General features: G+C 34.0%; 108 protein-coding genes, 7 pseudogenes and 1 other annotated feature (2 of these 116 cut by a window edge). Of the genes and pseudogenes, 31 read left to right on the plus strand and 84 right to left on the minus strand.

The window, feature by feature from the left end; genetic code table 11:
• Positions 1 to 3,452, minus strand: partial view of a DUF4020 domain-containing protein gene (locus ACLBWW_RS14115; RefSeq protein ID WP_048547582.1) — the 5' portion only. Its footprint begins 28 nt before the window's first position; the window shows 3,452 of its 3,480 coding nt (coding positions 1-3,452); its start codon is at positions 3,450 to 3,452; the stop codon falls past the left edge of the window.
• Positions 3,453 to 3,633: 181 nt separating this feature from the next.
• Here ACLBWW_RS14115 and ACLBWW_RS14120 point away from each other — a divergent pair, with 181 nt between their 5' ends.
• On the plus strand, positions 3,634 to 4,071 hold the full coding sequence (locus ACLBWW_RS14120) for a YndM family protein (RefSeq protein ID WP_048547584.1): 438 nt from the start codon (positions 3,634 to 3,636) through the stop codon (positions 4,069 to 4,071).
• Positions 4,072 to 4,459: 388 nt separating this feature from the next.
• Here ACLBWW_RS14120 and ACLBWW_RS14125 read toward each other — a convergent pair whose 3' ends face one another.
• From ACLBWW_RS14125 to ACLBWW_RS14145, 5 genes and pseudogenes are all read right to left on the minus strand, one after another.
• Complete coding sequence (locus ACLBWW_RS14125) at positions 4,460 to 6,289, minus strand: ABC transporter ATP-binding protein (RefSeq protein ID WP_048547586.1); 1,830 nt, start codon at positions 6,287 to 6,289, stop codon at positions 4,460 to 4,462.
• Positions 6,282 to 8,045, minus strand: coding sequence for an ABC transporter ATP-binding protein (locus ACLBWW_RS14130; protein WP_048547588.1), 1,764 nt, complete (start codon positions 8,043 to 8,045; stop codon positions 6,282 to 6,284). The genes ACLBWW_RS14125 and ACLBWW_RS14130 overlap by 8 nt, the downstream gene beginning before the upstream one ends.
• A 105-nt stretch (positions 8,046 to 8,150) precedes the next feature.
• Positions 8,151 to 8,774 (minus strand): TetR/AcrR family transcriptional regulator, encoded by a 624-nt coding sequence (locus tag ACLBWW_RS14135; protein ID WP_048547590.1) that lies wholly within the window; start codon positions 8,772 to 8,774, stop codon positions 8,151 to 8,153.
• Positions 8,775 to 9,098: 324 nt separating this feature from the next.
• Positions 9,099 to 9,623 (minus strand): cysteine hydrolase family protein, encoded by a 525-nt coding sequence (locus ACLBWW_RS14140; RefSeq protein ID WP_048547889.1) that lies wholly within the window; start codon positions 9,621 to 9,623, stop codon positions 9,099 to 9,101.
• A 15-nt stretch (positions 9,624 to 9,638) separates the two neighbouring features.
• A pseudogene (locus ACLBWW_RS14145) lies at positions 9,639 to 10,172 on the minus strand (GNAT family N-acetyltransferase); the annotation flags it as partial.
• A gap of 219 nt (positions 10,173 to 10,391) precedes the next feature.
• Between ACLBWW_RS14145 and ACLBWW_RS14150 the strand changes: the two are divergent.
• Positions 10,392 to 10,910, plus strand: a complete 519-nt coding sequence (locus ACLBWW_RS14150; RefSeq protein ID WP_048547592.1) for a kinase — start codon at positions 10,392 to 10,394, stop codon at positions 10,908 to 10,910.
• A gap of 138 nt (positions 10,911 to 11,048) precedes the next feature.
• Here the strand turns inward: ACLBWW_RS14150 and entB are convergent, their stop codons facing one another.
• The 3 genes from entB to ACLBWW_RS14165 all read right to left on the minus strand — a co-directional run bounded on the left by entB (position 11,049) and on the right by ACLBWW_RS14165 (position 14,266).
• Positions 11,049 to 12,407, minus strand: a complete 1,359-nt coding sequence (gene entB, locus ACLBWW_RS14155; protein ID WP_048547594.1) for a cell wall-binding protein EntB — start codon at positions 12,405 to 12,407, stop codon at positions 11,049 to 11,051.
• A gap of 298 nt (positions 12,408 to 12,705) precedes the next feature.
• A complete protein-coding gene (locus ACLBWW_RS14160; RefSeq protein WP_447614090.1) occupies positions 12,706 to 13,467 on the minus strand; it encodes a glycosyltransferase in 762 nt (253 codons plus the stop codon).
• A 307-nt stretch (positions 13,468 to 13,774) separates the two neighbouring features.
• A complete protein-coding gene (locus ACLBWW_RS14165; protein ID WP_048547597.1) occupies positions 13,775 to 14,266 on the minus strand; it encodes a hypothetical protein in 492 nt (163 codons plus the stop codon).
• Positions 14,267 to 14,373: 107 nt separating this feature from the next.
• On the opposite strand from ACLBWW_RS14165, the pseudogene ACLBWW_RS14170 reads away from it, so the two are divergent.
• From ACLBWW_RS14170 to ACLBWW_RS14185, 4 genes and pseudogenes are all read left to right on the plus strand, one after another.
• Positions 14,374 to 14,451: pseudogene (locus tag ACLBWW_RS14170) on the plus strand (GNAT family N-acetyltransferase); the annotation flags it as partial.
• A gap of 158 nt (positions 14,452 to 14,609) precedes the next feature.
• Positions 14,610 to 14,789: a hypothetical protein gene (locus tag ACLBWW_RS14175; protein ID WP_447614091.1), complete on the plus strand. Its 180-nt coding sequence runs from the start codon at positions 14,610 to 14,612 to the stop codon at positions 14,787 to 14,789.
• Entirely contained in the window at positions 14,755 to 15,540 is a 786-nt protein-coding gene (locus tag ACLBWW_RS14180) for an FAD-binding oxidoreductase (protein ID WP_447614092.1), read from the plus strand. Before ACLBWW_RS14175 ends, ACLBWW_RS14180 begins: the two co-directional genes overlap by 35 nt.
• A gap of 181 nt (positions 15,541 to 15,721) precedes the next feature.
• Positions 15,722 to 15,964 carry a BBE domain-containing protein gene (locus tag ACLBWW_RS14185; RefSeq protein ID WP_048547601.1) on the plus strand — a complete coding sequence of 81 codons (243 nt, stop codon included), beginning with the start codon at positions 15,722 to 15,724 and terminating at the stop codon, positions 15,962 to 15,964.
• A gap of 91 nt (positions 15,965 to 16,055) precedes the next feature.
• Here the strand turns inward: ACLBWW_RS14185 and ACLBWW_RS14190 are convergent, their stop codons facing one another.
• The 3 genes from ACLBWW_RS14190 to ACLBWW_RS14200 all read right to left on the minus strand — a co-directional run bounded on the left by ACLBWW_RS14190 (position 16,056) and on the right by ACLBWW_RS14200 (position 19,381).
• A complete protein-coding gene (locus ACLBWW_RS14190; RefSeq protein ID WP_048547603.1) occupies positions 16,056 to 17,603 on the minus strand; it encodes an MFS transporter in 1,548 nt (515 codons plus the stop codon).
• 11 nt (positions 17,604 to 17,614) lie between these two features.
• A complete protein-coding gene (locus ACLBWW_RS14195) occupies positions 17,615 to 18,199 on the minus strand; it encodes a TetR/AcrR family transcriptional regulator (protein ID WP_048547606.1) in 585 nt (194 codons plus the stop codon).
• 135 nt (positions 18,200 to 18,334) lie between these two features.
• A complete protein-coding gene (locus ACLBWW_RS14200; RefSeq protein ID WP_048547607.1) occupies positions 18,335 to 19,381 on the minus strand; it encodes a DUF2332 domain-containing protein in 1,047 nt (348 codons plus the stop codon).
• A 381-nt stretch (positions 19,382 to 19,762) separates the two neighbouring features.
• Between ACLBWW_RS14200 and ACLBWW_RS14205 the strand changes: the two genes are divergently transcribed.
• The 5 genes from ACLBWW_RS14205 to lsrF all read left to right on the plus strand — a co-directional run bounded on the left by ACLBWW_RS14205 (position 19,763) and on the right by lsrF (position 25,387).
• The gene (locus ACLBWW_RS14205) at positions 19,763 to 21,265 is read left to right on the plus strand and encodes a malate:quinone oxidoreductase (RefSeq protein ID WP_000069156.1); all 1,503 of its coding nucleotides are present in this window, start codon (positions 19,763 to 19,765) and stop codon (positions 21,263 to 21,265) included.
• A 446-nt stretch (positions 21,266 to 21,711) separates the two neighbouring features.
• Positions 21,712 to 22,647 (plus strand): sugar-binding transcriptional regulator, encoded by a 936-nt coding sequence (locus tag ACLBWW_RS14210; RefSeq protein ID WP_048547609.1) that lies wholly within the window; start codon positions 21,712 to 21,714, stop codon positions 22,645 to 22,647.
• Positions 22,647 to 24,209 carry an autoinducer-2 kinase gene (lsrK, locus tag ACLBWW_RS14215; protein WP_048547611.1) on the plus strand — a complete coding sequence of 521 codons (1,563 nt, stop codon included), beginning with the start codon at positions 22,647 to 22,649 and terminating at the stop codon, positions 24,207 to 24,209. Before ACLBWW_RS14210 ends, lsrK begins: the two co-directional genes overlap by 1 nt.
• Before the next feature lie 26 nt (positions 24,210 to 24,235).
• On the plus strand, positions 24,236 to 24,598 hold the full coding sequence (locus ACLBWW_RS14220) for a cupin domain-containing protein (RefSeq protein WP_048547612.1): 363 nt from the start codon (positions 24,236 to 24,238) through the stop codon (positions 24,596 to 24,598).
• 6 nt (positions 24,599 to 24,604) lie between these two features.
• Positions 24,605 to 25,387: a 3-hydroxy-5-phosphonooxypentane-2,4-dione thiolase gene (gene lsrF, locus ACLBWW_RS14225; protein WP_000219778.1), complete on the plus strand. Its 783-nt coding sequence runs from the start codon at positions 24,605 to 24,607 to the stop codon at positions 25,385 to 25,387.
• Positions 25,388 to 25,481: 94 nt separating this feature from the next.
• On the opposite strand, the gene ACLBWW_RS14230 is transcribed toward lsrF, so the two are convergent.
• A complete protein-coding gene (locus ACLBWW_RS14230) occupies positions 25,482 to 25,985 on the minus strand; it encodes a GNAT family N-acetyltransferase (protein ID WP_048547614.1) in 504 nt (167 codons plus the stop codon).
• 243 nt (positions 25,986 to 26,228) lie between these two features.
• Here ACLBWW_RS14230 and ACLBWW_RS14235 point away from each other — a divergent pair.
• Positions 26,229 to 26,805: pseudogene (locus ACLBWW_RS14235) on the plus strand (hypothetical protein).
• A gap of 140 nt (positions 26,806 to 26,945) precedes the next feature.
• On the opposite strand, the gene ACLBWW_RS14240 reads toward ACLBWW_RS14235, so the two are convergent.
• From ACLBWW_RS14240 to ACLBWW_RS14265, 6 genes are all read right to left on the minus strand, one after another.
• Complete coding sequence (locus ACLBWW_RS14240; RefSeq protein WP_048547616.1) at positions 26,946 to 27,341, minus strand: VOC family protein; 396 nt, start codon at positions 27,339 to 27,341, stop codon at positions 26,946 to 26,948.
• A 201-nt stretch (positions 27,342 to 27,542) separates the two neighbouring features.
• A complete protein-coding gene (locus ACLBWW_RS14245; protein ID WP_048547617.1) occupies positions 27,543 to 28,244 on the minus strand; it encodes a nucleotidyltransferase domain-containing protein in 702 nt (233 codons plus the stop codon).
• Between the two features lie 82 nt (positions 28,245 to 28,326).
• Positions 28,327 to 28,914 carry a hypothetical protein gene (locus ACLBWW_RS14250; RefSeq protein WP_098136572.1) on the minus strand — a complete coding sequence of 196 codons (588 nt, stop codon included), beginning with the start codon at positions 28,912 to 28,914 and terminating at the stop codon, positions 28,327 to 28,329.
• 107 nt (positions 28,915 to 29,021) lie between these two features.
• Positions 29,022 to 29,348, minus strand: coding sequence for a heme-degrading monooxygenase HmoA (gene hmoA, locus ACLBWW_RS14255; RefSeq protein ID WP_000469503.1), 327 nt, complete (start codon positions 29,346 to 29,348; stop codon positions 29,022 to 29,024).
• A gap of 96 nt (positions 29,349 to 29,444) precedes the next feature.
• Positions 29,445 to 30,659, minus strand: a complete 1,215-nt coding sequence (locus ACLBWW_RS14260) for an MFS transporter (RefSeq protein WP_048547622.1) — start codon at positions 30,657 to 30,659, stop codon at positions 29,445 to 29,447.
• A 57-nt stretch (positions 30,660 to 30,716) separates the two neighbouring features.
• Entirely contained in the window at positions 30,717 to 31,760 is a 1,044-nt protein-coding gene (locus ACLBWW_RS14265; RefSeq protein WP_048547624.1) for an ArsR/SmtB family transcription factor, read from the minus strand.
• A gap of 163 nt (positions 31,761 to 31,923) precedes the next feature.
• On the opposite strand from ACLBWW_RS14265, the gene ACLBWW_RS14270 reads away from it, so the two are divergent.
• Complete coding sequence (locus tag ACLBWW_RS14270; RefSeq protein WP_048547626.1) at positions 31,924 to 33,117, plus strand: NupC/NupG family nucleoside CNT transporter; 1,194 nt, start codon at positions 31,924 to 31,926, stop codon at positions 33,115 to 33,117.
• 51 nt (positions 33,118 to 33,168) lie between these two features.
• Here the strand turns inward: ACLBWW_RS14270 and ACLBWW_RS14275 are convergent, their stop codons facing one another.
• Entirely contained in the window at positions 33,169 to 34,416 is a 1,248-nt protein-coding gene (locus ACLBWW_RS14275; protein ID WP_098920531.1) for a glutamate-5-semialdehyde dehydrogenase, read from the minus strand.
• A gap of 31 nt (positions 34,417 to 34,447) precedes the next feature.
• Positions 34,448 to 35,551: a glutamate 5-kinase gene (proB, locus tag ACLBWW_RS14280; RefSeq protein WP_048547630.1), complete on the minus strand. Its 1,104-nt coding sequence runs from the start codon at positions 35,549 to 35,551 to the stop codon at positions 34,448 to 34,450.
• A 144-nt stretch (positions 35,552 to 35,695) separates the two neighbouring features.
• Positions 35,696 to 35,906, minus strand: a binding site (T-box leader).
• A 339-nt stretch (positions 35,907 to 36,245) separates the two neighbouring features.
• Between proB and proC the strand changes: the two genes are divergently transcribed.
• Complete coding sequence (proC, locus tag ACLBWW_RS14285; protein ID WP_048547632.1) at positions 36,246 to 37,064, plus strand: pyrroline-5-carboxylate reductase; 819 nt, start codon at positions 36,246 to 36,248, stop codon at positions 37,062 to 37,064.
• A gap of 191 nt (positions 37,065 to 37,255) precedes the next feature.
• On the opposite strand, the gene ACLBWW_RS14290 is transcribed toward proC, so the two are convergent.
• Together ACLBWW_RS14290 and ACLBWW_RS14295 are read right to left on the minus strand one after the other, a co-directional pair.
• The gene (locus ACLBWW_RS14290) at positions 37,256 to 38,896 is read right to left on the minus strand and encodes a M20/M25/M40 family metallo-hydrolase (RefSeq protein ID WP_048547634.1); all 1,641 of its coding nucleotides are present in this window, start codon (positions 38,894 to 38,896) and stop codon (positions 37,256 to 37,258) included.
• 75 nt (positions 38,897 to 38,971) lie between these two features.
• The gene (locus ACLBWW_RS14295; protein ID WP_098049140.1) at positions 38,972 to 39,721 is read right to left on the minus strand and encodes an IclR family transcriptional regulator; all 750 of its coding nucleotides are present in this window, start codon (positions 39,719 to 39,721) and stop codon (positions 38,972 to 38,974) included.
• 270 nt (positions 39,722 to 39,991) lie between these two features.
• Between ACLBWW_RS14295 and ACLBWW_RS14300 the strand changes: the two genes are divergently transcribed.
• Both ACLBWW_RS14300 and ACLBWW_RS14305 read left to right on the plus strand, forming a co-directional pair.
• Positions 39,992 to 41,416, plus strand: a complete 1,425-nt coding sequence (locus ACLBWW_RS14300) for an amino acid permease (protein WP_431123655.1) — start codon at positions 39,992 to 39,994, stop codon at positions 41,414 to 41,416.
• Between the two features lie 303 nt (positions 41,417 to 41,719).
• Positions 41,720 to 42,067 carry a VOC family protein gene (locus ACLBWW_RS14305; protein ID WP_048547641.1) on the plus strand — a complete coding sequence of 116 codons (348 nt, stop codon included), beginning with the start codon at positions 41,720 to 41,722 and terminating at the stop codon, positions 42,065 to 42,067.
• A 198-nt stretch (positions 42,068 to 42,265) separates the two neighbouring features.
• On the opposite strand, the gene ACLBWW_RS14310 is transcribed toward ACLBWW_RS14305, so the two are convergent.
• The 4 genes from ACLBWW_RS14310 to ACLBWW_RS14325 all read right to left on the minus strand — a co-directional run bounded on the left by ACLBWW_RS14310 (position 42,266) and on the right by ACLBWW_RS14325 (position 49,441).
• A complete protein-coding gene (locus ACLBWW_RS14310) occupies positions 42,266 to 43,453 on the minus strand; it encodes an RtcB family protein (protein WP_048547643.1) in 1,188 nt (395 codons plus the stop codon).
• Positions 43,454 to 43,730: 277 nt separating this feature from the next.
• Positions 43,731 to 44,762, minus strand: a complete 1,032-nt coding sequence (locus tag ACLBWW_RS14315) for a fatty acid desaturase (protein ID WP_000171508.1) — start codon at positions 44,760 to 44,762, stop codon at positions 43,731 to 43,733.
• A gap of 375 nt (positions 44,763 to 45,137) precedes the next feature.
• The gene (locus ACLBWW_RS14320) at positions 45,138 to 47,522 is read right to left on the minus strand and encodes an immune inhibitor A domain-containing protein (protein WP_447614093.1); all 2,385 of its coding nucleotides are present in this window, start codon (positions 47,520 to 47,522) and stop codon (positions 45,138 to 45,140) included.
• Positions 47,523 to 47,779: 257 nt separating this feature from the next.
• Positions 47,780 to 49,441, minus strand: a complete 1,662-nt coding sequence (locus ACLBWW_RS14325) for an alkaline phosphatase (RefSeq protein ID WP_431123652.1) — start codon at positions 49,439 to 49,441, stop codon at positions 47,780 to 47,782.
• A gap of 323 nt (positions 49,442 to 49,764) precedes the next feature.
• On the opposite strand from ACLBWW_RS14325, the gene ACLBWW_RS14330 reads away from it, so the two are divergent.
• Complete coding sequence (locus tag ACLBWW_RS14330) at positions 49,765 to 50,247, plus strand: DUF2975 domain-containing protein (RefSeq protein ID WP_048547647.1); 483 nt, start codon at positions 49,765 to 49,767, stop codon at positions 50,245 to 50,247.
• 10 nt (positions 50,248 to 50,257) lie between these two features.
• Positions 50,258 to 50,473, plus strand: coding sequence for a helix-turn-helix domain-containing protein (locus tag ACLBWW_RS14335; RefSeq protein WP_048547649.1), 216 nt, complete (start codon positions 50,258 to 50,260; stop codon positions 50,471 to 50,473).
• A 40-nt stretch (positions 50,474 to 50,513) separates the two neighbouring features.
• Here the strand turns inward: ACLBWW_RS14335 and ACLBWW_RS14340 are convergent, their stop codons facing one another.
• The 9 genes from ACLBWW_RS14340 to ACLBWW_RS14380 form a co-directional block, all read right to left on the minus strand.
• Entirely contained in the window at positions 50,514 to 50,825 is a 312-nt protein-coding gene (locus ACLBWW_RS14340) for a hypothetical protein (protein ID WP_048547651.1), read from the minus strand.
• Positions 50,826 to 50,939: 114 nt separating this feature from the next.
• Entirely contained in the window at positions 50,940 to 51,326 is a 387-nt protein-coding gene (locus ACLBWW_RS14345) for a DUF3887 domain-containing protein (RefSeq protein ID WP_048547653.1), read from the minus strand.
• A gap of 2 nt (positions 51,327 to 51,328) precedes the next feature.
• Positions 51,329 to 52,006, minus strand: coding sequence for a YhfC family glutamic-type intramembrane protease (locus tag ACLBWW_RS14350; RefSeq protein WP_048547655.1), 678 nt, complete (start codon positions 52,004 to 52,006; stop codon positions 51,329 to 51,331).
• Positions 52,007 to 52,095: 89 nt separating this feature from the next.
• Positions 52,096 to 53,412 (minus strand): GHKL domain-containing protein, encoded by a 1,317-nt coding sequence (locus ACLBWW_RS14355; protein WP_048547657.1) that lies wholly within the window; start codon positions 53,410 to 53,412, stop codon positions 52,096 to 52,098.
• Positions 53,412 to 54,146: a LytR/AlgR family response regulator transcription factor gene (locus ACLBWW_RS14360; protein WP_048547658.1), complete on the minus strand. Its 735-nt coding sequence runs from the start codon at positions 54,144 to 54,146 to the stop codon at positions 53,412 to 53,414. The genes ACLBWW_RS14355 and ACLBWW_RS14360 overlap by 1 nt, the downstream gene beginning before the upstream one ends.
• A gap of 178 nt (positions 54,147 to 54,324) precedes the next feature.
• Positions 54,325 to 54,903, minus strand: a complete 579-nt coding sequence (locus ACLBWW_RS14365; protein WP_048547660.1) for an HAD-IA family hydrolase — start codon at positions 54,901 to 54,903, stop codon at positions 54,325 to 54,327.
• A gap of 27 nt (positions 54,904 to 54,930) precedes the next feature.
• Positions 54,931 to 55,509 (minus strand): kinase, encoded by a 579-nt coding sequence (locus ACLBWW_RS14370; RefSeq protein ID WP_048547661.1) that lies wholly within the window; start codon positions 55,507 to 55,509, stop codon positions 54,931 to 54,933.
• Complete coding sequence (locus ACLBWW_RS14375; protein ID WP_048547663.1) at positions 55,509 to 56,051, minus strand: GNAT family N-acetyltransferase; 543 nt, start codon at positions 56,049 to 56,051, stop codon at positions 55,509 to 55,511. Before ACLBWW_RS14375 ends, ACLBWW_RS14370 begins: the two co-directional genes overlap by 1 nt.
• A 14-nt stretch (positions 56,052 to 56,065) precedes the next feature.
• A complete protein-coding gene (locus ACLBWW_RS14380; RefSeq protein ID WP_048547664.1) occupies positions 56,066 to 56,449 on the minus strand; it encodes a VOC family protein in 384 nt (127 codons plus the stop codon).
• 283 nt (positions 56,450 to 56,732) lie between these two features.
• On the opposite strand from ACLBWW_RS14380, the gene ACLBWW_RS14385 reads away from it, so the two are divergent.
• Positions 56,733 to 56,981 carry a hypothetical protein gene (locus ACLBWW_RS14385; protein ID WP_048547666.1) on the plus strand — a complete coding sequence of 83 codons (249 nt, stop codon included), beginning with the start codon at positions 56,733 to 56,735 and terminating at the stop codon, positions 56,979 to 56,981.
• 326 nt (positions 56,982 to 57,307) lie between these two features.
• On the opposite strand, the gene ACLBWW_RS14390 is transcribed toward ACLBWW_RS14385, so the two are convergent.
• Together ACLBWW_RS14390 and ACLBWW_RS14395 are read right to left on the minus strand one after the other, a co-directional pair.
• Positions 57,308 to 57,844: a DUF2812 domain-containing protein gene (locus ACLBWW_RS14390; protein WP_048547671.1), complete on the minus strand. Its 537-nt coding sequence runs from the start codon at positions 57,842 to 57,844 to the stop codon at positions 57,308 to 57,310.
• 7 nt (positions 57,845 to 57,851) lie between these two features.
• A complete protein-coding gene (locus ACLBWW_RS14395; RefSeq protein WP_048547673.1) occupies positions 57,852 to 58,169 on the minus strand; it encodes a PadR family transcriptional regulator in 318 nt (105 codons plus the stop codon).
• Positions 58,170 to 58,372: 203 nt separating this feature from the next.
• On the opposite strand from ACLBWW_RS14395, the gene ACLBWW_RS14400 reads away from it, so the two are divergent.
• From ACLBWW_RS14400 to ACLBWW_RS14410, 3 genes are read left to right on the plus strand one after another with little or no spacing between them, the layout of a single operon-like run.
• A complete protein-coding gene (locus ACLBWW_RS14400; protein ID WP_048547675.1) occupies positions 58,373 to 59,302 on the plus strand; it encodes an AAA family ATPase in 930 nt (309 codons plus the stop codon).
• Positions 59,299 to 60,462 (plus strand): DUF58 domain-containing protein, encoded by a 1,164-nt coding sequence (locus tag ACLBWW_RS14405; protein ID WP_048547677.1) that lies wholly within the window; start codon positions 59,299 to 59,301, stop codon positions 60,460 to 60,462. The genes ACLBWW_RS14400 and ACLBWW_RS14405 overlap by 4 nt, the downstream gene beginning before the upstream one ends.
• A complete protein-coding gene (locus ACLBWW_RS14410) occupies positions 60,437 to 61,546 on the plus strand; it encodes a DUF4018 domain-containing protein (protein ID WP_447614094.1) in 1,110 nt (369 codons plus the stop codon). The genes ACLBWW_RS14405 and ACLBWW_RS14410 overlap by 26 nt, the downstream gene beginning before the upstream one ends.
• 58 nt (positions 61,547 to 61,604) lie before the next feature.
• Here the strand turns inward: ACLBWW_RS14410 and ACLBWW_RS14415 are convergent, their stop codons facing one another.
• Positions 61,605 to 63,062 carry an MFS transporter gene (locus ACLBWW_RS14415; protein ID WP_048547682.1) on the minus strand — a complete coding sequence of 486 codons (1,458 nt, stop codon included), beginning with the start codon at positions 63,060 to 63,062 and terminating at the stop codon, positions 61,605 to 61,607.
• A gap of 403 nt (positions 63,063 to 63,465) precedes the next feature.
• Here ACLBWW_RS14415 and ACLBWW_RS14420 point away from each other — a divergent pair, with 403 nt between their 5' ends.
• Both ACLBWW_RS14420 and ACLBWW_RS14425 read left to right on the plus strand, forming a co-directional pair.
• A complete protein-coding gene (locus ACLBWW_RS14420) occupies positions 63,466 to 63,726 on the plus strand; it encodes a hypothetical protein (RefSeq protein ID WP_048547684.1) in 261 nt (86 codons plus the stop codon).
• Between the two features lie 87 nt (positions 63,727 to 63,813).
• Positions 63,814 to 65,301 carry a glycosyltransferase gene (locus tag ACLBWW_RS14425; protein WP_098123674.1) on the plus strand — a complete coding sequence of 496 codons (1,488 nt, stop codon included), beginning with the start codon at positions 63,814 to 63,816 and terminating at the stop codon, positions 65,299 to 65,301.
• A 143-nt stretch (positions 65,302 to 65,444) separates the two neighbouring features.
• On the opposite strand, the gene ACLBWW_RS14430 is transcribed toward ACLBWW_RS14425, so the two are convergent.
• The 5 genes from ACLBWW_RS14430 to ACLBWW_RS14450 all read right to left on the minus strand — a co-directional run bounded on the left by ACLBWW_RS14430 (position 65,445) and on the right by ACLBWW_RS14450 (position 73,046).
• Positions 65,445 to 65,687, minus strand: a complete 243-nt coding sequence (locus ACLBWW_RS14430) for a hypothetical protein (RefSeq protein ID WP_000752473.1) — start codon at positions 65,685 to 65,687, stop codon at positions 65,445 to 65,447.
• A 555-nt stretch (positions 65,688 to 66,242) separates the two neighbouring features.
• The gene (locus tag ACLBWW_RS14435; protein WP_141547852.1) at positions 66,243 to 68,564 is read right to left on the minus strand and encodes a glycosyltransferase; all 2,322 of its coding nucleotides are present in this window, start codon (positions 68,562 to 68,564) and stop codon (positions 66,243 to 66,245) included.
• 52 nt (positions 68,565 to 68,616) lie between these two features.
• Positions 68,617 to 70,134, minus strand: coding sequence for a glycosyltransferase family 2 protein (locus tag ACLBWW_RS14440; protein WP_098049169.1), 1,518 nt, complete (start codon positions 70,132 to 70,134; stop codon positions 68,617 to 68,619).
• 375 nt (positions 70,135 to 70,509) lie between these two features.
• On the minus strand, positions 70,510 to 71,532 hold the full coding sequence (locus tag ACLBWW_RS14445) for a hypothetical protein (protein ID WP_098080306.1): 1,023 nt from the start codon (positions 71,530 to 71,532) through the stop codon (positions 70,510 to 70,512).
• A 296-nt stretch (positions 71,533 to 71,828) separates the two neighbouring features.
• The gene (locus ACLBWW_RS14450) at positions 71,829 to 73,046 is read right to left on the minus strand and encodes an aspartate aminotransferase family protein (RefSeq protein ID WP_048547692.1); all 1,218 of its coding nucleotides are present in this window, start codon (positions 73,044 to 73,046) and stop codon (positions 71,829 to 71,831) included.
• 271 nt (positions 73,047 to 73,317) lie between these two features.
• On the opposite strand from ACLBWW_RS14450, the gene ACLBWW_RS14455 reads away from it, so the two are divergent.
• A complete protein-coding gene (locus ACLBWW_RS14455) occupies positions 73,318 to 74,697 on the plus strand; it encodes a catalase (protein WP_048547694.1) in 1,380 nt (459 codons plus the stop codon).
• 76 nt (positions 74,698 to 74,773) lie between these two features.
• Here the strand turns inward: ACLBWW_RS14455 and ACLBWW_RS14460 are convergent, their stop codons facing one another.
• The 25 genes and pseudogenes from ACLBWW_RS14460 to ACLBWW_RS14580 form a co-directional block, all read right to left on the minus strand.
• Positions 74,774 to 75,301 carry a hypothetical protein gene (locus tag ACLBWW_RS14460; RefSeq protein WP_048547695.1) on the minus strand — a complete coding sequence of 176 codons (528 nt, stop codon included), beginning with the start codon at positions 75,299 to 75,301 and terminating at the stop codon, positions 74,774 to 74,776.
• A gap of 112 nt (positions 75,302 to 75,413) precedes the next feature.
• Positions 75,414 to 77,168 (minus strand): adenine deaminase C-terminal domain-containing protein, encoded by a 1,755-nt coding sequence (locus tag ACLBWW_RS14465; protein WP_098641884.1) that lies wholly within the window; start codon positions 77,166 to 77,168, stop codon positions 75,414 to 75,416.
• Between the two features lie 295 nt (positions 77,169 to 77,463).
• The gene (locus tag ACLBWW_RS14470) at positions 77,464 to 78,630 is read right to left on the minus strand and encodes a serine hydrolase domain-containing protein (protein WP_016087360.1); all 1,167 of its coding nucleotides are present in this window, start codon (positions 78,628 to 78,630) and stop codon (positions 77,464 to 77,466) included.
• Between the two features lie 333 nt (positions 78,631 to 78,963).
• Positions 78,964 to 79,470, minus strand: a complete 507-nt coding sequence (locus ACLBWW_RS14475) for a DUF3902 family protein (RefSeq protein WP_016134793.1) — start codon at positions 79,468 to 79,470, stop codon at positions 78,964 to 78,966.
• A gap of 184 nt (positions 79,471 to 79,654) precedes the next feature.
• Positions 79,655 to 80,389 carry a hypothetical protein gene (locus tag ACLBWW_RS14480; RefSeq protein WP_098633496.1) on the minus strand — a complete coding sequence of 245 codons (735 nt, stop codon included), beginning with the start codon at positions 80,387 to 80,389 and terminating at the stop codon, positions 79,655 to 79,657.
• A gap of 15 nt (positions 80,390 to 80,404) precedes the next feature.
• Positions 80,405 to 81,514, minus strand: a complete 1,110-nt coding sequence (locus ACLBWW_RS14485; RefSeq protein ID WP_048547700.1) for a DUF58 domain-containing protein — start codon at positions 81,512 to 81,514, stop codon at positions 80,405 to 80,407.
• Positions 81,511 to 82,443 (minus strand): AAA family ATPase, encoded by a 933-nt coding sequence (locus ACLBWW_RS14490; protein ID WP_098132345.1) that lies wholly within the window; start codon positions 82,441 to 82,443, stop codon positions 81,511 to 81,513. The genes ACLBWW_RS14485 and ACLBWW_RS14490 overlap by 4 nt, the downstream gene beginning before the upstream one ends.
• Positions 82,444 to 82,656: 213 nt before the next feature.
• The gene (locus ACLBWW_RS14495; protein WP_048547704.1) at positions 82,657 to 83,115 is read right to left on the minus strand and encodes a hypothetical protein; all 459 of its coding nucleotides are present in this window, start codon (positions 83,113 to 83,115) and stop codon (positions 82,657 to 82,659) included.
• A gap of 156 nt (positions 83,116 to 83,271) precedes the next feature.
• Complete coding sequence (locus tag ACLBWW_RS14500; protein ID WP_048547706.1) at positions 83,272 to 83,760, minus strand: hypothetical protein; 489 nt, start codon at positions 83,758 to 83,760, stop codon at positions 83,272 to 83,274.
• A gap of 38 nt (positions 83,761 to 83,798) precedes the next feature.
• Positions 83,799 to 84,407, minus strand: a complete 609-nt coding sequence (locus tag ACLBWW_RS14505) for an immunity protein Imm33 domain-containing protein (RefSeq protein ID WP_048547898.1) — start codon at positions 84,405 to 84,407, stop codon at positions 83,799 to 83,801.
• 363 nt (positions 84,408 to 84,770) lie between these two features.
• Positions 84,771 to 85,157, minus strand: coding sequence for a hypothetical protein (locus tag ACLBWW_RS14510; protein WP_048547708.1), 387 nt, complete (start codon positions 85,155 to 85,157; stop codon positions 84,771 to 84,773).
• 439 nt (positions 85,158 to 85,596) lie between these two features.
• Complete coding sequence (locus ACLBWW_RS14515) at positions 85,597 to 86,844, minus strand: PoNi-like cognate immunity protein (protein ID WP_447614097.1); 1,248 nt, start codon at positions 86,842 to 86,844, stop codon at positions 85,597 to 85,599.
• Between the two features lie 284 nt (positions 86,845 to 87,128).
• Positions 87,129 to 87,587 (minus strand): annotated as a pseudogene (locus tag ACLBWW_RS14520) (hypothetical protein).
• The gene (locus ACLBWW_RS14525) at positions 87,587 to 88,033 is read right to left on the minus strand and encodes a hypothetical protein (RefSeq protein ID WP_000361832.1); all 447 of its coding nucleotides are present in this window, start codon (positions 88,031 to 88,033) and stop codon (positions 87,587 to 87,589) included. Before ACLBWW_RS14525 ends, ACLBWW_RS14520 begins: the two are co-directional and overlap by 1 nt.
• A 237-nt stretch (positions 88,034 to 88,270) precedes the next feature.
• Entirely contained in the window at positions 88,271 to 88,660 is a 390-nt protein-coding gene (locus ACLBWW_RS14530) for a hypothetical protein (RefSeq protein WP_447614098.1), read from the minus strand.
• A 34-nt stretch (positions 88,661 to 88,694) separates the two neighbouring features.
• A pseudogene (locus tag ACLBWW_RS14535) lies at positions 88,695 to 89,159 on the minus strand (CdiA family toxin C-terminal domain-containing protein); the annotation flags it as partial.
• 54 nt (positions 89,160 to 89,213) lie between these two features.
• Positions 89,214 to 90,449 (minus strand): IS110 family transposase, encoded by a 1,236-nt coding sequence (locus ACLBWW_RS14540; RefSeq protein WP_048547711.1) that lies wholly within the window; start codon positions 90,447 to 90,449, stop codon positions 89,214 to 89,216.
• Between the two features lie 158 nt (positions 90,450 to 90,607).
• A complete protein-coding gene (locus ACLBWW_RS14545) occupies positions 90,608 to 91,390 on the minus strand; it encodes a recombinase family protein (RefSeq protein ID WP_048547715.1) in 783 nt (260 codons plus the stop codon).
• Between the two features lie 582 nt (positions 91,391 to 91,972).
• Positions 91,973 to 92,470: an SMI1/KNR4 family protein gene (locus ACLBWW_RS14550; protein WP_000427919.1), complete on the minus strand. Its 498-nt coding sequence runs from the start codon at positions 92,468 to 92,470 to the stop codon at positions 91,973 to 91,975.
• Between the two features lie 5 nt (positions 92,471 to 92,475).
• Complete coding sequence (locus ACLBWW_RS14555; RefSeq protein ID WP_098079311.1) at positions 92,476 to 93,948, minus strand: T7SS effector LXG polymorphic toxin; 1,473 nt, start codon at positions 93,946 to 93,948, stop codon at positions 92,476 to 92,478.
• A pseudogene (locus ACLBWW_RS14560) lies at positions 93,945 to 94,289 on the minus strand (DUF3958 family protein). The gene ACLBWW_RS14555 and the pseudogene ACLBWW_RS14560 overlap by 4 nt, the downstream one beginning before the upstream one ends.
• A 58-nt stretch (positions 94,290 to 94,347) precedes the next feature.
• Positions 94,348 to 94,623: a TIGR04197 family type VII secretion effector gene (locus ACLBWW_RS14565; protein WP_017763328.1), complete on the minus strand. Its 276-nt coding sequence runs from the start codon at positions 94,621 to 94,623 to the stop codon at positions 94,348 to 94,350.
• A 212-nt stretch (positions 94,624 to 94,835) separates the two neighbouring features.
• Positions 94,836 to 95,129, minus strand: coding sequence for a putative quinol monooxygenase (locus ACLBWW_RS14570; protein WP_000583805.1), 294 nt, complete (start codon positions 95,127 to 95,129; stop codon positions 94,836 to 94,838).
• A 46-nt stretch (positions 95,130 to 95,175) separates the two neighbouring features.
• Positions 95,176 to 95,814 (minus strand): nitroreductase family protein, encoded by a 639-nt coding sequence (locus tag ACLBWW_RS14575; protein WP_048547718.1) that lies wholly within the window; start codon positions 95,812 to 95,814, stop codon positions 95,176 to 95,178.
• A gap of 18 nt (positions 95,815 to 95,832) precedes the next feature.
• Positions 95,833 to 96,261 carry a MarR family winged helix-turn-helix transcriptional regulator gene (locus ACLBWW_RS14580; RefSeq protein ID WP_000204172.1) on the minus strand — a complete coding sequence of 143 codons (429 nt, stop codon included), beginning with the start codon at positions 96,259 to 96,261 and terminating at the stop codon, positions 95,833 to 95,835.
• A gap of 265 nt (positions 96,262 to 96,526) precedes the next feature.
• Here ACLBWW_RS14580 and ACLBWW_RS14585 point away from each other — a divergent pair, with 265 nt between their 5' ends.
• The gene (locus ACLBWW_RS14585; protein ID WP_098069168.1) at positions 96,527 to 98,470 is read left to right on the plus strand and encodes an elongation factor G; all 1,944 of its coding nucleotides are present in this window, start codon (positions 96,527 to 96,529) and stop codon (positions 98,468 to 98,470) included.
• Positions 98,471 to 98,515: 45 nt separating this feature from the next.
• Here the strand turns inward: ACLBWW_RS14585 and ACLBWW_RS14590 are convergent, their stop codons facing one another.
• A complete protein-coding gene (locus tag ACLBWW_RS14590) occupies positions 98,516 to 99,181 on the minus strand; it encodes an alpha/beta hydrolase (protein ID WP_116443096.1) in 666 nt (221 codons plus the stop codon).
• A complete protein-coding gene (locus ACLBWW_RS14595) occupies positions 99,182 to 99,649 on the minus strand; it encodes an NUDIX hydrolase (protein ID WP_098069169.1) in 468 nt (155 codons plus the stop codon). It abuts the gene before it with no gap.
• 194 nt (positions 99,650 to 99,843) lie between these two features.
• Between ACLBWW_RS14595 and ACLBWW_RS14600 the strand changes: the two genes are divergently transcribed.
• Positions 99,844 to 100,635 carry a DUF4240 domain-containing protein gene (locus ACLBWW_RS14600; protein ID WP_262720882.1) on the plus strand — a complete coding sequence of 264 codons (792 nt, stop codon included), beginning with the start codon at positions 99,844 to 99,846 and terminating at the stop codon, positions 100,633 to 100,635.
• A gap of 59 nt (positions 100,636 to 100,694) precedes the next feature.
• On the opposite strand, the gene ACLBWW_RS14605 is transcribed toward ACLBWW_RS14600, so the two are convergent.
• From ACLBWW_RS14605 to ACLBWW_RS14645, 9 genes and pseudogenes are all read right to left on the minus strand, one after another.
• On the minus strand, positions 100,695 to 101,732 hold the full coding sequence (locus tag ACLBWW_RS14605; protein WP_098977841.1) for an SDR family oxidoreductase: 1,038 nt from the start codon (positions 101,730 to 101,732) through the stop codon (positions 100,695 to 100,697).
• Between the two features lie 184 nt (positions 101,733 to 101,916).
• Positions 101,917 to 102,588 (minus strand): ABC transporter ATP-binding protein, encoded by a 672-nt coding sequence (locus ACLBWW_RS14610; RefSeq protein ID WP_098048449.1) that lies wholly within the window; start codon positions 102,586 to 102,588, stop codon positions 101,917 to 101,919.
• A complete protein-coding gene (locus ACLBWW_RS14615) occupies positions 102,588 to 103,853 on the minus strand; it encodes an ABC transporter permease (protein WP_176519579.1) in 1,266 nt (421 codons plus the stop codon). Before ACLBWW_RS14615 ends, ACLBWW_RS14610 begins: the two co-directional genes overlap by 1 nt.
• Before the next feature lie 2 nt (positions 103,854 to 103,855).
• Positions 103,856 to 104,941 carry an FtsX-like permease family protein gene (locus tag ACLBWW_RS14620; RefSeq protein WP_447614099.1) on the minus strand — a complete coding sequence of 362 codons (1,086 nt, stop codon included), beginning with the start codon at positions 104,939 to 104,941 and terminating at the stop codon, positions 103,856 to 103,858.
• Positions 104,942 to 105,006: 65 nt separating this feature from the next.
• Positions 105,007 to 105,375: pseudogene (locus ACLBWW_RS14625) on the minus strand (hypothetical protein).
• A 208-nt stretch (positions 105,376 to 105,583) separates the two neighbouring features.
• On the minus strand, positions 105,584 to 106,531 hold the full coding sequence (locus tag ACLBWW_RS14630) for a serine hydrolase domain-containing protein (protein WP_098631342.1): 948 nt from the start codon (positions 106,529 to 106,531) through the stop codon (positions 105,584 to 105,586).
• A 24-nt stretch (positions 106,532 to 106,555) separates the two neighbouring features.
• Positions 106,556 to 107,446, minus strand: a complete 891-nt coding sequence (locus ACLBWW_RS14635; protein ID WP_048547735.1) for an AraC family transcriptional regulator — start codon at positions 107,444 to 107,446, stop codon at positions 106,556 to 106,558.
• 48 nt (positions 107,447 to 107,494) lie between these two features.
• Complete coding sequence (locus ACLBWW_RS14640; protein ID WP_048547737.1) at positions 107,495 to 107,965, minus strand: GNAT family N-acetyltransferase; 471 nt, start codon at positions 107,963 to 107,965, stop codon at positions 107,495 to 107,497.
• A gap of 17 nt (positions 107,966 to 107,982) precedes the next feature.
• Positions 107,983 to 108,384: a DUF3980 domain-containing protein gene (locus tag ACLBWW_RS14645; protein WP_048547739.1), complete on the minus strand. Its 402-nt coding sequence runs from the start codon at positions 108,382 to 108,384 to the stop codon at positions 107,983 to 107,985.
• Between the two features lie 96 nt (positions 108,385 to 108,480).
• On the opposite strand from ACLBWW_RS14645, the gene ACLBWW_RS14650 reads away from it, so the two are divergent.
• Entirely contained in the window at positions 108,481 to 108,948 is a 468-nt protein-coding gene (locus ACLBWW_RS14650; protein WP_048547740.1) for an NUDIX hydrolase, read from the plus strand.
• 18 nt (positions 108,949 to 108,966) lie between these two features.
• On the opposite strand, the gene ACLBWW_RS14655 is transcribed toward ACLBWW_RS14650, so the two are convergent.
• Positions 108,967 to 109,878, minus strand: coding sequence for a DMT family transporter (locus ACLBWW_RS14655; protein ID WP_098132505.1), 912 nt, complete (start codon positions 109,876 to 109,878; stop codon positions 108,967 to 108,969).
• Between the two features lie 124 nt (positions 109,879 to 110,002).
• On the opposite strand from ACLBWW_RS14655, the gene pdxR reads away from it, so the two are divergent.
• Both pdxR and ACLBWW_RS14665 read left to right on the plus strand, forming a co-directional pair.
• Complete coding sequence (gene pdxR, locus ACLBWW_RS14660) at positions 110,003 to 111,445, plus strand: MocR-like pyridoxine biosynthesis transcription factor PdxR (protein WP_098048440.1); 1,443 nt, start codon at positions 110,003 to 110,005, stop codon at positions 111,443 to 111,445.
• 230 nt (positions 111,446 to 111,675) lie between these two features.
• Positions 111,676 to 112,116 carry a YaiI/YqxD family protein gene (locus ACLBWW_RS14665; RefSeq protein ID WP_098048439.1) on the plus strand — a complete coding sequence of 147 codons (441 nt, stop codon included), beginning with the start codon at positions 111,676 to 111,678 and terminating at the stop codon, positions 112,114 to 112,116.
• A gap of 84 nt (positions 112,117 to 112,200) precedes the next feature.
• On the opposite strand, the gene ACLBWW_RS14670 is transcribed toward ACLBWW_RS14665, so the two are convergent.
• Positions 112,201 to 112,515, minus strand: coding sequence for a DUF3892 domain-containing protein (locus ACLBWW_RS14670; RefSeq protein WP_098048438.1), 315 nt, complete (start codon positions 112,513 to 112,515; stop codon positions 112,201 to 112,203).
• 244 nt (positions 112,516 to 112,759) lie between these two features.
• On the opposite strand from ACLBWW_RS14670, the gene ACLBWW_RS14675 reads away from it, so the two are divergent.
• The gene (locus ACLBWW_RS14675; RefSeq protein WP_098048437.1) at positions 112,760 to 113,632 is read left to right on the plus strand and encodes a hypothetical protein; all 873 of its coding nucleotides are present in this window, start codon (positions 112,760 to 112,762) and stop codon (positions 113,630 to 113,632) included.
• A 157-nt stretch (positions 113,633 to 113,789) separates the two neighbouring features.
• Here the strand turns inward: ACLBWW_RS14675 and ACLBWW_RS14680 are convergent, their stop codons facing one another.
• Together ACLBWW_RS14680 and ACLBWW_RS14685 are read right to left on the minus strand one after the other, a co-directional pair.
• On the minus strand, positions 113,790 to 114,614 hold the full coding sequence (locus ACLBWW_RS14680; RefSeq protein WP_098132507.1) for a DUF2785 domain-containing protein: 825 nt from the start codon (positions 114,612 to 114,614) through the stop codon (positions 113,790 to 113,792).
• 236 nt (positions 114,615 to 114,850) lie between these two features.
• Positions 114,851 to 115,343, minus strand: partial view of a GrpB family protein gene (locus ACLBWW_RS14685; protein WP_048547756.1) — the 3' portion only. Its footprint extends 50 nt past the window's final position; only the last 493 of its 543 coding nucleotides appear in the window; its start codon lies beyond the right edge, outside the window; the stop codon is at positions 114,851 to 114,853.

A 115,343-nucleotide genomic window follows, 5' to 3' on the forward strand; every position in this document is an offset into this window, starting at 1 on the left:
ACAATTCCGATGCGAATTATCTCATTATCTATTGCATTTAATACATATTTTTCTACTCCATACTGGATTAATATTTCTTTTATTTGAATGATTTCAGTTTCAAGTAAATCGGCTTCTTGAAGCGTTTGTAGTAAAGTGAAAAATACATTTGCATACAATTCTTTATACATTTTTATACTCTCTGTCTTTTCAAGTATTTCATTAAACAACTGTTTTAACTCTGTTTGATTCCCTTTTCCAACCAAACCTGAAAATGTTTTCATTATAGATAATCCTCTTTCTACTATTTCATCCATAAATAAAATAATACGCAAAAGCATTACATATTCTCTAGCTGTGATTTCACCCATTTTCGGTCGCTCTCGCAAAAATACACTGAGCCAAGATGCCCAAAATTTTTGTTGTTCTTTTGCACTTAACGTTTTGACGTAATAGCATAAAAACTGCATAAATTTAATTTTATTTTCTTCATTTTCTTGTATAAGTAACGGGTATAACCAATCTGTTTTTTGTTCCCAATATAGTACACATTTAATAAATACAAAACTGAGCCATTTCAAGAAAGCTTCCCTCGTATGCGGATGTAATACTTCCAAATGTTCTACCGCATACTTAATAAATCGTTTCATTTCTGTAAATAAAGGTAAATTGATTTGCGTGTAACATAAACCTGCCCATGCATATTTCGTAATCTCATTTTCTTTCTTTAAATCTAAGCATGGCAACAAATATTTTCGGCACCATTGCTTCTCAATATGATAAAGAAATGTAACATCTGCTACTAAACGAGCTAACATAAAATTTGTCCGTACTTTACTAACTCTTACTTGTTCTTCAAATAAAAATAAATATTCATATACATTACGATCGTATAAATGATCATATGATAACAGTTTTAATAATACAGCTGTCATTTTCCCAACAGGATGCTGGATCGATTCATTGTAAAAGTCTTGTTTTCCAAGCTTAAAATCTGTATCACTTTTCATTACTTGAGGGAATACCGAAAAAGCAAAACGTTTCACACTGCGTATACTATTTTCCTCTAACTCTTCTAATCGATTACTAATCTCATATAGAAAGCTACTAATTAACCAATGAAAAGCAGTATTTCTAACAAATTTCTGTAATAGCGGAATTACTTTTTGGATTTGTTCATTTGTCAATCCTCGGTTATTTCGCCACTCTCTAATACAAACAAACCATACTTCATTACTTATTTCGTGCATACCAACTAATTGATAGGCAAATGAAATACTCCATTCTGTATTCAACTTACATGCTTTCGATAACATCTCTAAAAAATGGCGTTGTTCAAAAACACCATCTTGAGAAAATTGACGAACTTGCTTCATAATTTCATTGTCTTTCAACTGCAATAATCCATCAGCAGTTACATTACAAGTAATACTTTGATCTGCCGTCTCTTTCTTTTGTACACTATATCGATCAGAATGAAAGTGAGGATGTTTTTGCTTCATTAACTCATAACCTTTTGCTGTAGATGGACTATTCGAATCACAAGTGAATAATAAATCTAAAACTAGACAAGCATCAAATGCTCTCTCCTCTGCAAGGTCCTTCAATACAATTTGAATAACCTCTTCCTTTGTTTTTTCTAAAGAGTGTGCGAAATGATTTTTTATAAGTTGAAAAACTTCGTGTTTATACGTGATATCTAAAAGAAGTCCTTCCTGTAACAACCATTTCATTTTGGCATCGGCGCTAACGAATATATTTTTATTCATCGCATCAATTGCAATTCGGTTCTGAAGCATGCTGTTTGCTTCTATCATTTCTGTAATATAATAATTTGCTTTTTTTTCATTATTTTCACACAAATAGGCTAAACACTCTTTTACAATTTGAATTAAAAATGCAAGATCATTTTGCTGAAACTCTTTTTCAACATTTTCCTTATCCTTTTTTTTCAGTGCCGTTTGTCGTAGTGATAACATTCGCATCTTCTCTATTCCCATCATCATAATTGGTACGGCGTAATAGGAAATATGGGGTTTCATCTTCTCATTCCAAATTTGCTCCACATAAGAAAATGTAGACACTGGTAAACGACTCGATTCCTCAAGTTCTATTGATTCTTGCGTATCATTTCCCCATTTTCTTTCCCGCTTCAATTTCAGTTTTCCGTCCAAAATAAACGTTAGTAATAATAAAGCAATTTCTTTATGCTCAGGAAAAGAACATTTTTGCAGTAAGCAAGAAATTTTTTCAATAGATCTACTATCTTTTTCAGCTGTTTCTAATAAAAGAAGTGTCCATCTTGCAAACAACAACGGGTCCATTTTAATTTTCGTTTCGTTTAAGTAGCTACAAATTGTTCTCCATAATAACGGAGATATTTTAGAATGATTTTTAAAAATTAATTGAAATAATTCTTTTTGATGACTAAAAAGAAATTGTTCCACCAACCATTCTGCAAGTAATTCATCTACCTCATTATCGTTTGATGTAACTAAAAATAAATTTTGTAATTTCCCTTCCGCTTCAAGCCATTCCACCCATTCATAATCGTGAGCAAATTCAACAAAGTAGCGGACTGTTTCAATTTTTTTTATGGATTGTTTTATGTATGATAATTGTTCCTGCTCTACTGACGGTGGAACTGTAACTATGTCACGAATTCGCATTCGTTTTGTAATATAATTATCTCCCATTAATTCTGCCCATCGCTTCACTGCTTTAACAAGAGATTGATGATTATTACCTTTATTCGGGTATACAATCGGCCGTATTCCTAAATGCTCCCAATGGTACGTATTTTCCCCTTGTGCAACAAATGCATAACGCCTTGTACTTGGCGGTAAACCAGTAGCCAAATATTTCATTACTGGGTCATTATGGCTATATCCAACGAATAAAACAGTATAATTCGAGAATAAATCAACTAAAAACCTTCTTGCCCAGCCTTCGGTCAAGTAAGCCCTTCCAAAATCACCATCTGTTAAAATTAAAGCTTCTTTCTCTTGTTCTATATTGCCATGTATGTAAGCGAGTCCTTTAAACGCTCTACCTGTAGGTAACGCAGGTGCGTAATATACGTTTAATTCTCTATTCATTTCTTTCATCGCAGTTGTAAAATGCCGATCAAAATTTGTCGTGACAATGCGGACTTCCGTATCTAAAGGAAACAACCTCGGAATCGCATAATGAAGCGGATTCGGCTTTGATTTTTCAATATGAACTAAATCTCTTGCAACTTGATGTATATCTTTTGTTTTCGCAATTTTACCAAGATAATAATCATGAGGTTCTGTTATTTCACGCGTTTCTACATATAACGTTTTCGCAATCTCATCAACTAGATCATCAAAATTCGGTAAGTTTGATTTCCCTTTCATAGAAACTCCCGCTCCAACAAATAGTACTAACTTTCCTTGTTCAAGATGATCAATTAACTCCTCTGGAATTTCTACTTCTGAAGTAATCCACATCATGGATTCCCCCTTACCTAAAAATGTCATATACTCTCATTTTACTATAACATTTTTTCTTTGTTTTTTTAATATTTAGACAAAAAAACGAACATGAAAAAGTTTTATGTAAATATATTCGTTACAATGTATGAACTCCTAAATTTATTGTAAAACTATGTATAAATCGGAGGTGTAAATATTGAATGGTTTTACTGTAGTACTTATCAAATTTATATCGTGCATTATCGCATTTAGTATTGGACTCGCTTTATTTTTCCCTGCAACGTTCGTCCAAATTATTTCATTTAGTCTCTTTGTTACAATCGTTTCCTATATGTTCGTCGATAAAATCATATTAAACCGAATAGGCAATACCGGTGCCATTATATCGGATTTCTTACTAACGTATTTAAGCGTATGGATTTTCGGTAATATTTTATTAGACAATTACATGCAAATTGCATGGGGTAGTTTCCTTTCCGCTACTGTCTTTACATTATCTGAAGTAATCGTTCATCGCTTTTCTAACTCACACACAAGGCACAACAATGATAACATTCATATTAATCGCCGCTTTGCATATGGTACGGAATTTGCTGAAGAACAGAATGTATTGGATAAAGATAAGAAGAAATAACATTTTGATGCAGGGGCGCCCTTTTTAATTATGTGGTGCTCCTTTTTCTATACTCTAAATTCGGTACATGAAATTATCAAAGCGCTTATTTATATACTGAGGCAACATGTATTACTTTTGCTTTAAATTATAATCACATTCTTCAGCAATTGGATCCTAACTTCGTTTGCCATTTCCATAATAATGTACGGTTTTCCCTTTTCCCATCTATATACTTTGGAAATGAGATTATATTTTTCTCCATGAAAATATCCCCTTCAAGTATAGTGTAACATTCCACATTGAAAATGTAGTTTTTCACACTATCTCCTTTAAGGGGATAATCAACCTTTATTATTTATTAACTCGTGCTGCTTTTTCTCGGTTTAAAACAAAACCATTTCGATTTTTAAGATGCATCTTCAAACTGACTATTGTATAAATCCGCATAAAATCCTTTTTCAGCAATTAACTCTTCGTGATTACCACTTTCAATAATATCTCCGTCTTTCATAACCAAAATCAAATCGGCATTTCTAATTGTTGAAAGTCTGTGTGCAATAACAAATGATGTTTTACCCACCATCAATTTATCCATCGCTTCTTGAATAAGCGCTTCAGTACGAGTGTCAACGGAACTAGTAGCCTCATCTAAAATAAGTAACGGTGCTTTTTTTACCATGGCCCTTGCAATAGTAAGCAGCTGTTTTTGCCCTACAGATAAGCTCGCTTTATCATTTAAAGCTGTATCGTAACCTTTAGGCAAAGTTCTAATAAAATGGTCCAAACCTACTGCCTTACAAGCCGCAACTACTTCTTCATCAGTTACTTCTACTTTGTTATAAATTATATTTTCCTTAATCGTACCTTCAAATAACCAAGTATCTTGCAACACCATACAAAATAGATCATGAACATTTTTACGAGTAATCGAATTAGTCGGTACATCCTCAATTTTTATTTCACCGCTATCAACTTCATAGAAACGCATAAGGAGGTTAACAAGCGTTGTTTTCCCTGCACCGGTAGGTCCAACAATTGCAACTTTTTGGCCGGCTTTGATATGAGCAGAGAAATCTTTAATAATAAGCTTCTCTTTCGTATATCCAAACTTAACATTTTTAAATTCCACATTACCTTTGACATCATTGGCATTTAATATAGTTTCTTTGTCACTTTCGTCTTCAAGCTCATCTTCGTCTAAGAATTCAAATACACGTTCGCTTGCTGCAGCAGTTGACTGCAAACTTGTTGCTGCCTGTGCTAACTGAGACAATGGCTGTGTAAATAAACGAATATAAACCATAAATGAAACGATAACACCAAATGTAATGGTACCTTTCATCGCTAGTGTAGCACCTACTACACAAACAACAACATATCCCAAATTTCCAATAAAGATCATAAGGGGCATCATCATCCCTGACATAAACTGTGATCTCCACGCACTTTTAAACAAGCTTTCATTGATTTTATTAAATTGTTGCTTCGCTTCTTTATCGCCGTTATAAACCTTCACTATATCATGCCCTGAGTAAATTTCTTCAATATGCCCATTCATTCTACCAAGGTCTTTCTGCTGGCGTATGAAATATTTTTGTGATTTGGATATGATGAAAATCATTAATACAAATCCAACTGCCGTTGCAGCAATAGCCGAAAGTGTCATCGTAACATTAATTGAGAACATCATAATTAAAGACCCTAGGAACATAACGACCGCTGTCACTAACGAACCAACACTTTGATTTAAAGTCTGACCAATCATATCTACATCGTTTGTGACACGACTTAATACATCTCCATAGGTCGTAGAGTCAAAATATTTTAATGGTAATTTATCGATTTTGTCAGCAATATCCGTACGTAATCGTTTGGATACTCGCTGAGTAATAGTGGCCATAATAAACGACTGAATATAGCTGAAAATAAAACTCAGTCCGTACAAAATAGCAAGAAGTAGAGCAATATTTCCTATTGCCGTAATATCAATCTTACCTGCCATACCCTCCGTAATTAAATCAGTTATTTCACTAAGCATATCGGGCCCAATGATAGTAAAAATGGTTCCTACAGCTGCCAATACAAGCGCAAAGACAATCGCTGGTAAATACGGTTTACAATAGGCAATTAACTTTCCCCACGGCTTTTTAAAGTTCTTTGGCTTTTCTCCAGGAGCTACCATTCCTCCTGGGCCACCGCTACTTTTTCGAGGACTATTTGTTTGATTATTACGCATTTCCCAGCTCCTCCTTCGATAGTTGTGAATAGGCAATTTCCTGATAAGTCTTACAAGTTTTCAACAATTCATCATGTGTTCCCATACCTACTATTTTACCTTCGTCAAGAACGATGATTTTGTCAGCATCTTTAATCGTTCCAATTCGCTGTGCTACAATCAAGGTCGTCGCACCTTTCGTTTCTTTTTTCAAGGTAGAACGAAGCTGATGATCTGTTTTATAATCTAGTGCAGAGAACGAATCATCAAAAATAAAGATTTCAGGATTTTTGCTTACTGCTCTTGCAATAGAAAGGCGTTGTTTTTGTCCCCCAGAAAGGTTTGTACCGCCTTGGGCAATAGCAGCATTATATTCGCCATCCATTTTTTCTACAAATTCTTTTCCTTGGGCAATTTCCACCGCTTTTTTGATATCCTCATCTATCGGCAAGGTTTGGCCGTTATCACCATATGCCACATTGGATTTTACTGTACCTGAAAATAATACGGCTTTTTGAGACACATAACCAAACTTATTATGAAGGGCTTCTTGTGCATACTCTTTTACATTGATCCCGTCGACTATAACCTCTCCCTCAGAAACATCATAAAATCTTGGAATCAAATTAATCAGCGTACTTTTGCCACTACCAGTAGAGCCAATAAAAGCGACAGTTTCACCTTTATGTGCCGTAAAACTAATATCTTTCAAAACATATTCTCCTGCGTCAGGATATTTAAAGCTCACATTACGCAGTTCGATTTCACCTTCAACTCCCTTAGGCGACGCCTTCATCTCCCCATCCGTAATTGTCTGAGGGGTATCTAACACTTCATTAATACGTGCTGCAGATACTGAAGCACGCGGCAGCATAATAAACGTCATCGCTAATAACATAAACGCCATAACGACCTGCATTGCGTAAGACGAAAATACTACCATATCACTGAACAAACCGATTCGATCCATTCCACCTGCATTCATAATCAAATGAGCCCCAATCCAATAGATAGAAAGAGTTAAACCTGACATAATTAGACCCATACCCGGCTGCATAATGGCCATCAGGCGGTTAACCAAAAGATTTGTATCTGTTAAATCTTCATTTGCTTTTTCAAATTTTGCTTCTTGATACTCTTGTGCGTTATAGGCATGAACAACACGAATACCAGTTAAACCTTCTCTTGTTACTAGGTTCAGATTATCTGTCATTTTTTGGACTACTTTAAATTTCGGTAGCACAAAGATGATAATGCTGCCTATCATTACAAGCAAAGCAACGACTGCTACTCCTGTTGCCGCTGACCATTCCCAACTTTTACCTGTAATCTTCAAAATGGCCCAAACCGCAAGGATAGGAGCTTTAATCATAACTTGAAGACCCATTGCAACAGTCTGCTGTATTTGCGTTATATCATTAGTAGAACGAGTAATAAGACTTGCCGTTGAAAAACCATTAATTTCTTCCATAGAGAAAGATAACGTTTTGTTAAATACCCCTTTTCTCAATTCTTTTGAAAGGGAAGTTGCTACTCTCGCCGCAAAATAACCAACAACAACTGATAAAATCATACTGCCGAGAGCACATAAAAGCATCTTTCCTCCTGCTGCCCATATCTCGCTCGTTTCGCTACCCTTCGTCTGTACAAGGGTTGTAATTTCAGACATAAAATCTGGTAGCTTCAAATCTAACCACACTTGACCTGCAATGAACACAATACTAGCAACAATAAGTATCCATTCTTTTTGTTTTAAGTATTTAAATATTTTCAACATATTTACATTTCTCCTCATTTTTCGATAATATGCCAATGATATTGTGAAAAATAATTCTAAACAGAATTACCTTTTTAAATCCCTCACTTTTTTTGTGGATATCATTTAATTTTCCACCCTTTTATAGAGCCCTTTTTTTAGTAATGAAATTTCTAAAGTATAGTTTTCCACCGATTCATCGAATGGTATTTCCTTCGCAAAATTTTGAATAAGATTGTGAAAAGTCACCGCCGTGATAATCTTCATAACATGAAATATTTCTCGTTCTTCTGTAATATTTAATTTTTCTTTATTTATTAAGACCATGATTTCGGACAATCTATTTTTATGATTATCCTCGTTCATATTTCGAGTAAATGTATTTTCAACTTTATAATTCATATTTAAAAAGGCATTTCTAAAAAAATTTCGATTTTCTAGGTTTTTGAATTTTTCTAGCATATATTGGTACAATTCAATATATGAGTCAAATAAATCACCCTCATTTTCTTTTAATATTGAAATGAATTTTTCATTATCTCTTTTAGAATGATCATTTAATAAAAAGAAGAAAACATCTTCTTTATCCTCAAAATATTGATAAAAACTTCCCCTCGGTATTCCAGCGTCTTTAATAATATTAGAAATCGATGCTTCGAATAACGGAACTCTTGAAAATTCTTTCATCGCTGCCTGAATTAATAGTTCTTTTTTTTCTCTTTCTAAATTAAAAAATGTTTGTTTAGGCATTGTTATTCCTCCGATCAAATAAGTGACAACGTGTCACAATTAGGCGTAATCCAATACTATACGACAACGTGTCATACGTCAACGGAAAAATATGACACGTTGTCATACTTATTTAATTATTGTTTATCGGGAATCGCCTCATCTTTTTTATTTCTTAATACATAGAGTACCGAATGATAAAGAGACATATACTATAAAATATAACATCTGACACTACGAAGATTTAATGTATAAATCAATGTAACGTTTTATTTCTATCTTAATTTCACTTTAAAAATCCCAATAATAAAGAGGCCCCTCATATAGAGATGGCCCCATTCCTACTTATGCTTCTACCTTCAAATCGTTTAGTGAAACGACATCAGCAAACGCTCCAAACACTACGTTATGATGCTTCACAATGTCTTCAGCACGTAACACTTCTGTATCAAAAGTACTATGTGCATCACTCACTAACGTTACTTTATACCCTTCACTAAACGCTCTTCGCGTTGTCGTATCAACACAGTACTCTGTTTGCATCCCTGAAATAATAACGTGTTCAATTCCTTTTTCTTGTAACACTTCGCCTAAGTTTGTCTTATGGAATGAATCTGGCGTCGTCTTTTCAACGATACTGTCCCCTTCTTGCGGAGCAATCGCCGCATGTATTCCCCAACCATCTGTACCTTTTTCTAACGGATGACCTTTAGGCCCGTTATGTTGGACATAAATAACCGGAATATCATTTGAACGACATTCTCCAATAAGTTCTTGCAATGTTTGTAAAAACTTTTCCCCATTATGTACTGACATTCCAGCTGTATACATCCCCGCTTGCACATCAATTACAATTAATGCTTTTTTCATTTCGCGCAGCTCCCTTTGTTTGTATTCCATCATCCAACAATCTTCTAATTTCCCCTCATGCAGCTCATGTTCCTTTAATATCTTCACCTTTTTAAATCCGCATTTTTTATAACAGTTTATCGCGCGTTCATTATTTACTTTCGGATCCATTGCGATTGCTTCTGCTCCTGCGTTCTCCATAATATATGTAATTGCTGCCTGAACGAGTTTCGTTCCAATTCCTTTTTCCCAGTAAGTTGGCTCTCCAATAAATTGATCCATTCCCCATATATTTTGTGATTTTTCATAGCCATATAATGTTTTCCACTCAGAATCAACTGGATACATTTGAATGTAACCAATCGGCATTTCATCAAACTCTATTAAACATCTTTTTTCATGACTATTTGGATTATATATAAAATGATCAAGTACCATTTCTACAGATTGCGGATTATCTCGCCCTTCGTAATACTGCAGTACTTCTAGGTCTGTTAACCATTTTGAAATAATTGATGCATCCTCTTCTTTTACGTACCGAACCGATAGATTATCTTTTTGAAATAACATATAGTACCTCTTTTTAATTATTTATATTTTTTCTTGTTGTAAAATCTTTCATTGCCTCTAGATAGCGAAACCATGTCCGTTTCCATATAGGTTGTGCATTCTTTAATGTATCAGCCATCTAGCATCCTACTTTAAATATCCATCATATTGATTATACACTTTCTTTATTTTATTTGTTAAAATTTTCTATATAATCAATATTGTTTTGGGGAATACTTTATGTCTAATCCTATCCTTAAATCAACTTTAATCATTCTTAGAGGAAACTCCGCAAGTGGTAAAACAACAATCGCAAAAGAACTACAAGAACATTTCGGACAAGGTACACTTTTAGTATCACAAGATGTTGTACGTAGAGATATGCTAAGAGTCCACGATACGATAGGGAACTTATCACATGATTTACTATTTGAAATTACGAAGTATGGAAAAGGGAAATGTGATTTTATTATTTTAGAAGGTATTTTAAACAGTCGTAGATATGGTGATATGCTGAAAGAATTAATACATTTTTTTGAAGGAAACGTCTATACATATTACTTTGATTTATCGTTAAAAGAAACGATTCGACGACATAACACAAGGGACAAACGACATGAATTTGGTGAAGATTCCCTAGAAAAATGGTATACTCCGCACGATACAATTGAAGTTACCAGAGAAGCTATTTTTACAGATAACTTGACGCAAAAAGATATATTTGATGCGATTCTTAATGATGTTGTAATACGAAAATAAGACCGACAGAATATGTCAGTCTTATTTTCGTTATGTACTTTATATTTCAGTTTTTATAATTGAACAATCTTTACATATGAAAAAATAAAAGCCAGTCTCAATAAAGAGAACTGACTTCTATCTATAAAAATATATGTATTATAGAATTTTCACTTTAACAGTTTGTCTTCCCCAATTCATAGCCTTACTTTTTGAACCCATTAAAACATCAATGCGATTTCCTTTAATTGCACTTCCCGTATCACCAGCGATAGCTTCTCCATAACCTTCTACCCATACTTTAGATCCTAAAGGAATTACTTTCGGGTCAACTGCGATAATTCTCATATTCGGATTAGTCGTTAAATCATGCCCCATCGCAGTTAAAACGCGTCCACCATATGTACCATTTTCACTTGGATCAGCAGTATATGCTGTCGCTACTACCGTTAATTCACGTTTAGCAGACTGTGTGTTATTTTTAGACTCTTCTTTTGCTTTTGCTTCTTCCTTAGCTTTTGCTATTTCTCTTGCTTTCTCTTCTTCTTTAGCCTTCGCTATCTCTCTTGCTTTCTCTTCTTCTTTAGCCTTTGCTATTTCTCTTGCTTTCTCTTCTTCCTTAACCTTTGCTATTTCCCTTGCTTTCTCTTCTTCTTTAGCCTTTGCTATTTCTCTTGCTTTCTCTTCTTCTTTAGCCTTTGCTATTTCCCTTGCTTTCTCTTCTTCTTTAGCCTTTGCTATTTCTCTTGCTTCGGCCTCTTCTTTAGCTTTTGCTTCTTCTTGGGCTTTCACGTCTTCTTTAGGCTTTACTACCTCTTGTACTTTCACTTCTTCTTTAGGCTTTGTTACTTTTTGTACTTTCGCTTCTTCCTTAGGCTTTGCTACTTCTTGTACTTTCACTTCTTCTTTAGGCTTTACTACCTCTTGTACTTTCACTTCTTCTTTAGGCTTTGTTACTTTTTGTACTTTCGCTTCTTCCTTAGGCTTTGCTATCTTTTGTGCTTTAACTTCATCCTTAGCTTTAGCTGGTTTGTGTACTTTCGCTACTTGCTTCGTTTTCTCTTTAGCTGTGTTTTCAACTGGTGCTGTACTTGATAGGAAAGAAACATTTGCATAAGCTGTTTTTCCTTTATACTCAAATTTTAGCCAACCGTCTTTTACTTGATGTGTTGATTCAATTACATCATCTTTTTTCAGTCTGCCTAGAATTTCTGATTCTGTATTTGCATCAGAGCGTACATTTAACAAATTCGCTGTTACATGATACACATCTTTTGTAAACTCTGAGCTTACAAACACTTCTTTACCGTTTAAATCAATTTTTGACCATCCATCTTCGGTATTTATTACTTTTAACTCTTGTCCCTCCTTTACCTTTTCGATAACTTTTGATTCCGTAGTCGGTTTTTCACGTACGTTGAGTACATCTGCTGTTACGATCGTTTCTGCGATAGCAGTTGTGGTAAAAGCCCCCAACCCAAAAACAGTTGCTGTTGCTGCGCCAATTATTTTTTTCATATTAGCCTCCATTATTTTTTCGATTTCTACCAAATACTCCCATGAAATTAGGGGAGCATTTGCAACAGTATATTAATACGACTTAATATACTGCTATTAAAACTCCTTACTCCAATACTATCAAATTCTCATTTTTAATTCTATATATTATAAAGTGAAACTTTAATCAGTGGGGGTTTTGTTCATCCCCCACCTAACTTCTTTGCTTTCGCTGAATTTTGAGGTGGGGGTCTTACTGCCCATTAAAGCGGGATAAAATGAGGTGAGCAAAAAGCTATTTGTTTAAGAATTTCTACAGTTATCTTTCTTGATTATCATAATATGTTTTATCTGCATATTTTTTATCATTTCCTTTTAAATACGCTAAGATTATTTTTGGATTTTTAACTAAAGTCCAATCTCCATATGTATCAAATCTTCTGCACGAAGTTATCATTCCATTTTTTATTGTACCGAACTTCTTATTTTGTTGTTTTCCCCATTCTTTTAAACGTTTTGCAAAATCTGTATCTTCTGCCATAAGCATATTTTCATTAAATCCATTAATCGCCATAAAATCGTTTCTATAGCACCAAAAAATCCCGACAGATATAGCCCCGTACTTAAAAAATAATGGAATTATTATTAACAATGCGGAAACAAATATTCCTAAAGATATTCTTTCAAACTTACCGGTTACCCCACCGCCAATATATTTACCTGAAACTAAATATTTTTCTACGTTAGACAAAAAAGACTCTGTCATTTGCGTATCAGCATCTATAGTAATGATTATTTCTCCAGTAGCTATCGCGGCTCCTGCATTTCGGATTTTCGATAAATTTTTATCGTCATTTTTTAATGTAATACAGTTATACCCCTTTGCTATTTCTTCTGTTTTATCTGTACAACGATTTAAAACCACTATGACTTCAGTTTGATCTTTATATGCTTCCGCTGCCTTTGAAATAGAATCTAAACATTTTCCAATGTATTTTTCTTCATTATGCGCAGGGATTATAATAGAAAATTTTATATCTTTCTTTAAATCGTTTCTTAAAGATTCATTCGTTTCTTTCATAACACACCCCTTTTTATAAAGTGAAACTTTAATCAGTGGGGTTTTCTTCATCCCCCACTGATTATTAGTTGAACCAATCGGACTTTTATGGGCAGTCCGACCCCCACCTAACTTCTTTGCTTTCGCTGAATTTTGAGGTGGGGGTCTTACTGCCCATTAAAGCGGGATAAAATGAATTTTCGCTCTATATAACATATATTAATATTTATGAGGTTGTATTATAAAAATTAAAAATATACTAATACTAGTTTGATTAAAGTTACCTAAAATTCTACTATCAAAACAAAATGAAACAATACTTTTTATGCTACATAGTTATTGCAATTCCTGCCAAAAATAAACTTACGATTGCTAAAAATTTTGTGCCGACTATAGCCCCTCTTAAATGAAACTTATAATCTTTATAACCCTTCATGCCTTCTGTACTAGGAATAACAACAAATCTTGGGGTAATCCAGCAAAAGATTAGCCAATCAATTATAAACAAATCTACTAAATTGAAAATCATTACAATACCAAAAGCATGTAAATAGGCATCAATATATAATAATTTTTCATGTTTATGTAATATATATGTAGAAACGAAAGGAGTACCGAAAAGAATAGCATTATATGCAATGTTAAAGTAAATCGTTTGCTTTTTTTCATAAATCGATTTTGGAAAAACTACCTTTTGAATATCTTTTGGATAATCAGTTAACGAAAGACGCGGATTATAATATAAAGATCCTAAAATCATTACAGATAGTACAATAGACATGATGATACCAACGTACATCATTTGCTCAAATGAATTCATATGCTTCATTCACCCTTTTCTGTATTCGCTCCATAGTACACTTACTTAATTACATATTGTATGTACGATACTAACCAAAGATTAACAATTACTTTTGTTAATCTTTTATAAATGTAGTTTTTATATCTGAAAAAGTTTGGGAGATTGATGTATTGCCTGGGGAGATTTTGAGTACATATATATAATTACAAAAAGGCAGTGCTACATATATGAAGCACTGCCTTTTTCTTTATCGGAATATTCCCCTTCCTTTCTTCATTTAATCTTAAAGTATAGTCATTGTTTACTTACTGCTTTTCCAAATTGTAAGCATTTTATTTTGTAACAAGGAGAGAAAGAGAAAATGAGTAATCCAAAAATCGAACTTACTGGTCGTATCGTTACACCTAATGATCCGGACTATAATTCAGCTCGTGAGGAGTTCAACACATTCTTTAACAAATTCCCGTTAATCATTGTCTTTGCTCAAAATACGCAAGATGTAGTGAATGCTGTTCGCTGTTCGCTGGTCGAGGCTACATAACATCCCTATGCGTATGCGCTCTGGACGTCATAATTATGAGGCATTATCCGTTAGTAATGCTGGCCTTGTAATTGATGTAAGTGAAATGAAACAATTAGAAATAGATCACAAAAGTGAGACTGTAACAATCGGAACAGGCTGGAGGAACATTTCTTTAATTGAAACACTTGCAGCTGAAGGATTAGTTGTGCCAAGTGGAGTTTGTCCGACACCTGGTATTGCAGGTGTTACTTTAGGAGGCGGACATAGCATTCTCTCCCGTCCGTTTGGATTAACTCTCGATCATTTAATTGAATTTGAAATGGTAGACGCAAACGGCTGTGTAATACGTGCTAATACAAAGTGTAACTCTGACCTCTTTTGGGCTTCACGAGGTGCTGGTGGTGGAAACTTTGGCATATGTACTTCGTTCAAATTTCGAACGCATAAAATTAATACGGTAGGCTTTGCAGAAATAAGCTGGGGAATATCCGATTTAAAAGACGTAATAAACACTTGGCAAACTTACACACTACCTTGCGCTGATAAACGACTTACAACTACTCTTTTCATGTCTGCAGAGTTCGAACCATCTTTATTAATGCAAGGTGTATTTCTCGGCTCTGTTCAAGAATTGCAGGTACTGCTACAGCCATTATTAAACGCCGGTTCACCATTACAAGTAACTATAGAAGAAATACCATGGGCAGAAGCAGCAGCGAAAATAGCCGAAAATAGCCGAAAAGCAACCTGCAACACCTTTACCCTTTAAAAGTGTTGGTCCATATGTATATGAACTCCTACCAGAAGAAGGCCTATCCATAATTGATCACTTTATTAAAAATTCACCTCCCCATGCCACCACCTCCGTATTTTTCCACGGATTAGGCGGGGCTGTTGCTGAAGTACCAAATGAAGCGACTGCTTATTATTACCGAAAAGCACTATCAAATATGTCAATCTTCGCCACTTGGGGGCAACCAGAAGGTGCTGCTGCAAGTATTCGATGGGTGGAAGACTTTCGCTTAGCAATGCTGCCATTTACAAAAGGTGTATACGTTAATACTCCCGACCTATCCATTAAAGATTGGCCAGATGCATACTTCAGTTGCAACTTTGACCGATTAATGGAAGTAAAAGCAAAATATGATCCGAAAAATGTTTTTAACTTCCCGCAAAGTATTCCGCCTTTTTAACTGTTTTAATATTGTTCAAACTGCTAAATAAACATTCATGTTATATTTAGCAGTTTAGTATAACAATATCTTTTAATTTATATAATAATATTTACAAAACATAAGATTTTACTTCTTTACTTATTTTCTTATCTATTAAGACTCTTACTATATTAAAAATCAATGCGAGACAAAATATAGTAGCTCCGATTAAAAATGCTAAATTATAACTACGAATAGTTCCTTTCTTATATCCCGCATTTAGTTGTTTGTAAATTTTGCCCTCCTCATCAGTTTTTAAGTCGATTTGCTGTTTTTTATTTATCGCTTGCACTACTTGTACCTTTTCTAAATTTGACAAATCACTATTTTTAATCATAGTCACTACTTCCTTATTTATCTTCTCTTTTTCAACTAACAACTGATGATTCAAAAACATCACCAGAATCGCTACCCCAACAATACCTCCAACTGTTCTAGAAATATTACATACACTTGTAGCAACGCCTGAATTTTCAATTGGCACACTTAAAACTGCCGTTGTTGTATACGGTGCTATTGTACAGCCAGTTCCAATCCCCACAATCATTAATCGCCAAATATAATCCCATGTAGTAAAGGTGGAGTCTATTTGACTAAATAAATATGATGCTATGATAAATATTAGTAGTCCTACACTACCTATTAATGAACTTCCCCGCTTTGCTGCAATTGGTGTCACTATTGATGTAACAATCATTGAAACTATCGCTAGCGTGCTAATTATTAAACCTGACTGTAATTCAGTCATACCTCCTACTTGAACGAAATAAAAAGCAAGTATAAACAAAAAGTTCATTAATCCCATTCCAACAAAGAATAAAGAAAAATTCGAGATTGAAAACTCTTTATTTGTGAATAACTTTAATGGCAACATTGGATTTTCACTTTTCTTTTCAATAATAAAAAATAATATAAAACCTATGAGTGAGAGCATAAAAAGAAGTATTAAGCTTATCATGCTTAAATGATTTGTATTTACTTGTATGAGTGCATATACGAGTAAGCATAGTGCAGATGCAGAAGTAATCATACCTGCCCAATCTATTTTAGAGCTTGCAGCATGATCATAGGATTCCTTAATACAAAGAATCACGAAGATGAAAGATAAAATACCAACTGGTATATTAATAAAAAACACCCAACTCCAATTCAATTTGTGAGTTAAAATACCTCCAAGTGAAGGGCCAATTGCCGCTGCTAATCCCCCAAAAGCTCCCATGATACCTCCTATCATACCTTGTTTCTCTTTCGGTACTAAATTAAGGCCTAATGGCATAGCAACTGGTACGATAACTGCGGCTGAAATTCCTTGTATTACCCTAAAAGCTACTAATGTATGAAAAGAAGTGGCTATACCACACATAAACGAACTAACAGAAAACCCCAATAAACCAATAATATACAGCTTCTTGCGACCAAACTGGTCCGCAAGACGTGCTGCAATTAATAAACACGATACAAAGGCGACGTTATAACTATTAGCAATCCATGAAATTGTATCAATTGACGAATGAAATGTCTTTGTCATTTCTGGTAATGCGATATTCACAATATTTGAATCTAAAATTGCCATAAAAAAACCTGCAATTAAAGCTATTAATGCAAATGTATTCCGCAATTCTCCCACCCCTATTCGTTTTCTTTATTTGAAATTCCATTCATAAATAAATTTACACACGTCTCTATATATTCTTCTAACTGAATTTCTTCTTCCGTTATACTAACGTTCATAATGTATAAAAACAGTTGTCCGTAAAACATATTCGCTATTACACGGTAATTACACGGGGAAATGTGTCCTTTCTCTCCAAGTTGCTTTAAATAATTTTCTAGGTGATCTACTAAATGTAAATTCAACTCGTGTAGTAATGTTTTCATTTCACTATTTTGTCTTGATTCTATTAATGCAGCCCAAATATAGTTCAGCTTTGGCAAATTGGTTTGAATATATGTTTCTGCCACTTTCGTAAGGTCCTTATGTAAATCACCAGTAAATTGTTCTTCAATTTCCTCTAACAAAGCCACTGGTGTCGTCCGTAAAATAATACTCTCTCTAAATAAATTTTCCTTATTTTTAAAATTACGGAATATCGTTAACTCGCTTACCCCAGCTTTTTCTGCCACTTCACGAATTGTTGTCGCTGTATACCCCTTTTCCCCGAATAATAACGTAGCAGCTTCCATAACTTTTTCTCGTGCTGTTAATTTCCCCATCTTTATTCCTCCATCCAATATGTTAGTAAGTAATTACTAACATATTATCACAAAAGAAAAATGAAAGTAACTAGTTACTTTCATTTTTCTGGAATTTCATTATCTAATTTCTTGAAAATAAAAATTTCTCAAATATTAACAAAGCGTCTCATTCCCAAGTTTCCAGCTAAACCATCTCCCATGCCCTTCTGTTTCTCCAACCGTTTCACGATATTCGTTTCCGTTAATATAATAATCAATATGAAGGTCACGATCCCACATGTTGTTATATAGGTGGAATACATCACGTTTTGCACCGATTTCTTGGATTTGTTTTTCTAACTTACGTTTTACTTGTTCAGGTATTTGATTTGCGACGTGTGTATGGAAAATACAGATTACAGCACCTTTACTTATTTGTTCGATGATAGATGGCAATAGCTCCACACCGTCTCCTTCTATTAATTGAACAGATTCATTTTTCACTAAAGATGCTGCTTGGTCAAACATTTCAAGTCTTTCTTTATGCTCTGGCCAAATGAGTGCACGTAGCCATAAATAATCTTCATTACTATGTAAATCATTTACATGTAAATCTAGTCCTATTCTTTCTGCGACAGATGGACTTTCTTTTAGAAAATGAGGCACATTCTCTCCTCTTATTTCAGAAGTTACATGTACATTTGAATTTATATTTCCGTATGTTTCATCTGTTCCATACGAATAGCTATATTGGTCCCAGAACAGTTGTAATCCAGAACTTGTTCCAATTTCAATTAACGCTAACGGCTTTTTCACTTTATTAAATATGTAACAGAAACTTGGGTATAAGTACGCACATCGCCTTACTTCATTCGTTTGAACGAGTTTCGTTTGTAATAAAGTAATGATTTCTTCTCGGTACGTTTTACAGAAATCTTTAAAATTATCAAAAGCTTTATCTAAATCCGTATTAGCATTTTCAACTAAGCTACTATAATACGTTTTTACATGATGTTCTTTCCCTGCTAATAATAAATAATGTACTGCACCTAATAATAAGTTTGGGACTGGTTGGCCTGCTTGAGCGTAGGAAGAGAGTGTAAGTACTTCCTCATCTTCAGCAATTTTTATTGATAAGTATTCATATAAGTCACTTGACCCTTTACATTCCTTTATTGAAAAATTTCGAAATAAGTTTGCGATTTGTTCTTGTGTACGCATGTGTATCCCTCCTTTTTAATTTCCAGAATAATCATACAATAAACAGAGCGAAAAATTCCATAAAAAGGTGTAATTTCTACCCACTTTTGGATACGTAAGCTTTTTCGGGATAATTTCAAACTGTAATTTTTTTCTATTTATCACCTTAAAAGAGCTTGTTAAATAAGATTTTTGGCGAATAAAACGTTAAATAGTTTAAAATTATCAGATAACACTAGATATTTTAGTCTATTAATTATTATAATAGAGTATGAGATGGTTATACAATTGAGACAAAAAAGGTAAATACCTAGGTGGGGCCTAGGCGGTGTTTCTCTTTTACGGCTTAGACATAGAAAACACCTACTCTTTTTTGCCAATATAGGGGATGGAGAGATTATCATGAGCAACATGCAGCAAAAAACAGACGTTATCTTAATTGGTGCAGGAATTATGAGTGCAACGTTAGGCTCATTACTAAAAGAATTAGCACCTGAATGGGAAATTAAAGTTTTTGAAAAACTCGCAAGTGCCGGGGAAGAAAGCTCTAATGAATGGAATAATGCAGGTACAGGGCATTCTGCGCTATGCGAACTGAACTATACTTCCGAAAAATCTGACGGATCTATAGATATTAGTAAGGCTGTAAAAGTGAATGAGCAATTCCAGCTTTCAAGACAATTTTGGGCATATCTTGTAAAAAGTAAATTAATTCGTAATCCACAAGATTTCATTATGCCTCTACCTCATATGAGTTTAGTACAAGGTGAAAAAAATGTTGAGTTTCTAAAAAACCGTTTTGAAGCGCTTTCAAAAAATCCACTGTTTCAAGGTATGGAATTTTCCGATGCTCCTGAAACATTAAAAAAATGGCTTCCACTCATTATGGAAGGACGTACACCTAACGAACCAATGGCTGCAACGAAGATTGACTCTGGAACAGATGTTAACTTCGGTGCATTAACTCGTATGTTGTTTGATTACTTACAAACGAAAAATGTCGAGCTAAACTACAAACATAGTGTCGAAAATATTAAACGCACAAAGAATGGTTTGTGGGAAGTAAAAGTACACGATATGAATAGTGGTAAAATTGAACATCATACTGCAAAATTCGTCTTTATTGGCGGCGGCGGTGGTAGTCTACCTCTACTACAAAAGACTGGCATTCCTGAATCAAAACATATCGGTGGATTCCCAGTAAGTGGACTATTTATGGTATGTAAAAACCAAAAAGTTGTAGAGCAACATCATGCGAAAGTATACGGTAAAGCTAAAGTTGGCGCTCCGCCAATGTCTGTACCTCACCTTGATACGAGATATATAGACAATAAAAAAGCTTTACTATTTGGACCGTTCGCAGGGTTCTCTCCTAAGTTCTTAAAAACTGGCTCAAACCTTGACTTAATCGGTTCTGTAAAACCGAATAACGTCTTAACGATGTTAGCAGCTGGTGTAAAAGAAATGGGACTAACAAAATACTTAATTCAGCAAGTTATGTTATCACATGAAAAGCGTATGGAAGAATTACGCGAATTCATTCCGAACGCGAAAAGTGAAGATTGGGATATTGTAGTTGCTGGGCAACGTGTGCAAGTAATTAAAGATACTGATGCTGGTGGTAAAGGTACACTTCAATTCGGTACAGAAGTTGTAAGTGCCGCTGACGGCTCAATCGCTGCATTACTAGGTGCATCACCAGGTGCTTCTACTGCCGTTCACGTCATGCTTGAAGTATTAGAAAAATGTTTCCCAAGCCGCATGGTAGAATGGGAAGAAAAAATAAAAGAAATGATTCCTTCTTATGGCATTTCGCTAACAGAGAATCCACGATTGTTCCAAGACCTTCACACTTCTACAGGTCGTACGCTTGGATTAAACGAAAAAGAAACGGTTCATAATTAATGAAGAAATAAAAAAACGTCCGATATATTCGGACGTTTTTTTATTTCTCTGACAAAGAATTATTGTGAATAAAATTATATCAGCGATTCGACAATGAATATCGACTTAACGACCAAAAACGACAATCCAATATTAACTTTCAGCTAAACATTTTCCTTATCGGGAGAACTTCCCTCTACATTCATGTTCCCCAATCTCCTTACTGCGAAGCTTCCCCTACTGATAAAGAGTTTGCACATTCTTTTCACCCAACTATTTATCCAGCATTAATGTGCAGTAAGATTCCCATCACAATATTCGGCTTGAACAAAGAAGTTAGGTGAGAGTCGGACTAATAATCAGCGGGGATGAATAAAAACTCCACGGAGTAAAGTTTCAACTGGAATAAACAAAATATATGGCACATATGTTTAAGCAGTGGTCAATTGTTGAAAGGGATGACGCGTATGACACAGCTGAACTTTGAACAGAATTTATTAACTAAAGTAGCTTGGTACTATTATAAAGACCAATTAACACAACAGGAAATTGCTTCACTTCTTCACATTTCAAGAAATAAAGTTGTCCGATTATTAGATAAGGCACGCAGTGAAGGTATCGTTACATTTCACGTAAAAGGAACTGGTTTACACTGTTTAAGTATTGAGCGTGACCTAATGAAAAAATTCCACTTAAAAGATGCTTTTATTATCCCTACTCCTCCAATAAACAATTATCACGCTTCTCTCGGAAAAGCTGCTGCACAATATTTAGAAACTCAGCTCCAGCAAGGTGATTTACTCGGCATTGGATGGGGCGAAACGATTAGCAAAATGCTAGAAAACATTCATTTTGAAACTTCTATTAATCTTTCAATTGTAACGCTAACAGGCGGAGTAAATCACTATCTCCCGAGAAAACAAAACTATTTTCACTACATGCAAGGCGATTTTCACATTATCCCTACGCCGTTTCTAGCATCTACAACCGAAATGGCACAAAGTATTCTATCGGAACCGACTGTAAAAGATATGCTTCATGTCGCTTCACTTGCACATACGGCAGTTGTCGGTATTGGAGGATTATCTCAAGACGCTACGATTGTAAAGGAAGAAAAATTAACACTACGTGAAATGACGTATATTCGTAGCCAAAACGGTGTTGGCGATATTTTAGGACAGTTTTACAATACGAATGGTGATTTATTAAAACTCCCGCATCATAGTCGACTAATTGGTACGCCGCTCTCGATTCTGCGCAAAATGAAACATGTCGTTGGTGTTGCTGGAGGTATAGAAAAGATAGATGCAATTTACGGTGCCTTAAAAGGAAAGTTCATTCATACATTAATTACCGATGAGGAAACGGCCCTCTCCTTATTACGAAAGGATGGTGATTGTTAATGTCTCATTTATTAGCTTTTGATGCTGGTACAGGAAGCGTTCGAGCTGTTCTTTTTGATTTATTAGGGAATCAAATTGCGGTCAGTCAAAAAGAATGGGTTCATAACACGGATCCTCGTTACCCAGGTTCTATGAATTTTGATGTAATAGAAAACTGGAAGCTAGTACAACAGTGCACGAAAGAAGTTTTACAAAGAAGTAATGTCACGCCCTCTTCTATTCTAGCTATTAGCGCTACTAGTATGCGAGAAGGTTTTGTTTTATATGATAAAGGTGGGCAAGAAATATGGGCTTGTGCAAATGTTGATGGACGTGCATCCTCTGAAGTTAGTGAGCTAAAAGAAATACGGTCACATCTTGAAGAAGATTTATATACTAGATCTGGTCAAACTTTTTCATTAGGTGCTTTACCTCGCCTACTTTGGATTAAAAAACATGAACCAGACGTCTATAGTAATATTCATTCTTTTACGATGTTAAACGATTGGATTTTATATAAACTAAGCGGCGTACTACAAATCGATCCCTCAAACGGATGTACATCCGGTATTTTTGACCTACAAAATAGAGTATGGGATAGCGATGTCGCTATCGAGTGCGGTTTAACGTTGCCATTTTCACCAACAGTAAATGAAGCTGGTACAGTAATTGGTACCGTCACAAAAGAGTGTGCAGCATTAACTGGATTATGTGAAGGAATTCCTGTCGTCGTCGGGGGCGGAGATGCACAAATGGCTTCACTTGGAACAGGAGTCGTGAAACCTAATCAAACGTTAATATGCGGAGGTAGTTTTTGGCAGCAAGAAGTAAATGTTACAGAGCCAAAAACAGATCCACATGCTTCCATTCGGGTAAATTGTCACGTTATACCTAACCTTTGGCAATATGAAACGATTGCCTTTTTCCCAGGCCTTGTTATGCGTTGGTTTCGAGATGCTTTTTGCCATGAGGAAAAGAAACTTGCTGACAAACTCGGTGTAGATGCTTATGCATTATTAGAAGAACAAGCGAAAGACGTACCTGTCGGCTCACATGGTATTATCCCTACTTTTTCAAACGTAATGAACTACATTTCTTGGCGTCATGCCGCACCTTCTTTTTTAAATTTAAGTTTAGATGCTGACAAATGCGGAAAAAAAGAGCTGTTCCGTGCTATTGAAGAAAATGCTGCCTTCGTTACACTTGGTAACTTAAAATTAATAGAAAATCTTACAGGAACATTCCCTTCTGAAGTCATTTTTGCTGGCGGTGCTGCTAAAGGAAAACTATGGCCACAAATTTTATCGGACGTCCTTGGTATTCCTGTAAAAGTACCTGTTGTGAAAGAAGCAGCTGCTTTAGGAACTGCGATTGCTGCTGGAGTTGGCGCTGGCATATATTCATCTATGGAAGAAACTGCTGAACAGTTTGTACAGTGGGAGCACACATTCGAGCCAATTACTGAAAATCATGAACTATACAAAGAATTCTATGAAACATGGAAAACTGTGTATGACAGTCAACTCGCTTTAGCTGATAAAGGGCTCACCTCACATATGTGGATTGCGCCTGGTGCTCTGTAACACATTACATAAGGGAGTGAAAAAGTATGTTAAAAGCGAATGAAAATGACTTCTCCTATCGCTTCGGTGATAATGGGCCGAAATATTTAATACAAGGGCCGAATATTGATCTTGGTCTTGTTGTCATTCAGCCTGGGCAGGAGTTTCAAAATCACTATCATACGACGTGCGAAGAAGTCTTTTATGCATTAGAAGGTGAAATTGATTTCTATGTGAATAACGAAAGAGTGCCAATTAAACAAGGCGATGTGTTGCAAGTTCACCCTCATGAGTCTCACTATTTAATTAACCATTCTGACAAACCTTTTAAAGCAGTTTTTATTAAGTCACCACATTTACCAAATAAAGATACGGTACAAACGGAAAATCCAACATTAACGAAGGAGTGATTTCTAATGACTTGGGGATTTAAAAATCGATTAAATACAATTTTACCTGATGGAAGAGCGGTTATGTTAGCGATAGATCACGGCTACTTTTTAGGACCAATACACGGGCTAGAACAGCCACTTGAAACAGTTAAAAACTTACTTCCTTACACAGATTCTCTCTTTTTAACTCGAGGTGTACTTAGCTCCTGTATTCCTGAAAACTGCAGCACACCGATGGTTATGCGTGTATCAGGCGGAGCTACTGTCGTCGGTAAAGATTTAGCGAATGAAACAATTGTTACACCTGTAAAAGAGGCAGTAAAACAAAACGCAATTGGCGTCGGCGTTTCTGTTTTCGTCGGATCAGACTATGAAACACAAACCGTATCAAATCTCGCAAATGTAGTTTCAGAAGCTCACGATTACGGTCTACCAGTACTCGGTATTACTGCTGTTGCGAAAGAATTACAAAAACGTGAAGCACGCTTTCTAGCACTCGCTTCCCGCGTATGTGTTGAAATGGGAGCTGATATTATTAAAACATATTACTGCGAAGGATTCGAAAAAATTACAAGTACTTGCCCTGCTCCAGTCGTAATCGCTGGTGGACCAAAACTTGACTCAATTGAAGACGCATTAAACATTACGTACAATGCACTGCAAGAAGGCGCAATCGGCGTAGACATGGGCCGAAACATATGGCAATCTGAACATCCTGCTGCCATGATTCAAGCAATACATGGCATTGTGAAAAACGGATTGAATGTAAAAGAGGCGCTCCAATTATATGAAGATGTAAAAAATTAAAACAAACGAACAAACTATTGCGCCCATATGTTAGATTACTGAGTAATCTAACATATGGGCTTTCTTTTACATTTTTCATTGTTTTGAATTTAATCTATAGATCGCGCACATTCCAAACAATCTCACCACGTTCACCAAACGTACTGTGATGCTGCTTAAATCCTATCTTTTCTAATACACGGAAAGACGCCGTATTCCAAGCGCCTACAGTAGACCAAAGTCTATGACGACCCGTAGCGATCGCGGCCTCAAGCACTGCTGATGCTGCCTCTGTCGCATAACCTTTGCGATGAGCACGTTGGAACAACTCGTATGCAATTTCCGGCTCTTCAAGCGTGGATCGACCGATGATTAAGCCACAGTATCCGATGAAATCCCCTTCTTCTCGCCTACGTATAGTAAGAAGAGAAATACCATTTTCAGTTGCTTTCTTGCGCATTTCGATAAGAGAGCTACGAACAGATTCAATGGTTGGCATGTCCACACCACGTTCACCAACTAATTTTCTCAGCCAGACTGCATCAGATTCCTCCCACATATTCAGATCGAGTCGTTCCGTTTTTAACTGGAACGCCATATCTTTAAAAACAGCTGTCATAGCGGTAACCTCCTATTGATTTCACTGTACTACTTATAATAGTTTCGTACTTTACCATATGGGAAACCTGCTTGATTCATACATTATTATTATTTTATGCACAAGCAATTCCTCTGCTAAATAGACCTTGTTATCAAACTTCATTTTAAGTCTACAATATTTGATTTATGAATGAGTTTAAATTTACATTTAAAAATGTATCGCACTTTCTTTTTGTTAAAATAAAGAAAAAGAGGAATGATTATGAAACAAATGGGTTTTGAACGGCCTACTGATTATTACGATGAAAGGTTATATACTATCGATGAAAAAATTTGTGCCCTATTAAAAGAACGAAAAGAACTTTCAGATGGTGATCCAGGTTTTCCACATGATGAAGCGATTTATAAATGGGCAAAGCAATACGGATTTTATCCAGACTATTTAAATTCATTATTCTCTTCCATGATGGACGAAGGTGAATTTACACCTCGCGTCGAACCAACTACATTCAAAAAACATGTACCTGTTTTTAAAACGTATGAACATAAAGGTATCATATGCAAATGCTAGTGTAGTTTATTTATATAGCGATTGGGATTCCACTGATGAAGTTTTTAATGAAAATAAGCCTCATAGTTTCTTCCAATTATCAATAGATGATACATATGACTGCTGGCCAGAAGGTGGTGGTGGCACTGATGGACATTTTAGTCATCATTTCGTTGTATCTCCTGCCCTTCCTGATAATTTGTCTGGAATAAGCTTACGATTTAAAGAACTCAATATGCCGTTTAGGAAAGATCAAGCTGTGCTTGAATTTGAAATTAAGGTAGATTAATAAAGAAGTTGTCTCACAAATCATTTTACTGACTAAAATCCGTTTATTTTTACTTATATGTCCCTTAAAATAATCAAGCCCCTTTCCAAACTGGATAAGGGGCTTGATTTACATCTTCAAACCATTACTCTTGTTAATTGTTATTGAACTTTCTTACCATCTTTATAGTCAAGGCAGGACACTTCAATTAATAATCCATTAAACATTGTAAAATAAAAACCATAACTACTACCTCTCATAGAATACGGTGCCTTTTCTATTTCAATACCTCCAGCTACTAAACGATTATATGCTTGATCAACTTCATTTGAAGTATCCACTAAAAAACCAATATGAAAAGCTTCTGGATACATAACTTCCATATTCCCCTTAAATGCTTTTGGATCGCTTAGCACAAGTATAAATCCACTCTCATCACTCATTACTACTAGTGCCCTTCCCTTTTGCTCTAAAAATTGAAAATCAAAAAATGTTTCAAAGAAATGTCTCGCTTCTGATAAATCATCAACGCATAGATTCAAATGATTTAACTTCATTCACTCATCTCCTTTTAAGCACAGGGTATATAAACTTATTTTCATAACACTTAAATATGTAAGGTAAGATATTCAAGCGTTCCATCTAAGACTATGCTTTATAGTCTAATAATTTTCTCTATAACCTAGAACGTTTTTATGACTGCAATTCCATAAACCGTTCGACGCGAAATATTATTTTACCTATATAAAATAGTCACATTATTTATTTTTCAAATTGTGTAAAACCCACTCAATCAAGAAAATTGCTGCAGAGGTACGTTCTGTCGTATCACCTAAAAACAGTTTATTTATAAAACCTTCAAAGTGAGTTGGTACTTTAGATAATGTTTCAAAATACTTCAAAACAGATCCCGCTGGCGGTGTAGGCTTATTATTAACAGCCCATATCCCATCTAACAATGTCCAAGTTGACGTATGAACGATGTATGAAGCTTTTAACTCATCATTTGCTTTCAAAGCAGATTGAATTTTAATTAATGAACTATGCAACCAATGAGAAATGCCCTTCACTTTGTCGCTAGAAACACGATAGTTTTCAAATTCATATGTAGCTATTTCCTTTAACTTTTTCAACTCACCGCTTTTATCAAACAAAATTTCCCCTTCTAGAAATGAGTATAGTTCCATCGGATTGTTTTTAAAGTTTACTTGTATTAAATTAAAATCTGCACTCTTATATTCAACTAAAATATCTTCTCTCGTTTCAGAATGAAATTTTTTCTTTTGTCCATCTTCTAAAAGAATATAGAAATCTAAATCCGAATCAGTATATGCATCGCCTCTTGCGACAGATCCAATTAGCATGAATCCATGTACCTTTTCCATAGATAAGGTTTCCGCTACTATTGTTTGCACTAATTTTTTATGTTGTTCATGTTTAAATATTTGTGCTTCTAACATTTGTAACCTCCACACACATTATTAAGGAGTTATTCGTTACCTATATATTTTATTTCTCTTATATCTTTCATCTTCTACATACTTATTCAATAATTGTTAGTTCATATACAATTGCGTCTTTACTGCTTTTGGTTTTATCTTGAATCGTAACAATATCTCCAGCTTTTATTTTCGAAGCGCTCACTACTTTTACCATTTCTGGTGGAACAGCCCCTCCATTGTTCTCTTTATTTAGTGGAAGCCACTTTACTGATTTATTAGTTGCTTCTAAAATTTTGTATTTAATTGTACCATCATATTTTATTTCACCAACAAGATCTTTTACTAATATAGGTGTATATTTACCCTCTTCTTTTTCCAAAGAAATATGATCACCTATATCTGGTATACCGTTTCTTACAGGTGCCTCCCATTTTGTTGGATTTAAATCATTTAAACTTACCTTCACACTATCTTCTTTATTTGAGTTAGCATCTTTTAGAAATATATCATTATACTTCTTATCAATAATGATATATTCCTTCCGCTCTACTATTTTTGCACTACTTTCACGTTTTTCTTCCTCATTCTTAGATACTTCTTCTTCCACTTTATTATTACTACATGCTGATAATAATGTCGTCGCTAAAGCTGCCATTAGTAACATTTTTTTCACTTCATTTACCTCCATTTATAATGAAACAATTAAATATATATTACATCCATATTTTACTATAAATCAAAAAAAGAGGATATTTGTTTATTAATAAACAAATATCCTCTAACTTTAACTATATATTACGACTGTTGATAAGCCGCTTTCGATGATTTCACATAATAAACTGCGTGATCCACGTTAATGATATGATCTGGTTTTGGTTTACCACGACTCGCTCTATGTCCTGCTAGATGTTCTTCACTTGTTTCCCAGTTTTTCCATGCTTCTTCAGATTCCCAGCGAATCATAACGACTACTTCTTCGTCTCCGCGTCTTACTTTTTTCACAAGAACACTCAAGTCGATAAAACCTTCAAATTTTTCAATTATACCTTCTCCAGTGAAACGTTCTACAACTATATTTGATGTACCTTCTTTTACTGTAAATGTTTTCGTTTCGATAAACATATATCCCACTCCCTCTTTGTAATACGAATACTACTATTCTTCTATTATAATTGATTATGATAATTATTTTCAATTGTAAAGTTTTAATTTTTTGAATTATGCTGATTTCTTTTCTATCGCCTCATCTAAAAATTTGAAATACGGAAGTAATAATCCTATTAAAGAAGTAATACATATAATCGCACCGATAATAAAGTATAGTGCTCTTATTCCCCAGATTTCACTTAGTATGCCTCCTAATAACACACCTAACGGCATAGCAGATCGTATGAAAAATAAACGCACTGAAAATACTTGTCCTATCATATTGTTCGGTACTGTTTGTTGGCATATTGTCGTGTTATGAACATTGAAAAAGGCAATGCAAATGCCTGCAACAACTTCAATGAACACTGCAATTACTATACTGTGATTGAACGCTAGAGAAATATATGTGAGTCCTCCTATAAACAATCCACCAAGCATAAGTATACGCCGACTTTTATATGTTACTTTTCCAACTAGTATAGATCCAACTACATAGCCAAATGGGAATCCGGCCATAAAATAACCAAACTCTGCATACCCGGCTGACAGCTCGTCTTTTATATAAGGAAGATTTGTAACTAGCGTAACCCCAACTCCAAATTGCACGAAAGTAAGAAAAATACAGAGCCAAACGATAACTGGTTTTGTGAAAAAATATGTAAAACCGTGAAGAAACTGTTCTAACCACGTTTTCCGAATAGATTGTTTTGTTCTCTTTTCTTTTATATAAAGTAAAAAAGCGCCACTAACAAATAGACAAATACATACGAAAGATAGTGTAAGTTCTACTCCAATCAAATGAATAGCTACTCCGCCTAATATTGGTCCAAGAAACATCATAAGTCGAGCCATCCCATCAATATACGCATTTGCGTCTTGAAGCTGTTCTTTATTTACAATACTCGGTGTAATGGCTTGACTTGCAGGTGTATACAGCGGCGTAATAAGCCCAATTATTATTTGTACGACATATATGTGCCAAACTTCTATACTACTAGTAAGTAACATGACTAACGGTAGTAAGAAAAACGAAGCCCGCACCCATTGCGAAAAAATCATAATCCACTTCCGGCTCCATTTATCAATAAATGGGCCACTTATTAGTTGTAGTATGAGCGATGGGATAAAGTATAGTAACCACATACTACTTAATGCTGTTTTTGACCCTGTTAATTCGTAAACAAGAATTGAATTACATAACGTTCCGAAAGCCCCGCCCAATTCTGAAATCGCGCTACCAATCCACATGAAAAAAAACGAACGATTTTTCAACACATTTTTCAATTTTATACACCAACTTTTCTATTTAATTCCTCCCCTTATGTGCATTCTAGTTGCATATTATCTATTTAAAAACGCATCTAATTCTTTCGCTAATGACTGTACTGCTTTCTTTCTTAATACATATTTCCCGTCATGTATATCCACTAACTTCGCTGCACGTAACAATTTCAAATGATGGTGTACAGTCGATTTACCGAGTTGCAGTCTTTCTGTAATTTCCTGCAATGTTCGTTCTTTTTCGAACAAAATTTTTACAATGCGTAATCTCGCTTCATCCCCAAGTGCCTTATGTTTTTGAACTAAAAAATAATTCGGTTCATATAGATTTTCAGGGTGGATGCTTTCATTTGCGACTGGGTAATGAAATACTTTCGTATCTTCAATATCCGCCTCAATATTCCACGGTCTGTACGTCATTTGCGGGATAAGAAGTACATTATGAACACTTGGTTCTGGCATATAGTTCACACCGCCAGTCGCCCACTCGACGAACTCTTCCGATTTCATCTTTTTATTCATCTCATTTTTCGCTTCATAGTCTCTTTGTAATATAGAAAGTATTTTCTCCTCCTCTTTCTGAATAACACTCTCATACCAACCTGTCATAACGGCTACTAAATGATCCTTTAGTTTTTGCACATCGATATTACATATAAAACGAATATACGCGGAGAAAAACTGATGATCCTGCGTCAGTTCCATTAGTTCATATATTGCAGTTACGTCCCCACTTGCTGCTAAATATCTTTTCTTTTCATACTTCTCGCCTAAAAACGGTAAGCATATATATTTCAAATCTACTTCTGAAAGCGAATCGATTTTAGCATGAAACTGTGCTAAGTCCTGAAAATCCTCTTTATACAACAACTGAAGTAACGCTTTCCACGTATTATGTTCTTCTACAAACTGTAAGTGCTCTCTCATTTCTTCTGTTAATGATTCCTTAATTTCTTCCCATTCATTTTGACTCTTTTCAAGGGTATCGATTAACCTTTTATGAGTGATTGCCGCAATGCCAAGTGCGCATTCGAAAAGTATCGAATACTTCACCTGAACATGGTAAGTTTCCCTCTTTCTACTCGTTATGTGATAGACCTCCATTTTATCCCCTCCCTGTTTGCTATATATCTAATTCTATTTTCGTCGAATTTATCCTTCTATATTTTTAGAATTTATAAAATATGAGTTGAAATACATTCATTCTAAATTAAGAAGAATAGGAGCTTTTTTATATACAAATAATAACTCTCAAGGAGTTGTTGACATGTATTTCATATTAAATATGTTAGGGATTTTCGTTGTCATATTAATTGTTTTCCTATGTTCGCCTAATAAAAAACATATAAAATGGAGACCAATTGTAATTCTCATCCTATTGGAGCTCTTTATTACGTGGTTTATGTTAGGTACGAAGCTCGGTAGTATTATCATTAATAAAATTGCGTCATTTTTCAGTTGGTTACTATCATGCGCGAATGAAGGTATTCGGTTTGCCTTTCCTTCAGCTATGGAAAGTCAGCACATTGATTTCTTCTTTAGTGCGTTACTTCCTATCATTTTTGTTATCACGTTCTTTGATATTCTTTCGTACTTCGGAATCTTAACTTGGATTATTGATAAAGTAGGTGCAGTTATTTCAAAAATTTCTCGTTTACCAAAGTTAGAAAGTTTCTTTTCGATTCAAATGATGTTTTTAGGAAACACTGAAGCACTTGCGGTTGTCCGTGATCAATTATCCGTTTTAAAAGAAAATCGTTTATTAACTTTTGGAATTATGAGTATGAGTAGCGTTAGCGGATCCATTCTTGGCGCTTATTTATCAATGGTTCCGGCAACATATATTTTCAGTGCAATCCCTTTAAACTGTATTAACGCATTAATTTTAGCCAATGTATTAAATCCTGTGGAAGTTTCAAAAGAAGAAGATGTCGTATATACACCTGCAAAAGATGAAAAAAAGGATTTCTTTTCTACTATTTCAAACAGTATGTTAGTCGGGATGAATATGGTTATCGTTATTTTAGCTATGGTAATTGGTTATGTGGCATTAACTGCATGTTTAAATGGAATTTTAGGCTTTTTCGTCACAGGTTTAACAATTCAAAAAATCTTCTCCATTATCTTTAGCCCTTTTGCTTTTTTACTCGGTTTATCGGGCAGTGATGCGATGTATGTAGCTGAATTAATGGGGATCAAAATAACGACGAATGAATTTGTTGCAATGATGGATTTAAAATCAAACCTAAAGTCTTTACAACCACATACAGTTGCAGTTGCAACAACCTTTCTTGCTTCTTTTGCTAACTTTAGTACAGTGGGTATGATTTATGGAACTTACAACTCATTATTTGGCGGCGAAAAATCATCAGTCATCGGGAAAAATGTTTGGAAGCTTCTTGTAAGCGGAATGGCTGTTTCCTTATTAAGCGCTATGCTCGTTGGGCTTTTTGTATGGTAAATACTTTTTAAAATAAAAGACACCCAAACGAAAATTGAGTGTCTCTTATTTTTATTTTCGAATTTGTCCATTACCACGAATCACATATTTTGTGGAAGTTAATGCTGGAAGCCCCATTGGTCCTCTTACGTGTAGCTTTTGTGTACTGATGCCAATTTCTGCTCCAAATCCGAATTCAGATCCATCAGTAAAACGTGTCGATGCATTATGATAAAGTGCCGCCGCATCAACAGAAGTGAAAAATTTGCTGACGTTTTCCTCGTTTTCTGAAATAATCGCTTCAGAATGCATAGATCCATACGTATTTATGTGATGAATCGCTTCTTCTATAGAAGAAACTACTTTCACTGCCAACGTGAGTGCTAAAAATTCTGTTTCCCAATCTTCTTCTGAAGCAAGTACAATTGAAGAATCCAATGCCAATGCTTTTTGATCACCACGTAGCTCCACGCCTCTTTCCTTCAAAGAAGAAAACAACTCGCTACCATATTGCTCTGCCCACTTCTCATGAAGTACAATCGTTTCAATTGCATTACATACAGATGGACGCTGCGTTTTTGCATTTATAATAATATCAATTGTCATTCGCTTATCTGCCGTTTCATCAATGAAAATATGACAATTTCCCGCACCTGTTTCAAGTACTGGAACAGACGCTTCTCTCACTACCGTATCAATTAATTGTTTGCCACCTCTTGGAATAAGAACGTCTAAGTAATCATTCATTGTAAACAACTGCTTTGCGCTATCCCGTGTTGTATCTTCTATAAGCTGTACACTTTCTTCTGGCAAGCTTGTTTCTTTAAGCGCTCGGTGAATAACGGAAACGATGGCTTTGTTAGAATTAATAGCAGAAGAACTACCACGTAATATAACTGCGTTTCCTGTTTTCAAGCAAATTGTAGCAGCATCTACTGTTACATTTGGCCTTGCCTCATAAATCATCCCAACAACACCAAGTGGTACACGCATCTCCTGAATAGATAGTCCATTTGGTCGCTTCCATTCACTTACACGTTCTCCAACTGGATCACGTAATTCGATTAACTGCTTAATCCCCTCTGCCATATCAACAATTCGTTGTTCAGTTAGCATAAGTCGATCAAGGAGTGAATCAGAAAATCCTTTTGCCTTACCTTCTTCGATATCACGTTTGTTTTCCTCTACAATATAAGCTGTTTCTACTATTAGCCTTTCAGCAATAGCAGCAAGTGCTTCGTTTTTTTGACTTGTAGATTTTAGTACAAGTTCTCTAGCAATTTCTTTCGCTTTTCTTCCCTTTGCCAACACTTCATTCATCTTCATTTCCTCCTTTTTAACATCACTATTCTTAAAGTGACACCCAATAATCTCTATGAATGACTTCATAATTATGCCTTTCGCCTCTTGCTTGAATATGTTGACTTTGCATACCTTTTATCTCTCTTAATTCCTCTGCGCTATATGTGCATTGTCCTTTTCCAATTACGTGCCCTTGTTGCGTCATTACTTCTACGACATCGCCAACTTGGAAAAATCCTGAAACATTTGTAACGCCAGCAGGAAGAAGACTCTTACCATGCTGAATGATAGCAGTAGCTGCTCCAGCGTCTACTTCAATTTGTCCACTAACAAGCGAATGCAAGGCAATCCATTGCTTATTCACTTTCATTTCTTTTTGAGGAGCATTTCCGACATACGTTCCATCACCTTTGCCCTTCAAAACATCTACAAATTTCTCTTGTCCACGTCCTGTTCCAATAAATACACTCACGCCAAGAGAAAGTGCTATCTTCGCAGCATCAATTTTTGACTTCATACCGCCAGTCCCAAGTTTGGACCCAGCATCTCCTGCAAGAGAAGCGATTTCTTCCGTAACTTCAGGAAGGAAATAATACTTTTTCGCATCCGCATTTTTCTGAGGATTTTTGTCGTATAAACCGTTCACATCCGTAAAAATCATTAGCATATCCGACGAGACAAGCCCGCTTACTAAAGCTGACAGCATATCATTATCACCGAACGTTAGCTCTTCTAAAGAAATGGAATCATTTTCATTAATGATTGGAAGAGCAGAACGGTTTAGTAACTCTCCTAATGTAGCGTAAGCATTACTATATTGTTCTTTTCTAGAAAAATCACTTCTCGTCAGCAATAGTTGCGCAGTAACGATACCATATTTACGAAATTCCTCCGTGTACGCCTGCATTAACAAACTTTGTCCGACAGCTGCAGCTGCCTGTTTTCCTTTAATTGTCACAGGTCTACTAGGATACCCTAGAGCTGAAAAACCTGCAGCGACAGCCCCAGATGTAATTAACAAAACTTCATGCCCTTCCTCTTTCAATCGAGCCAATGCGGCAACGTGATCTGAAAGTTGTTCTTTAGAAATGCCTCCGTGACTATCTGCCAAGGAACTACTCCCAATCTTTACAACAATTCGTTGTTTTTTCACTTTTTTATCCCCCAAGTCTAAAATCAAAGTTTTTTATAAATTACACTTCTATTCATATAGCTTGCAGCGATTCTATTCTTTTCAATGCTGCGCCTAGCCTATTTAAGAGCAAAATAAAAATGACCGCTTCGCCCTTAATAAAATAAAAAGGACGAAACGGTCATTGTTCCGCGGTACCACCTTAATTGATATACATAGATATCCACTTGGCGCCTATAACGCAGGCGAACGCCTAAACTTTCATTTAAGACTCAGGGATAGGTTCGATATATTCTATACGAGGAATCTTTCAGCCGGTGAATTCCACTCTCTTTCGCAAGAAGACATATGTACTATTTCCCTTCAACGATTTTCGGTTTAATTTTTTATATTATGCGATATAATTTGATTTGGTGTCAAGAAGTATTTTAAAAAATAAATAGAGCGGTAAGTTACTTGTATGAAATTATTACCGTACTGAATGAAAATACAAATCGATATAAGTTTAACTCATATTCATTAACATAAAACCTACAATTAAAGTGTATATATTTACATAATGTCGAATATAATTGATTTTTATCTTTTGGTGTTGCAAAAAGGAATATATTCTCTTAGAATGTTTCTTTATATTACATAAAGATGTTATTGTTATTTTAAGATAGCAATTTCGAAATGATATAATTTATTATAAAAGGAGCAAGATTGAGTTATTATGGATAAACAAATTGGATTCATCGGTTGCGGAAATATGGGAATGGCTATGATTGGTGGGATGCTACACAAAAAGATAGTGTCTGCAAATAATATTATTTGTTCGGATTTAAACACTATGAATTTAAAAAATGCTAGTGAAAAATATGGGCTAACTACAACTACTGACAACAATAAAGTAGCTAAAAATGCTGATATTTTAATTTTATCAATTAAACCAGACCTATACGCATCAATCATTAACGAAATAAAAGAAGTAATCAAAAACGATGTTATCGTCGTAACGATCGCTGCCGGGAAAAGCATTAAAAGTACTGAAGAAGCTTTTGCTAAAAAATTAAAGGTTGTAAGAGTAATGCCTAATACACCTGCCCTTGTTGGAGAAGGAATGTCTGCATTATGCCCTAATGAAATGGTGACAGAAACAGATTTAGAAGATGTGCTAAACATTTTCAATAGCTTTGGTCAAACAGAGATCGTAAGCGAAAAATTAATGGACGTTGTAACATCTGTAAGTGGTTCGTCGCCAGCATACGTATATATGATTATAGAAGCGATGGCAGATGCAGCTGTATTAGATGGTATGCCTAGAAATCAAGCATATAAATTCGCTGCTCAAGCTGTGTTAGGTTCTGCAAAAATGGTACTAGAAACAGGCATACATCCAGGTGAATTGAAAGATATGGTTTGTTCTCCTGGCGGAACAACGATAGAAGCTGTAGCAACATTAGAGGAAAAAGGATTACGAACTGCAATTATTTCAGCAATGCAGCGCTGTACACAAAAGTCTGTTGAACTATCTGGGCAAACGAAAAAGTAAAACTATAAAAGAGATCACGTTAGCTTTGAATTTAGTTAGAAAACGGTGGACTACATACTCTCTCGCTTGCACTAAATGATAAACGGACAAACTCATAGATACTTGAGTTTGTCCGTTTTTTTGATTATACTACAATAATTTTATTTGTATCTTCTTTTGAAATTTCAGTTTTATCCCTTCCTTATTCCCTACTATGATTGTGTAATTTTATTAGAAACTAATAATTTTTCAATGCATTTCGGTAACATATCTAATAGCGTTTCAAATGCGTAATTTACATCTAAACGTTCTGTCCATTGATGTGCATCTTTTCCTACCGGCCCCATATTTAATACCGGAACGTCAAACTCTTCTAGATCCTGAAGTGGAATCGAATAACCTTTATCCCATAATGGCATATTGTCTACAAGTGAACTCATTGAATGTAGTGGATTCTGTAAGCCCACATAGCTCAAATCTGAAATTCCCCCAAAATAGTTTTGGTTTTCAAATGTAATGTTATGATTGTAGTGAGCATACTTTTCCATTTCTGCAACTACATCTTTAATTAACGGATTGTTGCGTGAACTTACAGCTGGATAATATGGTGGAGCAAAGAAAAGTACAATCATCGGCGCCTTTTCTTTACATAAAATAGATAGTTTATCTACTAAATCAATTGTTACCGCACGATCATCTTTATCTTCTCTATTTTTTATTATACTAGATTGAATATCATCTATTTTCTCTTGCCCATGTTGTTCAATTGCATAAGCGATAAGCTCTTCATACGTTAAAACATTTACTTTCATATTAGGCGGTATAAACGGATTATATTTAGAAAAACGATATGCTTGCTTCTCGTATGATTCTTCTATTTTCTCTGCTACTTTCGTTACTTTTTGACGTAACATTGAAACGACATCTGTCATCGTTTTTTCTAGTAAAAACAAATTGAATAATGTGACTGCACGATGCGGAATTTGTACAGAATAATCCTCCTTTAAGTCCCGTTGAAGTAAGTTAGTTGGCGGAGGACTTGCTTCTCCTTCTACAACATCACAAAGGTCCGTATTCAATTCTAATTCAGCCGTTAATAAAGCAGCCATATAACTCCCATTTAAACCTGCAAATGGTTCACCTACATGTGTTTCTTTACCATAGCAAAGAAATCCAGGTAACACTTTACCAATAGAACCAGTATAAATATACTTATTTTGGTCACCAGGATGTCGTGAAAACATAGGCTCTGAATTTAATACCGTTTTATAATCCAAGTTATGTTCTCTTGCTAACTCTAGTAGTCTTGGAACAGCAGCCCTCATCCCTACAGAGTTTACTTCTTCATCTGGAACAGATAATAAAAGAACATTCCCGTCAAATCTTCCTTCACAGGCTTGCTCAATCATTGCCATTTGTAATGTGAGGCCGCATTTCATATCCATTGTTCCTCTGCCAAACAGCCAATCTCCTTGTTCTATATCTTCACGCACATGGTCTGGTAATTCATCTTTATGAGAATAAAACATAGATGTTAACATTTTAGGATTAAATGCATCTTCTTTCCAAACTCCGTAATCTTGCACATCTACAACATCAAAGTGACTAACTAGAATTACGGTATTTTTTGTACTATCGCTTTTCTTCACTAGGGCTGTAACAAAATATCGTCCGTCCCCCGTCGGATTTTTTTGCAAATGATGCGGGTTTTCTTTGAAGTACTGTAAATCAGATAATTGTTCCACAACAAAGTCTGGCAATATCACTTCAGCTTCTGTACCTGTAATACTAGGAATTTCAACAAGACTGCTTAATAATTGAATCAATTGTTCTTTTGATTGCCACTTTGACATATAAATCCCCCTATTTTTCCACATTATGAAAATGAATTCCAGTATATGAATAAAAAATGACGACAGTTATCAAAATTATAGCTCTGATGTACTGCCGATTTTTATTGATATTTCATGAGCTGCTTGTTTTACCTTACTAATCAGAAAAGATAGTCGATCATCATTAATGCGGTGACTAATTAACCCAACACTTAATGCTCCTACTACTTTATGATTAAATCCGATAATAGGTGCAGCTACTGAAGCTGTCCCTTCTGTTTTTTCACCATAACTTACCGCATATCCTTCAGTTTTTATTTGCTTTATTTGATCTAAAAGAATGTGCTTTTGTTCTGGTAATGAAGAAAGTAAATGTTCTATAATATGTTCCATTTCATTCGTTTTCATATTGGCAAGCATCGTTTTATTTGCCGCACCAATTGAAAGTGGAATTTGTTCCCCTAAGTTATCAATAACTCGAATTTTTAAAGGGCTATCCATTCTTTCAATGATAATAGAATGTGTTCCATTCGGAATGTTCAAATACACACTTTCTTCGACCTCAGAAGCTAACCGCTTCATCACTTCTCTTGCTACAGATCTGTAGTCTACCTTCTCCAATTGACGTAATCCTATTTCCATCCACATTGGCCCAATTTTGTACTGTTTCGTTTCTGAAATTTGCGTAACTAACCCATGCTCGATTAAAGAGTTAAGTAATCTATGTACTGTACTAACTGGGAGATGTGTTCTGTCCGCTATATCAGAAATAGCCCAATACTCTTTTTCATTAGTAGAATTTAACAACTTTATAATACTTATCGCTCGATCAATGGACTGCACCATAATAACTCACCTCAGCCTGACTTGTAATATGCTAGTTTGCTCAATTACCTATCAATTTAACAAAAATTTAAAATGAAATCAATCTATTTATTCAATTTTCTAAAAATAAAAATATGCCACTGATAACAATTTGTAAGCGCGAACAAAAAAATATTGACTTTTCTTTTTAATTATCTGAAAATTATAACAAGATTTCACATCACGGAATACATTCCACAATACGGAAAAACATCAAACTTCATTCTATCAACTACGAAAGTGAGGAAAACAATGACGCAAGTAAGTAATACAAACAATGAATTAAAACGTACGATGAAAAGTAGACACTTATTCATGATTGCACTCGGTGGTGTGATTGGAACGGGATTATTTAACGGATCTGGTTTTATTATAAGTCAAGCTGGACCTGGTGGATCCGTACTTGCCTTTATGGCTGGTGGATTATTAATGTATTTCGTTATGCTTTGTCTTGGTGAACTTGCTGTAGCCATGCCTGTTTCAGGTTCTTTTCAGGAATATGCAACTAAGTTCATCAATCCTGCAACTGGATTTACAATCGGATGGTTGTATTGGTTAAGCTGGGCGAATACGACCGGTCTTGAATTTACAACTGCCGGCATTACAATGCAGCGCTGGTTTCCAGATATTCCTGTTTGGGTTTGGTGTTTAATATTTGGCGTTACTATCTTCACTATTAACGCATTATCTGCTCGTAGTTATGCAGAAACAGAATTTTGGTTTTCAAGTATAAAAGTATCTGCCATTATAGCTTTTATTATCCTTGGCGGTGCCGCTATGTTCGGTTTTATTGACTTAAAAGGCGACGAACCAGCCCCGTTATTATCAAATTTCGTAAATCATGGCGGTTTATTCCCAAATGGACTTGCAGCTATTCTATTAACAATGGTTACAGTCAATTATTCCTTCCAAGGTACAGAACTTGTCGGAATCGCAGCAGGTGAAAGTGAAGATCCAGCAAAAACTTTACCTCGTTCTATTAGAAATATTATATGGCGCACGATGTTTTTCTTCGTCTTAGCAATCTTTGTTCTTGTTGCTTTAATTCCTTGGGAAGAAGCTGGATTAACCAAAAGTCCATTCGTTGCTGTATTTGATAATATCGGTATTCCATATGCAGCTGATATTATGAATTTTGTTATTCTTACTGCTGTTCTTTCTGTCGCAAACTCTGGACTGTACGCCGCAACTCGCATGCTTTGGTCATTATCAAAAAATGAAATGGCTCCGGCCTTTTTAAAGAAATTATCTTCACGAGGAATACCTTTAAACGCTTTAATTTTGACAATTTCTATTTCTGCTTTTTCTCTTTTAACAAGCGTCGTAGCTGCTGAAACAGTTTACTTATGGTTAATTTCAATTTCTGGCGTCATAACAATCATTGTTTGGATGTCAATTTGTGTCTCTCAATACTTTTTCCGTAAACATTATTTAGCAGACGGTGGAAAATTAGAAGACTTAAAATTTAAAACTCCACTTTATCCACTTGTACCAATTCTTGGTTTTGGATTGTATGGCATTATATTAATCAGTCTTATTTTCATCCCAGAACAACGACTTGGAATCTATTGCACTTTACCGTTTATCGTTTTTTGCTACACATACTATCACTTTAAAGTTAAGAAAAGAATTGCTACTAACACTCAAAGTGAAACTAAAATTAGCGAGACTATGTAATACTATACTTATATATAAAAGACCGCACATGGCTTTCATTTCATATGCGGTCTTTTATCATTGGCATTTGTTCTATTCCCTTTTCATTCATTACCTCATACGAGTCAGTATTACTATATACCTTTACTTGGGTTGTAAGTTCTTTGAAAAGTGATAGCGATTTCCATAATGCGGTAAATACTACAATACTAGTAATTGGAATTTTTCACTTTTTATACGTTATTGATTTTCCTTACACTTACTGTTTTGATATATTGAATATATAATACTTAAAAATTTTTAAATAGACAGGAGTTATATTCGATGATAAAAGGTTTCGGGGGAATATTTTGGAGAACTAAAAATCTTGATGTTATAAAAAAATGGTACAGTGAAGTGTTGAAAATTGAAATAGAAGATTGGAATGGGACTGTGATTAAACCCCAATTAGGAAATGAGACTATTTTTTCTTTCTTTACCGAAAATGATAATTATTTTCCAATAGAACAGCAAGTGATGTTAAATTTTGAAGTACATAATTTAAATGAGACTATGCAGCATCTTGAACATATTGGCGTACCGCTTGAAAAGAAAGAAGAAATTAGTGAGTTCGGAAAGTTTATTTGGATTAAAGATCCTGAAGGTCGTCTAATTGAGCTTTGGGAGAAATAGACGGTTATAATCCTTTGCTATTAAGCTAACGGTTGCTTTCATTCAACAAAATAAATAAAAAAGTCGATTTCTTTACTCCACTGGAAATCGACTTTTTTCTATCACATCCACCATAAAATGAAACTACTTCCTTTGATTAGATTGTTTCCAAACAAAAAATACGAAAAATAGTTTTTTCTGGCTGCTTATTTATCCCTTCTAATTCGCTTTAAAATTATATAATGGCTTAATAATGTGCTTTATATCTATCGTTTCTTTTGTATTTTCTATAATTTCATCCATTGGCTTGTATACCATTGGTGCTTCATCAATTGTGCTCTCTACTACCGATGTAGTCCACACCTCTTTCATCGTATTTTGGAAGTCCTCTATACTCAATAATTCTTTAGCCTTCTTACGACTCATAATACGTCCTGCCCCATGCGGACCAGAAAAGTTCCAGTCTGGATTACCTTTACCAAATGCAATAATTGAACCATCTCTCATGTTAATTGGAATAATTACTCGTTCATCTTTCTGAGCTGAAATAGCACCTTTTCGTAGAATCATATTTTCTATGTCAATATAGTTATGTATTGTAGTAAATTGATCCGTTATTTTCCAGTCCATTTTCGTAACAATTTCATCAATCATTGCTTTACGATTTAACGCGGCATACTTTTGGGCAATATTCATGTCATTCATATAATCTTTGAATCCTTCTCCTTCTAAATAAGCTAGTTCTTTACGAATCTGTGGCTTCTTAATTCCACGTAAAGTTTCTTGTATTTCTTTTTCTCTCCCCTCTTTAGTTAATCTCTTAATAATCTCATCCTTCATTGATGTAACATGAATTAGTTGTTCATACGCGAAGTTCTGGTAATACTCTGCTATTTGTTTACCTAAATTACGAGAACCACTATGAATGACAATATATACATTTCCTTTATCATCTTCATTTAATTCAATGAAATGATTTCCTCCTCCAAGAGTACCTATACTTTTTTGAGCTCGTTGTAATGTATATGGGGCCTTCACACCATCAAAATCAATCATTTTTGAGAATCGATGTTCTTTATCTCGGATACGAAAACCACTTGGAACAAATTTACGAATCGTTTCGTCTAAGTAATCGAAATTAATTTCTTCTTTTTTCTTATCAATCACAACAACTTCCATACCACAACCAATGTCTACCCCTACAAGATTAGGAACAATTTTATCTTGTATTGTCATCGTTGTCCCAATCGTGCAACCTGCTCCTGCATGTGTATCTGGCATAATACGAATTTGACTATCCTTTACGAATTCTTGGTTACAAAGATCAATAATCTGCCCAGTTGCAGTCTCATCAACGTTATTCGTAAATACTTTTGCTTCATTGTATTTTCCTTGTAATTTCAACATCTTTCATGTCCCCTTCCTTTTGAAAGAATTATTTTATTACGTTGTATGTGTTCTTATAATTACTATCATCCACCTTCTACTTTCCAATATATATATAATATATCCTTCACTATAAAAAAATTATAATGATTTATTTTGTTTACATAATATAATTACTGTCTCTTTATATTTATACCTACACATAAGCATTCCTCCTCAATATCGATTATATAATAATTAAAAAAAAACTCCCCTTAAATCGAAAATGATTAAGGAGAGTTTTTTATACACGATGAAATTATAGTTCAGATTTCACTCGAACAGAAACATTGTTTTTAATTATTTTTTTGAATTCTTTAAAGGTAACAAAATTGTTACTTTTCTCATCCCAAAGACGAAAACGGAGTGATCGTAAGCTTGTAGCAAGTGTAATCGTTGGTACATTTTTTAACGGAAGCGTATTATTGTGTGCCTCTTCTAGTTTATAGTTAGGTACTCTTGGACTTAAATGGTGAACATGATGGAATCCAATATTACCAGTTAGAAATTGCAAGATTTTTGGAAGTTTATAAAATGAACTTCCTTCCACTGCCGCTTTCACATATTCCCAATCTTTATCCTCTTCAAAATAAGAATCTTCGAATGTGTGCTGTACGTAAAACAGCCAAATTCCTACTGAACCTGCTATTAAGAATATCGTACCATGCACTAACAGAAACGATTGCCACCCAATTGCCCAGCAAAGTATAGCTATTAAAGCAACGATTATAATATTCGTCAAATACGTATTCATACGTTCTTTCTGTCTAGCACCTTTTCGGTTAAATCTATTTTTAAGTAAGAAAACATAAATCGGACCTAATCCAAACATAACGAATGGATTGCGATATAAGCGATATGCTAAACGAAGTCTAAATGGCGCAGCTACATATTCATCAACTGTAAGTGTCCAAATATCTCCTGTACCTCTCTTATCCAAATTACCACTTGTAGCGTGATGAATAGAATGCTCATGTCCCCATTGATCAAACGGGAATAAAGTTAACACACCCATACATGTCCCTACGATTCTATTTGCAGGTCGACTTTTAAAGAATGAATAATGGGTACAATCATGAAAAATAATGAAAATCCGTGTCATAAAACCAGCGGCTAACAGAGATGGAACTAACGATAACCAATAAGAAACGGACAAACTTTTATAAGCAAGGTACCATAAAATAATGAACGGCACAATTGTGTTAATAAGTTGCCACACACTTTTTTTAATCGTTGATTTTTCATACGGAGCAACTTGTTTTTTTAAATTTTTAGTATTTTCTAATGTCATTGGTCTAATTCCTTTCCTTTATGTTGCTAATTCACATTATAGCATACTATTAGTATCAGGTGTTAAAAGTAGCTGTAATAAATATTATATAATATAAAAATCTCTTTTTTCTTACTCATTACTTACAAATTACTTACGGTCAAAAAACCTTATATAATCGGACTGATGGAGCATTTCAATTATAAAAAAAACATCTATTTTTTCCAATAAATATATATAAAAGCAGAGGAATTTTTCACTTCTGCACATCTTTTCATTTTTTTAAATGGTAATTTTTTTCGATTTGTATTTATGTAACAGTTTTTTCTCACAAGAAGAAAAGAGCTGCCATAAGTCAGGTTTCACCGACTTATGGCAGCTCCTTTTCATTTTATTTTAGCGATGGATCCAAACTGCCCCTGCAGACTTGTCTTCAGCTTGACCTACTACTTCAAACTTCAATCCAAGTTTCGGCAACTTACGTCCGGCATCTGGAATAACACTGTTGATGTATTGCTTAGAATCATCAAATTTCGCAACGCCTGGCAATCCTTTATAATCAAAGATACCGCGGGTTGGCGAATTTACTTTCCATGCTGGCGTTTGATCAAATGAGAATGCCGCATCGGCAATTTGATAACGCGTACTGCTCTTCACAGTTGGTTGTCCATTTAATGTTCCTACGATTGCCTCTGGATGAGAATCTACTACCCCAAGGAATCCTTCGCCTGGATGAACACCTACCCAGTTATCTGTAAAGCTTTGATCCGCATACCATACAACCATTCCTGTATTAAATACTGGACCACGTGCATGTTGTAGCGCCGTGTCAGACCCAGCGTAATTTCGCCACTCGATATAGTAGTTATGTTTTTTCTGTTCAAATCCGTTAGACACAGTAAATCCTTTTAGCGTCATTGCTGGTTGGCCTTCTGCATCATCAGAGAAAACAACTTTTCCATCTACAGTTAATGCTGCATTGTCTAATGCAAATCCTTTATAAGCTACTGCAATATCTGTTACATACTCAAATTGCAATTTTAGTTTCTTTCCTTTAAATTGGCTTAAATCGTATGATTTATCAACCCACTTACCATCTGTTGTATCTACGCCGCCTTTTACATCTTTTTCGCCCATTCTATCAATACGTGTCTTCGTTCCATCTTCTGCAATCGCATTTACGTCAAGGAAATCATACTTCGCTTCCAATTCATAAAATGCCTTATAATCAAACTTAGCATCCGTTGCAGTCGTTAAGTCAAATACTGGTGTCTCAAGTGTTGTATGAATGTCATTTCCTTTTGTGCTGTAATAAAACTTCTTACCAAATGCTGATTCGATATTTTTTATATCTTTGTCTGGCAAGTTAACACGAACGATTCCTGGTCGTTTTGATTTTGTAACACTTTGATCTAAAAATGTCGCAGTACCGATTCCTGTGCGCAGTTTATCATAATCTACCTCAACGATATTCGCCCAGTTCCCCTTCATATTCTTTTGGAAAAACTCTTTATTTTGCGGTGAGAAACTTGTTGGCTCTGTTCCCGCAATTTTTCCAGCCCAGCTACCGCCGCTCATAAGGGACCATGATTCAACAGGTTCACCTTGCCCTGAATACTTTGTATCATATTCATCAGGTAAGCCTAAATCATGACCGTACTCATGTGCAAACACACCAACTGCACCGTCTTCAGGCTCGATTGTATAATCATATGCAGCCATCTTTCCGCCCCAGTTTGATACAGTAGATTTTGTACCATCAATCGCATATGGCTTTGATCCTAGTTTTGAACGATGGGACCAAATCGCATCATCTTTCAATTTACCACCGCCAGCTTCTTGACCTACGCCCGCATGTACAACCATTAGGTGGTCAATAATTCCATCTGGTTCGTTTTTATTTCCATCACCATCTTGATCGTATTGATCAAATTGATCATAATCAGCTAAATTAATGCCTTTTGCTACAGCTGCTTTTAATGCTTCTTTCACAAAATCGCGTGGCCCTAAAGGACCTTTATTATCATGACCAGTTCCCGCATCCGCACCATAATCTGAAGCTTTTCCTGGAACAGTAAGCCATTCGGTTACAGTGCCATCAACTGTGTAGCTTCCGCCAGATTGCTCTTCATAATATTGTTTAAAAGTGTTAATCTTCGATCCATCAAATAACGTAAATTGCTCATCACCAAATAACATTTTTTGATAATGTTCACGATTAAAGTCCTTAGAATACATATAACCTGGTTCTTGATCAATATTATTATGCTTAAAATCGCTAAATTCTACGAGTAAAACAAGCACTTTATCTTTTCGAACAGCTCCATTGTACTCTTCTTGCTTCGCTGGTGTAGTCGGTACTTTTCCATTTAGTTTTCTAGAATTCAATCCTGCATCTTGCCCAGCTACTGATCCTACTTCAGGTTGCTGCGCCTGTTCATTTTCCTTCATTTTTGTATCTTTTACTTTTTTCATAAAATCAGAAGCTTCTTGCGTAAGACTATCTCCTGTCAAGATTTCTTTCCCAAGGTTTTCCCCTTTCTTTTTCTCAACATAATTTTCGACAGCCTTTGATGTCTCAGCTTGTGATGCAGATTGATCAATTACTCCCCTTTGTTTCAGCGCTTCTGCCAAACGCTCATCTGGTATTAAATGCTCATCAATTGGTAGAGATGGTGGCGTATCAGCATACGCTGCATGACTTCCGAAAGCAAACGTACTACTTAACACTGCCGCTGTTGCTAAAACTGATAATGGTTTTAACTTCTTATTCTTTTTCAATGCTTTTCCTCCCCAGTGTCTGCAAATTATCGTTTTTTTTGCCGATAGGAACATAATATTCGTTATAATACGAATATTCAATCTTTTTAAAAGGCGAAAATGTTGAGAAATATTTTTCAGGGTGAAAAACATATGATAAATAAATTTACAAGAAGTCCACTTTAGAATTTGTGATTCTCTTTACTCTTGTTTTCGAATGAAATTTCATCTACACAAAAAAGCCAATTCCTAAGTACTAGCTAAGGAATTGGCTTTTTTTAATGAGAATATTTTATGAATAAATGGATTGCTTCTTCTGGTATATAGAACTTGCCATTGCTTTCTACAACGACACTACCTAATTCATATTCTTTATTCTTAATACGAATTATATTTTTATTTACAAATAATTGAGCTTTTACATTATTACGTTTTACTATGAGCACCGGGTTTTCTGCATCAGTATTATCTATTGTTACTGTTGCACCTTTTCGTTTAAAGGCTAATTCACTCTCTACAAATAATTTGTTTGTTACTTCTTCTAAGTTAAAGTCCATTGCTTTCGCCATCGTCTTCGCAATGTCTGTGTTTTGGATCAAACCTTTTGGCTTTTGAGGACCGTAAGAATATAAAAACACATCCTCACCTGTATGGCCTCCTGTTGTGAAGCCTATGTTCGCATGATTGGCCAATAATGTAGTAAGTATTGGACCTACATCCGATTTCTTTTTTGCTGCTTTTACTCTTTCTTTTTCATCATAAGTTAAATTGTCCAAACCGTATAATTTAGCTACATCGTCTACATTTGATAAATCGGATTTTAGTTTATTTGTAGCACCTTCAAGTGTCATTTTCGATTTTTTTAATGGACCAATGTATGCAGAGACCGGCGTAATATTATAGCCTTTTGTCGTATTCGCATTCCCAATAGAAATACCGCTGTTACCATGATCAGTTACAGCTATTAACATCGTATTACCATCTTTTTTTGCAAATTCCAATGCTTCTGCAACTGCGTTATCAAATGCTAATACATCACTAATCATCCCTATTGGATCGTTCACATGAGCTGCCCAGTCTGGCTTACTTCCCTCTACAAATAAAAAGAAACCATCTTTATCTTTTGATAGTGTTTGAATTGCTTTTTCCGTCATTTGAGAAAGTGTTGGTTGCTCCGGATTTGTTGCTTCACGATCCATATCAAACGCAAGAGCATTATGTGAGAAAGAGCCCCAAATTTTCTTAGATTTAGAGTTCAATAATGCATCTTTCGTTTCAACAAAGTCGTATCCTTTGTCTTGAATCACCTTTACTAAATCTTCACCATCTTTTCTTTTTATAGGTAGCAGTGCCTCTTTTCCCCCACCTAATACAACATCTATATTTTGATACACTTGCTGCTCCGCAATTACGTCAAAACGCTTACGGTTAATATGGTGAGCAGAAAATCCAGCGGGAGTAGCATGCTGAATTTCAGCTGTAGCAACTATTCCAGTTGCGCGACCAGTGCGTTTGGCACCTTCTAAAACATTGGCAACTGGACGTAACTTGTCCTCTTCTTTTATTGATTTTAAGCCAGGTGAACTTACAATAGAAGGTAATATACCTACATATCCTGAATTCGATTTATTCCCCGTCGCTAAAGCTGTAGCTGCTGGGGCTGAGTCTGTTATAGCTGATTCCGCCGAATAGGTACGAACTCCTCCTGTTACAATTTCATCTAGTGCAAGTGGTTTCCCTTTATACAAGCGAGCTAATGTCGTTGCTGAAGAACTCGTTCCGTCCATAACCATTATGATTACATTTTTCGGTTGCCATTCTACTTGTTTCACCTTAGCTTCCACCGTATGATAATTCATCATGCTTTCCGTACATAACATACTTAGTGTGATTGTTCCTACTAACAGTAACCTTTTCATCAATAAACCCAAATTCGACATTGTTGTTCCTCCGTATGTTTCACATTCATTTATATACAAAAAGATTTCCACAACCTATATATGTTTTATTAGTCCCCAATTTTCATGAAGCTAACAATCATTACCTTCACTTTCTTTTATTAGTAAAGCAACGAACGGTACATATCATAGCTTTTTATGTTCAAATAACTAGAGACCACACCTTTTTTATAAAAACGTCTTATCATTCTCTTCACTAAAATTTATTTCTCAATAAAAATTCGATTGAAATAAATAAGAATTTATTGTTAAACGATAAAATTTATGTTAAATTAAAATGATAATTTAAAAATGAGGTGCTTTATATGAAACAAGGATCAACACTCTTTTTAAAGACAGCAATTATCCTTATCGGTATTCCTGTTTTTGCTTTGTGTATATTTTTAATTCCTAATATCGGGAATTACGCAGCGGACTTATACCCGGATATTGCATATATAAAATATCTTGTTTTAATCAATCTATATGCAACGGTGATACCTTTTTATTTTGCTCTATATCAAGCCTTTAAACTTGTAAGCTACATTGACAAAGGTAACGCCTTCTCGAAATTATCTGTTAGAGCTTTAAAGAAGATTAAACAATGCGCTGTTACAATTAGTGTATTATATGTAATAGGTATGCCACTCTTCTATCTCATAGCGGAGAGAGATGACGCACCAGGTATTATTATAATAGGCATGCTCCTAATCTTTGCTTCAATGGTAATCGCAGTCTTTGCTGCCGTCCTCCAAAGACTTTTAAAAGATGCGATAGATATAAAATCAGAAAATGATTTAACGGTCTGAGGTGAATAACATGGCAATAATAATTAATGTTGATGTAATGTTAGCGAAACGAAAAATGAGTGTAACTGAACTTTCGGAGAAGGTTGGAATTACAATGGCTAACCTTTCTATATTAAAAAATGGAAAAGCAAAAGCAATTAGAATTACAACTTTAGATGCTATTTGTAAAGCTTTAGAATGCCAACCAGGGGATATTTTAGAATATCAACCGGAAGACAGCGAATAAAAAGAGTCCTTCTCGTATGAAGGACTCTTTTTATTCGGTATTATGGCGCAAAACTAACTCGACCAGTCAAAACTAAAATAATCGCGATAATCCAAAATATAAAGAAGGATAAGGACAGTATTAATGAAAGAATAGCAATCCCCTTCTTCTCTGTTTTTTTCGTCATCGTAATGACAGAAAGTATGATACCTGCAACAGTGAGGGCAACTGTAATATAATCTCCCACTATATTACCTGCATTCGCTATCCTTGTCGGAGTTACAAAAACGAACAGAAAACATAAAATACCGATGAGTAAAGATATGTAGCTTATTATGCTGTACTTCTTTTTAGGAACTATTTCAGTTTTCATACTAACCCACCCCTTCTCTATAGCTATGTGTTTATATTAGCATGAATAACCATAATTTAGTTAAAACAAAAAACAGATAAAGTGGACACAACCACCTTATCTGCCATTACATTTCTACCTAATTACTAACCCAGCTATTTCTTCTTTATCGTTATAAGTTACGATAAAGGTACGTTGTTCTTTACTATACTTTGCTACAAGAATAACAGTATATAAACCATCTTTTTCTTCAATCGATTTTTTCTCAATTTTTTCGAATGTACCAGCTTTTTCAATTATAGGAGTAAGTTCTTTCATTTGCTCTTCTGATAAAGCTGATTTCATTTTACTATCAAATTTTTCATGTACTTCTTTATACTTTGCTTCATTTAATAATGATACAATTTCTTCCGCCTTCGGAATAAAGTTTTTTGATGTACTTTGATCTACTTTATTACCGGTACATGCTGCAAGTGCGAACGCCGCGATAGCACTTATAATAATAAGTAACATTCTTCTCATTTTCATACACCCTTTCTTTTTAAAATAAAACTATAGCTAAAAACGACTAAAGTACAAATTGCTATTGAAACTTCTGACATAATGATCCCGTTTTTCCCTGGTACATATAGCGATATAATGCCAGCTAATGCATTTGCGGTCCCATGGATGAGAATTGCATATACAACATAACGGAATTTCTTTTGGACGACAGCTTGTAATACAATGAAGGAAAGTCCAATATGCAATATCATCGCGAAGATGCGCTCAATACCGCCGAAATAGTAACTGTCACCATTTTGAATGACTGTTTGTGACAATAATAGAGATATTACCGGGATACCAACTATCAACACTGCCTCAATACCACCATGCCCTGCTCCAAATAAAAAACCAGACTGCCAATCTCGTTGCTTCATAAAATAACGCATTGCAATAAAACGAGCTATCTCTTCAAAAATTCCAGCTGATAAACTAAGCAAAATTACAAATAATACAGGCTGCATTACTGAAAACATTTGAAAATCTGTGCTAGTTCCATTTACATAATTCAGTATTGGTATGCGGATCAATATTTGTGATACAACAAAAGCCAATACACCTAACATATAAGGAATATAGCGTTTCTTCCAAACAGCATATAATAGTGCTACAAGCGGTAAACCAATGCTAATCATTGATGTAAAAATAAGACCATTCATCTCGCTTCACCTCTTACTTAAAGTGTATATAAACGAGTGAAAGAAGTATGTAGTTCTTTCCTATTCGGTTTCATTTTCATCATAGATGGTCATTTCATCTCTTTTAATATGAATGTTTGCGTGAAATAAGGACTTACATAAGTTGTTTCTAACGTCGCGTTATTTGTTTTATTCATAATCCGTTTTAACGAAAATAACCCGTATCCTCTCGCTCCTGCTTTACTTGAATGGTTTTTCTCATAAATTTTTTGCAAATCAATCGCTTCACTCTTTGAACTATTACGTACGATAAAATATTGTCGTGAATCCAATTCAAAAAATGCGATTTGCAATATCTTTTCCTCACTATGTACTGCCTCTTCAATTGCATTGTCTACTAAAACTGAAATGATGCGAATAAATGAAATGATCGTCATCGAAACACTTTCAATGCTCTCCGGTATATCAAGCATTACTTTTATTTGATGCTGCTGAGCAGTGCCAACTTTCACCCTTAATACACTTCTTACTTCAGGAATATGTATGCGAGATAATTTCGCAATATCAAGTTCATGATCATTTATTGTTTTTAACGTAGGAGCTATAACGTCATAATACACTTGCTCAATTTCTTTCACATTTTTCATACGTATTCCCTCTTCTAACGATAGTAATACATTCATATAATCATGACGAAAACTAGCAAGTTCGTCATGCATATCCTCTAATTTCTCCACATAATCTAATAACTCTTTATCTAAGCGTTTTTCATGCTCTTCTTGTAACTTTGCTTTCGATAAATGTGAACTTATAAGTACTATAATGACTAATAATAAAAATACAATAATCGCTGAAATATAACTTAATTCACTGTATTGTCGATTTAATTGTGCTAAAAACGCAGTAGATGGCTGAGTTAAGATTAATTCAATAATAAATCCGGCAATTAATAATATATAAGTTACATAGTATAGCCGACTACCTACTATATATTGAGCAATTTTTCGGATTCTTTTCCGAGCTACAAAAATACCGATAAAAGTAAGGGTTGATACGATAAGATGAATCATGCTACCTGTCCATAAATATAAATTGAATGTTGTTAACATAAAGATTTTCATTCCTAAATCAAATAGCAACATTTTCACTAACGTTATAATCACCATACTCACTAGTGCAAAATATACATTATGCTTAAATTTCAATTCATTTTGCATTAATCCTAAACTTATTAAAAATAACACAATCGTACTATTCAATTCTGGATATCTCGTTACTGTTACGACAATAGCAAGTAAAATAATGAATATCGCACTTAAAGCTATTAACATTCTATATGACAATCTATTGTACCGAATTAATTGAATGTATAAAAACGTATGGCATATACTAGTAAGCAGTATTGCAAATAAATCATAAATATACATTACATCTCACCCTTTAATATGTTACGTACTTTACTGAATAAACGACGTGATACTGGAATACGTTTCCCGCTTTTTAAAACTATCATTTTTTGCTTCGCATCATAAGAAGACAATTGCTTCGTATTCACGATATATGATTGATGACAACGAAATAAACGTTCATCTACTAATTCAATTTCTTTTAAAGTCCCGTAAAAATAAACGATTCGATCTAACGTCACTAATGCTAAACGGTGCGGTTCATCAGTCATAACATATTCAACTTCATGAAACGGAACCCGTACAGTCGCATTACTATTTTCAACGATAAAGTCATCGGACGGAATAATTTGCTTATTACGCGCTTCATACTGTAGTAAACATTGTTCAAAAACATTACGCCTCTCCTCGTATGGCAACCCTTTATCAATAAAAGTTAAAGCTGATACCATATATTGATATGAAATAGGTGCAAATTCAGAATGCGTCGTTACAAACACAATAATTCCTTGCGTATCATACTTTCGTATCTCTTGTGCCACTTGTAACCCTTTACGCTCTTCTCTTTTTATCTCTATATCTAAAAAATAGATTGGGATATACTTCGCCTTAGGAATGTTTGTAATAATGTTTTCACTTTTACTAGTTACCTCTATAAAATCAAAAGGCAACATATACTCCTCACAAATCTCTTCAACTAGCCGCTTCATTTGCTGCGCTTGTATGACATCATCTTCTAAAATAAAAATACTCATGTAATCACTCGCTTTATTGAAATCTTTCCATCTATAGATTTATCTATAACTATATAATTCAAATCGTTATACCAATCTCCTTCTAAATTCTTGGAAGTATTAATTTTCTATAGTTTTTATAAAGCATAGAAAATAACCTCTACTTTCAAGCAAAAAGTAGAGGTTTTATTTAAAATATTTATAACATAACCTCTCTATCAATCACTACCTTAAAAAATTCCGAGTAATGTGCTAAAGAATAATCCGCTACATCACAGTTCCCTTGAAACATACATGTTGAAATACCTAATTCTTTTGCAGGTAATAAATCTAATTCTCTATCACCAATAGCTAAATTAATATTGTGCTTTTTATGCAAATGATCATAAGATAAAGCGTTCGGTTTTCGGGGGAAACCATCGTCAATTGTAACCATGTCTACGAAGTATTTTTCCCAGCCGTAATGTTTTAATATAGATAACACCCCTTCTCTATCTTTATGAGTCATAATCACATTTTTATCGGCAAACTTTAAAACTTCTTCCACTTTTTCAAATGGTTTTATATCTTCTATCATAATGCGACTCTCTAATACATCAATTTCACTCAATTGTTTTTTAGTTATTTCATAATAATCAACTGCGTGTGAAAATGAAACCTTTAACTTTGTATAGATTTCTTCTTCACTTATTTCCTTCCCTAAAACTTGAGCAAGAATTTTTGTATAAACTGGATACGTATCAAATAACGTCCCATCAAAATCCCATAAAATATTCATTCTGTTCACCTTTCTATTTTCTAATCATTATATAACTAAGTTCGCTCTCTTCTGTGGTGTTTCACTTTCTAAATAATAATCCTCTGCTTTCCAATACCTATTTTCAAACTTTGAAAGGTTTTTCTGCGTTTCTTCACTCTCACGTAGAAACCGTGTCTCTCTTGGACAATCTAAATACACCATATAATGAAAGAAATCTCTCCACTCTTTTCGCTGTAGAAAAACACCTTCAATTACAATTACACCTACTATGGGTATCTGTACTTTTTTCATCTCACTTGAGTCTGTCTCATTATTATAGAACGGTAATTTCAGTTTTGTTTCATTTTGTAACTTCTGAAAAAACTTCTGTCGAAGCGACTCAATATCCCATTGCAAATAATAATACTCATACCATTCTTCATAGCCAGTATGATATCGTTTATTACGCTCTACTATATGATCATCAATATGAAAAATATGGAACGGGATGCTTTCTTGTTTCATATTTTCCTTTAAGTTTGTTACAAATGTTGTCTTTCCCGATCGACTTAAACCATCTATACCTAAAATAAATCTATTTTCTTTATGCTTCTTCATAACATTTATAAGCTCATTTGTACACATTACTTCTTCCACTCTTCTTTTAATAAAGAATATAATATCGTATCATGAGCAACTTCATTTTGAATCATATGTTTTCGAAGTAATCCTTCTTCTTGAAACCCTGCTTTACTTAATAATTTTTGAGAAGCTTTATTTTCTACATATACAACAGCTGCAATTCTTATAAGTTGTAACGTTTCAAACCCGTAAGTTAAAATCGCCTGTAACGCTTCCGTTGCATACCCTTGTCCCCAATATGTATCGTCCAATTCATAACCAATTTCAGCTCGCTTATGATGCTTGTTTATTAAATGAAATCCGCACGTTCCGATTAATTGGCCCGTACCCTTTTTCTCAATTCCCCAGCGAAATACAGTTCCTTCTTCATAACGATTTTTAAACGTTTGAATAGTCGTTTTCGCTTGCTCAATATTTTCGAAAGAATCCATTCCAAAATAACGTATAACAGATTCTTTTGAAAAATAATGGAACATCGTTTCTGCATCTAACAGTGTTAGTTCTCTTAATTGTAAACGTTCTGTTTCTAGTTTCGGAAACCCCATCTCTTTTTCTCCTTCTATTCTAATGAACTGCAAATTTCAATATAATTCCCATCTGGATCGGCAATGTATGCAATTGTTTGTCCCCACGGTTTCACAATTGGTTCAACTAAGATCTTAATTCCTTGCTCTCTAAATTGTTCGATTGTTTCTTGTACATGATTAACAACGAATCCCAATTCAAAATGAGAAGATTGTAACTCGCCTTCTGTAAGTGGTAAACCTGTTAATTCTTTCACATCTTGCCTTGTGTTCATCGCTAAAATTGTAGAACCAGTATTAAATTCAATATATGTACCATGCTCTGCTTTTATAGGTAACTGTAAAATATCTTTATAAAATCTTAAACATTCTTCAAAATTTTCTACATATAAAATGATATACTTCATTTTTAAATTCATTTTACATCCTCCTTTATATCCATCCCTAAAATTTCGACAAATGTCTCATAAAAACCTTGTTCCTTATAACAACGAGCAAAAAAAAATGAGGCCGATTTCTCGGCCCCCCAGCTTATTGGCATAAAACAGGAGATTTGGTTTGGACATAACCAGTTCGTACTCTTATTATATTTTATTTTTTCTGAATTTTGAATACTTTGAACACCCATTTATATTGAGAAAGTTTTTTTGCTTGCATAAAATTAATGAGTTTAAGAAATGCTACAAATGGAGGTGTATACATATGGAACCAATGCTATGTCCAAGCTGTAAAACGAACCGTACTCGCTTTAATATTCTTGAGCAACAAGTAAAACCAGTCAAGTTAAATCCACAAACTGGTCAAGTAGAAGAAGAATACACAAATGAAACGATGAATGCTTTTCATATGTCCTATCAAGGACCAACATATAGAGTCCAATGTGCTGTATGCGGACTTGTTGAAAACCCAGAACAATTTATTAAACCTGCGCAAAATCAGTCTTTTTCTTAAACATTTTTATTACCCCCTACCACTTTTCTATAGGGGGTTTTTTGTTTCATATGTTAATGAAAAAACATTTTTCTTCCTTATTATAAATTACACCTCATACCTTCTTTGTCATCTTTTATTTTTTGATCCTCAATATGAATCGTTTTTTCTTCATTTATTATTTTCGGGATATTGCGGTTTATCTTTGCAACTATTAATCCCTTACCTTTATATAGAGTTTTATTATATAAAAAAGAGCGAACAAAAATGCAATTATATAAAACCAAAAGAAGTTGATACCGATATTTCTCCCTACAAAATCAACTTCTTTTTAATTCTACTTTTCATTATAATATTTCACTTTTTAATTTCTTAATTTTCCAAGTGAGTCTTATGAAGAAGTACATCCACATACAACCTGTAAGACCCGTCATAGCTTTCGCCCAAATTGGCACTCTTGATTCCATCGGGCTTATAAATAGATTGTACATTGATGGTAATATACTTGCTGATATAATAACAAGGAATAGCAATAACTCATTTAGTTTTTGTATCCTCGTCTCCTTTTCTGAGTATATGTCAGGTAATTCATTTACCTCTTCTACTTCCTTACAAAAATAATTCCATCTTGTAAAACTCGTTACGCGTTTCCAACCTGACATTTCGTATATTTCGAAATACTCTTGTTGTTGTTCTTTCGAATCTCTATAAACCAATCTAAAATCAGCTTTATATATTACATCTTTTGGCTCAGTTTTCTTAAACTGATACATTAAATTGTATTTTTGTAATGCCCAACCTTGTTGATGCATCTTTCGTAAAAAGGCTTCTTCTTTTTCTAAATTCCATGCCGTAAAAAACTTAAATACCCTTTTTGTCTCCATCTTCCATTCACCCTCCTAATATACTATTTCCATTCCTTACAGATCTCTGTAACCTGTTATACTCTAGCTCTAATACTTCTCTACCAAGTGACGTTAACTCATAGCATTTCTTTCTATCTGTAGAGGCAACTTCAACTATTAACATCTCTTTTAGTAACTTCGTCGTATTCCCGTATAAAGTTCCAGGACCGAGCTTTACTTCTCCATTTGTCATCTCTTCTACCATTTGCATAATTCCGTAACCATGCATCGGCTTCACAAGTGACAACAATATGTAATATGTCGCCTCTGTTAACGGAATATATTTTTTCGCTTTCGTATTCATTATAACCACCTCCGATACATCGTTATCTGATATATCGACTAACGATACATCGTATATCGATATTGTATAATCATATTCCAAAATATGCAAGGTAATTTAATAACTTAATATCTATTTCTTTAAATTAAAAAATCATATCAATTTTCTGAATAATTTGTTAAAATATAGAAATATCCGTTTATATTTTGAAAGGAATGATACATATGATAAATAATTTGAAAGAAAACATAGGATTGGTTTTTGTAGGTAAAGAAAATGTTATTGATCTATTACTCGTTTCATTGCTTGCTGATGGACATGTACTGCTTGAGGATGTGCCTGGTACGGGGAAAACGTTACTTGCGAAAACACTTTCTAAAAGTATTGGTGGTAATTTTTCTCGTGTCCAATTTACACCTGATGTACTTCCGAGTGATGTAACAGGTATTGAATATTTCAATCCGAAAACGAGTGAATTCGAATTAAGACTTGGACCAGTTATGACCAATATTTTGCTTGCGGATGAAATTAACCGCGCTATGCCTAGAACACAGTCTAGTTTATTAGAATCGATGGAAGAACGACAAGTAACGCTTGAAAAGCAATCTACTCCTCTTCCGAAACCGTTCTTTGTTATTGCGACGCAAAATCCAATTGAATCACAAGGAACGTTTCCTCTACCAGATGCACAGCTTGATCGTTTTTTAATGACAATTTCAATTGGTTATCCATCTCCAGAAGATGAACTACAAATGATGCGACGTTTTCGTAGCGATGTACCACTAGAAAGTGTCACATCTGTTATTTCTTTAGATGATATTTTAGAAGCACAGAAACGAGTAAAAGAAATTTTCGTATCAGAACCGTTAGAACATTACATTATTAAACTTGCTCACGCTACAAGAAATCATGATTACATCGCTAATGGTGTAAGCCCGCGTGCCACATTAGCTTTAGTACGCGCAGTTCAAGCACTAGCCTTTTTACGCGACAGAGAATATTGCACGCCAGAAGATATACAATTGTTAGTTCCTTCTGTTTGGAATCACCGCATCGTCTTATCAATGGAAGGCGCATTACGTACGACAAAAAATGAAATTATGCAAAGGATTTTAAAAGAAGTTGACGTACCAGTGGAGATTGAGCAAACATGAATGGACAGCGTGTTGTAACTGTACCTTTATTTTTCCAACTCCATATTATTCAACTAACTGTCCCAGGCGCTATACTATTTACATTTTTTATGCCACAACGAATCATTATGTTTCTCTTTTTCTTCTATTATTTATTTGCTATTTTCATTTATAAATATGTCGCTTACATAGAGAAAACATTTGAAGTCGTAAATGAGAAACAAACTACTCGGCTTTTTCCTAATGAATCTGGGCAGTTTTTTATTCATTTAAAAAATGGAGCAAATATACCGCTCGTTAACGGTGTTTGTTATTTTCATTTAAATCCGTCACTACTACCACAAAAAGATCAAGGAATTGAACAAATATCAAAAACACTATTCTCTTTCCCGTTTTCACAACCTGCTCATTCGGCGCAAAAGTGGGATTTAATATTAACCGCAACGAAACGTGGTGTGTTTCAAATTGAACAGTTCGAATGTGTCTTGAAAGATCCTTTTCATCTTTTAACTGTACATTTGCCCATTTTTGATAAATTGAGGACTGAAATTATTGTGTACCCTTCTCCTAAAGAAGTAGCAGGCTTACAAGAACTACAGCAACTTTTAACCGGATCTTATCGAACGAATTTTTCTTTTTACAATGATGAAACATCTATTATCGGTGTTAAACGATATGAACGTGAGTCTTTCCGTTCTATTCATTGGAAAGCATCTGCTAAAATGCAAGAATTACAGGCGAAGCAATATGAACCTGTAAAAAATTATAGTTGGACGATTTGTCTTTCATTAGCTGCTGATCGCGGGTTTGGTTGGAAAGATAATATAGAAGACCTTATTTCATTTGCAACATACATTTGTCAATACGCAACGAAGCATCAAATACCGTTTGAACTATTTATTAGTGTATTAGCTGAAGGTGGTCCTCTGCACTTACCATTAAACGAAGGGCAAACACATTACGGAATATCTTTAGAGGAATTAGCGCGTATTTCAGATGATAGTACTTTACTTCCGAAACAAGGATTTCTTCATTATGTAACGAGAAAAAGAGAACGATCGTCTACAATGATATACATTGGTTTACAGAGAAATGAACTCCCTCTTCTCTCTCAGCCTACGTTTCTCATTAATAACGAAGGGATGGTGGAAAAGCTTGAAAACTTGGCTTTATCACGTTAATGACTTTATTCTGCTGCTCCTCCTTTCGTTATTAACGGAAAGAGATGAACTCATCGGCATTGCTATATTTTTAGCAACAGGCTATATTGGAGTATTTCTTATCCATAAACTAATGAAGAAAAAAACAACAGGTTTTGTCATACTGTTAATGACTCAAATAATTGGTTGTTCTATCTTTCTCCCTTTCTCTCTGTTTGGCACAATTATGTTACCGCTTTTCTTCTTTATCGTACATGTAGTTGGACCCGGATATCCAGTTCAAAAGTCATTAGGTGGTATTGTATGGTTTAGTATTTCAGCCATATTTTATGCGCCCTTTCCACCTTTGTGGAAACTATTACTTTTAGTTTTACACATTATGATTACATTTTGGTTAACCGGGATAAACCGTAATCAACAGTTATTACGTTTCGCTTCTCTTATTACAATTGGAATAATTAGTGCTTTCCTTATTTCTATTTTCCTATACATTCGGCTTCTTTTTTCTTATGTCGTACAAGTAGTTGCTTTAGGATTTGGATACGCCATTAATCCGTTATTTTCGGCAGCTGAATCAAAAGAAACTGACGATTTTTGGTCGAATAAAGGGAATTTAAAAGATCCTCAAATTAAAGATGAATTTGGACATCGTGCTTTTGATCCAACACTTATAAATAGCATTACAATAATAGTTTGTACAACCATTGCTATTTACGTCGTTTGGAAAATAATAAAAAAACGAAAACAATTCAGTTTACCAAATATGCCTTCCTTCGAATCTACTATCATTACTGATAAAGAAGGTATGAGCCAAAAACGTTTGAAACAAAACAAACCGCCACATAACGAAATTCGAAAAGAAATTTTCAAACTTGAAAGTAAGTTAACTCCTCCTTTAAATAGAAAACGAGGAGAAACTGTTGAAGCATGGTTAGGACGAATAAATAGTGGGGAAGATGTAAATATTGAGAGTCATATTGTTATAGTTGCTTATAATACAGTGCGTTATTCAAATGAGGAAAACACCGTACTGTTACATGAATTTAAGGAAGAGATTCAAAAACTCTATGCATATCAGAAGCGTTTGAAAAAAAGAAAGAAATAACACAACAAAAAGACTCCTATTTTTTCATAGGAGTCTTTTTATACTTCTACGTTACTTGTTAAATTGAAGCATTCTTCCCTGCTTCAATTTCTAACGACTCTTCATGCCACCAAAGTGTTTCTTCAGGGTCTTCTTTCGCAATTTGGTGTGCTTCTTTTTTCGTTTCTACTGTAGGATATGAACCTTTTAGCGCACGTCCTGATGTTGTAACGAATAATACACTAAATACGACTAATCCAATAATACTTACACCCGCTAAATAAAATGCCGGTGCTAGCGGGTTACCAGTCGCATGAACTAAGTATGAACATACGAGCGGCGTTGTTCCACCGAATATAGATACAGAAATATTAAATGAGATCGAAAGTGCTCGATAACGTACATCGGTGAAAAAGAGTGATGGTAATAATGAAGGTAATGTTCCTTCATATACACTTAGGAAGAATCCTAATACGAAAATACCTGCAAATATAGCTGCAATATGCCCGTTACCTATTAGTAAAAATGCTGGGATTGCAAATATAGTTAAACCGAGTAAACCAATTTGCACGACGCGTTTATTACCAATTTTATCACTTAATTTACCGAAATATAGTGCTAGTGGAATCATAAGTGCCATCGTAACAGAAATAATTAATAAGCCAGTTGTTTCTTCGACTTTAAGTACTTGAGTTAGATAAGAAGGAATATACGAAAGAATCATATAATTCGTAATATTAAAGAAGGCGACAATTACTGTGCTTAATAAGAAGTCTTTTTTGTGATATTTCATAATATCCATAAATGAAAATTGTTCATTGTCTTCAGATTCCTCTTGTGCTTTTTCCATCTCTTCAAAGATGGGAGATTCATCTAAATGACGGCGTAAATATAAACCGACCAAGCCAATTGGTGCAGCTACTAAGAAAGGAATACGCCAGCCCCAGCTGAGCATTTGTTCATCTGTTAACAATAACGTCAAAATGGTAACAATTACCGATGCAGCAATGTAACCTGAGAGTGTTCCAATTTCAAGACCACTACCGAGTATACCACGCTTTTTATCTGGAGAAGATTCTGCGATATAAACCATTGCACCTGAATATTCGCCGCCTGTAGAGAAGCCTTGAATCATTCGGGCAACTAAAAGTAGTATTGGTGCCCATACACCAATTTGTTCATAGGTTGGTAGTAATGCGATGAATAATGTAGAAAGTGCCATTAAAATAATAGTAGTACTTAACACGATTTTTCGGCCGTACTTATCTCCTATTCTACCAAAGAATACACCTCCGATTGGTCGAACGAGAAAGGCTGCTGCAAATGTACCGAATGTAAGTACAAGTTGCAATCCACTATTATCAACACCTGAGAAGAATAATTGACTTAAGATAACCGCTAAATACGCGTATAATCCGAAGTCAAACCACTCCATTGCATTCCCTATACCAGTAGCAACTACTGCTTTCCTGGCTTGTTTAGGATTGACAATATTAACGTCTTGAGGTTCAAAATTTAAATCATTATTTTGTTGCATATAATAAAACAGCTCCTTTTTTAATTTAACTTCTTTAAGCACACCTTCTCTTATTGAATAAAATTAATTCGAAGCACTTAAGGAAAAGCAACGTCTCCTTTTCTGTTATTATTATTTCACATAATTAATTATTTGTCCAATTAAATGCTCTTTTTGTATAAATTTACACCCTATTTAACTTTTCATAAAATGAAGTTTAGGCTATATAATATATACCTTTACACTACAAATGAACCTTTCATTTATTTATATATATAACGTTCCTATAATTGTTTCCTATAACTTAGAAACCAGTAACTTTTACTTAAGATTTGCATATATTTAAAAAGTGAACTCATTGGCTCGACTTCTGTTTTATTACATTCAACTATAATATTATTATAGTTTTAAAGGAGGCTATTTTATGTTGGAAATAATACTTGTAGTTGCTACTGTTTCTTTTCTCTTAATTATTTCTGGATTTTTCATTATCTTAAAACAATATAAAGAAATTAAAAATATAAAGACTATATTAACTACAAAAAAAGAAAATGAGAAAACTTCCCCCGAAAACTCCATCCCTTTGCAATTAGACCTTAGCGTTCTCAATAATTTACTCGCTTCTGGAATAAATAAAGGTTCTAATACAAGTAAAGAAAATTGTGAGTCTGATAAAACTAAATGATTGTTATGCTTATACCAAAAAGAAAATATATCTCCTATTTTATCTAATCTTATTAACAACTACCTCTGATTAAAAAGGAGACTGCTTATGTGTAAACATTCAATTTCTATTATTATCCCCATACAACATAAAACAAAAAATTTACCTAAAATTTTGGAAGCATGTAAACAACTACAGCCTTTAGAAATTATCCTTACTATTAACGGATATACTCAGGATTCAATTGAGAGTGCAGATTCCTATAATTATGAAATTCTTACACTAGAAGAACCGATAGAACCTACTAATCTTTATGTAATTGGCGCAAAAAAAGCAAAGGGGGAGTACCTCTTATTTTTAGATGAAAATTACATTATTGAACCCTCCTCACTTATACTATTTCTTCAACCATTACGAAATGGATCGGCTGACGTCGTATTAAATAATTTAGATGAATTTTTTTATCAAAAACAACAGCCAAATATAGCAATGATTTGGCAACAAGTTACAAATCATTTTTTTCATCGTCCAGATTTACATGTTAACTCCTTATTATTTCCTCCCTATGCAATGACAAAAGAATTGCTTGGGGTAATTACTCCAGATAGTTTATCAAATCCAATATTGGCACAAATGAAAATTATTGAACATAAATTTCGTATTTGCGATCAATTCAACATTTCTATCCCTCAATTCCCCTCTTTTCCTTCAACTCAACTCATTTATTATCATCTTGAAGCCATTGCAAATTGGATAAGTAAAATGCAAAATCTAAGAGGAAACTATACCGATAATAATCGAAAGCGTGATATTATTTTAGGACTTCAAAACGGGGAACAAAAATACATCCCAAAAATAAGTACAGGTAAAGAGTTTTATTCGAATACTTATGGAGATAAACAATTATCAGTTATCATCCCTGTTCAAAATGAAGAAAAAACGATAGAATCTGTCATTTTTGAGGTACAGAAATTAAAACCTTTTGAAATTATCGTTATTGTTAATGGATCAACAGATAAAACAGAAGAATTGGCGAAGGGTTGCGGTGCAACAGTTATAAATTACGAAGAAGCGCTTGGAAATGATACGGGACGTGCTGTTGGTGCCTTTTTTGCAAAAGGTGACATACTATTATTTATAGATGGTGATTTCTTAATTTCTAGTTATGATTTATTACCGTTTGTACAATCTATTCAAAATGGCACGGACTTAGCTTTAAATAAACTAGAGTACTACTATATGTATCGTCTACCGTATTCTATCGTCACTGCATGTAAATATGCTATCAACTTAGCGTGTAATCGGAAAGATTTAGGTATGGGATCCACAATTGCTATCCCTCATGCTTTTAGTCGAAAATGCATTCATACAATTGGGTTTGATTCACTTCTTTCACCAACCTTAAGTCAAGTTAAAACAATTTTAGCAGGCTTTCATGTGCAAAATGTCCATTCTGTCGACGTCGATAAAATGAATCGTGTTCGACCTGAAAAACACTTCTCTGAGGAAGGTTGCCTTTCATTAGCAACACAACAAATCATTGGTGATCATATAGAAGCAATTTCTTACCTGATCGAACAAAAAGAGTACTTTTAATTATACATCCTGCCTACTAAATAATATATTATCTCATTTTTAACATATGACAGAATAAAAAAGATGGTTTGTAACCATCTTTTTTATTTTTACATCAGCTCAAAAGAAAAGTAGAAGGCAGGCTTTTCATTTCTGTATCTTTCTTAAGAAGTTTGAAAAGAGAGGCTTGTTAATGAAGATTCAACACTTAAATCATCTTTTAGTGCAATTGAGAAACATGCAACTAATGGTAAAGTAATAACAATTGATCCACTAGGACTAATTACAATTGTAGGACTTGTCCCACATGTGCCCCCACAATCCACTTCTGCATCAATTCCACTACCAGGGGTAATTGTAATTTTAAGACACACATCTAAACAAACATTATTCGTAGTACATGCCATAACTCTCCCTCCTTTCTTTTAACAATATATGCAGTTTATCGAATTTAGACACGACTCTCCTACTAAATTTTATAAATTAGCTGCTATTTTCTTATCAGTTTTATATATATTTAATTTATTATTAAACTAGATAAATTAATTTATAAATTCAGATCATCTTTTACTGAAATAGAAATACATGCGGTAAATGGTATTACATTAAAATCAGATGAAAATTCATAATTGCACCTTAGAGATATTTCTTCCCCCACATTTGGATAGACCTTAATTTCTAAATACATATTAAAACACCTTTTATTGATGTAAGAAAAGGTATTCCCTCCTTACTTGCATCTGATATTAAGTTAATTTCGTTACTGCTTTATTTACTCTTTACTTTATATACTTAAAATAAATTGAAATAAAAAAAGTAAAAACCTCTTCATGTATTTGAAGAAGTTTTCACTTACACCTGAACCAAAAGAGTAACTTTTTTTAAATTTTGTTTTCATTCCAATATTCAACTTACACTCTATCCGTTGCTATTTCACCCTTATTAGTAAAGTAGCTTCCAAATTAAAATAAATCTTTAAAATCCCTATTCTTCAGTAAATAAGAAAGCCCTTCTACATGATCGCCGGTAATTCTCAATACAGCTGGTGGATGTCCTACTTTTGCAAAGTGTTCATTTGGACGAATACGATTTGGTTTCATTACATCTACAAAATGGACACATTCGACTTTATACCCTTCTAATATTGCCTTTACTTGTGCAACACACGCTGTGTGAAGAGTGTCCCACCCGATTCCCTCTAAACATTTTCTACTAATAGCATGGGGAACAGCAATTGTGGATCCCACACCTAAATCTTTACGATTACAAGCAATATTCAACATATATTTATATAAACTTACAATATATAGAGGAAATCTAAGATTTAAATTTAAATCATTTAAAACCATATCAACACCATCCGCAACAGCCTGCGTTAACGGATGAAGGTCTTTTGCTGGAATAGCAAAATCAGCATCAATAAAGAGAAGTATATCCCCTGTGGCTTCTTGTGCACCAATTGCCCGTCCTACATCATGCCCTAATCTTTCTTGATAAACAATTACTGTTGCTCCTAATTGTTTTGCGATTACTTCTGTCTGATCTGTTGATCCATTAATGACAACAATTATTTCTTTCGGTTCAACTTTTCTTGCCTCAAGAATAACTTCTTTAATCGTCGCTTCTTCATTTTGTGCCGGTATAATAATTGATAACTGTTTTCCATTATAAATTGATGAATTCATACCCCACCCTTTATGGAAACGCGAATAATTCTTTTGTTTTTTTAGCTGCTCTATAATTTCTCTTTTTCTTCCTCCATCTGTATAGCTACCTCTATCATCTTTTCGTTGTAACCAACTTTCCAAAGCTTTTACATTCTCTTTAATCTCACATACTTCTAATTTAGTTAATTTATTTTTATAGAAAGAGGTTTTGTTTGCTGGTATATTATTCAAGGAGGTGTTAGTGATGGCTGACGAGGATTGTAGTCGCCACCCTTTCTCAATAAGAGTTACTTGGGACAGAATAGGGTTCTGCAAGATATCATATCCAATGTCTTCAATTGCTTTTTTAGTAATAGCATATGGCATAGATAACATCGAATCATATTTTAAATCCATACGCCCCAATACATCGTTTACTATTTTTCTATACACCATAGCAATGCTTGGCCATTCTACTCTCATCTTTTCAAAACATACAGAGTCTATGTTATTCAAGATTACATCCTGTTCCTTTTTTAGTAGTGGTTCTATAAATCGTTCTAATTCTAACGAAAAAATAACATCTTCTCCATTTAAAAATAAAATTACATCTCCATTAGCGATTTTCGCCCCATGAACTGGTGCTTTCCATTTATTTTTCTCTTCAATAACAACAACGTTACTTTCAACAAATGTAGGTATGGATTGTATCGCACTCATTCTATCATCAGCCACAATAATAATTTCTAATGGTTTTATATGGTGCACTTTGTTTAAAATTTGATTCAATTTTGATTTTTCTTCTCCTAAAACTATAACGACTGACAGTGCCACTTCTTTTTGTTCTTTTTTTACAGTCTGATTAGGCTTTACTTTTTTTATATATTCAATTGTTTCACTCTTACCTACCGCTGCATGCCCTGCTTTTTTATCGAAATATAAGTCTATTACAATTTGATTTACTTCTGTATCTTTATCCAGTTGTTCTAATTCAGAAATGAATGGTATTAAATGATTTTGCACATCAAATTCACACGCGAAATTTTGCAAAAAATAAATATTCGGTACATATTTAATGTGATTAAAAAATTTCACAACATTAATTCTTTCGCCAAATTTCTCCTCAACTTCTTCTCTTGATAAACCTGGATAAGACAAATCAAAAACTAGATTTATTGGTACAGGTATCCATTTTAATAAATTTGTTTGAGGATTATTAATTAAAGCTGTGGAACCTTTAACAAATCCAGCTAAAATTAAAGACATAAATCCTCCCCCGGAACTGCCATAAAACAACACATTTTTCGTATCAACTTTTAACTTTGTAAATAATATTTCTAAAATATTTGCTATATCTTGTAAGTAAAATCTATCTAACTCCCCTTGTCCCCAACCTAAAGATAATTTTCCAAGATATAATGTAGGATCATTATAATATATAACAGTATCTTCAAACTCTTCCATCCAAGAATGTCTATGAAAAATAGGTGGACCAATTGGCTGTTCTTGAAATCCACCTGCTCCGGATCCAAAAACAATAGTGTTAGAAGAACCCGGCTTAATACGAATTAAAAATTCATACGTTACTTTGCCCCAATCAACCTTGAGTATAAATGGTTCTGTAGTTTGAAAATCCATTTGCCATAATTCTGCATATGAAATGTTAATTTTTTTGTACTGGTCTAACAGTTTAATCACCCTTTCCATCTATTTCAAGATTTTCTATTAAGTAAGAGAGAGCTTCAACGTGATCACCAATTATTCTTAATACCGCTGGAGGATGTCCATTATGACTTACATTCTCCATTAAACGAATTCTATTCGGTTTTACAACATCAACGTAATGTACACATTCTACTCTACACCCTTGTAATATAGCTTTTACTTGTGCAAGACTAGGGCATAGTAAACTTTCCCAGCCTATTGCATCTATACATGATCTACTCATAGCATGTGGAATTGCTACTAATGAGCCATTACTTAATTCTGGACGATTATATGCTAAATTAAGCATATACTTTACGATGTCTACAACATAAAACGGAGGATGTAACATCGGATTCAAATCATTTAATGCTATGTCTACGCCAGCTGAAACTGCTTTTGTAAAGTGATGCAAATTACTTCCTGAAACACTAAAATCACCATCAATAAATAAGAGAATATCTCCTGTAGCTTCAAACGCTCCAATAGCACGTCCAACATTATGACCAAGCCGTTCGTTATATTTAATAATAGTAGCACCAAGTCTTTTAGCGATATTGGCCGTTTGATCTGTCGAACCATTTACAACGACAATTATTTCTAGCGGTTCTATTTTTCTTGCCTCAAGTATTACTTGTTCTATAGTTTCTTCTTCATTTTGCACTGGTATAATGACAGAAAGTTGCTTCCCGTCATAAATTGATGAATTCATACCCCATCCTCGATGATAAGAAGGATATCGCTTGCATTCACCTAACTTTTGAATAATATCTCTTCTTTTTCCTGCATCAGTAAACCCTACTCTTTTTCCCTTTTTCTCTATCCATTTAGAAATACCGATTAAATATTTTCCCACTTTCTCCTTTTCATTTTCTGACAATTCTTTTTTAACTAAATAACCTTCCTCTTCTAACGTTTCATCTCTAGATAACGTTTTTATTGCATATTGATCGTTAATGCGCCAGCCTTGATTAACTATGTTCATATGAGCTAGAACGATATCTTTTATATAATCAAAGCCGATATTTACCACTACTTCTTTCGTAAGTGCATATGGTAATGAAAGTATTGAATTGCTTTTTAAATCTGGTCGACTTAAAATTTCATTTAACATTTTTCTCCAAACAATATCCGTATTTGGACATTTACCAACTTCTATAAATTTATCTATCTTGTTTAATGCTACATCAGCCTGATTTGTAACAACTGGCTCAATAAAATTCTTCATTTCATTTGAAGATAATAAAAAATTACTATCTACAAATAATAATACATCTCCTTTAGCTGCCTTTACAGAAGCTTCATATCCATCATAATACGTACTATATTTATCCATCAAAACAATATGACATTTATGTTTCTTTGCTATTTCATACAAATTACTTCTATCGTTAGGAACGAAAATTATAATTTCAAGAGGATTTAGCTTCCATATAGATTGAATTGACTCTTCTAATATTTGCTCTCTTTCACTATACAAAATAATAACCGTTAACGATTTCATTACGCGCCCCCTTTACACATCATGTGACATAAAGTGAAACTTTAATCAGTGGGGGTTTTCTTCATCCCCCACTGATTATTAGCCCTCACCAATCGGACTTTTATGGGCAGCCCGACCCCCTCCTAACTTCTTTATTTTCGCTGAATTTTGAGGTGGGGGTCTTACTGCCCATTAAAGCGGGATAAAATATTAAGTATTACCATTTCCTATGAATTTGCTACTTTATTAACATATTCAAAAGTGAATTATACTGTGTAAAAACAACCGTCTATTTTTGAAAATATAAGTTCTGCATTTACCTCCTTCCTCTTATCATTGTTTGTTACAACTCTCACCATTTAAAAACAAAAAAGCCCTAATTTCTTTAGGACTCTTTTAAATAAATTTATCAATATTATTAATTTTATATAATACCTTTTTCCATGTTATACCGCGATCTGTTGTAGTAAATATTTCTTTTTTATTACACGCCCAACCTTTACGCCGATTAAAAAAATGCAAACAAAATACATTTTTTAACAATGGATTACTTGATACTTTTATCCATTTTGATCCTTTTTTTATTATTTGATATACACTTCCATTTTCACTATTTATAACCCAGCCATAATAGGAACTAAAAAACGAAACAGCCACTTTACTAGTATTTATTGTTTTATTTGAAATATGCCACGAATTCCCCTTATCAAATGAGTAATTCATTAAAAATTTATCATCATTCATTTTAGTTGGTATTACTAATAGGTTATTTTTATAAATTGCTTTATAAGCCATAGCAGTCCCATTATTAATTCCTTCAAGACTTGGAATATCTTTTATAGCTTGCCAACTTTCCCCACCATTTATTGTTTTAAATACCGTTGATGTTTCATAATGTGTTTGTAATGAAATAAATCCGACTAAATCGTTAATAAATGTTATCCCTGAAATACTATCACTAATACTTATATTTTTTATTACTTTCCAAGCTTTCGCTTTCGTTTTCAAATAGTATAAATTATGTTCAAATTTATTTGATGCAAGCTTTCTAGATAATACAATCCATATACTATCCATATTCGTAGCATGCAATTGCACTTGAACATCAGTCGATTTCTCCCATTCTTCTTCAACCGGTAAAATAAACTCACTCCATCTTTCCCCTCTATTAACTGTATAAAATATAGCTGGCAATAGATCGTCATTCGTTTTTGTTAAACCATATGCCCAAGAGCTTCGAGCGTTTATTGGATATGCAAATAATACAATTGATTTTAGAGGATTAACAACATCCCATTCTACTCCTCCGTTTCGAGTATATAAGATGGCTTGCTTTTTATTTGCATATTGAATACTAGCCCAACCATATTTATCCGTTCTCATTTGTAAAGAAGTAAATTGAATATCATTATTTTCCAATATATCACCTCATTCTTATTATTTATATATTCGTATGCTATTATTTTCAAAACGTTCTATCACTCGTTGTTAGTACCACTCGTTTTATCTACTATCTTTATATTTACTTTCTCTTTTCTTCAACAGTAAAATATCATTCAATCATGTATCAAATATAATGAAATTCCTTCTATTTTTTTCGTTATCATTTACCAACAACTGTATTTTACAAAATTCAACTATAAAAAATGCACCCCAATTGTAAAACTATTTTTAACAATTAGAGTGCACTTTATATAAAATTTAGCTTTTAACTTTTAAGCACTTACTACAGCAGCAACTTTATCCATACAAGAAATAAATTGAGTAATAAATGCATCAATTTCTTCTTTTTTAATTATATATGGAGGAAGTAAACGGATGATGTTCCCTTGTGTAACATCAACTAACATCCCTTTCTCCATTAGCTCCACCTGTAATTTCTTTACATTTTCATTCGTATCATTCAAACTAATTCCAAACATCATACCAGCATGGCGTACTTCCTGAATATAATAAGAATTTTCTTTCTGAATTTCTTGCAATTTATCATTTAGATAGTGTGACGTTTCATACGCTTCTTGCATTAAACCATCGTCAATCAATGTGTTTAATACCGTTAACCCTAAAGCGGTTCCCATTGAAGAATGAGCAAACGTTGTGCCGTGATCTCCTGGTGCAAATACATCACATAACTTTTCACCTACAATAATTCCGCCAAGCGGTATCCCGCCTCCTGCTCCCTTACCAATTTGAATAATATCCGGAGTAATATTGAAATTTTGATAAGCAAATAGTTTACCAGTTCTCCCCATACCACTTTGAACTTCATCAACGATAAGAATGACATTATATTTATCACATAAGTTTTGAACACCATTTAAATATTCACTTGATAAAGGGTATATCCCCCCGCTTCCTAATACAGGCTCTAGCATAATCGCAATTGGATTTTCTTTAACGATTGTTTCTTCTAATTGCTCTATATTCTCACGCTCTACTTCATATACCGGAATCGATGTTTTAGGGAAATTTTGATATACGCTTTCTTGTCTCGTAAAATGAAGTGCTCCTAACGTACGCCCATGGAAACTATTCTTCAGCACTACGATTCCTTCACGTTCCTCTCCCGTATTAGTTCTATATTTATCAATTAATTTTAATGTCGTTTCTGTCGCTTCCGTACCAGAGTTTGTAAAAAAGACCTTTCCGTTTTTTAAAGAGCAGTCAACTAATTTCTTTGCATACTCAATCGCAACTGGATTTAAAAAATGAAATGGAAGATGCAACGATTTCGTAACTTGTTCCATTGTCATTTGCACGATTTTCGGGTGATTGTATCCTAATACATTCACTCCGACACCAGAAAATAAATCTACATATTCTTTACCATCCACATCGTATAGTTTGCAACCTTCTCCTCTTTCTATCGCAACCTTCGTACGACAATACGTAGACATCATATATTCTTTATCTAATTGAAACCAATCCGACATTTTAAATTCCTCCTAGTTATTTTCCCTGTTTATTTATGTTCATTCTCTATAAAGTCATGTATAAATTCATTTTTTAGATTGAAATTTTCATAGTAATTTTCTTCCCGATATTCATTTTTCCATAATTTCTTCTATTTCAACAGGTCCACTACATGTGCATTTTTTTCATCTAGCGGTCTGTTACCATTTTGGACTGTGCTTGTCATACATAATCAAGGCTATAAAATCATATTTAGTAACAATGGACAAAAAAGATTTGGAGGCAATAACGATGAATGAAAACTATGATAAACAGAGGCAATCTTTACTAGGGAATGACTTTAATGAAAATAGAGAACGTAATGAACAAGCTATACTTCACTCACAAACAGTTGGTTCACGTGGACCTGTTCTAAAGCAAGATAGTGTACTTCACGAGACGCTACAAGAATTTATTCACGAAAAAATTTTAGAAAGACCTGTTCATGTAAAAGGATTTGGTGCGTTCGGTTATTTTCAAACGATCTATCCAATGTCTGAACATACTAAACTACGTTTTTTACAAAATTCTAATGCGAGAGTTCCTGTTATGGTGCGATTTTCATTAGCCGTTAGTACGAAAGGAACACCTGACACTTCTAGAAATGTACGCGGTTTTTCTACAAAGTTTTATACAGAAGAAGGCATTTTCGATCTTTTATGTAATCACATCCCTGTCTTTTCCGTTCGTGATCCGATTCGTTTCCCTGAAACGATTCAAGCGTTGTTACCTTCACCTATAAATAACTTAATAGATCCTAATAGATTTTGGAGCTTTGTCGCTAGAGCGCCTGAATCCATTCATTTCGTTGTCCATTTATATTCTGATGCTGGTACGGCCAAAAGTCTTCGCCACATCCCAGGACATAGTGTTAATACATATGTATGGAGAAATGCAGAAGGTCATCGAAAGTATGTAAAGTATCATTGGTACCCCTTTGAAGGTGTTCAATACATTACTAGTGAGGAAGCGAATAAACTGGCTGCTGAAAACCCTGATTATAGCGGGAAAGATTTATATGATGCAATTGCAAATGGTAAACCAGTAGAATACGGTTTATATGTCCAGCTCATGGATCCGAAAGATGAAGCACATCTTTCTTATGACCCTTTAGATGATACAAAAGTATGGGATGAAAAGAAGTATCCTCTTATACCAGTAGGCAAAATGGTATTAAATAAAAATCCTGAAAATTATATGGAGCAAGTAGAAAAAGTCGCCTTCTCCCCTTCTAATTTACTAGACGGTGCAGAACTATCAGATGATAAAATGCTGCAAGGGCGTGCTAACATTTACAGTGATTCTCAAAGAAGAAGAATTGGTTCCGAATTTCGCAAATTGGCAATTAACAAACAGCAAAATTGGACGCCTGCTAATCAAATAACGAGCGGTGACGGAAGATACGTTGAAGGTAAACTTGAAAGAACTTCTATTACGAAACAGGATGACTTTACGCAGCCTACTGAATTTTATACGAAGTTAAAACCGATTGAAAAAGAACATCTTGCTAAAAACTTAGCTAGTGATTTGAAAGTTATCTCTGATGATATTAGAAAGGTCATTTTAGGATATTTTCATAAAGTGTCTGCTGATTTGGTAAAGAAGATTGAAAGTGCAATGCAAAAGCTTTAAGTATATAAAAAAACGTCATTTTAAAAATAAAAAATGACGTTTTTTTATGGTGAAATTACTAGTAATTTCTACCGCTTCATTTTACATTATGGTACTCATTTCTCTTTTTCAAATAATCTTTTTCACATTGCAACGGCTTGAATTTCACTTTTTTCCCTTTCTTCTTTTTCGTTTTTATAACGAGCCATTCCCCTTTTTCAACGTCTAGTTTAAGGCGTTTCATTACATTAATATTATCTTTTTCTTTATAAAGTAAAAATGCTTCTTGCGCCCTCACAAATAAGCTGGGTTGCTCGCTAAATCCACCACTATCATAAATTTTAGTTAGCGAATTATAATAAGAATCATTTTCCTTTCCACCATACATCAAATGGGCAGCCTCTAGATCTCTTTTACTTACTTCCCAAAAACTATGTTCATCCATATTTAAATTAAATGTGGATTTAATGTCTTGTATTATATTCTTCACATACTTTTCATCTCGAATTTTCCTTTTTTCAAGACAATCAGAAGATAGCTCTGGTGCATCCGTTTGAGAATGTACAACTTGTTGAATAGATACACTTAATATAAATACACTTAATATATACAATATTTTTTTCATACTTACGTTTCACCTCAAGTAATTTAGATACTATATTATTTGAGGCTCACAATATTCTTATGCTAACAATGTGAAAGGCCCTATAAATTGGACTTTTATAGAGCCTTTCATATTAACATTGTTTTATCAAATTCACCGGTGAAGCCATTACCTTACTATTTTTCACATCATATAATCCTATAGGAGTTACCCGTATAAAAGGTAAGTGCGTCGCAGAAAAGAACAAAATGGTAAATGCCGGATCGTCATACGCGTAACCACGCTCTTGGAGTAGTTTCACCATCTGTTTCTCTTCCTGTATTAATTTATTCATTTTCAAATTAGACATAATCCCGAGTAATGGTAATGCGATTTCGTGTAATACTTCATTCTTTTCAGCTATTACCATTCCTCCCCCAATCTCTTTCACTCTATGAAAAGCTGTAAGCATATCTTCTTTATTCTTTCCAATAAGAATGATGTCACCGGTACCAGAATAAGAGCTAGCAAGACCACCTAGTTCTTTCGCAAACCCCTTTACAACTGTATTCACTCGCCAAGTACCATCACGAGCAATCATCATAAGAAAACACTCATCATGATCTAGAGAAAGTTCATCACGGTTTAAATCAATTTCAGTCGTGTATGGTTTAGTTATAACGTTATTTAATAATTGTATACCCACTTTTTGAGAAAAAATCATATCCTCTTTTTCTATAGACCAGTTTAATAATAATGGAGTTACTTTGAATTGACTCCATTCTATTCGTACTGATTCATTATTGTTTATTCCGTCACGCTTCACCCATTTTCCTTTTGCAATTACACTTATTGGAACCGGATTTTCTTTACTTTCCAAAATATTAATATTAGCTATTCTACCTGTCGCAATCGATCCATGTACATGTTCCATATTGTAATAACGAGCGATATTATAACTTGCCATATGATAAGCATCTATTATTGGCACTCCTTGTTTTATCGCGGTAGCTATCATTACGTTTGTCATTCCATTTTCATAAAACGAAGGATGTGAGCCGTCTGTAGTAAGAATAAATCTATCAAACTGCTTTACTCCTAGTTCCAACAATTCTTTCAGTAACACTTCTAAATCTGGGCGTATTGAAGAATTTCTTAGGGAAACCGTGTAACCTTGCATAAGACGAGTGAAAGCTTCCTGCCCTGTCATCGCTTCATGATCACAATCTGTACCTAACAGTTTTAACTTCGCTAAAGTCGTTTCAGATGCTCCTGGAAAATGTCCTTCCACTTTTTTATGTAATCGTTTCGTTTCCTGCAACCAATGTAACATTTCATCATCGCCATGTAATAACCTTGGCCACGCTGTTAGCTCGCCACCTTGAAGAACTGCTTTATGCTTAAGCCACTCTATTATGTCTTCACGATTAAATAAAGATTCCCCGTTTTGCAATTCAGTTTGTCCATCAAAACGACACCACCAATACATACTTGCTGGAATCTTTTCAAATTCATCTAATAAACGAAATGCTTCTTCACGTTGTAATGTGAAAAATAAAGTTAAATTATCATTAATAAAAGTCGTCGTCCCAAACTGCATCGCATAATTTGCTAACGTTTCTGGATTATATAATTGATATGGATGTGCATGCGGTTCTATGTAACTTGGAACTATATACTTTCCATCACAATCAATGACTTCACATTTATGTAGTTGCGCTGGCAGTTTTTCTCCTACATAAATAATGCGATCATCATAGATCCAAATATTTGCTTGCATCCACTCGCGCATATAGGAATTTAAATACGTTGCATTCTTAAATAAAATGTGTGGACTTCTTTTGCCATCTATTACTTCAACATGTTCTCGTAATTGTGTGTTACTCCATCTAAACTGATTTTCTCCCAATGTATTTCACTCCACATCAATTTACTTTTATTTATTAAAATAAAAACAATTAACAAACTAAAGTATTTTTCATTCATAATTCCCCTGTATAGCCCCTACACCTATCATTATATGGAATACTCGCAAAAATAACAATTTTCAAAATGAAACACACCTCTTTACCCCACAATAAAAAGGATGTCATGCAGCTGACATCCTTTTTTATACTAAACTATACGATTGAATTACACTTGATGTCATACTATGGATGCTAATACTATCCTTTAAAGCAGGATCACATTCGTTTTCTTTTCATTTATTTCTTAAATTCTATTTGCATCATTTTATTAAACTGTGTAAGAATATCAACCGGACCTAAAGAGTTAACATTGACAGCAAATGTATGCTTGCCTCCCATTACTCCGCCAGCAAAAGTCATAAACCCAGGAATTGATCCGCCGTGCCCCCAAACTGAGACACCATTTGGAAGTTTAGTTTCATAGATTCCAAGACCATATCCATCACCAAGACCTTTCCCTTCTATAGGAACTGTAGTAAGCATTTCTTTTAGCTCGCGTTCTTTCAGTAACTTACCACCAAGTAAAGATGAAAAGAACTTATTTAAATCGTCCGCATTAGAAATCATATCTCCAGCTGCATTTGCTAAACTCGGATTATAATACGTCATGTCTTTCAACTCACTTGTTTCGTCAATTTTCATATACCCACGAGCATGATTCTTTCCTGGGATGACGGGTGAATTTCCTGGTAAAAACGTATTTGACAGATCCAAAGGCTCAATAATTCGCTTTTCAATTTCTTCCGCATAACTATTTCCAGTTATTTTTTCAATAAGCATTCCCAATATGACGTATCCTGTGTTTGAATACAACCAGTCTTTACCCGGCGAGAAATCTGGAGGCAGAGAAAGGCCTATTTTCACTATTTCTTCTGCTGTATACGTTTTTTTCGAATTCATAATATCAGCGTCTTTTGACTTTAAGTATTCAGCGATACCACTCGTATGATTCAAAAGTTGTCGTATCGTAATTTGATTGCCATCATACCCATTTCCTTGAATAATTCCCGGTAGCCACTTTTCAATTGGATCGTCAAGTTGCACACGATTTTCTCCTACTAATTGAAGAACAGTCGTAGCAGTAAAAGTCTTCGTCACACTTCCAATCCGAAAACGATAATCTAATTTCATTGGTTTCTTTGTATTTAAATCCGCCAAACCAGCAGTATAACTATTAACTCTTCCGTTATTATACGTCTTAGCTAATACCCCTGGCGCCCCAATTTGGATTGTTTCCTGCATGACTTGTTTCCATCCATTCCGATTCTTTTGATCATGTACTTGTGACGAATTAGAAATACTTTGAGTAGACTCTGCTTTCACAGTAAAACCAGGTGTAAATAGAGTAGTACCCGCTAATAAAACTGTCAAACTCGCTAACTTCATTAAATTACATTTTTTCATAAGGTTTTCTCTCCCCTATTCATATCGTATTGATTCAAGCTATACTTTTATCCTATATGATAAAACTCTCTTTTTTCTTATCCATTCCTTACGAAATACTTACGTTCAAATTTTGTTACGCTAAGCTGAGAAAGAATTATGTATGAAAATAAAAAGGACATAAAAAAATAAGGACAGTCCCTTAACTGCCCCCATTTTCATTTCACCTTGTCTTAATTATTTTAAGATGATTTATTCATTGTGTTCGTATTAAAATGAATAAAAAAAGAACGTGTTTTCACTTTTTATGTAAATACGTTCTTTTTTATTTAAGCAACTAATCTATATTCACCTTTACCATCCTGCACTAGCGTTCATACCATTTCCGATAATAGAAAGTAATAGTGGCCATAATACTGGTCCTAACGTAAGCAGTACATTTAGAAGTATAAGTATTCTATATACACCGGTGAAATTATGATTTTTACGATTAACAAATACGAGACTGACTAACGATATTATGGTTGTTAAAAATAAAACTAACATTACCAACCAATACCACACCATTAAACTGAGACTCCATGGTGTTAATAGCTCGTGTATGATACAAAATGAGATTCCTAATACAGCAAAACTAAAGCTAGTCACCGCTATTTTTATAAGCCACTTACTTATTTTTTTATCGTATGTATTTTTACAATATAAATCTATTAAAGTGAATAAAGATAAATATGCCATTAATACGCCTATCCAAGACAATAACCAGTCTCCGTCCCCTTTGAATAATAAGAACAGTAACCAACACATACCTACTGCTGAAAAAACAAAGGAAATAAGTATGCTTTTTAATACCGATTTCATTACACATTCACACCCTTAAAAAACTTAAAAATTAATTATAATTTATAAAAATTAAGTATAGGTTAACATGTAATCAAGTATAAGTAAATAAAGTTAATTTTGTTTTCCTATTTGAAGACGGTTTCATATAAGAAAATAATTCATGTTAATCAAATTTACGTATAAAAAAAGAAAAGGTGGATATTTATATATCCACCTTCCCATCTCCCTCTACCCACTTCATTATTTTTTCCACATCTAAATCCGTATACGTCTTTTCACCATAACGAACAGACTCATATAACGAAGTAATATTTCTCGTTCTACTAATTCTTTTTAACCACTGTTGCATCGTTTCATAGGACCTTCTCTGTTCATGAAATGGTAATGTTCTTTCCCATTCAACTAACGTTTTTCTTATCGTATCTGTCGGTAACGACTGTTCTAACTGATGAATGACTTTCTTGTTATTTTCGGTTCTTACCGTATTTTCTTTTGTTACCGATTTTTTCTCCTGTTCTATTTCTGGTTTCGTTAACTTTTTCCTAACGGATTTATAAAGAAAATATATAATTACCCCTGCAATAACTACATAAAAAACTATACTAATCCATGAATTTGAAAGCATAGAAAGCACATCACTCCATGAATTCTCCCGTTTAAAAAGAGGGATTTTCCTATCTATTTTCGTTCTTGTATCTACAACTCCTGTTTCTTCATCTATAATTCTTTCAGGCTCATCAAACTGTTCGTTTATACTAGTAAAATCATAATTTCTTTCCAACATTGTCTCCGTCTTATTAAAAAAACGTTCTTTTACTATGTCTTGCACATACACCACGCCTTGTGATAACGTTATCGCACTAACCGTAAAGAAAAGTAGCATTAAAACTCTAACACTCCATAACTTCACTTTCATATGCCGCGCTTTATTAACCATGACATAAGCCCCTTCTTATTCTTTAATTACAATCCATTTATTCGTTCTACTGTATTTCTTTGGTGAAGTACCAATAATTAAAGGAACCGCATCCAGTTTCTTTCGACGAAAGCCTGCTGTGTAAAAATAAGAAGAAGATACTGGCGTGTCCTGATTCGATATTGAGGCAAGTACCTTTAATACATTTTGCAAATGTTTCCGATTATCCCCATTTTTTATATGTAGCAAACCGTTATCTTTTACACTATTGATCCATACTTCAAATGAACAGTTTTGCATGAGCAGTTGTTTACATATGCCTGCCGTTAATTCAATTAATTCTTCTGTATCATTTCGCAAAGAAACACCACTTTTATTTTGCAAGTTGAGATAAATCGTATATTTATCTGATTGTGCTCGCTCGTACTTTTTCGCAGTTATCGTCCCTGTTTTCGCTGTTGCACTCCAGTGGATGGAACGAAAATCTTCATTTTCATAAGACTTCACTCCCATTACTTTCGTTTCATCATATAGCGGTGAAGACATCGCTTTTCGAAATCCCCGTGACCATTCTTGTAATTCAGGAACTTGCATTTTCGGAACAGCTGGTAAGACTAAATAGGAGGGCGTATCAACTTGTTTATATGTTATATGGTTCGTTATGAATCCAAAGAGATCAGTAATAACAATTTCAACTTCTTCCCATTTCGCAATTCCTCTTTTTAACGCTACAGCTTGTAAATCAAATGAAACTGACTCTCTTCCTTTTAAATTAAAATTCATATAATAATTTGAACCTGTACTATAATTTTTATTTATTTCATCATGATTCCAAGTTAGCTTATTTTCACATTTAAATCGAAATACGATATTAAGAATAGGAAATATCGACTTGTTTGAAATTTTAATTTTACACGTATTCGTTTCACCTATAAAAACGTTTGAATTCCCCTGACTGTATTCCCATTCAACACGAGATACTTTACGCATGTACACGTGCATAGCACCTATTAAAATTACATACAAAAATACGAGAGATAAAAACAATAGATTACTTGAAAATACACTTAAAATAACGGCTACAACTGACATAACTCCCATTACGAAAGGCTCCGCTAAAGGTGTATACACAAGCTGTTGATTCATCGTACATTCTCCACTGGCACACTAATCGTATGAAGGATTTCTTTCATGATTTGTTCTTTCGTCGTTTTCATCTCTCCCTCAATCGTTAACGTTAAACGATGAGCGCAAACGGATGCAGCTAGTAGTTTTATATCATCTGGCGTACAATAATCTCTTTCATTTAATATTGCCCGTGCTTGAATCGCTCTCATAAATGCCAACGTCCCCCGCGGACTTACTCCAATTTCAATTAGCTCATGCTTACGAGTTGCTTCAATGATTTCAAGGAGATAATCTTGCACATCATTTGTTACTAGCACTTCCCTTGCGCGTTTTTGCATCATAATAATTTCTTCACCTGAAATAATAGAATGTAACGTATCTAGCGGATCATTCTTTTGAAAACGATTCATCATTTCCTTTTCTGCTTCCCTCGTAGGATAGCCTTGACGTATAGTTAGTAAAAAACGGTCTAGTTGAGCATCAGGTAAAGGAAATGTACCTGCTGATTCGAGTGGATTTTGCGTTGCAATAACTAAAAAAGGTTCTGGTAATGAATGTGTCTGTTTCGCAATCGTAACAGTACGTTCTTCCATAACTTCAAGTAACGAAGATTGTGTTCTCGGTACAGCTCGATTAATTTCATCGACTAATACTATATTTGCAAAAATAGGTCCTAATCTCGTTTTAAAATCCGATTCCTTTACATTAAAATATTCAAGACCAATAACATCTCCAGGCAAAGTATCCGCTGTAAATTGTATTCTTTGAAATTTAGCGTCCACACTTTTCGCTAAACTTTTCGCTAATGTTGTTTTTCCCGTCCCAGGTACATCTTCTAATAAAATATGCCCTTTTGCTATAAGGGCTATAGCTGCAAGTTCAATCGATTCATCTTTTCCTATAATAACCTTCGAGATATTGTTAGTAATTTTCTTTAATGTACTCATACAGTATCTACCACCTTTTTTATTATCCGAAAATTAAGAATATATATTTTTTCCAAATTATAACATGTAATTCAAATATGAAATAGAGCAAAAAGGAAACTTATATTTTTTCTTCACTGCATGTAAAAAAAGCACCTATTGTCGTCCGTTGACAATGAAGTGCTTAACTCACGTAATTTTCATATTGGGCATTTGACACCTTATATACATTCACTATCTTTCCTCTCTGCACAAATGAATATAATGACCAAAATCAGGAAACACATCCCAGTGATTTTCAAGATTATCATCACCCTCTCGTTCCTCAACTAATCCTCTATTCACATCCACCTTTTCCATTACTGTATAACCATTTTCGCGGAAATTGAAAATCATGCTAGTTTTTTCTTTTTCATTCGTATCATTATATTCCCAATACATAGCTGTTCTTAAGAAAATTCTATTATTATTTATAACTTCAAAATCATAATTTAAATACTTACGAACTAAGTCATCATAAAACCCAACTGAAACCCAATCTTTTGTAACATTTATAACATACTTAATCCTTTCACCTTCAGTTAACACGGCCGTATATGGTTCGTGATTTTGATGACACAAGTATGCTTTACATGCATCAATTATATTCCAAGGTTTCTTTCTAATATCTGACCATTCGTCACAATAATAAATTTTTAAAGTTAATAATCCCTACCTTCTATACCTCTTAAAAACATGCCTATTTTCTAGTTTTTTCATCTGGTTGTTGCATTCACACAAAGTAATAATGTTTTGAGCATATGAATCACTTATGTATAATAATTTACAGTATCGTATTACTTACTACTTTCAATTGTGGGTTTTACTATACACATTACTTATTTCACTTTTAAAATCATCATACATTAAAAATGCCTCTTTTAATATTTCCTCTAACTCCATATAGTTCCGATATACTGGTGTTTTTATTCTTTCACTTGCATTCATCAATAACCTTGAATAAACACTCCAAGGACTACCTAGTCTTACTTCATTATTATGATAGACAACCCATACAAACACTGTCATTCCATGTTCTAAAATTATATGAAACCATACCATATAATTTGGAGAATGATCTAGAACACCTACCTTAAAAAATTTCTCCTTTTTATCAAAAGTTGCTGCATATCCCAACCTTATAAATATTTCATTTACCTTTTCCATATCATAATCCTCAAGTCTATCATTTAAAGCATTAAGATTTGAGCTAAAGTTTCCAGACAATTTTTTATATCTATCTATAAATTTAATTTTTTTCAGAACTTCTTTAATTTCAGGTTTCATTTCAACATTCATTTTCTAACCCTCCATGAAACTTTTCCATTATATTCACTTCATTTATTTTCTATTTCACTCCAAATATCAACATCACATTCATTTAAAATCGCTTTAATTTTGTCCTTCTCAAATACTACTAAATACTCATACGGTAAAGCTAGCACTTGAATAATTGCAGGTTTCATTTTGAATAATTCGTAGGCGTATATGATTTCCAATTCTCCTGATACTTCTTCATTGATAGGACCTATATACCAACCTGAATCACCTTCATCACAACCACTAGATCTTTGTAAATACACCTCTTCTTGTTGCAACACATTTTTCGCTATCACAATCTTATCGTTAAATTTTATGAATTCTCCCTTTATATTTAATCGACGTAAACAATGCGATTGCTCAAGTTGTACCCATAATGCAATCGTTAAATCTTCCGTTGTATCTATAAAAGGGTTTTTAGTATAATCCCGGGTGATAATTTGATAATAATCTTCATACTTATATAAACTATAAACAGACCATCCAATTTGTATTGAAAATCTATCTGCTAATTTATCTTTTACATTAGATAATAAATTAAATAGAGTTTCTACATGAAGACTTAATGGTTCTTCTACTTTAGCTTTTATATTTTTATTACCTATATTTTTGATTATTGTTTTCAAATCAATATTCTCCACTTCTATTGAATTTCCTCACTCAATCTACATTCCTTAACTTGCCTTATATAGACTTTCGTTATTAACACCAATAAAATTTCTAATATTAAAACTCTTCTTCCCATACTTTTTTGTCTCTATTAACATTTATGATAATACGATTTTTTAGCACCGAACAAATTTATATATTTTTAAAAGGCACCAATACCAATTCTTTATTTAAGCCTAATGAATTGGCCAGCAGTTCCATGTGTCACCTCAATTTTTTTTACATAAAAAACATCCTTTTACACCAATTAAAGCTTCAATTAAGCATAATATTTTTCAAACAAAAATTTAATATGTATTTCGCCTATTAATGTCTCATACTTACAAGTTTATATCATACAAAATAAGATTTTGAGTACTGATTTCAACAAAAGTTCCTTTCCGATATGCTTCTCCATCAATTTCGACAGTGAATATACTTGACCCAATTTTAAAATCACAACATCCATACTCAGAAAATGTTTCCACTTCACAAACTATAATTGTGGAATTCCCATCATTTTTGATACAGTATTGATCTTTGTCAGATTTATTAACCTCTTCTCCCCACACTACTGTATCTCCTATTTCTAACTCGACATAATATTCTCGACCTTCGATTGGATTTTCTCCATTCCAACTACCTTTCCCACGACCAAACTTAGTAGAAAAACTCACTATATTTTGACCATTATACATTCCTTCATTTTTTATAATTTCAATTTTCATAGAATTCACCTCTAAATTGGAAGCCTTTAAAAATTTTTTCTTTCTTCTCATTCATTCTATTCCAAAGTTTCTATTGTACATTTAACCACTTATTACAATACTAAATAAGTCTACAGTTTGCTAAAAACCTTTCCAACCATTAGCATGTTGTTGAAAATCTCGATATATAATATCAATTTTATAACCCATTTTATTTATCTATTAACCTTCCCATCAAGATTTAACCAACTATAAAAATTCAGTTTTCCATCTAAGTTGTAATAAACAAAAGACTAATATACTTTTTATATGATTTTCTGTTTTCTGAAAGACATTCAACACTTTACTTAAATTAAATACACGAATGTAAATACAAAAATAGTGACAGTCGGATTCCACAAACTACCACTATTTATAACCTCTTTTATTTATTGAATTCTATATGTTTTTGATGTACTGGTTATTGAATTTCTTCTACTTCGACAACCTCTATCTTCACTTCATACATATTCGGGATATTTATTTCTTTCGGTACCCATGCATAATAATTTTGATCATTCTCTAATATAAATTGAATTAACTTTATTTCTGATCCATTCCAGAAATTTTTAAGATTATCAATGTAGTCCTCTAAATCCTCTTTATAGTCCAGTTGTAATATATAATCTCTTACTGTAAGGGCAAACACAATTAAACTTCCTAATAGATCCTTTTGCTCATTTTCTTCTTCATATTCTTGTGGTAAAAACCACACTTGACCTATTCCTATTGTTTTTTTGTATTTTTCATAAAAACTACTATCGTCCATATTCTCATAATCATGTATTAATTCATCGACCAATGAATGCCATTTTGGCGGAATAATATTTTCCAATGCAGGATTATGTTCAATTCCTTCTACTATTTCCTCTATTTCTTCTGTCTCATCTTCATAGTGATATTCACTTAAGTCTATATGCTTAAATTTCATTGTATTCTTGTAATGGGCCAAATCATATGGATAATGATTATTATCTTTTAAACTTGTATCATCAAGTTCCAAAATTTTCACAAGCGCTGCCGTTTCAAAGCTCCAATATCCTACATATCCAGGTTCTTTATGCGCGTTTTTCCACTCATAATCATAATGGCCTTTAAACCATTCTTTCTCCATATACGTTTGTAATCTTTTAGACGCTTCTTTTTTATCTGTTTGTGCAAGTTCTATAATCTCTCTCGTTTTTGCATATGGATTTTCTTTAAAATAAACATTCGTCATTTTTGTGTATCCGATATCACTAGCGCATAAGAGGAAATCGATTACTGCGTCGTTCATATTTTTTTTATCAACTATCTTTTTTAATCTTTCTATATTCTTTTTATCCGTTTCTAATAGAATTCCTAAGGAAATCATCCATAGCATATATATATATCCAACATTGTTAGTACCTGTTTGCTCTAAATCATCCAATGCATTATAAAAATATGCTTCCATTGTACTTATGTCTTCTCCTAAAGAATACATGGCCCTAATATCGTTCATCTCATGTATAAAATTCGACAAATAATTTTCTAATATAATACTTTTGTTATCATTAGGATATCTTTGAATACCATTTTTTTCATCTTCTTCTAAACTTTTAATCTCTTCTCTATTTTCTTCAATAAACTCTTTATGATACTCTATTCCCCTTTTACATTTTTCTTCTATACATAATTGATTTCTCATTCTATTTGATTCCTCCTAGCTTCTAAATTATGGCCATTCTCCAATAATATTTCCCTTTACATCTATCCTAAATGTTTTCACATTTCCACTACTATCAGGTTTATTATCTTGCAGTACAGTTTAACATTTACTTTCCAATTTCCAATTTATACAAAAATAATAACATATCTATAGATTTCGAATAAAGGAAATGTTTATTTGAGAGCAATAAAAAAACCTTAAGGTAATTACCTTGAGGCTCAAAAATCACGAGTTCATTAGTTTCATGTTTATATTCAAAAGAGTTACCTCTCCTCTTTGCACAAATATAAGTATTGGCCAAACTCGGGGAATATATCCCAATTTCTAGATACATCATCTTTTATCTCTCGTTCTTCTACTTCACCAGTTTTAGAATCTTTTTGCTCCATAGCAATATGACCATTTTCTTGATACCCCAAAATCATACTTTTTAACTGTGTATCCCCGTCATATTCCCAATACATTATTGTCCTTAGGAATATTCTATTATCTTCTTTAACAATAAAATCGTAGTGTAAATATTTACGAAGAAAATCATCCAAAAAACTTACCGATACTCATTTATCAGTGACATTTACTAAATACTTTGGCTGCTCTCCATCATTGAGAACAGCAGTATAAGAATGTCGATTTCCATGAAGTATCTTGGCTGCATTCTCATCAATAATATTCCAAGGCTTCTTCTTTATATTAGACCACTTATCACAATAATAAATTTCCATTAATTATACACCTTCCCATTAATATCACGAATAATAATCCCTTTCTCATTCGCCTCTTCAATAATTTTTTGTGGAACTGGTTTTGTTTGTACAGGGACTTCCAAAATTAATTCTCCATCTAGTCGACCACCTTTTAAAGCATTAGGATTAAATTTACCTGAAGAAATTTCTGAACCGGAAGAATACTTTTTAGTAAACTCACTTAAATAACTTAATGCCGTCTTTTCTTTTACTTCAGCCAATTGGATAAATTTCCTCGAGACAATTTCTTCACCCGGAATATAAGAATCCACAACATATTTCTTCCTATTGATTTCCTTTTTCTCTAACTCTACTTCATTATAAGGATATCGAGAGCGCTTTTCCTTATTAAATCTATTCCCTGCTTCCCATTGTTTTTTCACAAAATCGGGTATTGATTTCTTTTTAGATAGTGTTTTATCCATACCCTTATAGTTGTTATCTCATGCTAATGTTTAATTGGGGATTTTTTCAATACACTCAACAAAAGAGACCTCAAATTTGAGGTCTCTTTTGTTGACTCTTCTTCATCTATAACTTCCTCTTTACTAATTCAATACCAGACAATCTGCCTTATTGAAATATACTACAATACTAATGAAAACATATTTTTGAAAAAGTTCTTTTCTGCCCTCAGAATTTAGCAAAATGGCTATAAGCTATTACAAATTTAAGCTACGCTTAACTTGCACTAATAAGTCTATTAATCCATTTCTTTCTGGATTTTTTTCCACTTCCTTTTTCACATGTTCTTCCAAATAATTATAAAAAGTTTCAAAGTCCAAATACAATTGTTGTTCAGACTCAACAGCTGGAGAATCTAATTCAACTAACACATGCTTATCATCTAAAGGTGTAGGTAGCTGTGACATATCAAATTCATCTAAATCAGACTGAAAATGAACGAATACTATTTCTTGTCCAAACCCCTCTTTTTTTACAAAAAAACTCAAAGCTCTTTCCAAGTACTTACCGTTTATAAAGTTAAAATATATTGACATCAATTCATCATTTTTCTCTTTATCTTCAATAAATTCAAAATTACTATTCATTTTATCCTCCTATAAATATTGTATCTTGATAATATCAGTCTAGAATTGGGAAAAAGTTAGTTATCTCCCCAGCATCATTTAAATAACCTCTGAACTTCAATCCATTTGAAGCAGTACCTTCAACAAGCCTACCATTTATTGTTCCCTTTTGCATCGCTTCTTTTCCCCACTGATATATCTTATCATCACTAATCATTGCTGGATCGTATATTGTTTTAGGCTCCTTAATATTTTTATACGAAACGGGTTCTGCAATATTTCCAGCCATATCTTTTCTAGGTATTTTGTATTCTATCTCATAAATCCCTTCAATTGAAGAATGTGATTTTTTAGATATAATTAATTCTTCTACATCAACACCCTGATTTTTTAAAGCATTGTAAAATTCATCCATGTTATGTCCACCACTAACCCCTTTCTTAGTGCTTATATTCTCAACATTTTTTAAATGATTTTTAGCATTATCTCCAAATTTAAAGTTATTAGCTTTACCCGTACCCTATGTTGTAATCTTAAACTCTCACAATAAAAAAACAAACCATATAAAACCTTATTAAACTACTTCCTTCTCTTGTACTACCGGCAACTCATATGCCGTTTTATGTTTCATCATGCCATATATAATGTTCACCAGTCTTCTCATAATACATACTAATGCCTGTCCTTTTGTTTTTCCCTCTTTTAATTTCTTTTGATAGTATGCATAAAACACTGGACTTCTAGCTAACTTACTTCCTTTCGCCACTTGCACTTGCTGTACTGCTAAATTATAAAATAAAGCGTGTAACGCCCTGTTTCCTTGTTTGCTTTTATGTGTCTTACCTTTTCCGCCAGAACCAAAGTAAACAGGCGCAATCCCCGCGAATCGTGCTAATTTGTTGGCATTTGGAAATTGCCTTACATCCCCAATTTCTGCAATTAATGCTGATGCCGTCACAAGTTCTATTCCCGGCATCGTCTCTAATTGATAATCTAGTAGATTTACTAACCGTTTTAATTCTCTTTTAATGTATTTCATTTCCTTCTTTTTAAACTCAATATCCCGTACAATACTTCTTACTAAAAAGTCTCGTGTTTCTTGATACTCTTTCATTGTTTGTCCATCTTCTTTTACAAGTTTTAATATTTCGCTTGCTTTCTTTACTGAACATGTATTGTTGCTAACATCTAATAAAAAAGCTGTTAATTGCTTTATATTCGCCTCCTCTAAACAAGAGGATAATGGATATTGCTGCCAAAACGCTAATGCTGTTTTCCCATCTAATTCTGAGAAAAACTTTTTATAACTTGGATAATGATGGTTTAATTGAATATGTAGTTGGTTCTTTAATGCACTTTGTGCTTTTACTAATGCATTCCTTCTTGATACTAGTTGTTGTATCGACCAAAATAAATCGTTTGGCTTTGCATCTGGCAATTGATTAAATTTGTTTACCAATATGCGTGCTACACATTCCGCATCCCAACTATCACTTTTTTGTGTCGTCACATGGCTTTTTCGCTCTAAAAATGATAAAGCTGGATTTACTTCTTTCACTACTTGTTTATGATCTACTAAATATTTCGCTAACGCTCTTCCATAACCACCAACATCCTCTAAACCAAATACAACTGATAAACCATCACTCACATATGTCTCTACTTCTAATAAAAACTTCGAAAATGCAGATGGTTTATTATCAAATTGTATTTCTCCTAATTTTTCTTGCCAACAATTAATAATAACAGCCGTATGCTGCTCTTTATGTAAATCTACTCCTACATACAAATAATTCTGCCTATTATGCATAACTCATCCCTCTATTCAATGATTTAGTCATATATAAAAACGTCGGCAACCTTAGTTCGAGCGTTCATCTCCCGATGCGCATAGGTACGCAAGCCTATCCATTTTCATAACTTCATAAGTACATATAGTAAAATGAGCGATTTTTTTAAGTACGACTGTTATATAATTGCTGAATGTTTACCGTTTGTTTGTATTTGCCCGTATGTATATACCCCTCGATAAAAACTCTCTCGGTCTAACATGCGTTTTACTTGTACTTTCGTAAATTGTTTTCCTTTCTCTGTATGATAACCTTCCCTATTCAGTCGTTCTGCCAATTGAGTCAGCGACCAATGTTTAAAAAAGTGTCTTAATTCAAATAGTCTACGCACAACCACTGCTTTCTCCGTATCTACTTCTAACACTTTTTGTCCTTTCTTTACTCTATAACCAAACATCACACCACCACCTGCATATCCACCTTGTTCCGCTTTTTTCTTTCTGCCTCTACTTAGCTTCAATGCAATCTCGAGACGTTGATATTGGTCTAATAGCTCTAACATGCCATTTACTAAAAAATCATTTGGGTCATGTGTGTATATACTGTAATTGGGTTGTTCAATTGCTTTCACATCTACCTTGTATTTCTTTAGCTCTCGTTGTATTAACACTTTTGCCATATCAGAGCGCCATAACCGAGATGTATTGAGTACAATCACGTGCTTCACTTGTTGATATGCCATATCTGACAATAGTTCTTGTAAGCCTTCACGTTCAACTGTTAATCCATTTTCATCAACAGTTGCGCCACTTAGTCCTCTATCTTCATATACATGAAGCAATTGTAAGTTGTTTTCCATACAGTAACGTTCGATTTCTTCTACTTGATACGCTAAGCTGTATCCGTCACGTACTTGTCCTTCTGTTGAAACTCGTACATAACCCACTACTTTCTCTTCCATATTGAGTCCTCTCCCGTTACAGTAATTACAATCTCTGTAACGTTTGCCTGTTTTTTGCGGATAACGTGTGCATAACGTCCATCCGTTAAAACGTACTTTACGATGACTTCAAAACATAACACAATCCTTTATTTTTTCCTCTACTATCGTCATACCCTGTTCATAGCCATTACAATCTATAAAAATTTAATACTTAGCACACTTATAAAATTATAATGTGTCTAATCATTTCTATCCTAAAACGCCAAAAAGCACTTGTTGCCTTTAATTGACAATCAAGTGCTTTAAGTTCATATGTTTTTAAGTAGCATAAATTTGTAAGTTTTGTAGTAACAGTATGACACCTTTTATATGTGGTAACAACTACTACGTTAAAACTTACGAGTTTGTACGAGTTCGTTAGTTTAATATATATTCCATGTGTTTATATTCAGCACCCAGTAAAATGTCATCTCGCCAAAGCTCGTACCTCGTTTTCTTATTCTATCATTGCACATAGTACTCCATGATGGTACAACCATCATAGAGTACATACTTTCAAAAACTCTTTCACTTTCTTATCCCACTTAAAGGCTCTCTTTTTCACTCTTGATCATCATAAGCATCTCCAAGTGATTCAAATTCACTCTTTAGCCAATACCAATATTGTCCATTATTCTTAATAAGTTTTTCAAGTAAGTCAGTGAATGAAGTTGCGATAATTTGCGACTCCCCAACTATTCCATGTCGATCAAAGAAACTATCATAACATCTACCTAGTCTTTCTTCACTAAGATCTATTGTTAAATATTCATCCTTACCATCATTGCATATAATATACCAATTTGATGAAATATCTTCTTCACATAACTCTCCTACAATTACGGGATTAGCCAAAATAAACTCCTCTGGGGTAACAATATGAATAGGATATTCCTCATTTTCAAATAAAGTTAGACCACCACAAAGACTATAAAATTCTTTTAAATCACCTGGTAGCATATGCTTATTCTTATCAATTATCGGTAATTCTGTAGGCTCCTGAACTCGACAATTAGGTAATGATTTTACTTTTTTAATCAACTGATTAATATTTTCCATCTAAATTACTCCCTAAAATTATATTGATTAAAGGCCCTATAATACTCTTGTCTAGCTAAACGTGGTACATTCGCAGCATCAAACATTTTTTCCGTCAATTCTTGTATTTCTTTTGGTGAAACAGATTTCCAATCTACTTTACCTCCAACCTTTTTCCCTGTTTTTTCAAAGAGCCATTGTCTATAAACAGCTTTAGTAGCATTGTGTTGCTCTTTAGTTAAAGCTATAGTTGGAGTATTCGCCCCTCTACTAACATAATCGGGGACATTATGTTTAGCCCATACATCCATAACGCCATGATGATTTTCTAGTGGTGAATTGCTTGGCCTATACGGTACTACATCGTATGGTTCTGTAGTCTTACCCGTACCCTTAGCAACACCCGCACTCCCAGACGTTGCTTTCTTCACATCTCCAACCTTTTTTAAATCATGAAGTTTATCAACTATTTTTACACCTTTCCCATATGGAGTCATCATCCCAACTGCTAGGAGTTTTTCACCATAGGTAGCTTCTGGGTCAAAGAGTGTGAAAAGATCACCAAAGAGAAAATCGAATCCAAACTTCGCCACACCGATTAAAAAAGGATTGAGTACTGGCCTTCTACCACCGACTGGCTGGCCAAAAATGTTATGCTCCATTTCATAATCATCGGTTTCAACTTGGAAATCCTCACCTATATTCCCTTTTATTGTACCATTTTTAATTCCTTCAAGGTATTTTTGTGTCGCTTGTATCTCTTCTTTTGTAAATCTATTATTGATAGATTGATTTTCGCTGCTTATTCCTTCAATGTCGTTATACACATTGTGCTCTAAGTCTACACTTTTTCCAATACCATTATCAGATTTCCGTATTTTCTCTTCTATAATTATTTGAATTTGCTTTGCCCATTCCATATTTAACTTTTCACTATGAAACGTACCACTCACAGGACTAAATCCTTTCCCACTTTGCACTTCAGCGAGTCCGGCTGTGATGCTAGCTGCTAATTGGAGAGCGGTGCTGTAGTTGTTGCTGGATGAATGATTGAATTCATATAAATGCTCTAGTTTTTCTTCCAGTTTTTTTCTCATTGCACCTAATACCGTTACAATTGCACCTACTCCGGGCATTGGTGTAAGTACTTCTATTGCTTCTATACTTGTAATCGATTGATTAATTCCCCTTATTTGTTCTCTTATTTCTTGTTCAATCACATCTGTCGAAGCAACTTTCGCTTGGAACTCATTTGGAAATGCTTCATTTTGGCGAATTAATTCTTCACATAAGCATATGATTCCTTGCGCTAATGGCCGAAATGTTTGGACAAGGTAGGATTTTGCACTACTGTATGTTTGTCCTTGTAATACTGTATCTATCGCAAAGGCATCAATAGATTGAATCGCTTGTTCCATACTTTGAATCGTAGCATTACATATAGCGTTCATACTTTGAGTTTGACTTTGTACTTCTCCCAAATACATGTTTAAACTCATGTATTGGCCTCCCTTTGTAGTTGCTGCTGTTCATAGGAAAGGTCGTTTTCTTTCTCACTGAGATGCCGTTTTTCTTTAAGCAACGTCTCTTTTTCATTTTCTAATTCGAATGTAAGTTTTCTTTCATACTGTCCGATCTCTTGCCGCATATTCGTAAAAAGGTGAAACACTTCTTTGTCGCCGTGCCAAGTTTCTAGTATTCGGTTAAATAAACGATTGCTTCTATTTTTCCATTCATGAAAACTAACCTCAGCTCGTTCTTAATTTTGCAGCGCCATTCGGTTTTTATTTTGTTCTTCAAATATAATTCGTAATTTTTGATTACATTGACTGATTCTCATTTCAATTTCTTAAGTCATCTTTTCTCCCTACCTTTTCCCCTTTACGTAGGCTGTTACATTATTGAAAAGTCTTTTGAAGTCCGGTATCCATTTTCTCAAATTCATTTGCTACGGAATGGATATTATCAATTGTTTGTTGAAAAGCAGTACAAAATTGTTTCGTGATCTGTAAATTTTGTTGATTTGCTTCTTGTGCTTTAAAGTTCACAGATAGTGTCGTACGCGTTGCCTTATTTATAGAGCGACTAGTAGCACTTTGCATTCTATCTGAAGCAGTTCTCATTTTCGTTGCAAGTTGTGTTGCCGTATGCAAATTACTTTGAAATTCTCCCATTACTTACTCCCCTCTACCTTTTATTTACAAGAAAATTATACCACGGAAAAATATCCCAATAAACCGAATGTTCGAATTTAACATACAATTCACCACAGTTACTGAGGATAAGAGCAACACTTATCTATCAACATAACTGAGTCCAAAATGGATTCTACTTATACAAAAAAGATGACTTCAGCCATATGCTAAAGTCATCTTTTTCTACCTTATTATTTTACTAATTCTCCATTATAAGCTTTTATATTAAGCGGAGCAGTTAAAAATTGTGCTGCTTTACTAACGAAAGATGTGAAGTGTTCACTCGTATTATGGCTCGCAACTGCTGCTTCATCTTTCCATACTTCTACCATCGTATAAACACTTTCTTTTTCTGTATCTTTATATAAGTCATAAGATACATTTCCACTTTCTTCTCTTGAACCATGAATGAGTGGCTGAATTTCTTCTAAAAATGCTTGTTGTTTTGCTGGGTCTACTTGAAATATTGCGTGAATAATAATCATGGTGTTTCCCCTTTCATATTCCATATATTTCTATGACCTAATTAGATTACTTCCACTCAGCAACTTTTTCAATTGGAAGACGTACTGATTGGTAACCACTGTCAGCAGCTTTTCCGATTGAAATTAGCATTACTGGTACGTAGCGTTCTTTATCTAGTCCAAATGCTTCTGCGATTTGGTCTTTTTCAAATCCACCAATTGGGCAAGTGTCATAGCCGTGAGCACGAGCTGCTAGCATAAATTGCATCGCTACAAGACCACCGTCAATTAATACCGTATCTTTCATTACTTCTGGTGTAACCATTGAGAAGTAACCTGAAAGTTTTTTCATTTGATCTTCTTTTACTTCAGCTGGCATTAAACCACGTTCTACTGCTGTACCGTAAATTTCTTCTGCGTTATCAAAATTGTTTAAGTCACCAAACACAGCGATCATTGCTGAAGATGTTTCTACTTGAGATTGATTGAATTTCGCAAGTGGCGCAAGTGTTGCTTTTGCTTCGTCACTTTCAATTACTACGAATCTCCATGGTTGCATGTTTACTGAAGATGGTGCAAGTGTTGCTTCTGTAAGAATTTCTGTCATTTCTTCTTTGCTAATTTTTACTGTTGGGTCGTACTTACGAATTGAACGACGTCCTGTTAAAATTTCGTTAAAATCATTTGTTTTTACTGAGTTAGTCATAGTTGTATTCTCCCTTTTTTATAATTCTTTTATATTTTCTTGAATGTGATTTAACATATTTAAAAGATTATCGCGTTCTTCCTCACTTAATCCTTTAAATGCAGATGCTGCAAAACGTTCTTTTTCCTCTTGAAACGCTTGAATTTTATTTCGTCCCTCTTCAGTAAGAGAAACTAACGTAATTCTGTTATCATCTGGATTTTTACGTCTTACAATCATTTCATTGGCCTCAAGCTGCTTTAAATGCCTTGTTATCGCAGCATTATCAATATTCACTTCTTGTTGAAGTGCTTTTTGACTAATTTCACCTACTTCATATAACTGAAGTATAAGCTCTAATCGAGACTGGCTCATACCCGTACACCCTTCAAATTTCGAACTTACTTCTTTATTTAGAAAGTGTAATTTATATAAAATAATCGCTTCTTTTGAGCATGAACTTGTCAAATTAACCCTCCTTTACAATCAAAATAAAAACATTTGATGTATCAATAGTTGATATGTCAATTAATATAATCTATATCGATTTAGAATGCAAGCATTTTGTTTTCATTTTATTTTTTCCAAATTAAGGCGCTTTGTAGCGTTACAAATAATGTTAATTGCACTATAATAATACTAATTTAAAGAACTGGAGAGTGATTGATAATGCGGCAATATACAAATAGAAATAAGGAATTGAAAATGGAAAATGAAATGAGGATATTCACAAATGACAACAATAAATATAGGGATTGTCGCGCACGTAGACGCTGGCAAGACGAGTTTGACTGAGCGTATTCTTTATGAAACGAATGTGATTAAAGAAATTGGCCGAGTAGATAGTGGTAATACACAAACTGACTCAATGGAATTAGAAAGACAACGCGGAATTACGATTAAAGCATCTGTCGTTTCTTTCTTTATTGATGCTGTAAAAGTAAATGTCATTGATACACCTGGACACGCTGATTTTATCGCTGAAGTGGAGCGATCATTCCGCGTTCTAGACGGTGCGATTTTAGTTATCTCTGCCGTTGAAGGTGTGCAAGCACAAACAAAAATTTTAATGCGAACATTACAGAAACTAAACATACCGACTATTTTATTCGTTAATAAAATTGATCGTAGTGGCGCAAACACTGAAAAAGTTATGAAACAAATAAAAGAGGTTCTTTCAAATGAAGCATTCCCCTTCTACTCTGTTCTAAACGAAGGAACGAAAGAAGCCCGGATCATTGAATACAAATCATATGACGATTGTATGGAACTGTTAGCACCATTTAATGAATCGTTACTTGAATCATATGTAAATAACGAAATAATACCGGACGCACTATTAAGAGAAAAACTAGAACAGCAAATACAGCAAGCGAATGTGTATCCAATCTTTTTCGGTTCAGCAATGACTGGTATGGGCGTAACAGAACTTCTTGAAAAACTTCCGGCTCTCATTCCAGCTCTTACATCGGCACAAGAGGAACCATTATCCGGTGTTGTTTTTAAAATTGAACGTGAACCTTCTGGAGAAAAGGTTGCTTATATAAGAGTTTTTTCAGGTAGCTTACATGTTAGAAAATATGTTAATATACAGCGCAGTAAGTCTCTATTCCATAAAGAAAAGATAAAAAAAATGTGCCTATTTCATAATGGAGATACCGTTCAAACTTCTACCGTTCCTAGCGGTGAGTTTTGTAAAGTGTGGGGGCTGAATGATATTAAAATTGGTGATATTATCGGTGAACGTACGGATTATATAAAAGATATTCACTTTGCCGAACCACAAATGGAAGCTGCCATTGATGCGGTACCTAAAGAGCAAATTCATAATTTATACGCTGTTCTTATGGAACTATGTGAAGAAGATCCGCTCATTAAAGTTTGGAAAGACGATGTTCATAATGAACTATATATTCGCCTTTTCGGTGAGGTACAAAAAGAAGTAATTGAAACAACACTTTATGAGAAATATAATTTGCAGGTTAATTTTTCAAATACGCGAGTTGTATGTATCGAGAAACCAATTGGCGTAGGCAATTCTGTTGAAGTAATGGGTGAAAAAGAGAATCCATTTTACGCAACAATCGGATTCAAAGTTGAACGTGGTGAACTTAATTGCGGTATAACATATAAATTAGGTGTTGAGCTCGGCTCACTACCTTTAGCATTTCATAAAGCGATTGAAGATACGGTATTTCAAACGTTAAAACAAGGATTATATGGGTGGGAAGTTACAGATATTATCGTCACGTTAACACATACTGGTTATGCTAGTCCTGTTACAACAGCGAGTGACTTTAGAAACTTAACACCGCTCGTTTTAATGGATGCTTTAAAACAAGCTGCAACATATGTATATGAACCAGTTAATGCGTTTGAATTAACTGTACCGGAGCAAGCAATTAGTACCGCAATGTATAAGCTCGCTGTCGTTCCAGCAACTTTTGCAGAGCCTATATTCAATAACAATTCTTATCAGTTAACAGGATCATTACCTGTTGCGAAAACAGAGAGTTTCAAACGAATACTACATTCATTTACAGAAGGAGAAGGCATATTTACAACGAAGCCAGCTGGTTTCACAAAACTTATGGCTCCCTTCCCTACTCGAAAACGTGTTGATTATAATCCGCTGAATCGTAAGGATTATTTACTTCATGTTTTGAAGGCTTATTAAAGTAAAAGAGGTGCAATTCGCACCTCTTTTGCATGTATTAATAGGTTAGTTTGTCCTAACAACTTCTTTAAGTTTTCCTATTATTTTCGCTATAGCCTCAATTGAATTTTCCGTTTCATATCCCCCAACATTTACAGAATGATTTGCATTTTTGACAACTTCAATCTGTAAATTCGTTTTATATAACTGATCAATTTGATCTGCATTGTATTGGTGATCTTTATCCCCAATAACTAAAAACCCTTCGTGTCGACTATGTAAGATAGAATCAAAAATTGTATCAAACGTCAGTAAAGGTGTAAGTAGTATCATTTTTGACTGCGCGAATTCTTCTCTCTTCATTAAATCATTTGCAATCAGAATTGTTCCGAGTGACTTCCCTAAAAACATAGTCTCGTTGTATTGCTCATCTTTTAATACTTCATTTATTACAGGATTAATATCATCCATCATTACTTTCGTTACTTCTTCCATTGGTTTATTCATTAATTGTCCATCATAAGAATAATGAATATGTACAACATCTATTTTATGTTCAAGCATTAACATCGTTGCGTAATAAAATAACGGCTTATCATAATTGTATCCTGAACCTGAAAACATAAAGCAAACGGTACTAGAACCTTTTTCGATATGTGTGTAATAAATTACTTTGTCATTTATATGTACCTCTTTTTTAGTTCCCTTCACCATTTTCCCCTCCGAATACATTTACTTTTGTAATACGATATGTTCTGTGTGAACTGATACATCCTTTACTTTCTCTTTTATAAATGCAGGCTGTAAGTTATATGTATGCAGTTCTTCTACTGGCACCCATCTAAACAAATACGTTCTACCCTCTTCTTCCAAAATATATTGATCCGCTCCACTCGCAGGTAACTCATGTAGCTCTGCTTCATAATAAAAACTAATTTCATGAAACTTTCGCTCAGAAAGTGTAAAGAAATTTTCTACTGACCATATTAACCTTTTCCTTTTAATAGGAACACCTATCTCTTCCGCAAGCTCTCGTTTTAATGCATCTTCACTATTCTCTAGCATTTTTACTCTACCGCCGGGTACATACCAAAAATCTTCACCGTCACCTTGCAGAATGAGTATTTTATTATCATGTTTACAAATTGCTCCAACGCGGTAATTAAAACATGTTTCCTCAACTTTAAACGTAAGATCCATCCGTAACGCCCCCTTATATAAATATCGAATTATTACAAAACAATTATGTAATTACTGTACAAATAAGGTTACTAAATTTATCCACTCCATTCAATGGTTTTTGAATTTTCTAAACTATTATTTTTCCATCATTACAAGTGTATATACATATGTTACAATCATATTGCACACTAGAAAACATTATGGTGGTACGGATGGAAACGTTATTAATCCAGCAAACTGAGAAATCAAATAAGTTTTGGAAAATCGTTGTGAAAGAAAAAGACTATGTTGTGTTTTACGGAAAAATTGGCACAGCTGGCAGTGTGAAAGCGAAAGAGTTTGAAACAGAAGAAGAATGTATGAAAGAAGCTAATAAACTAGTTGCTTCCAAACGTAAAAAAGGATATACAGACCCGTTGCCTGGGGAAGATTACATAAAAGAAAAAACGATAACCGAAGAAGAATTTTGGGAGCTACTTCATCGTGCAAAAACGAAAGGTGAGGACCAAGAAGAACAAATAGAATGGCTTACTTCTCACCTTGCTAAACGTACAGTACATGAAATTGTAGCTTTTGATACGCATATGCATCGCCTTTTGAAAGACTCCTATACCTCCCGTTTATGGGCAGCAGCCTATATTATTATGGGTGGCTGTTCAGATGATACTTTCGATTACTTCCGCGGATGGTTATTAAATCAAGGAAAAGAGACATACGAAGCTTGTATTGAAGATCCAGAACGATTAATTCCTGTATTAGAAAATTTGAGTGAGTATGACGTCCCAGAAATAGAAGAACTTTCTTTATATTTCGGTTTCACTGTATATGCAGAAAAAACTGGTGACGAAGATGATACTTACTTTACACTTTACCATGTCTTATCTAATGAAGAATTCGACGATGTAGATTTTGAATTTGACTGGAATGAAGACGATGAAGAAGGTTTAAAAAAGATGTTTCCTAAGCTATGGGAACTGTATGGAGAAGAACCGTTTGAGTGGTAGATTCATATTAGGACTCTGTTTAAGCAATAAACAGAGTCCTTTTTTCACAAGATTCTTATTTAAACTCTCTTTATTTCATACCACTTATCCAATAACATCTTTTCTCTTTCCCTTGAAATACCTGCTTTTAATTCCAATTCATCCACACTCTTTATCCACTCATACACATCTGTAACTGTATGTTTTAACCTCCTAAAAGTAAGTCCTTCTTTAACAGCACTTTCAATACTAATAGAAAAACCACCTTTCCACGGCTTCGTCTCACCTTCTAATGAAAAAGTTTCAGGAAGCCATAAAGGCATATCTGTCCAAGGCTGCACTTTATGTTCATTCATAAACGATTCATCTATCCAAACGAATGCAGCATCACTATTCGTAACCTTTTTACACGTATTTAATAGCTCTTCCATCGTCAATTCATAGTTCGGACCTGTTACATTGAATGTACCTGCTTTATTGTTTTCTGCCATGTTTAGTCCCCAGTTTGCGACGTCTTTTATATCAACTATCTGTACTGGACGGTCTTTTCTTCCTGGAACTAACACTTTACCTCCTTTTGCTACACGCCCGATCCAGTATGGAAGTCGATCTGTATAATCGAACATTCCTGAAAGAAGTCCTGCTCTTACGTGTAAAACACGCCCCGGCCAATATTTCTCTGCTTCTTTTTCACATAATACTTTTAGTGCACCATAATGCTCATAATAAGATATTTCACCATTCTCTACAGCCTTTATTTGCTCTTCCGTTGGTTCAGGTTGTAATATATAGTCTTCTTTTATGTCATGCGGGATCCAATCCTTATATACGGAAAGGCTTGAGATGAATATATAATGTTTTATATTATCTTTTAAGACATCTCCAATATTCCGAATGTGATGCGGAGAAAACCCACATGTGTCCACGACAACATCCCATTTTCGATTTTCTAAACTTGATACATCACCATTTCTGTCACCGATAAGCTGCTCCACTTCAGGGGAAATTTCATTGTTTGTTCCGCGATTGAATAATGTAACGTCATGTCCCCTTTTCAACGCCTCCTCTACATAAGCTCTTCCTAAAAAACGTGTACCACCTAGAATTAGAATCTTCATAGTTCTCCCCATTCATGATTAAAAACCTTTTCTATATGTTTAACGATTTTTTAGTGTGAAAAGTTACGGTGGATTTGTTGTTTTATTTTAATTCTACAAACAAAAATAGAATCCATTTTGAAAAATAAATCAACATTGATTCTTAAATAAAAAACAATTGTTTTGATGTATCTTAGTTGAATTTTTAACTCCGCACAACTTCCCCATCAACTAACTCAATAATTCTATTACACTTATTCGCTACCTCAATATCATGAGTTACAATAATAATCGTTCGTCCTTCTTCATTCAGTTGTAATAGTAGATTCATAATTTCTTCTCCGGTTTTTCTATCTAAATTCCCTGTCGGTTCATCTGCCAATATTAATTCTGGTTCACCTACTAACGCTCTTGCAATTGCGACTCGCTGCTGCTGCCCACCTGATAACTCATCCGGTGTTTTATACATTTGTTCTTTTAACCCTACTTTTTCTAAATAGAACTTCGCCTTATTCTCTCTTTCACGTTGCTTTAGTTTTCTATACGTTAGCGGTAGTGCCACATTATCCAGTACAGTATGTTCTTTTAACAGTGCAAAATATTGAAAAACAAATCCGATCATTTCATTTCTTGTTTTATGAACTTGATTTGCTCTAATTTCAGTTAATGTTTTTTCATTTAACGTATATTCACCCTCATTTGGCATATCAATTAATCCTATAACATTTAATAGGGTACTTTTTCCTGAGCCTGATCGCCCCATTATCGCTATAATTTCCCCCTTATTTATCGTTAAGTTTATACCGTTTAACGCGAACGTATTGTGGTTCTTGTTGCTATACACCTTCTTAATGTCTTTCAATACAACTAAACTCATTATTCCATCCCACCTATTAATGTTTTCGGTTCAAGCTTTCTAATAAATAAGAAGACAATTACATTTGAGACAACGATGATCAATAATAAGAATAGAAATACTAAAAATAATATAGGCATATCCAATTTAAAGTCTAATACCGATGCTACTTTAAAATCCTTTGACATTTGCAACAGCCTCCCATATCTCCATGAAAAGTAAACTAGTGACATCCCTAAGCCAACTATTGCTACAATAATGTTTTCTAAAACAATTTGAATAAACATTCCAAATTTACTTTCGCCAAAAACTATTTTTATACCAAATTCCCTCTTTCTCATCAAAATAGAAACAATGGTTGTTACTACAATTCCGACGATCGAGAATAGAATGAATAATATTCCTATTATAAGTTGAGGTATTTCAGAATAGCTGTTAAGAGTAAAATCTATATTTATTTCATCACCTAAATTTTTCAAATGAAACGTACCACCGTTTCCTTTAAGTTGAATTGATTCTTCTAGTTTCTTTATATCGGCATCTTTTTGTAAATGTAAAACTGTACTTTGATGCAGTCTTAAAAACATTCCTTCATAGTTTTCATATCTATCAAATGACATAGGCATTATCATTGCGTAATCCAACTTCAAATATACGTTCGTTGAATTATTATCTACGATAAATTTATTCTCTGGCAAAAAGCCTATAATTGTATATTGATTATTAATTGTATCCCCAACCTGAAAATATTTCTTAAAGTAGGAACCCATTAATACCTTTGTTTTGTCTTCACTATTTTTTTGAAAGTCTTCATGCAAGAAGACTTCTTCAGGTTTTAAAGGTAAATGTAACAATTTATAGTAATTTTCATCTACAACAATTGTTTGAACAGTAGGTCTTTCATCGTGAAACGTTTTATGTTTCAAATCAGCAATCATACTGTTTTGAAGTGGCCTATTACTTGATTCTATTTCAATTAAACTCTCCTCGTATGTACCATACGAAATCACATCTTTATTTTGATGAATTGTATTATAAACCGCTTGAATTTGCTCTTTATTAAATTGATTGCTTTGTAACCTATCTGTCGTCCTTTCAAAAGTAACTAAATATGTTTTATCCACATTTAATACTGAGCTGGATTTATCGTTTAGATGGTGTAAATTATAAAATACATTAATTGAACTCGTTATAGTTGCTAATCCAAATGTAATTTGTATTAGCAGAAGTACTGAAAATAGAAATCTCTTTTTTAATGCTAGGAACGCACTTTTTATTCTCATCATTTTTACTCCTTTAAGGCTTTAGCAGGTTCACTTTTAAGCACATATACAAATGGTATAACAGAGAGGAAAAAAGCTATAGAAAGTGAAAGAAATACACACATTGTAATATGAGAAGACTGTAAACCAATGCTATAGCTTGTAGACTCTATAATAATTTTACTCAAAGTGCTAAAAATCCATTGTATGCATATTGCACAGGCTGATGCAGTAATTGCACATAAGAATAATTGACTAAATATAAAAATAAAAAGATTTACATTACTTGCTCCCAAAGCTTTCCTTAGCGACAGACTTTTGTTCTTCATATAAATCCAATAATAACTTACTATTATACTGGTAATTAAAGCTATACAAAAAAGTCTATATGGAAAACTAAGTAACTCTTTCACGGCTTTACTTGAGTTTTTGTCTTTCTCAAAATTCTCTTTTTCACTTATCACTTTGGCATTTATATCTTTATTGTTCTGCTTCATATGCTCTATGAAGGTATCTATCTCCTTTTTAGGGTTTTCGTTAGAACGAACGATCATTTGAAATGTATTTTCATTTTGTATCATTTGTTTCACTTCATCTGGCATGTCATTTAGAGAGATGTAAATTTTAATATTATACTCATATCCAGTACTTGCTCCAGCTACGCCTTTAACTGTATATTCCTTATTAAATAATTTTATTGTTTCCATATCCTTATAAATTTTCTTCCCCACTATTACACTATTTTCCCCATCTTGTTCCATCTGTGAACCTTTTAGCAAAGGTGGAGACCAATTTTTATTAAGGAGACCATTCATTATTACGTGGCCGATATCCGGAATAGTAATACGAATATCATTTGTAATAACACTAGCGTTTTTAAAATCAGATTCTACTAGCGTCTGAAATTGTTCGAAATTGATTTCCCCCATATTAGTAAGTTGAACAGAATAGTAATAATTAAAATAACCATTTTTACTATCATAAAATTTCTCATCATAATAATCTCGCGTCGACATTGCTATAAGTATCGGCCATATCGTCAATACAAACCCAATAAATAACATAATGAATATTGCTTTGTTCACCGCTATTTCTTTTAATACTAGATTCATATATCCTCCTCATTTTAAAAACCGCGAAAAAGGTATTTATCCTTTTTCACGGTTTTTGTTGATTTTTATTTAATTTTCATTTCCTTTGAGGTGTATGCATTATCACCTTTCATTATCCATTCATGACCCGAATAACCTGTGGTAATTGGCCCTCTGGATGAAACTTTAACGTCCACACGATCTGTAATTTTAGCATTATCCCGTGATGCCTCTTTAGAAGACCCATCATCAAAGCTAGCTCTTACAGTCATTTTGTAAAAATGAGGTTCATTTTTTTACGCAGTGTAGGCGTATCCTGTAGCTTTTCCTCCGCTTCCATCCCATTTTCCATAAGAATCCCAACTAATCGAAGCAAATGAAACAGAAGAAACCATACCTAATAAACAAGCAGTTAGCCCTGTTGTAGCTAAAGTTTTTTGAAGTAAGTTTTTCATATAAACTTAATCTCCCTTGTTTAATATATTCACTTAAATATTTAAGTATTTTCAGGCCTTGTCCTCATTATACATAAAAAAAATAATCTTATATCATTAATTCCTAATTTTAAAATTTATTAACACAACCCTTACATTCCCCTGAACTTTCCGTCATAAAACAAAAAGATGGTATGAAACTCCAATTCACACCATCTTTTTACTAAAATTATTTATTTGACCGTATACAAGGAAGAATATATTTCACAATCAATTCCCATCTATCCCCTGCATTCGGTATAATTTCAGAGGCAATCACCACCACCAATTCCCTCTCCGGAATACAACAAATCACATTCCCACCATCGCCCATTGCACAGTATGAAAAGATTCCATCCTCTTCTCGTAACCACCATAAGTAACCATATTGATTTTGGTTCATTTCTGTCGATTCTTTTATCCATGATTTTGATAGTATTTGTTTTCCATTATGAATACCTTCATTCAAATACATCTGTCCAAACTTAGCCGTATCCCTAATCGTTAACGTTAGTCCCCATCCGCCCGTCGAAATATCGTTTGGATCGTGAACCCATCCTTTTACATCTTTTCCGAATAAGTCATCGAATCCAAATGCTTTCATATTGTAGTTTGGAATTTCTCTCATGCCGAGTGGCTGAAATAAGTATTTATTCGCAAATTCACGCGCATTTTTTCCTGTTGCGTTCGTTATGATCGCTGATAGTATATGAGCTCCTGCAGATGAATATTTAAAGTTTCCAATTTCTCCGCCGTTCCCTATCCTATTTAACGTATATTGTATCCAATCTTGTTGTGTACATAGTTCTTCTAACGGTTCCTGCCAGTCTACGAATGGATGTGGAGCAGTCATCGTAAGAAGATGTCGTACTGTTATTTCAGATGAATGAACGTTATATTCCGGGAAAAATTCTATTACTTTTTGATCAGCACTTTTTATATAGCCTTTATCTATACATATCCCAATTAGCGCAGAGATTATCGTTTTTGTAACTGATGCTACATGAAATGCATCATCTGGACCTTGGCCGTTATAATATTTTTCAAAAATAACATTACCTTTCCGCACTACTAACATACCATTCATATTTTCATATTCTTCTTTTATAATCTGATCTAACTTTTCAGCAGTTTTCATTATTCTTTCCCCTTTAACCTATGATTAAAAAGGTTCGATAGGTACATATATATCAACTATATGTTTATGCTTTGGATGCTGCTTTGGATCATTTCTATATACTTCAAAAGGATACGAGTCTCTCGGTTTATATCCGCTATTTGGAAGCCACTCACCGTATAAGAAATCCCATGCTCCTTTATATTCATCTTGGAATATTTCAAAATGACCTACTGCATACTTTCCAGAAGGTATTACCATTATTCCAATGTCGCTCATTTCTACTGCGGATTCATTCGGAATTGTTATACAAAGACTCGTTCTTAAATGATTGTCTTCTGTAAATTCATGATGATCATGATAAATGGTTAATACTTTCGTATCCTCGAATACATGGTAGTTTTGCTTCGATGCGTAATAAAATAGTTTCTCTATCATTTTTGGAAAAGCAATCGTTAACTCTTCATATGTACCGATATGCCTTATGTATGCGACGTTTATATCGTCTGCTGATACAATTTCAACATTTCCTCGAACCTTCTTACACTCATTGTATTGAGAAGTTCCGCTTACGTCTTTGCAATTCTTGCTATTGTCGTTTCGATATTGAGACGGACTTACTCCGTAATAATTTTTAAATGTTCGGGAGAAAACTGCTGAATCTGTGAATCCGAAGTGATACGCAATATCTGTAATCGTCATGTCTGCGCGATATGTAAGTAGATTCGTTGCCCTTTCTAACTTCAATCGGTTTACATACCGAGATAATGGCTCGTCTACGATCCCTTTAAAAATCCGATGAAAATGAAACTTTGAAAATCCTGCTACATCCGCTAGCTTTTCAATTGAAAGTGGATCATCTATGTTTAATTCTATATAATCTTGCACTTTGTAAATGCGTCTTAAGTACTCATTTCTACTTTGTTTACTCTCCATACTTTTATCTCCTCACAACAAAAAGGCTAACGTTAAGCTAGCCTACTTTTATACATTTTTCAAAAACAAAACTCTACTACCGCCATTCCCATCATAATTTGTATGTACCGATACACCCTCTATCTCATCATCCCCGGCCTCAATTCGAAAACCGATTTCTTGATGAAACTGTATCGACTTTTTGTTAATTGGTGACGTGATTGCTTTTATAACTTTACGGTTATTTGCACGAGCTACATCGAAGAAATAAGAATACAATGTCGATGCGATTCCTCTTCTTCTATACCTCGGATTTACTCCGATAAAATGAACGTATGCTTCATCTTTATGCGTTTGGGAAAAGAATCCGCATAAAAAACCTAACGTTTCTCCCTCTTCTTCAATGATAAAACTCGTTTCTTGAAAGTGAACGAAGAACAATTTTGGCAACATACTAGCCATATCTCTCCCGCCCCACCATTCATTTAATACGGAATGAATCTTTTCATAATCTTCCCCTTGGATGTTTCTAACTCGCATATGTTTCTCCCTCTCACTCACTTCATTTTTTCATAAATTTTAATGACTGTTTCTACTAAAAGGATAAATACCCATATCCCGCAAAATACAAGAACAGACTGGAATATCGATCCAATTATCATAACACCAACTGCACCTGTTATTGAAAAGGATATTCCACCAAGCCCTGGATCCCGTATAAATGCTCCAGCAGAAATAGCGGTTATAATAGATACTATTAAATAAATCACACTCATTATTTTTAATATTTTTATAGAAAGATACGAAGTTTGTTCTTGCTCCACTTGTGATAATTCGATTTCCCCGCTTGCAATTCCTTTTTGCAAACAGTCCTCACATAGAAATTCTTCCTTAATTTTTTTACCACCGTGCAATGCACCTGTAATTTCTTTACAGCGCGTACACTTTCGATTTATCATTTTGTTATCACTCCAATCTCGTAAGATTATACTTATACAATTTTATTTTTACCTTATTATTCCTTTTATGTATTTTATAGAGAGGTGACGTGTTTTATGATATCTAAACTTACTTTTGGCTATAAAAAGCCTACTGAGCAATATGTATTACGACCTAGTTGTTATGCAATTATTTTCAACTCAACTTCTTCAAAGATTGCTGTTATCCAAAAAGGAGAACGCTACTTTTTACCCGGCGGCGGTATAGAAGGTACTGAAACAAAAGAAGAATGTTTGCACCGTGAACTACTAGAGGAATTAGGATGGGCAATTAAAATTGATCAGTATATCGGTAATGCGGCTCGATATTTTTATGCAGAAAAGGAAGATATATATTATTTAAACGATGGATTTTTTTATATTGCGAATATGGTGCAGAAACAAACTGAAAACTGTGAGGAGGATCATGTTCTAAGGTGGATGTCTCCATTGCATGCTATAGAGCTTCTCATACACGATCATCAAAAATGGGCCATTGAACAAGCGCTTTTATTACAAAAACAAAAAGGATCTCCTTCTATATGAAAGAGATCCTTTTTATTGTTAACTTACTTTTTTCAAATTGAGAGCTGGCTTTTTGATTCCACCTTTTTTTACAACATATAAACCGATGAAGATAATAAGCCCGCCAACTAGTTGCATCAAATTAATTTGCTCTCCAATGGTTACTGCCGCAAAGATCACTGCAAACAATGGCACAAGATACATATAAACCATTACTTTCGTTGAGCCTATTTGACTAATACCGACATACCACATTGCAAGTCCGAATATGGTCGCAAAGACGATTGAATATGCTAGTGATCCCCAGCTTGGCATATCTACTGGCCGCGTTAGTGTGTTTACATTAAGTAAACAGTATATAACGAGAGGTACAATTCCAATTAAAGTAGACCATGATGTAACTCTCATTGCGGAGTATTTTGTAATGAGTGGTTGCGCTAAAATTGGATACCATCCCCACGCAATTGCTGCGACTAATCCAATTATATTTCCGAGCCACGCATACTCGTAAGTAGCTCCTCCTGTATGTCCTGTTAATAAAACGAATGCTGCACCAACAAAGGCCACTATTGAACCAATTTGTACTTTCATCGAAAAACGTTCTTGTTTGTGCAATACTGCTAATATCCCTGTAAAAATAGGTGACATTGCAATTAATAATGAAGCGTTCGTTGCTGAAGTATATTTCACAGATAGCATAAACATCGTTTGATACATTGTCGTTCCAACGATGCCGACTGCTACTAATCGTAACCAATCTTTTCTTTCAATACGTAATGAGCGTTCCATTATAAAAGTAATAAGTAATAATACCGGTGATGCTACTAAAAATCGTAAACTATTAAATTGAATGGATGACATATATGCCACGCCATACTTTCCTATTGTATAATTTGCTCCCCATACTAATGCAACAGATACTAGGAGCCATTCCATTTGCCATCGTTTCATCCGAATCTCCCCTTCCATATTTAGCATAGTAAAATTGGCTGGATATAACACCGTCCAATTGGCTGTTTTTTTACCCAGCCAATTTGTTATACTGAATGTATATAAGAGATGCGGAGGTGTTTGTATGGAATGGAAGCTAGATAACGACAGTAAAATTCCTATTTATCAGCAAGTTGTTGACTTTATTGAAAAACGTATTACATACGGAGAACTTCCTCCAGGTAGCTTCCTCCCTTCCGAACGGAAATTAGCCACACAGTTAAATGTAAACCGAAGTACAGTAACGACTGCTTATAATGAACTACGCGCTATGGGAATTGTAGAAAGTACGACTGGTAAAGGTACACGTGTAAGTACACATATGTGGGGCGTTTCTCCAACATTAACGCCGAACTGGAGAAATTTCGTAGAAGGTGGTACGTTCTTACCAAACTTACCATTACTTCGCCATATTCGTGCGGAAGTACAACAAAATGAGAACATAATTGATTTCGCAAACGGGGAGCTCGGTTGTAACCTCTATCCTCACGATCAACTACAAACGATTTTACGAGAACAACCGTTAACGCATTCATTAAGTTATGATCATCCGCAAGGGTATCTCCCGCTAAGACAAGCGGTCGTAAAATATATGAAAGAACATTTAAAAGTTGAAGCGACTGAGCAATCCATAATGATTACATCTGGTGCACAGCAAGCACTTCACCTTATCGTGCAATGTTTATTAAATCCAGGTGATGCAGTTGCTTTCGAAAGTCCTTCACACTGTTATTCCTTACCGTTATTCCAATCAGCAGGTATTCGTATTTTCCCATTACCTGTCGATGAACACGGTATTAATCCAGACGATGTGCACGAGTTATATAGAAAACACCGTATTAAAATGATCTTTTTAAATCCGAATTTCCAAAATCCTACGGGCACAATGCTTCATCCAAACCGTAGAAAAAAACTGTTATCACTTTGCGCAGATTTACGAATTGCAATTGTGGAAGATGATCCGTCCAGTTTACTTACGTTAGAAAAGAAACAACCTTGCCCTACTTTAAAATCAATTGATGAAAATGGAACAGTCATTTATGTACATTCCTTATCAAAAATGATTGCACCAGGTTTACGAGTTGGCTGGCTTGTCGCTCCGCAGTCTGTAGTAGAAAGGTTATCCGACGCAAGGCACCAAATGGAATTAGGTATGAGCATTTTCCCGCAGTGGCTTATGCAGCAATTTTTCGAAACTGTACCATTTCAGTCTCATATCGTACCGTTACGAAAACAATTAGCAGAAAAAAGAGACGTTATCGTTCGCGCCTTAAATGAGCAACTTCACGATAAAATCTCTTTTTCAAACCCGACCGGCGGTATATACATATGGGGAAAATTAAAAGAACCGATAAACGAAAAACAACTTATTATGCAAAGTTTAAAACAAGAAATTGCATTTATGCCTGGTAGTATTTTCGGCGCGAAAGATGGTTATATTCGTTTATCTTATGGAAAAGTGATTATTGATCAAATTGAGGAAGGTATTTCTCGTTTGCGTGAGGCTATTTTAGTTTGTGAAAAATAACTTTACATAAAGCTCTATCGTTTGACAAAAGAAAAATCTACCATTATTATCAACACGAACCTAGTTATCCCGCATTAACGGGCAATAAAACTCCCACCTCAAAATTCAGCTGTAACAAAGAAGTTAGGTAGGAGATCAACTGCCCGTAAATGCCCGATTGGTTCAACTAATAATCAGTGGAGGATGAACCCCTCCACTGATTAAAGTTTCACTTTATAGGAGCGATAAAAATGAAAATTTACGTTGATGCAGATGCTTGTCCTGTAAAAGATGTGATTATTTTAGAGGCTACGAATGCAGAAATCCCTGTAACCCTCGTTACTAGCTTTTCTCATTATTCTAATGCTCAGCAGCCTAAAGGTGTGGAAACAATTTATGTTGATTCCGGGGCAGATGCTGCAGATTACCGCATTATGCAGTTAGCAAAAAAAGAAGATTTAATCGTAACACAAGATTACGGTCTTGCTTCGCTCGCTTTAGCAAAAGGCTGTATCGTTCTACACCATAAAGGCTATAAGTATACGAATGATAACATTGAACAATTGTTACAAACACGATATTTAAGTGCAATGGTTCGAAAAAGTGGTAAGCGTACAAAGGGGCCGAAACCATTTACAGCAGAAGATAAAGAGAAATTTAGAGCGCTCTTTAAAAGTATGATTGCATTATAAAAATGAAACTTCTATTTGTAGGTAAAGCTTTATAAAAAAGAAGAGAATATCGGAATGAACATTCTCTTCTTGAGGTTTACCCGTTTAAAATGAAGGTAAATTATCTAAGTTATTTTCTTTTATTCCATCAGGCTCACTACGTATAATATCTCTTCCATACTTATGAAATACGTCCACATGAGCTAACTTCCCTGATTTTGCTTCACTAAGAGCAGTCATATAATCTAACTCTCTCCCGCTACTTGTTTTAAAAGCAATTAAATCCCCATCATCATTTTTACGAACGGCAATAATTTGTTCTGCTCCTGAATTGACTTCATGGTCTACTTCAAATTGAGCTTGCTCTTCTCCTTGATGTAAGTAATCATTATAAACTTTTTCAAAGTCTTTCTTGTCCATAACATTCACCTCCAACACATTTTATTAGTATGGTTGGGAGGTGGTGGTTTTATGTACCTTTTTATTACCTTAACAAGTCTTTACTACTCCAAATAAAGAATACAGGTCATTTTTTGTATTCTAATACAAATCTATTTATAGTTTCTTACCTTCTTAATTTAAGCTAAATTTAAGTGTTAATATTTTCCTGACAACTTTATAATTAATTATATCGAAACGAAATTTGAAATGGAGAATGATTCAGGTGAATATAGATATTAATCGCTTAACTGATATTTGTTTAGAGTATCAGCAATCTAGATTTTATGTTACTAGAATCCCTAAAGATTTCTTATCAATTGCCCATAAACGTTTTTCTATACCAAAGGATGATCAAGTTATTGCTTTTTTAAGTTGTAATTTATTTGGATCAGGCAAGTATGGTGTTTACTTTACGAGTTCGGGTTTATACTGGAAAAATTGGTTATTAGGTAAAGGAAGTTTGAAATTTGATCAATTAAATGAAGTGCAACAAATTGAAATTGATAAAGATGGTTTCTTATCTTTTGATGCACAAAAAAGCTTCAATATTAACGGGAGTGATTATCCACCACTGTTATTTAAAGAATTACTTATAGCTCTTACGAATTCATTCCAAAATTCAAAACAACATGATATACATCCAATTATAAAAATGGATGAGATAAAATCAATTTGCTCATTATTTGAAACATACAATGAATTATTAGAACCTGATAACGGATTATTTGTAGACACTCATATTTCAGACAAAAAGTTAAAAGCAATTGAGGCACGATTTATCGTTCCAAAAGAAGAACAAATCATCGCTTTTTTAGATACATCTATCCTTGGGAATATGGGGAAAGGATCTGATGGAGTATTAATTTGTGAATCAGGTATATATTTTAGAGAAACTTTTGTACACTTATATTTCCCATGGCATATCTTTAAAAATATACCTATTACTTTAACATCAGATGAATTTGAAATTGGGAAAAGAAATATATTTCATCTTCAACATGCTAGAATGGCTAGTCAAGATGTTTTATTGTTCATGAAGAATTTAAAACAGTATGTGAATAGTTTATATGAAGAACATCCACAATTACATATTTAATACATTTCTTATTACATACAAGCACATGTATAGTTAAGTCTAAAATTTCAATTCAACTAAAAAACCGATTATTTTTGTATAGAGCCTACATGTATAATCGGTTTTTTAATCTTATTCTTTTCTTACGTACTCATTTATAATGGCATCTAGTGATTTTTTAATACCTACGCAAACCCTTCAAAGTCTCCAATATATCATCTGTAAAGGCTGTACTACCTTCTGCCTCTAAAACTCTGAAATAAAAACTTCTTAGGAAAGTTCTAATATTTTGTACTAAAATAGCATGCTGCGGATGTCGGATATCTTCAACAGTTGCTATGCTATGTAGCCAATTGCTCCACTCTTCTCCAGTTAAAATATTTTGGTTACGTAACGACATAATTGGCGCTACTAATCTCTCATCTTCAAAGTGCACATACACGTAATCACTCAATCGAACCTTCTGACGAACAGCAGCTAGTATTGCATATGAAAACTCACGATTTTGTATAGTACGTGCTAACGCATCTAGTGCATCAGCCGCATGCGCCGTAGAGTGTGCCCAACCTTTTCCTTCTACGTAACCTCTTACATCTTCTTCTAAATATACATATTCCAACACTTGTTCTGCCACACTGTACAGTTGTTCTTCAGATAAAAGTGGTTCTCTTTCATGAACAGATAAAATAAGTGGTGGAATTAGTACGGAGAATGCACGTTTAAATACAGAGTCTGTGCCCTTTTCACCAATTTTATAAAATAAATAATCAGGACTAATTGCTTGTAACATTAATCCTCGTAACTCTTTTTGTCTAAATACATCATTTGTAATCCATGTGTGAAGCGTACTATAAATTAAATCATCACGTAATTCAGCATCAGGTGAACCGATATAATCTAACATCCACTGCGCATATGGATATGCATCTACGTCTTCTGGTACAGCATAATTATTATTTTTAATTTGTAGTAGTTCTTCTTTTAGTTCTAGTACTTCATTCATTATATTTCCTGTCCCCTTTTTACTTTATTAACATATTTTCGCCTTATCCCCTGTAATTACCTATCCTTATATGAACTTGATTCAATTATATATAATTTCTCCTGATAAATAAAAGGAAATACATTAGAACATCGCAGTCTCTCACTTTGTTTACATGCATTTCATGTCAGTTTAATTTATAAAATAAAGGATGTTTTTTCTTCTGTATTCAAACGTAGTTACAATCAAAAGTTGCATCATTTTAGAACTTGTTTAATAAATTCTGTTTTAGCTTTTGTATATGCTTCTCTATCTCGGTTAAACCTTTTAGCTAAATCTTGTTTAAGATTTGAATAATCATAAACTAATTGTGGATTTTCTCGTAAGCGGTTACGAAATAAAAGTTGTTGCTCCCATCTCTCAGTTCCTTTAACCATTAAATGCAGGTGAGCTACACGCCTATTATTCTTAACTTTCACAAAGAACCTTCTCCAAGGTCTTTCATCTAATTCTGGGGTTACATAATGCCAATTATATATGGCCAATGTAGCTGAAATATGTAGTACTCTTTCAAATGAGTCTATTTCAGCCATTAGATCAATGATAGGTTTTGCAGGTAAACCAGGTATGGATGTACTTCCTATATGTATTACTTTGCTTATACCTAGAGGAGCAAGCAGTTCATATAATTGCTGCTCTTCACATCGGCCTTTATCTTGCCAATCAGGATTTGCATTCACTATCTCTACT

It is taken from the genome of Bacillus sp. M5A3_1b (assembly GCF_053345335.1).

Coding starts and splice junctions, on each gene's coding strand:
- ACLBWW_RS14630 (WP_098631342.1), bottom strand. CDS start 106,531: ATGAAAACTGCTGAAAAGTTAGATCAGATTATAAAAGAAGAATATGAA.
- ACLBWW_RS14545 (WP_048547715.1), bottom strand. CDS start 91,390: ATGGAAGAGAAAGTAGTGGGTTATGTACGAGTTTCAACAGAAGGACAA.
- ACLBWW_RS14670 (WP_098048438.1), bottom strand. CDS start 112,515: ATGGACAAGAAAGACTTTGAAAAAGTTTATAATGATTACTTACATCAA.
- ACLBWW_RS14265 (WP_048547624.1), bottom strand. CDS start 31,760: ATGGAGGTCTATCACATAACGAGTAGAAAGAGGGAAACTTACCATGTT.
- ACLBWW_RS14540 (WP_048547711.1), bottom strand. CDS start 90,449: ATGCATAATAGGCAGAATTATTTGTATGTAGGAGTAGATTTACATAAA.
- ACLBWW_RS14555 (WP_098079311.1), bottom strand. CDS start 93,948: ATGAGTTTAAACATGTATTTGGGAGAAGTACAAAGTCAAACTCAAAGT.
- ACLBWW_RS14210 (WP_048547609.1), top strand. CDS start 21,712: ATGACACAGCTGAACTTTGAACAGAATTTATTAACTAAAGTAGCTTGG.
- ACLBWW_RS14180 (WP_447614092.1), top strand. CDS start 14,755: ATGCTGTTCGCTGTTCGCTGGTCGAGGCTACATAACATCCCTATGCGT.
- ACLBWW_RS14240 (WP_048547616.1), bottom strand. CDS start 27,341: ATGAAGTTAAATCATTTGAATCTATGCGTTGATGATTTATCAGAAGCG.
- ACLBWW_RS14220 (WP_048547612.1), top strand. CDS start 24,236: ATGTTAAAAGCGAATGAAAATGACTTCTCCTATCGCTTCGGTGATAAT.
- ACLBWW_RS14455 (WP_048547694.1), top strand. CDS start 73,318: ATGAATGAAAACTATGATAAACAGAGGCAATCTTTACTAGGGAATGAC.
- ACLBWW_RS14275 (WP_098920531.1), bottom strand. CDS start 34,416: ATGAATGAAGTGTTGGCAAAGGGAAGAAAAGCGAAAGAAATTGCTAGA.
- ACLBWW_RS14300 (WP_431123655.1), top strand. CDS start 39,992: ATGACGCAAGTAAGTAATACAAACAATGAATTAAAACGTACGATGAAA.
- ACLBWW_RS14470 (WP_016087360.1), bottom strand. CDS start 78,630: ATGAAAAAATGTAATTTAATGAAGTTAGCGAGTTTGACAGTTTTATTA.
- ACLBWW_RS14440 (WP_098049169.1), bottom strand. CDS start 70,134: ATGAAATCGTTAACGGTTATTATTTTGTATAGTGAAAGAGAGCAAATA.
- ACLBWW_RS14490 (WP_098132345.1), bottom strand. CDS start 82,443: ATGAGTACATTAAAGAAAATTACTAACAATATCTCGAAGGTTATTATA.
- ACLBWW_RS14615 (WP_176519579.1), bottom strand. CDS start 103,853: ATGATGAGAATAAAAAGTGCGTTCCTAGCATTAAAAAAGAGATTTCTA.
- ACLBWW_RS14245 (WP_048547617.1), bottom strand. CDS start 28,244: ATGTTAGAAGCACAAATATTTAAACATGAACAACATAAAAAATTAGTG.
- ACLBWW_RS14420 (WP_048547684.1), top strand. CDS start 63,466: ATGTTGGAAATAATACTTGTAGTTGCTACTGTTTCTTTTCTCTTAATT.
- ACLBWW_RS14565 (WP_017763328.1), bottom strand. CDS start 94,623: ATGGGAGAATTTCAAAGTAATTTGCATACGGCAACACAACTTGCAACG.
- ACLBWW_RS14380 (WP_048547664.1), bottom strand. CDS start 56,449: ATGAATTTAAAAATGAAGTATATCATTTTATATGTAGAAAATTTTGAA.
- ACLBWW_RS14370 (WP_048547661.1), bottom strand. CDS start 55,509: ATGTGTACAAATGAGCTTATAAATGTTATGAAGAAGCATAAAGAAAAT.
- ACLBWW_RS14585 (WP_098069168.1), top strand. CDS start 96,527: ATGACAACAATAAATATAGGGATTGTCGCGCACGTAGACGCTGGCAAG.
- ACLBWW_RS14400 (WP_048547675.1), top strand. CDS start 58,373: ATGATAAATAATTTGAAAGAAAACATAGGATTGGTTTTTGTAGGTAAA.
- ACLBWW_RS14310 (WP_048547643.1), bottom strand. CDS start 43,453: ATGTTGAAATTACAAGGAAAATACAATGAAGCAAAAGTATTTACGAAT.
- ACLBWW_RS14125 (WP_048547586.1), bottom strand. CDS start 6,289: ATGCGTAATAATCAAACAAATAGTCCTCGAAAAAGTAGCGGTGGCCCA.
- ACLBWW_RS14550 (WP_000427919.1), bottom strand. CDS start 92,470: ATGGAAAATATTAATCAGTTGATTAAAAAAGTAAAATCATTACCTAAT.
- ACLBWW_RS14655 (WP_098132505.1), bottom strand. CDS start 109,878: ATGAAACGATGGCAAATGGAATGGCTCCTAGTATCTGTTGCATTAGTA.
- ACLBWW_RS14525 (WP_000361832.1), bottom strand. CDS start 88,033: ATGGATAAAACACTATCTAAAAAGAAATCAATACCCGATTTTGTGAAA.
- ACLBWW_RS14305 (WP_048547641.1), top strand. CDS start 41,720: ATGATAAAAGGTTTCGGGGGAATATTTTGGAGAACTAAAAATCTTGAT.
- ACLBWW_RS14330 (WP_048547647.1), top strand. CDS start 49,765: ATGAAACAAGGATCAACACTCTTTTTAAAGACAGCAATTATCCTTATC.
- ACLBWW_RS14165 (WP_048547597.1), bottom strand. CDS start 14,266: ATGAATTCATTTGAGCAAATGATGTACGTTGGTATCATCATGTCTATT.
- pdxR (WP_098048440.1), top strand. CDS start 110,003: ATGGAATGGAAGCTAGATAACGACAGTAAAATTCCTATTTATCAGCAA.
- ACLBWW_RS14130 (WP_048547588.1), bottom strand. CDS start 8,045: ATGTTGAAAATATTTAAATACTTAAAACAAAAAGAATGGATACTTATT.
- ACLBWW_RS14270 (WP_048547626.1), top strand. CDS start 31,924: ATGTATTTCATATTAAATATGTTAGGGATTTTCGTTGTCATATTAATT.
- ACLBWW_RS14295 (WP_098049140.1), bottom strand. CDS start 39,721: ATGGTGCAGTCCATTGATCGAGCGATAAGTATTATAAAGTTGTTAAAT.
- ACLBWW_RS14360 (WP_048547658.1), bottom strand. CDS start 54,146: ATGAGTATTTTTATTTTAGAAGATGATGTCATACAAGCGCAGCAAATG.
- ACLBWW_RS14160 (WP_447614090.1), bottom strand. CDS start 13,467: ATGAAAGAAACGAATGAATCTTTAAGAAACGATTTAAAGAAAGATATA.
- ACLBWW_RS14620 (WP_447614099.1), bottom strand. CDS start 104,941: ATGAATCTAGTATTAAAAGAAATAGCGGTGAACAAAGCAATATTCATT.
- ACLBWW_RS14450 (WP_048547692.1), bottom strand. CDS start 73,046: ATGTCGGATTGGTTTCAATTAGATAAAGAATATATGATGTCTACGTAT.
- ACLBWW_RS14575 (WP_048547718.1), bottom strand. CDS start 95,814: ATGACTAACTCAGTAAAAACAAATGATTTTAACGAAATTTTAACAGGA.
- ACLBWW_RS14590 (WP_116443096.1), bottom strand. CDS start 99,181: ATGTATTCGGAGGGGAAAATGGTGAAGGGAACTAAAAAAGAGGTACAT.
- ACLBWW_RS14610 (WP_098048449.1), bottom strand. CDS start 102,588: ATGAGTTTAGTTGTATTGAAAGACATTAAGAAGGTGTATAGCAACAAG.
- ACLBWW_RS14335 (WP_048547649.1), top strand. CDS start 50,258: ATGGCAATAATAATTAATGTTGATGTAATGTTAGCGAAACGAAAAATG.
- ACLBWW_RS14650 (WP_048547740.1), top strand. CDS start 108,481: ATGATATCTAAACTTACTTTTGGCTATAAAAAGCCTACTGAGCAATAT.
- lsrK (WP_048547611.1), top strand. CDS start 22,647: ATGTCTCATTTATTAGCTTTTGATGCTGGTACAGGAAGCGTTCGAGCT.
- ACLBWW_RS14640 (WP_048547737.1), bottom strand. CDS start 107,965: ATGCGAGTTAGAAACATCCAAGGGGAAGATTATGAAAAGATTCATTCC.
- ACLBWW_RS14390 (WP_048547671.1), bottom strand. CDS start 57,844: ATGGAGACAAAAAGGGTATTTAAGTTTTTTACGGCATGGAATTTAGAA.
- ACLBWW_RS14435 (WP_141547852.1), bottom strand. CDS start 68,564: ATGGATTTTCAAACTACAGAACCATTTATACTCAAGGTTGATTGGGGC.
- ACLBWW_RS14665 (WP_098048439.1), top strand. CDS start 111,676: ATGAAAATTTACGTTGATGCAGATGCTTGTCCTGTAAAAGATGTGATT.
- ACLBWW_RS14600 (WP_262720882.1), top strand. CDS start 99,844: ATGGAAACGTTATTAATCCAGCAAACTGAGAAATCAAATAAGTTTTGG.
- ACLBWW_RS14315 (WP_000171508.1), bottom strand. CDS start 44,762: ATGACATTAGAAAATACTAAAAATTTAAAAAAACAAGTTGCTCCGTAT.
- ACLBWW_RS14570 (WP_000583805.1), bottom strand. CDS start 95,129: ATGATTATTATTCACGCAATATTTCAAGTAGACCCAGCAAAACAACAA.
- ACLBWW_RS14290 (WP_048547634.1), bottom strand. CDS start 38,896: ATGTCAAAGTGGCAATCAAAAGAACAATTGATTCAATTATTAAGCAGT.
- ACLBWW_RS14135 (WP_048547590.1), bottom strand. CDS start 8,774: ATGCCTAAACAAACATTTTTTAATTTAGAAAGAGAAAAAAAAGAACTA.
- ACLBWW_RS14185 (WP_048547601.1), top strand. CDS start 15,722: ATGTCAATCTTCGCCACTTGGGGGCAACCAGAAGGTGCTGCTGCAAGT.
- ACLBWW_RS14195 (WP_048547606.1), bottom strand. CDS start 18,199: ATGGGGAAATTAACAGCACGAGAAAAAGTTATGGAAGCTGCTACGTTA.
- ACLBWW_RS14250 (WP_098136572.1), bottom strand. CDS start 28,914: ATGGAGGTAAATGAAGTGAAAAAAATGTTACTAATGGCAGCTTTAGCG.
- ACLBWW_RS14230 (WP_048547614.1), bottom strand. CDS start 25,985: ATGACAGCTGTTTTTAAAGATATGGCGTTCCAGTTAAAAACGGAACGA.
- ACLBWW_RS14425 (WP_098123674.1), top strand. CDS start 63,814: ATGTGTAAACATTCAATTTCTATTATTATCCCCATACAACATAAAACA.
- ACLBWW_RS14395 (WP_048547673.1), bottom strand. CDS start 58,169: ATGAATACGAAAGCGAAAAAATATATTCCGTTAACAGAGGCGACATAT.
- ACLBWW_RS14365 (WP_048547660.1), bottom strand. CDS start 54,903: ATGAATATTTTATGGGATTTTGATGGGACGTTATTTGATACGTATCCA.
- proC (WP_048547632.1), top strand. CDS start 36,246: ATGGATAAACAAATTGGATTCATCGGTTGCGGAAATATGGGAATGGCT.
- ACLBWW_RS14635 (WP_048547735.1), bottom strand. CDS start 107,446: ATGGAGAGTAAACAAAGTAGAAATGAGTACTTAAGACGCATTTACAAA.
- ACLBWW_RS14205 (WP_000069156.1), top strand. CDS start 19,763: ATGAGCAACATGCAGCAAAAAACAGACGTTATCTTAATTGGTGCAGGA.
- ACLBWW_RS14680 (WP_098132507.1), bottom strand. CDS start 114,614: ATGAATGAAGTACTAGAACTAAAAGAAGAACTACTACAAATTAAAAAT.
- ACLBWW_RS14355 (WP_048547657.1), bottom strand. CDS start 53,412: ATGTATATTTATGATTTATTTGCAATACTGCTTACTAGTATATGCCAT.
- ACLBWW_RS14500 (WP_048547706.1), bottom strand. CDS start 83,760: ATGAATGTTGAAATGAAACCTGAAATTAAAGAAGTTCTGAAAAAAATT.
- ACLBWW_RS14485 (WP_048547700.1), bottom strand. CDS start 81,514: ATGAATCAACAGCTTGTGTATACACCTTTAGCGGAGCCTTTCGTAATG.
- lsrF (WP_000219778.1), top strand. CDS start 24,605: ATGACTTGGGGATTTAAAAATCGATTAAATACAATTTTACCTGATGGA.
- ACLBWW_RS14510 (WP_048547708.1), bottom strand. CDS start 85,157: ATGAAAATTGAAATTATAAAAAATGAAGGAATGTATAATGGTCAAAAT.
- ACLBWW_RS14385 (WP_048547666.1), top strand. CDS start 56,733: ATGGAACCAATGCTATGTCCAAGCTGTAAAACGAACCGTACTCGCTTT.
- ACLBWW_RS14150 (WP_048547592.1), top strand. CDS start 10,392: ATGTCTAATCCTATCCTTAAATCAACTTTAATCATTCTTAGAGGAAAC.
- ACLBWW_RS14175 (WP_447614091.1), top strand. CDS start 14,610: ATGAGTAATCCAAAAATCGAACTTACTGGTCGTATCGTTACACCTAAT.
- entB (WP_048547594.1), bottom strand. CDS start 12,407: ATGAAAAAAATAATTGGCGCAGCAACAGCAACTGTTTTTGGGTTGGGG.
- ACLBWW_RS14645 (WP_048547739.1), bottom strand. CDS start 108,384: ATGATAAATCGAAAGTGTACGCGCTGTAAAGAAATTACAGGTGCATTG.
- ACLBWW_RS14350 (WP_048547655.1), bottom strand. CDS start 52,006: ATGAATGGTCTTATTTTTACATCAATGATTAGCATTGGTTTACCGCTT.
- ACLBWW_RS14375 (WP_048547663.1), bottom strand. CDS start 56,051: ATGGGGTTTCCGAAACTAGAAACAGAACGTTTACAATTAAGAGAACTA.
- ACLBWW_RS14530 (WP_447614098.1), bottom strand. CDS start 88,660: ATGAATAGTAATTTTGAATTTATTGAAGATAAAGAGAAAAATGATGAA.
- hmoA (WP_000469503.1), bottom strand. CDS start 29,348: ATGTTTATCGAAACGAAAACATTTACAGTAAAAGAAGGTACATCAAAT.
- ACLBWW_RS14515 (WP_447614097.1), bottom strand. CDS start 86,844: ATGAGAAATCAATTATGTATAGAAGAAAAATGTAAAAGGGGAATAGAG.
- ACLBWW_RS14140 (WP_048547889.1), bottom strand. CDS start 9,623: ATGAAAAAAGCATTAATTGTAATTGATGTGCAAGCGGGGATGTATACA.
- ACLBWW_RS14480 (WP_098633496.1), bottom strand. CDS start 80,389: ATGGTTAATAAAGCGCGGCATATGAAAGTGAAGTTATGGAGTGTTAGA.
- ACLBWW_RS14595 (WP_098069169.1), bottom strand. CDS start 99,649: ATGGATCTTACGTTTAAAGTTGAGGAAACATGTTTTAATTACCGCGTT.
- ACLBWW_RS14200 (WP_048547607.1), bottom strand. CDS start 19,381: ATGCGTACACAAGAACAAATCGCAAACTTATTTCGAAATTTTTCAATA.
- ACLBWW_RS14325 (WP_431123652.1), bottom strand. CDS start 49,441: ATGTCGAATTTGGGTTTATTGATGAAAAGGTTACTGTTAGTAGGAACA.
- ACLBWW_RS14345 (WP_048547653.1), bottom strand. CDS start 51,326: ATGAGAAGAATGTTACTTATTATTATAAGTGCTATCGCGGCGTTCGCA.
- ACLBWW_RS14340 (WP_048547651.1), bottom strand. CDS start 50,825: ATGAAAACTGAAATAGTTCCTAAAAAGAAGTACAGCATAATAAGCTAC.
- ACLBWW_RS14405 (WP_048547677.1), top strand. CDS start 59,299: ATGAATGGACAGCGTGTTGTAACTGTACCTTTATTTTTCCAACTCCAT.
- ACLBWW_RS14430 (WP_000752473.1), bottom strand. CDS start 65,687: ATGGCATGTACTACGAATAATGTTTGTTTAGATGTGTGTCTTAAAATT.
- ACLBWW_RS14605 (WP_098977841.1), bottom strand. CDS start 101,732: ATGAAGATTCTAATTCTAGGTGGTACACGTTTTTTAGGAAGAGCTTAT.
- ACLBWW_RS14475 (WP_016134793.1), bottom strand. CDS start 79,470: ATGAAATCGGTATTAAAAAGCATACTTATTTCCTTTGTTTTTTCAGCA.
- ACLBWW_RS14460 (WP_048547695.1), bottom strand. CDS start 75,301: ATGAAAAAAATATTGTATATATTAAGTGTATTTATATTAAGTGTATCT.
- ACLBWW_RS14415 (WP_048547682.1), bottom strand. CDS start 63,062: ATGCAACAAAATAATGATTTAAATTTTGAACCTCAAGACGTTAATATT.